Origin of the sequence: Heliomarina baculiformis (genome assembly GCF_019966545.1) — a bacterium.
Classification (GTDB): domain Bacteria; phylum Pseudomonadota; class Alphaproteobacteria; order Rhodobacterales; family Rhodobacteraceae; genus Heliomarina; species Heliomarina baculiformis.
Genome location: NZ_JAIMIC010000006.1, coordinates 113160 through 228502, shown reverse-complemented (window position 1 = coordinate 228502; position 115343 = coordinate 113160). Strand labels below are relative to the sequence as shown.

Annotated in this window: 97 protein-coding genes and 1 pseudogene (2 of these 98 cut by a window edge); 59 read left to right on the top strand and 39 right to left on the bottom strand. The window is 60.5% G+C overall.

What is annotated here, in order from left to right:
* Together MF268_RS15400 and MF268_RS15395 are read left to right on the top strand one after the other, a co-directional pair.
* Nucleotides 1-615, top strand: the 3' portion of a protein-coding gene (locus MF268_RS15400; protein ID WP_238371755.1) for an LON peptidase substrate-binding domain-containing protein. It extends 27 nt beyond the left edge of the window; the window shows 615 of its 642 coding nt (coding positions 28-642); its start codon lies off the left edge, out of view; the stop codon is at nucleotides 613-615.
* Nucleotides 606-794, top strand: coding sequence for a Trm112 family protein (locus tag MF268_RS15395; protein ID WP_238371754.1), 189 nt, complete (start codon nucleotides 606-608; stop codon nucleotides 792-794). Before MF268_RS15400 ends, MF268_RS15395 begins: the two co-directional genes overlap by 10 nt.
* A 103-nt stretch (nucleotides 795-897) precedes the next feature.
* Here the strand turns inward: MF268_RS15395 and MF268_RS15390 are convergent, their stop codons facing one another.
* A complete protein-coding gene (locus tag MF268_RS15390; RefSeq protein WP_238371753.1) occupies nucleotides 898-2160 on the bottom strand; it encodes an FAD-dependent monooxygenase in 1263 nt (420 codons plus the stop codon).
* A gap of 49 nt (nucleotides 2161-2209) precedes the next feature.
* Here MF268_RS15390 and MF268_RS15385 point away from each other — a divergent pair, with 49 nt between their 5' ends.
* The 4 genes from MF268_RS15385 to MF268_RS15370 all read left to right on the top strand — a co-directional run bounded on the left by MF268_RS15385 (nucleotide 2210) and on the right by MF268_RS15370 (nucleotide 8435).
* On the top strand, nucleotides 2210-3544 hold the full coding sequence (locus MF268_RS15385; protein ID WP_238371752.1) for an amidase: 1335 nt from the start codon (nucleotides 2210-2212) through the stop codon (nucleotides 3542-3544).
* Between the two features lie 106 nt (nucleotides 3545-3650).
* Nucleotides 3651-4829 carry an aminotransferase class I/II-fold pyridoxal phosphate-dependent enzyme gene (locus MF268_RS15380; protein ID WP_238371751.1) on the top strand — a complete coding sequence of 393 codons (1179 nt, stop codon included), beginning with the start codon at nucleotides 3651-3653 and terminating at the stop codon, nucleotides 4827-4829.
* 20 nt (nucleotides 4830-4849) lie between these two features.
* On the top strand, nucleotides 4850-7726 hold the full coding sequence (locus MF268_RS15375) for a DNA translocase FtsK (RefSeq protein ID WP_238371750.1): 2877 nt from the start codon (nucleotides 4850-4852) through the stop codon (nucleotides 7724-7726).
* A 100-nt stretch (nucleotides 7727-7826) separates the two neighbouring features.
* Nucleotides 7827-8435, top strand: a complete 609-nt coding sequence (locus MF268_RS15370; protein ID WP_238371749.1) for a LolA family protein — start codon at nucleotides 7827-7829, stop codon at nucleotides 8433-8435.
* Here MF268_RS15370 and MF268_RS15365 read toward each other — a convergent pair whose 3' ends face one another.
* Complete coding sequence (locus tag MF268_RS15365) at nucleotides 8436-9020, bottom strand: transglycosylase SLT domain-containing protein (protein ID WP_238371748.1); 585 nt, start codon at nucleotides 9018-9020, stop codon at nucleotides 8436-8438.
* A 232-nt stretch (nucleotides 9021-9252) separates the two neighbouring features.
* Between MF268_RS15365 and hspQ the strand changes: the two genes are divergently transcribed.
* Nucleotides 9253-9579, top strand: a complete 327-nt coding sequence (hspQ, locus tag MF268_RS15360; RefSeq protein ID WP_088633195.1) for a heat shock protein HspQ — start codon at nucleotides 9253-9255, stop codon at nucleotides 9577-9579.
* A gap of 3 nt (nucleotides 9580-9582) precedes the next feature.
* Here the strand turns inward: hspQ and MF268_RS15355 are convergent, their stop codons facing one another.
* The 3 genes from MF268_RS15355 to MF268_RS15345 form a co-directional block, all read right to left on the bottom strand.
* Complete coding sequence (locus MF268_RS15355) at nucleotides 9583-11160, bottom strand: gamma-glutamyltransferase family protein (RefSeq protein ID WP_238371747.1); 1578 nt, start codon at nucleotides 11158-11160, stop codon at nucleotides 9583-9585.
* Between the two features lie 271 nt (nucleotides 11161-11431).
* On the bottom strand, nucleotides 11432-11872 hold the full coding sequence (locus MF268_RS15350; protein WP_238371746.1) for an ATP-binding protein: 441 nt from the start codon (nucleotides 11870-11872) through the stop codon (nucleotides 11432-11434).
* 46 nt (nucleotides 11873-11918) lie between these two features.
* Nucleotides 11919-12257: an STAS domain-containing protein gene (locus tag MF268_RS15345; protein ID WP_088632999.1), complete on the bottom strand. Its 339-nt coding sequence runs from the start codon at nucleotides 12255-12257 to the stop codon at nucleotides 11919-11921.
* A 92-nt stretch (nucleotides 12258-12349) separates the two neighbouring features.
* Between MF268_RS15345 and MF268_RS15340 the strand changes: the two genes are divergently transcribed.
* The 6 genes from MF268_RS15340 (at nucleotide 12350) to MF268_RS15315 (ending at nucleotide 20286) form a co-directional block, all read left to right on the top strand.
* Nucleotides 12350-13522 carry a thiolase family protein gene (locus MF268_RS15340; protein ID WP_238371745.1) on the top strand — a complete coding sequence of 391 codons (1173 nt, stop codon included), beginning with the start codon at nucleotides 12350-12352 and terminating at the stop codon, nucleotides 13520-13522.
* Nucleotide 13523: 1 nt separating this feature from the next.
* Nucleotides 13524-14000 carry a GAF domain-containing protein gene (locus MF268_RS15335; RefSeq protein WP_238371744.1) on the top strand — a complete coding sequence of 159 codons (477 nt, stop codon included), beginning with the start codon at nucleotides 13524-13526 and terminating at the stop codon, nucleotides 13998-14000.
* A 381-nt stretch (nucleotides 14001-14381) separates the two neighbouring features.
* On the top strand, nucleotides 14382-14951 hold the full coding sequence (locus tag MF268_RS15330) for a helix-turn-helix domain-containing protein (RefSeq protein ID WP_238371743.1): 570 nt from the start codon (nucleotides 14382-14384) through the stop codon (nucleotides 14949-14951).
* Nucleotides 14952-14968: 17 nt separating this feature from the next.
* Nucleotides 14969-15358, top strand: a complete 390-nt coding sequence (locus MF268_RS15325; RefSeq protein ID WP_238371742.1) for a GFA family protein — start codon at nucleotides 14969-14971, stop codon at nucleotides 15356-15358.
* Between the two features lie 8 nt (nucleotides 15359-15366).
* Nucleotides 15367-17808 (top strand): GcvT family protein, encoded by a 2442-nt coding sequence (locus tag MF268_RS15320; RefSeq protein ID WP_238371741.1) that lies wholly within the window; start codon nucleotides 15367-15369, stop codon nucleotides 17806-17808.
* A gap of 36 nt (nucleotides 17809-17844) precedes the next feature.
* Complete coding sequence (locus tag MF268_RS15315) at nucleotides 17845-20286, top strand: GcvT family protein (RefSeq protein WP_238371740.1); 2442 nt, start codon at nucleotides 17845-17847, stop codon at nucleotides 20284-20286.
* 39 nt (nucleotides 20287-20325) lie between these two features.
* Here the strand turns inward: MF268_RS15315 and MF268_RS15310 are convergent, their stop codons facing one another.
* From MF268_RS15310 to MF268_RS15300, 3 genes are all read right to left on the bottom strand, one after another.
* The gene (locus tag MF268_RS15310; RefSeq protein ID WP_238371739.1) at nucleotides 20326-21858 is read right to left on the bottom strand and encodes a DUF2125 domain-containing protein; all 1533 of its coding nucleotides are present in this window, start codon (nucleotides 21856-21858) and stop codon (nucleotides 20326-20328) included.
* 141 nt (nucleotides 21859-21999) lie between these two features.
* Nucleotides 22000-23205: an aminotransferase-like domain-containing protein gene (locus MF268_RS15305; protein WP_238371738.1), complete on the bottom strand. Its 1206-nt coding sequence runs from the start codon at nucleotides 23203-23205 to the stop codon at nucleotides 22000-22002.
* A gap of 98 nt (nucleotides 23206-23303) precedes the next feature.
* A complete protein-coding gene (locus MF268_RS15300) occupies nucleotides 23304-23714 on the bottom strand; it encodes a nuclear transport factor 2 family protein (RefSeq protein ID WP_238371737.1) in 411 nt (136 codons plus the stop codon).
* 96 nt (nucleotides 23715-23810) lie between these two features.
* On the opposite strand from MF268_RS15300, the gene MF268_RS15295 reads away from it, so the two are divergent.
* Complete coding sequence (locus MF268_RS15295; RefSeq protein WP_238371736.1) at nucleotides 23811-24464, top strand: RluA family pseudouridine synthase; 654 nt, start codon at nucleotides 23811-23813, stop codon at nucleotides 24462-24464.
* Nucleotides 24465-24467: 3 nt separating this feature from the next.
* Here the strand turns inward: MF268_RS15295 and MF268_RS15290 are convergent, their stop codons facing one another.
* Nucleotides 24468-25313, bottom strand: a complete 846-nt coding sequence (locus MF268_RS15290; protein WP_238371735.1) for an alpha-1,2-fucosyltransferase — start codon at nucleotides 25311-25313, stop codon at nucleotides 24468-24470.
* Nucleotides 25314-25636: 323 nt separating this feature from the next.
* Between MF268_RS15290 and MF268_RS15285 the strand changes: the two genes are divergently transcribed.
* Complete coding sequence (locus tag MF268_RS15285) at nucleotides 25637-26086, top strand: glyoxalase superfamily protein (protein ID WP_238371734.1); 450 nt, start codon at nucleotides 25637-25639, stop codon at nucleotides 26084-26086.
* Nucleotides 26087-26171: 85 nt separating this feature from the next.
* On the opposite strand, the gene MF268_RS15280 is transcribed toward MF268_RS15285, so the two are convergent.
* Complete coding sequence (locus MF268_RS15280) at nucleotides 26172-27611, bottom strand: aldehyde dehydrogenase family protein (RefSeq protein WP_238371733.1); 1440 nt, start codon at nucleotides 27609-27611, stop codon at nucleotides 26172-26174.
* 163 nt (nucleotides 27612-27774) lie between these two features.
* On the opposite strand from MF268_RS15280, the gene MF268_RS15275 reads away from it, so the two are divergent.
* Nucleotides 27775-28425, top strand: a complete 651-nt coding sequence (locus MF268_RS15275; protein ID WP_238371732.1) for a peroxiredoxin — start codon at nucleotides 27775-27777, stop codon at nucleotides 28423-28425.
* 137 nt (nucleotides 28426-28562) lie between these two features.
* On the opposite strand, the gene MF268_RS15270 is transcribed toward MF268_RS15275, so the two are convergent.
* The 4 genes from MF268_RS15270 to pnp form a co-directional block, all read right to left on the bottom strand.
* Complete coding sequence (locus MF268_RS15270) at nucleotides 28563-29285, bottom strand: glycosyltransferase family 25 protein (protein WP_238371731.1); 723 nt, start codon at nucleotides 29283-29285, stop codon at nucleotides 28563-28565.
* 82 nt (nucleotides 29286-29367) lie between these two features.
* Nucleotides 29368-30369 (bottom strand): SGNH/GDSL hydrolase family protein, encoded by a 1002-nt coding sequence (locus MF268_RS15265; RefSeq protein WP_238371730.1) that lies wholly within the window; start codon nucleotides 30367-30369, stop codon nucleotides 29368-29370.
* A 125-nt stretch (nucleotides 30370-30494) separates the two neighbouring features.
* Nucleotides 30495-31049 (bottom strand): manganese efflux pump MntP, encoded by a 555-nt coding sequence (locus tag MF268_RS15260; RefSeq protein ID WP_238371729.1) that lies wholly within the window; start codon nucleotides 31047-31049, stop codon nucleotides 30495-30497.
* 257 nt (nucleotides 31050-31306) lie between these two features.
* On the bottom strand, nucleotides 31307-33439 hold the full coding sequence (gene pnp, locus MF268_RS15255) for a polyribonucleotide nucleotidyltransferase (protein ID WP_238371728.1): 2133 nt from the start codon (nucleotides 33437-33439) through the stop codon (nucleotides 31307-31309).
* Between the two features lie 359 nt (nucleotides 33440-33798).
* Here pnp and MF268_RS15250 point away from each other — a divergent pair, with 359 nt between their 5' ends.
* The 8 genes from MF268_RS15250 (at nucleotide 33799) to MF268_RS15215 (ending at nucleotide 44165) form a co-directional block, all read left to right on the top strand.
* Nucleotides 33799-35280: an ABC transporter substrate-binding protein gene (locus tag MF268_RS15250; protein WP_238371727.1), complete on the top strand. Its 1482-nt coding sequence runs from the start codon at nucleotides 33799-33801 to the stop codon at nucleotides 35278-35280.
* A gap of 356 nt (nucleotides 35281-35636) precedes the next feature.
* The gene (locus MF268_RS15245) at nucleotides 35637-36920 is read left to right on the top strand and encodes a sensor histidine kinase (protein WP_238371726.1); all 1284 of its coding nucleotides are present in this window, start codon (nucleotides 35637-35639) and stop codon (nucleotides 36918-36920) included.
* A 105-nt stretch (nucleotides 36921-37025) separates the two neighbouring features.
* Nucleotides 37026-37973, top strand: a complete 948-nt coding sequence (locus MF268_RS15240; RefSeq protein ID WP_238371725.1) for an ABC transporter permease — start codon at nucleotides 37026-37028, stop codon at nucleotides 37971-37973.
* Nucleotides 37970-38785 carry an ABC transporter permease gene (locus MF268_RS15235; RefSeq protein ID WP_238371724.1) on the top strand — a complete coding sequence of 272 codons (816 nt, stop codon included), beginning with the start codon at nucleotides 37970-37972 and terminating at the stop codon, nucleotides 38783-38785. Before MF268_RS15240 ends, MF268_RS15235 begins: the two co-directional genes overlap by 4 nt.
* Nucleotides 38782-40395: an ABC transporter ATP-binding protein gene (locus MF268_RS15230; RefSeq protein WP_238371723.1), complete on the top strand. Its 1614-nt coding sequence runs from the start codon at nucleotides 38782-38784 to the stop codon at nucleotides 40393-40395. The genes MF268_RS15235 and MF268_RS15230 overlap by 4 nt, the downstream gene beginning before the upstream one ends.
* On the top strand, nucleotides 40388-41851 hold the full coding sequence (locus MF268_RS15225) for an aldehyde dehydrogenase family protein (RefSeq protein ID WP_238371722.1): 1464 nt from the start codon (nucleotides 40388-40390) through the stop codon (nucleotides 41849-41851). Before MF268_RS15230 ends, MF268_RS15225 begins: the two co-directional genes overlap by 8 nt.
* Before the next feature lie 6 nt (nucleotides 41852-41857).
* Nucleotides 41858-42757, top strand: coding sequence for a DMT family transporter (locus MF268_RS15220; RefSeq protein ID WP_238371721.1), 900 nt, complete (start codon nucleotides 41858-41860; stop codon nucleotides 42755-42757).
* A gap of 88 nt (nucleotides 42758-42845) precedes the next feature.
* Nucleotides 42846-44165 carry a sensor histidine kinase gene (locus MF268_RS15215; protein ID WP_238371720.1) on the top strand — a complete coding sequence of 440 codons (1320 nt, stop codon included), beginning with the start codon at nucleotides 42846-42848 and terminating at the stop codon, nucleotides 44163-44165.
* Nucleotides 44166-44193: 28 nt separating this feature from the next.
* Here the strand turns inward: MF268_RS15215 and pncB are convergent, their stop codons facing one another.
* The 3 genes from pncB to pncA all read right to left on the bottom strand — a co-directional run bounded on the left by pncB (nucleotide 44194) and on the right by pncA (nucleotide 48452).
* On the bottom strand, nucleotides 44194-45486 hold the full coding sequence (gene pncB, locus MF268_RS15210; protein ID WP_238371719.1) for a nicotinate phosphoribosyltransferase: 1293 nt from the start codon (nucleotides 45484-45486) through the stop codon (nucleotides 44194-44196).
* Between the two features lie 55 nt (nucleotides 45487-45541).
* On the bottom strand, nucleotides 45542-47785 hold the full coding sequence (locus MF268_RS15205) for a PAS domain-containing hybrid sensor histidine kinase/response regulator (RefSeq protein ID WP_238371718.1): 2244 nt from the start codon (nucleotides 47783-47785) through the stop codon (nucleotides 45542-45544).
* Nucleotides 47786-47852: 67 nt separating this feature from the next.
* Complete coding sequence (pncA, locus tag MF268_RS15200) at nucleotides 47853-48452, bottom strand: bifunctional nicotinamidase/pyrazinamidase (RefSeq protein WP_238371717.1); 600 nt, start codon at nucleotides 48450-48452, stop codon at nucleotides 47853-47855.
* A 100-nt stretch (nucleotides 48453-48552) separates the two neighbouring features.
* Here pncA and trhO point away from each other — a divergent pair, with 100 nt between their 5' ends.
* Nucleotides 48553-49461, top strand: coding sequence for an oxygen-dependent tRNA uridine(34) hydroxylase TrhO (trhO, locus tag MF268_RS15195; protein WP_238371716.1), 909 nt, complete (start codon nucleotides 48553-48555; stop codon nucleotides 49459-49461).
* Here the strand turns inward: trhO and MF268_RS15190 are convergent, their stop codons facing one another.
* The 4 genes from MF268_RS15190 to MF268_RS15175 all read right to left on the bottom strand — a co-directional run bounded on the left by MF268_RS15190 (nucleotide 49462) and on the right by MF268_RS15175 (nucleotide 53357).
* A complete protein-coding gene (locus MF268_RS15190; RefSeq protein ID WP_238371715.1) occupies nucleotides 49462-50682 on the bottom strand; it encodes an MFS transporter in 1221 nt (406 codons plus the stop codon). It abuts the gene before it with no gap.
* 81 nt (nucleotides 50683-50763) lie between these two features.
* Nucleotides 50764-51024: a hypothetical protein gene (locus MF268_RS15185; protein WP_238371714.1), complete on the bottom strand. Its 261-nt coding sequence runs from the start codon at nucleotides 51022-51024 to the stop codon at nucleotides 50764-50766.
* Between the two features lie 95 nt (nucleotides 51025-51119).
* The gene (locus MF268_RS15180; protein ID WP_238371713.1) at nucleotides 51120-52265 is read right to left on the bottom strand and encodes a M20 aminoacylase family protein; all 1146 of its coding nucleotides are present in this window, start codon (nucleotides 52263-52265) and stop codon (nucleotides 51120-51122) included.
* A 9-nt stretch (nucleotides 52266-52274) separates the two neighbouring features.
* Nucleotides 52275-53357 carry an AI-2E family transporter gene (locus MF268_RS15175; RefSeq protein WP_238371712.1) on the bottom strand — a complete coding sequence of 361 codons (1083 nt, stop codon included), beginning with the start codon at nucleotides 53355-53357 and terminating at the stop codon, nucleotides 52275-52277.
* Nucleotides 53358-53552: 195 nt separating this feature from the next.
* Between MF268_RS15175 and MF268_RS15170 the strand changes: the two genes are divergently transcribed.
* The 4 genes from MF268_RS15170 (at nucleotide 53553) to MF268_RS15155 (ending at nucleotide 58117) form a co-directional block, all read left to right on the top strand.
* Nucleotides 53553-53987 carry a hypothetical protein gene (locus MF268_RS15170; RefSeq protein ID WP_238371711.1) on the top strand — a complete coding sequence of 145 codons (435 nt, stop codon included), beginning with the start codon at nucleotides 53553-53555 and terminating at the stop codon, nucleotides 53985-53987.
* A gap of 149 nt (nucleotides 53988-54136) precedes the next feature.
* Nucleotides 54137-54568 carry a hypothetical protein gene (locus MF268_RS15165; protein WP_238371710.1) on the top strand — a complete coding sequence of 144 codons (432 nt, stop codon included), beginning with the start codon at nucleotides 54137-54139 and terminating at the stop codon, nucleotides 54566-54568.
* A gap of 33 nt (nucleotides 54569-54601) precedes the next feature.
* Complete coding sequence (locus tag MF268_RS15160; protein ID WP_238371709.1) at nucleotides 54602-57532, top strand: M10 family metallopeptidase; 2931 nt, start codon at nucleotides 54602-54604, stop codon at nucleotides 57530-57532.
* Between the two features lie 108 nt (nucleotides 57533-57640).
* Nucleotides 57641-58117 (top strand): (R)-mandelonitrile lyase, encoded by a 477-nt coding sequence (locus tag MF268_RS15155; protein WP_238371708.1) that lies wholly within the window; start codon nucleotides 57641-57643, stop codon nucleotides 58115-58117.
* A gap of 182 nt (nucleotides 58118-58299) precedes the next feature.
* Here MF268_RS15155 and MF268_RS15150 read toward each other — a convergent pair whose 3' ends face one another.
* The gene (locus MF268_RS15150) at nucleotides 58300-59376 is read right to left on the bottom strand and encodes an OmpA family protein (RefSeq protein ID WP_238371707.1); all 1077 of its coding nucleotides are present in this window, start codon (nucleotides 59374-59376) and stop codon (nucleotides 58300-58302) included.
* A gap of 247 nt (nucleotides 59377-59623) precedes the next feature.
* Between MF268_RS15150 and MF268_RS15145 the strand changes: the two genes are divergently transcribed.
* Nucleotides 59624-61069 carry a caspase family protein gene (locus tag MF268_RS15145; protein WP_238371706.1) on the top strand — a complete coding sequence of 482 codons (1446 nt, stop codon included), beginning with the start codon at nucleotides 59624-59626 and terminating at the stop codon, nucleotides 61067-61069.
* 110 nt (nucleotides 61070-61179) lie between these two features.
* Here MF268_RS15145 and MF268_RS15140 read toward each other — a convergent pair whose 3' ends face one another.
* From MF268_RS15140 to MF268_RS15115, 6 genes are read right to left on the bottom strand one after another with little or no spacing between them, the layout of a single operon-like run.
* Nucleotides 61180-62796 (bottom strand): DUF4384 domain-containing protein, encoded by a 1617-nt coding sequence (locus MF268_RS15140; protein ID WP_238371705.1) that lies wholly within the window; start codon nucleotides 62794-62796, stop codon nucleotides 61180-61182.
* Nucleotides 62793-63200: an ExbD/TolR family protein gene (locus tag MF268_RS15135; protein WP_238371704.1), complete on the bottom strand. Its 408-nt coding sequence runs from the start codon at nucleotides 63198-63200 to the stop codon at nucleotides 62793-62795. Before MF268_RS15135 ends, MF268_RS15140 begins: the two co-directional genes overlap by 4 nt.
* Nucleotides 63197-63619 carry an ExbD/TolR family protein gene (locus MF268_RS15130; RefSeq protein WP_238371703.1) on the bottom strand — a complete coding sequence of 141 codons (423 nt, stop codon included), beginning with the start codon at nucleotides 63617-63619 and terminating at the stop codon, nucleotides 63197-63199. Before MF268_RS15130 ends, MF268_RS15135 begins: the two co-directional genes overlap by 4 nt.
* A gap of 16 nt (nucleotides 63620-63635) precedes the next feature.
* A complete protein-coding gene (locus MF268_RS15125) occupies nucleotides 63636-64259 on the bottom strand; it encodes a MotA/TolQ/ExbB proton channel family protein (protein ID WP_238371702.1) in 624 nt (207 codons plus the stop codon).
* A 3-nt stretch (nucleotides 64260-64262) separates the two neighbouring features.
* On the bottom strand, nucleotides 64263-64700 hold the full coding sequence (locus tag MF268_RS15120) for a hypothetical protein (protein ID WP_238371701.1): 438 nt from the start codon (nucleotides 64698-64700) through the stop codon (nucleotides 64263-64265).
* Nucleotides 64701-64723: 23 nt separating this feature from the next.
* On the bottom strand, nucleotides 64724-66202 hold the full coding sequence (locus MF268_RS15115; protein WP_238371700.1) for a hypothetical protein: 1479 nt from the start codon (nucleotides 66200-66202) through the stop codon (nucleotides 64724-64726).
* Nucleotides 66203-66446: 244 nt separating this feature from the next.
* Between MF268_RS15115 and tssA the strand changes: the two genes are divergently transcribed.
* From tssA to MF268_RS15015, 20 genes and pseudogenes are all read left to right on the top strand, one after another.
* Nucleotides 66447-67499: a type VI secretion system protein TssA gene (gene tssA / locus MF268_RS15110; RefSeq protein ID WP_238371699.1), complete on the top strand. Its 1053-nt coding sequence runs from the start codon at nucleotides 66447-66449 to the stop codon at nucleotides 67497-67499.
* Between the two features lie 74 nt (nucleotides 67500-67573).
* Nucleotides 67574-68083: a type VI secretion system contractile sheath small subunit gene (gene tssB, locus MF268_RS15105; RefSeq protein WP_238371698.1), complete on the top strand. Its 510-nt coding sequence runs from the start codon at nucleotides 67574-67576 to the stop codon at nucleotides 68081-68083.
* 11 nt (nucleotides 68084-68094) lie between these two features.
* A complete protein-coding gene (gene tssC / locus MF268_RS15100; RefSeq protein WP_238371697.1) occupies nucleotides 68095-69591 on the top strand; it encodes a type VI secretion system contractile sheath large subunit in 1497 nt (498 codons plus the stop codon).
* Nucleotides 69592-69661: 70 nt separating this feature from the next.
* Nucleotides 69662-70159 (top strand): Hcp family type VI secretion system effector, encoded by a 498-nt coding sequence (locus tag MF268_RS15095; RefSeq protein WP_238371696.1) that lies wholly within the window; start codon nucleotides 69662-69664, stop codon nucleotides 70157-70159.
* Between the two features lie 84 nt (nucleotides 70160-70243).
* Nucleotides 70244-71086 carry a type VI secretion system accessory protein TagJ gene (locus MF268_RS15090; protein ID WP_238371695.1) on the top strand — a complete coding sequence of 281 codons (843 nt, stop codon included), beginning with the start codon at nucleotides 70244-70246 and terminating at the stop codon, nucleotides 71084-71086.
* Nucleotides 71079-71576 carry a type VI secretion system baseplate subunit TssE gene (gene tssE, locus MF268_RS15085; protein WP_238371694.1) on the top strand — a complete coding sequence of 166 codons (498 nt, stop codon included), beginning with the start codon at nucleotides 71079-71081 and terminating at the stop codon, nucleotides 71574-71576. Before MF268_RS15090 ends, tssE begins: the two co-directional genes overlap by 8 nt.
* Nucleotides 71577-71580: 4 nt before the next feature.
* The gene (gene tssF / locus MF268_RS15080) at nucleotides 71581-73455 is read left to right on the top strand and encodes a type VI secretion system baseplate subunit TssF (protein WP_238371693.1); all 1875 of its coding nucleotides are present in this window, start codon (nucleotides 71581-71583) and stop codon (nucleotides 73453-73455) included.
* On the top strand, nucleotides 73419-74489 hold the full coding sequence (gene tssG, locus MF268_RS15075) for a type VI secretion system baseplate subunit TssG (protein ID WP_238371692.1): 1071 nt from the start codon (nucleotides 73419-73421) through the stop codon (nucleotides 74487-74489). The genes tssF and tssG overlap by 37 nt, the downstream gene beginning before the upstream one ends.
* Nucleotides 74490-74493: 4 nt before the next feature.
* A complete protein-coding gene (gene tssH, locus MF268_RS15070; protein WP_238371691.1) occupies nucleotides 74494-77220 on the top strand; it encodes a type VI secretion system ATPase TssH in 2727 nt (908 codons plus the stop codon).
* Between the two features lie 134 nt (nucleotides 77221-77354).
* A complete protein-coding gene (locus MF268_RS15065) occupies nucleotides 77355-78188 on the top strand; it encodes an ion transporter (protein ID WP_238371920.1) in 834 nt (277 codons plus the stop codon).
* Nucleotides 78178-78651 (top strand): annotated as a pseudogene (gene tssB, locus MF268_RS15060) (type VI secretion system contractile sheath small subunit); the annotation flags it as partial. The gene MF268_RS15065 and the pseudogene tssB (MF268_RS15060), both read left to right, overlap by 11 nt.
* Nucleotides 78652-78708: 57 nt before the next feature.
* Complete coding sequence (locus MF268_RS25415; protein WP_337926809.1) at nucleotides 78709-82800, top strand: type VI secretion system contractile sheath domain-containing protein; 4092 nt, start codon at nucleotides 78709-78711, stop codon at nucleotides 82798-82800.
* Nucleotides 82801-82864: 64 nt separating this feature from the next.
* A complete protein-coding gene (locus MF268_RS15050; protein WP_238371690.1) occupies nucleotides 82865-85051 on the top strand; it encodes a type VI secretion system Vgr family protein in 2187 nt (728 codons plus the stop codon).
* Nucleotides 85052-85061: 10 nt separating this feature from the next.
* Complete coding sequence (locus MF268_RS15045) at nucleotides 85062-85673, top strand: DUF6931 family protein (protein ID WP_238371689.1); 612 nt, start codon at nucleotides 85062-85064, stop codon at nucleotides 85671-85673.
* 151 nt (nucleotides 85674-85824) lie between these two features.
* Nucleotides 85825-87297 carry a type VI secretion system-associated FHA domain protein TagH gene (gene tagH, locus MF268_RS15040; protein ID WP_238371688.1) on the top strand — a complete coding sequence of 491 codons (1473 nt, stop codon included), beginning with the start codon at nucleotides 85825-85827 and terminating at the stop codon, nucleotides 87295-87297.
* Between the two features lie 22 nt (nucleotides 87298-87319).
* Nucleotides 87320-88660, top strand: coding sequence for a type VI secretion system baseplate subunit TssK (tssK, locus tag MF268_RS15035; RefSeq protein ID WP_238371687.1), 1341 nt, complete (start codon nucleotides 87320-87322; stop codon nucleotides 88658-88660).
* A gap of 16 nt (nucleotides 88661-88676) precedes the next feature.
* Nucleotides 88677-90095 (top strand): type IVB secretion system protein IcmH/DotU, encoded by a 1419-nt coding sequence (gene icmH, locus MF268_RS15030; RefSeq protein ID WP_238371686.1) that lies wholly within the window; start codon nucleotides 88677-88679, stop codon nucleotides 90093-90095.
* A complete protein-coding gene (tssM, locus tag MF268_RS15025) occupies nucleotides 90092-93658 on the top strand; it encodes a type VI secretion system membrane subunit TssM (RefSeq protein WP_238371685.1) in 3567 nt (1188 codons plus the stop codon). Before icmH ends, tssM begins: the two co-directional genes overlap by 4 nt.
* Before the next feature lie 2 nt (nucleotides 93659-93660).
* Nucleotides 93661-94338, top strand: a complete 678-nt coding sequence (tagF, locus tag MF268_RS15020) for a type VI secretion system-associated protein TagF (RefSeq protein ID WP_238371684.1) — start codon at nucleotides 93661-93663, stop codon at nucleotides 94336-94338.
* Entirely contained in the window at nucleotides 94335-95057 is a 723-nt protein-coding gene (locus MF268_RS15015; RefSeq protein WP_238371683.1) for a PP2C family protein-serine/threonine phosphatase, read from the top strand. The genes tagF and MF268_RS15015 overlap by 4 nt, the downstream gene beginning before the upstream one ends.
* Here MF268_RS15015 and MF268_RS15010 read toward each other — a convergent pair whose 3' ends face one another.
* Together MF268_RS15010 and MF268_RS15005 are read right to left on the bottom strand one after the other, a co-directional pair.
* Nucleotides 95058-97307 (bottom strand): serine/threonine-protein kinase, encoded by a 2250-nt coding sequence (locus MF268_RS15010; protein ID WP_238371682.1) that lies wholly within the window; start codon nucleotides 97305-97307, stop codon nucleotides 95058-95060. It lies immediately after the preceding gene.
* A gap of 45 nt (nucleotides 97308-97352) precedes the next feature.
* Nucleotides 97353-97925, bottom strand: coding sequence for an OmpA family protein (locus MF268_RS15005; protein ID WP_238371681.1), 573 nt, complete (start codon nucleotides 97923-97925; stop codon nucleotides 97353-97355).
* A 169-nt stretch (nucleotides 97926-98094) separates the two neighbouring features.
* Here MF268_RS15005 and MF268_RS15000 point away from each other — a divergent pair, with 169 nt between their 5' ends.
* Nucleotides 98095-98934 (top strand): M15 family metallopeptidase, encoded by an 840-nt coding sequence (locus MF268_RS15000; protein ID WP_238371680.1) that lies wholly within the window; start codon nucleotides 98095-98097, stop codon nucleotides 98932-98934.
* Nucleotides 98935-99035: 101 nt separating this feature from the next.
* Here the strand turns inward: MF268_RS15000 and MF268_RS14995 are convergent, their stop codons facing one another.
* The 5 genes from MF268_RS14995 to MF268_RS14975 all read right to left on the bottom strand — a co-directional run bounded on the left by MF268_RS14995 (nucleotide 99036) and on the right by MF268_RS14975 (nucleotide 103187).
* On the bottom strand, nucleotides 99036-100559 hold the full coding sequence (locus MF268_RS14995) for a caspase family protein (protein ID WP_238371679.1): 1524 nt from the start codon (nucleotides 100557-100559) through the stop codon (nucleotides 99036-99038).
* A gap of 110 nt (nucleotides 100560-100669) precedes the next feature.
* Complete coding sequence (locus MF268_RS14990; RefSeq protein ID WP_238371678.1) at nucleotides 100670-101176, bottom strand: MarR family winged helix-turn-helix transcriptional regulator; 507 nt, start codon at nucleotides 101174-101176, stop codon at nucleotides 100670-100672.
* A 105-nt stretch (nucleotides 101177-101281) separates the two neighbouring features.
* Nucleotides 101282-102451, bottom strand: coding sequence for a 4-hydroxybenzoate 3-monooxygenase (gene pobA, locus MF268_RS14985; protein WP_238371677.1), 1170 nt, complete (start codon nucleotides 102449-102451; stop codon nucleotides 101282-101284).
* A gap of 200 nt (nucleotides 102452-102651) precedes the next feature.
* A complete protein-coding gene (locus tag MF268_RS14980) occupies nucleotides 102652-102858 on the bottom strand; it encodes a hypothetical protein (protein WP_238371676.1) in 207 nt (68 codons plus the stop codon).
* 104 nt (nucleotides 102859-102962) lie between these two features.
* The gene (locus MF268_RS14975) at nucleotides 102963-103187 is read right to left on the bottom strand and encodes a DUF1127 domain-containing protein (RefSeq protein WP_238371675.1); all 225 of its coding nucleotides are present in this window, start codon (nucleotides 103185-103187) and stop codon (nucleotides 102963-102965) included.
* A 185-nt stretch (nucleotides 103188-103372) separates the two neighbouring features.
* Between MF268_RS14975 and MF268_RS14970 the strand changes: the two genes are divergently transcribed.
* The 8 genes from MF268_RS14970 (at nucleotide 103373) to MF268_RS14935 (ending at nucleotide 112232) form a co-directional block, all read left to right on the top strand.
* Nucleotides 103373-104023, top strand: coding sequence for a GntR family transcriptional regulator (locus tag MF268_RS14970; protein WP_238371674.1), 651 nt, complete (start codon nucleotides 103373-103375; stop codon nucleotides 104021-104023).
* A gap of 74 nt (nucleotides 104024-104097) precedes the next feature.
* Nucleotides 104098-104817, top strand: coding sequence for an FkbM family methyltransferase (locus MF268_RS14965; protein WP_238371673.1), 720 nt, complete (start codon nucleotides 104098-104100; stop codon nucleotides 104815-104817).
* A gap of 289 nt (nucleotides 104818-105106) precedes the next feature.
* The gene (locus tag MF268_RS14960) at nucleotides 105107-107200 is read left to right on the top strand and encodes a 3-hydroxyacyl-CoA dehydrogenase NAD-binding domain-containing protein (RefSeq protein ID WP_238371672.1); all 2094 of its coding nucleotides are present in this window, start codon (nucleotides 105107-105109) and stop codon (nucleotides 107198-107200) included.
* Between the two features lie 27 nt (nucleotides 107201-107227).
* Nucleotides 107228-108418, top strand: a complete 1191-nt coding sequence (locus MF268_RS14955) for an acyl-CoA dehydrogenase family protein (RefSeq protein WP_238371671.1) — start codon at nucleotides 107228-107230, stop codon at nucleotides 108416-108418.
* A 4-nt stretch (nucleotides 108419-108422) separates the two neighbouring features.
* Nucleotides 108423-109550: an acyl-CoA dehydrogenase family protein gene (locus MF268_RS14950; protein WP_238371670.1), complete on the top strand. Its 1128-nt coding sequence runs from the start codon at nucleotides 108423-108425 to the stop codon at nucleotides 109548-109550.
* Nucleotides 109531-109962 carry a PaaI family thioesterase gene (locus MF268_RS14945; protein WP_238371669.1) on the top strand — a complete coding sequence of 144 codons (432 nt, stop codon included), beginning with the start codon at nucleotides 109531-109533 and terminating at the stop codon, nucleotides 109960-109962. Before MF268_RS14950 ends, MF268_RS14945 begins: the two co-directional genes overlap by 20 nt.
* Before the next feature lie 3 nt (nucleotides 109963-109965).
* Entirely contained in the window at nucleotides 109966-110739 is a 774-nt protein-coding gene (locus MF268_RS14940; RefSeq protein ID WP_238371668.1) for an oxepin-CoA hydrolase, alternative type, read from the top strand.
* Nucleotides 110739-112232 carry a class I adenylate-forming enzyme family protein gene (locus MF268_RS14935; RefSeq protein WP_238371667.1) on the top strand — a complete coding sequence of 498 codons (1494 nt, stop codon included), beginning with the start codon at nucleotides 110739-110741 and terminating at the stop codon, nucleotides 112230-112232. Before MF268_RS14940 ends, MF268_RS14935 begins: the two co-directional genes overlap by 1 nt.
* Nucleotides 112233-112270: 38 nt before the next feature.
* Here the strand turns inward: MF268_RS14935 and MF268_RS14930 are convergent, their stop codons facing one another.
* The 4 genes from MF268_RS14930 to MF268_RS14915 form a co-directional block, all read right to left on the bottom strand.
* Nucleotides 112271-112888 carry a trimeric intracellular cation channel family protein gene (locus MF268_RS14930; RefSeq protein ID WP_238371666.1) on the bottom strand — a complete coding sequence of 206 codons (618 nt, stop codon included), beginning with the start codon at nucleotides 112886-112888 and terminating at the stop codon, nucleotides 112271-112273.
* A gap of 203 nt (nucleotides 112889-113091) precedes the next feature.
* Complete coding sequence (gene rpe / locus MF268_RS14925; RefSeq protein ID WP_238371665.1) at nucleotides 113092-113781, bottom strand: ribulose-phosphate 3-epimerase; 690 nt, start codon at nucleotides 113779-113781, stop codon at nucleotides 113092-113094.
* Between the two features lie 94 nt (nucleotides 113782-113875).
* Entirely contained in the window at nucleotides 113876-114640 is a 765-nt protein-coding gene (locus MF268_RS14920) for an SDR family oxidoreductase (protein ID WP_238371664.1), read from the bottom strand.
* 25 nt (nucleotides 114641-114665) lie between these two features.
* On the bottom strand, nucleotides 114666-115343 hold the 3' portion of the coding sequence (locus MF268_RS14915; RefSeq protein ID WP_238371663.1) for a DUF1045 domain-containing protein. Its footprint extends 12 nt past the window's final position; the window shows 678 of its 690 coding nt (coding positions 13-690); its start codon lies beyond the right edge, outside the window; its stop codon occupies nucleotides 114666-114668.

The following is a 115343-nucleotide window of genomic DNA, read 5'->3' as shown; positions in this document are numbered from 1 at the left end:
ACCTTACCGGTGTTCCCCCTGCCGGGAGCACTGCTGTTGCCCCGGTCGCGCCTGCCGCTCCACCTGTTCGAGCCGCGCTATCTCCAGATGCTGGACGATACGCTCAAGACGTCTCATCGTCTGATCGGAATGATCCAGCCTAACCCGCGACCGGGCGGCGAGAACACGCTGCACAGTATCGGGTGCGCGGGGCGTGTCACGCAGTTTTCCGAGACCGAGGATGGCAGGTACATGATCACCCTGGGCGGGATTTCCCGTTTTCGGGTCAACAACGAAGTGTCCGGGTTCACGCCGTATCGACGTTGCGAGGTGGAATGGACCGGGTTCGACCGCGATCTGGGTCGTGCGGAAACCGATGCGAATTTCAATCGCGAGCAGTTCCTTGCCATTTTGCAGAGGCTTTTCGAGCATCGCAACATGTCCACCGACTGGGCCACGCTGAAAGAGGCAGAGGACGAACTGCTAATCAATTCTCTTTCGATGCTTCTGGACTTTACGCCCGAGGACAAACAGGCTTTGCTCGAAGCCCCTTCGCTGACCACGCGCCGCGAGACGCTGGTCACCCTTATCGAATTTGCCATGCGGAGTGGCGACGGAGAAGAAAAATGGCAGTAAGAGACACCGAAACTGGCTTTGATCGGCGCATGCTCGAGGCGTTGATCTGTCCGCAGACGCATACGACGCTGGAATATGATGCCGAGGCTCAGGAGTTGATCTCAAAACCCGCGGGGCTGGCCTTTCCGATCCGGAACGGGATCCCGGTGATGTTGGTCGACGAGGCGAGGGAACTCTAATTGCCTAATTGCCGCGAGCGAGGGTTCCGTTCCCAGCAGCCGTTTCCGAGATCCGGCTTTTGCAAGATCGCGGTGAATGCCAAAACGCGGAGTAATCGCCTATTCAGAGCGGTCGACCGCGCATCAGACGTGGCAGGTCGCCGCTTAGTCCAGCCGCCTCACGGATAAATCCGCGTCGAAGGGCAGGGGCCGCATTGATCAATCCCATGCCGATGTCGCGCCCCAGACGCAGCAGCGGGTTATCATTGGAAAACAGCCGGTTGAACGTGTCGGTTGCGAGCGCCATCGAAGCCGTATCGAAACGGCGCCATTGCTGGTAACGACCAAGAACCAATGGCGATGCCGGGTCCTCGCCGCGTCGCTTGGCATCGGCGAGCGTTTCGGCCAGCGCTGCCACATCGCGAAGACCGGCGTTCAGCCCCTGTCCTGCGATCGGGTGAACACCATGCGCCGCGTCGCCGACAAGCGCAAGCCTGTCAGCAATCATCGCATTGGCAAGGGTGAGGCCAAGCGGGTAGGTGAACCGTTTCCCCGCCAGCGCTATCTCACCAAGGAAATCGCCAAAGCGCGGCTGTAGTGCTGCCAGATAGCCGGCATCGTCGAGAGCGTTGATTTCACGGGCAAGCTCGGTTGTTTCGCTCCAGACGATTGAACTGCGATTGCCGGTGAGGGGCAGTATAGCAAGCGGTCCCGAAGGCATGAAGAACTGGTGCGCGACGCCGTTATGCGGCTGTTCATGCGAGATTGAGCAGACCAGGGCGGTCTGACCATAGTCCCACCCTGTACGCTTGATTCCTGCCCTTTGTGCAGTACCGCTGCTGCGCCCGTCGCAGCCGATGACAATCGCGCCGGATACCTGCGATCCGTCGTCAAGTGTCAGGCTTACGCCGCTTGCGTCCGCGGTTTGGCCGGTGACGGACTTGCCATTCAAAAGCGTCACGCCATTCGTTTTGCGCAATTTGTCCAGCAAGGTACGGCGCAGGTGCCGGTCCTCGACCATGTAACCCATCGGGCCTTCTTCGATCTCGCGATGATCGAAGTGCATGAAGAACGGCGAAGGGCCTTGCCCGGCATGGCCGTCGGTCACCTTGATGTCGAGCATCGGCTGTGCGTCGTTGGCAAGCTGGTCCCACAATCCGATCCCGTCCAGCAGCCTTTGTGATCCAAGCGCCAGTGCGTAAGAGCGCCCGTCAAAGTCGGGATTTTCGCGCGGGTCGATCTCAAGCGCGTCGATAACGGTGACCGCGAATCCCGCCTGAGCAAGCGCCAAGGCAAGAGCAGGTCCGTTCAAGCCGCCACCGACGATGAGAATTTCATCCTTTGTACTCATGCTTGCCAATATGCGGTCGGATGCAGGATTGTCCATGCGCATTGCTGTCGCTACCGTCTGCGCGAAAACAAAAGGGACAAGTGGAATGCAGAACTGGCTGAGCATGACGGCGGCTGATATTGGGCGTGGCATCGAAAAAGGAGAGATCGACCCGGTCGCCTTGGCCGAGACCTACCTGGACGCCATCGAAGGTCACGAATTCCGCGACCGCATCTACGCCCGTCTAACCCGCGAACGCGCACTGGCCGAAGCTCAGGCCGCGGCGGATCGGGCCAAAGCAGGGCTGCGCCTGTCGCCGCTTGACGGTGTGCCGATCAGCTGGAAAGACCTGTTCGACACGGCAGGCGTCGTGACCGAAGCAGGCTCCGCCCTGCTCAAGGGCCGTGTGCCGGACAGCGACGCGCATGTCCTCGAGCGTGCGACACAGGCGGGGCTGGTCTGCCTTGGAAAAACGCATATGAGCGAACTGGCCTTTTCGGGGCTCGGGTACAATCCGATCACGCAAACCTCGCCCTGCGTGAACGATCATGCAGCAGTAGCTGGCGGCTCTTCCTCGGGCGCGGCCACATCGGTAGCCTTTGGTCTGGCCGCCGCGGGAATCGGATCGGATACCGGCGGATCTGTCCGGGTGCCGGCGGCATGGAACGATCTTGTCGGTCTCAAGACCACCTCGGACGTTCTGAGTCTCGAAGGTGTCGTCCCGCTGATCTACAGCTTTGATACCGTTGGTCCACTGACACGAAGTGTCGAGGATGCGGCCCTTTTGCTGAGCGCGATGGGCGGCGGCAAGGCTCCCGATCTGCGGGGCGCATCGCTTGAAGGTCGCCGGTTTGCGATAATGGGTTCAGTCGCCCTTGATGACGTCGAGGATCAGCCACGCGCCGCCTTTGAGGCGAGCGTCGAACGACTGAAAGCAGCGGGTGCCACGGTTGAAACGCTTGAATTTCCCGAAATTGCCGAGGCGCTGTCGCTGACCGCCGTTCTGTATTGCGGCGAGGCCTATGGCATCTGGCGCGACAAGATCGAGGAAAACCCCAAGCTGATGTTTTCCGAGATTCGGACGCGGTTCCGCGCGGGTGCCGAGTTTTCGGCGGCGGACTTCACGTCGGGCTGGCTGCGGCTCAAGGCGATCCGCAAGGCGTATCAGGCGGTTTCCGCCGGTTATGACGCGGTGATCCTTCCGAGCAGCCCGCTGATGCCGTCCAACCTCGAACGGTTGCAAAACGATGGCGATTACTACGTCAAGGCGAACCTGCTGGCGCTTCGCAATACGCGCATGGGGAACTTGCTGGGCCTTTGTTCCCTGACGCTGCCGACGGGCACGCCGAGCTGCGGGCTTATGATGCAGGTACAGCCCAACTGTGAAGCGGCGCTGCTCAGGCTGGGCGCGGCAGCCGAGGTGGCATTGAGTAACACATAAAAACCACAAATCGCCTCTCATCTCTCAGTTGGTCTGGACGCAAGGGCAGGGGGGCGGTAACTTGCTTCAAAACGGGGCGTTATGATCCCGACCTTGAGGCGACATTATGGATTTTCCCGAGCGGTTTTCGAACCTACCGGCTTATGCGTTTCCGCGTTTGCGGAGCTTGCTGGACGCGCACGCGCCCGGCGGCAGCATAGTGCACATGACAATCGGCGAGCCGAAACATCCGTTTCCTCAATGGGTTACGGACGTCATCGTCGAAAACGCATCGCAATTTAACAACTATCCGCAGAACGAAGGAACGGACGCGCTGCGCGGTGCATTCGCGGATTGGCTCGAGCGTCGCTATTCGGTGCGCGTCGATCCGGATCAAAATCTGTTGGCGTTGAATGGCACCCGCGAGGGGCTTTACAACGCGGCCATGGCGCTGTGTCCTGAGCTGAAGAACGGGCGCAAACCGGTCGTTCTGACGCCCAACCCGTTCTATCAGGTCTATATGGTTGCAGCGATTTCTGTCGGGGCCGAGCCGGTGTTCATGCCCTGCACGGAAGAAACCGGCCATCTGCCTGACTACTCGAAGCTTTCGGCCGAAGTGCTGGATCGCACCACGATCGCCTATATCTGCTCTCCGGCGAATCCGCAGGGCACCGTGGCAAGCCGCGAATATTGGGAAAATCTGATCTCGCTGGCCGAGCAGTATGATTTCCGCATCTTCGCGGACGAATGCTATTGCGAGATCTATCGCGATACACCCCCACCCGGTGCGCTTGAGGTAGCCAGAGAGATGGGCGCCGACCCCGAACGGGTCGTGTCGTTTCATTCACTCTCAAAGCGATCCAACCTGCCGGGGCTTCGTTCCGGCTTTGCCGTCGGTGGGCCCAAATGCATCGCCGCGATGAAGCAGCTTCGGGCTTATACGGGGGCACCGCTGCCCGGACCGCTGCAAGCGGCCGCCGCCGCTGTCTGGTCAGATGAGGCGCATGTGCAGGAAAACCGACGTCTCTATCAGGAGAAATACGTAGTCGCGGACGAGGTGTTTGCCGATATCCCGGGCTACAAGGGGCCCGAGGCCGGGTTCTTTCTGTGGCTTCCTGTGGAAAACGGCGAAGAAGCGGCATTGCGCCTGTGGAAGGAAACCGGGGTGCGGGTGTTGCCCGGAGCTTATCTTTCGCAGGGCGAACCGGGGGCGAACCCGGGCGAGAAATTCATCCGGGTCGCGATGGTGGCCCCAAAAGAAAACATGCAGCGCGCTCTGATCACTTTGCGCGACTGCTTGTATTAAAACAAAGATCGAGGACAGGCATGGCATACCAATCACGCAGTCGGGATCCGCTATTGGACAGCGATATGCAGGCGGCTATCGAGAAACGCGGCAAGGAGCTCATCGGGATTGCCCTGATCTGTCTCGGGATCGCGGCAGCTGCGATGATTGGATCCTACACGCCGGATGACCCCAACTGGATGGTTTCGACCGATGCACCGGTGCAGAACTGGATGGGCCGGTTGGGCGCCTCCATTGCCGCCCCGCTGTTCATGATCGTCGGCTGGGGAAGCTGGAGCATCGCGCTGGTGTTCCTTGTCTGGGGACTTCGTTTTGCCTTTCACAGTGGCGAAGATCGTGCGCCCGCCCGTCTGATTTTTGCACCCATCGCGATTGCCGTGACGTCGGTCTATGCCGCGACTTTGCTGCCCGGTGATACATGGCGCGCCACTCACAGTTTTGGATTGGGCGGCATGTTCGGCGATACGGTCATGGGGGCGGTGCTGACTCTACTGCCGGTTGGCTCGCATCTGATGGTCAAACTGATGTCCCTGCTGATGGCGATTGCCATGCTCGGGCTTGGCGGTTTCGTTCTGGGCTTTACCAAGGCCGAAATGTCGCGCGGTCTGCGTTTCTCGTTGATCGGGCTGATCATGGGCTATGCCGCGTTGATGAACCTGCTGGGCCGTGGCGCACAAGGCGCGGCTGTCTCTCTTGCCAATCAGCGCAATCGACTGGCCGAAAAGCGTAGTGAACAGCGGCTGGCCCGTGCAGACGCTGCGCAGGCACACAAGATTTCCGCGCCGGTCAAAGGATTCGAACCAATCGAAATCGTTTCCGAGCCCGAGCAAGAACGTGGTGGTTTCCTGTCGCGCATGCCCGGCCTGATCCGTCGCGCGGAACCGATGCCGGAACTGATCGAACAGGAGCCGCCTGAATATGATGACGAAGACGTCTATCAGGGCGATGACCGAATCCGCGCCAAGATCGCGGACGTGGTTAAATCCCGCAAGCAGGCTGGCCTGCCTGTCGAGCCCGAACCCGATCCGGACCTGCCCCTGACCAAGGGTCGAGGCCGCCGTCCCGAACCGCTCGTCTTGAACCGTAGTGGCGGGAACGCGCTGCGCGCCGAGCCGCCTCTCACAGGTGGTGCTCGGGCCGAGCCGCCGCTTACCGCAGCGCCTGTGAGCGAAAGCCATTACGACGAACCCGTCTGGGAAGAACCGGAAGAGGCGATCGTCGAAGACGCGGGCTTGCCGCTTTCCGAACCAGAGCCGCAGCGCCCGGCCATTCCGACTGCCGAACCGCGCAAAGTAGTGATGAACCCTCTGCGCAAGTCCCCGGCCCCTTCACGTCGCGCGGTTGCCGAGGCGCAGCCCGCACTGGCATTCGATGAATCCGAAACGGCCTATGAATTGCCGCCCCTCAGTCTTTTGACCGATCCGGCCACGGTGCAACGTCACCACCTCAGCGACGAGGCGCTGGAAGAGAACGCGCGCATGCTGGAAAACGTGCTCGACGACTATGGGGTCAAAGGGGAGATTGTCAGCGTCCGTCCCGGTCCTGTCGTCACGATGTATGAACTCGAACCCGCGCCGGGTCTCAAGGCCAGCCGCGTGATCGGTCTGTCCGATGACATCGCTCGTTCGATGATGGCGCTGTCTGCGCGTGTTTCCACCGTTCCCGGGCGCTCGGTCATCGGTATCGAACTGCCCAATGATAACCGCGAAAAAGTGGTGCTGCGCGAAATCCTCGCCTCCCGCGATTTCGGCGACAGCAACCAAAGCCTGCCGCTGGCGCTTGGCAAGAATATCGGCGGCGATCCCATCGTCGCGAACCTTGCCAAGATGCCTCACCTGCTCATTGCTGGTACGACCGGTTCAGGTAAGTCGGTGGCGATCAACACGATGATCCTGTCGCTGCTTTACAAACTGACGCCCGAGGAATGCCGGTTGATCATGATCGACCCCAAGATGCTGGAACTTTCCGTCTACGACGGCATCCCGCACCTGCTGAGCCCCGTTGTGACCGACCCCAAGAAGGCTGTCGTCGCGCTGAAATGGGTCGTCGGCGAAATGGAAGATCGTTACCGCAAGATGTCCAAGATGGGCGTGCGGAACATCGAAGGCTACAACGGCCGGGTACGCGACGCGCTGGCAAAAGGCGAGATGTTCAGCCGCACGGTTCAGACCGGGTTCGACGATGATACCGGCGAACCCGTGTTCGAGACGGAGGAATTCGCGCCCGAAGCGATGCCCTTTATCGTGGTGATCGTAGACGAGATGGCAGACCTGATGATGGTCGCGGGCAAGGAAATCGAAGCCTGCATCCAGCGTCTTGCCCAGATGGCCCGTGCGTCGGGTATCCACCTGATCATGGCGACGCAGCGACCGTCGGTCGACGTGATCACCGGTACGATCAAGGCGAACTTCCCCACCCGGATTTCTTTCCAGGTCACATCGAAGATCGACAGCCGTACGATCCTTGGCGAGATGGGGGCCGAACAGCTTCTGGGTATGGGTGACATGCTCTACATGGCTGGCGGTGCTCGAATCACCCGTTGCCATGGTCCTTTCGTTTCGGACGAAGAGGTCGAAGAAGTGGTGAACAACCTCAAGGCTTACGGTCCGCCGGATTACATCAACACCGTGCTCGAAGGGCCGGATGAGGACAAATCCAGCGATATCGACGCGGTTCTCGGACTCGGTGGCAATACCGACAGCGAAGACGCGCTGTACGATACAGCCGTGCAGATCGTCATCAAGGACCGCAAGTGTTCGACCTCCTACATCCAGCGCAAGCTGGCCATCGGCTATAACAAGGCCGCGCGGCTGGTTGAGCAGATGGAAGAAGAGGGGCTGGTTTCGCCCGCCAACCACGTTGGCAAACGTGAAATTCTGGTGCCTGAACAGCAGTAAGGCAAAGGTCGGGTTAAGCCCCGGCCTTTCTTTATCAGACGAGCGATTTTGTGCCCCGCGCCCTTTGGATTTTCCTGGCCGGGCACCTATCTCATATCCCATGATGAATAGACGCCAATTCGCCGCCGCTGCCCTGCTGTCGGTGCTCGCCGCCCCTGCCATTGCGCAGGACAATCGCATTCCTCTTGCGGAGATTTCTGCCTATCTGAACAGGCTTACGACCGGGGAAAGCACGTTTACGCAATATAACGAGAACGGCTCTCGTTCGACCGGGCGGCTTTACGTCAAACGCCCGGGTCGAATGCGGTTCGAATACGACCCGCCCAACAAAGGCCTTGTACTGGCCGGGGGCGGTACGGTTCTTGTGCGCGACGAAAAGTCGAACCAAGCTCCGGAAACCTACCCGCTCAGGCGCACGCCGCTGTCGATCATCCTTCAACGCAATGTGGATCTTTCGCGGGCGGACATGGTTGTGGGCTACGGGCAAGAGGATGAGTTTACCGTTGTCCGGGCGCAGGACCCGGAAAATCCCGAATACGGATTCATCGATCTCAAATTCTCGCGCGACCCGGTGACGCTTCGTCAATGGGTGGTCACGAACGAACTGGGTGATCGTACTGCCGTCGTTCTGGACGGCATGACGACGGGTGTTTCGCTCAGCGATAACCTTTTCAATACCCAGATCGGGCGAGGCGGGAACAGGCGCTGATCAGAAAGCTCTGCACCGCGAAAGCTGCGATTCATACAGGATCGCACGTGCTTCGACGTCCGCGGCCACGCGCATGAGCCAGCTCTTGGAGTTGTAGGTTCCGCGCGAGAAGCCGGTATGACCTTCGTGATAGGCCAGATACTGGTTGCGGGCGTCGGTCAGGGAAATGCCGACTTTGCGTTTGCTCTCATTCATGTACCAGCCGATGAAATCCGACGCATCGCGCATCTTGTCCCGCTTGGCTCGCCGTTTGCCGGTGGATTTCTTGTAATCGTCCCAAGTGCCGTCCAGAGCCTGGCTATAGCCATAGGCGCTGCTTTGGCGTCCCATGGGGATGATACCAAGCGCATAGCGATAGGGCGTGCGTGCATCGCCCCTGAAACGGCTCTCCTGATAGATCGTCGCCATCTGCACCGCCACCGGAACACCCCAGCGCCTTTCGGTAGCCTTGAATGCGCGCACGTATTTCGGACGCTCACGCGCGATGGCGCAGGCGTTATCCATATTGCTCGGCGGCGAGGAATATCCTCCGCCGCAGGACGCCAGCATCAGCGCCATGATCATCACGCAAAGAGTTCTGCTCATCTGCCTCTTGCCTTTTTTGCGCAATCCTACAGCAACAAGCGACACAGGCAAATCACTTTCGGTGCCAAAAGACAGAGGCGGGATACAGGCCTTGACCTTTGCTTCCCGGATCATCACAACGCCGCCCACTGTCGAGATGGTATTCACAAACTGTTTCGCTAAACGAGGCTCCAAGCATTGGACAAATCGGGGTCGAAACGGCTAATATCGAGCTTTTAGGGGCAGTTTTATGATGTTGACGAAGCGCGCAAAATACAATCTAGGCCAGGTCGTGCGCCACAAAAAGCACCCGTTTCGGGGCGTGGTATTTGACGTTGATCCCGAATTTTCAAACACCGAAGACTGGTACCAGGCGATCCCCGAAGACGCCCGGCCGAAAAAGGCGCAACCTTTTTATCACCTCTTGGCCGAGAACGATCAAAGCTATTACGTGGCCTATGTGTCCGAACAGAACCTTGTCGCCGACTATTCTGGCGAGCCGGTAGACCACCCTGACATCCCGGACATGTTTGGTCCGTTTCAGGATGGCATCTACCCGCTGCATTTCAACCTGAATTAAGTCTCAATACCCGAGAGCGCACCCGTCCTTGCGGGGATCGCTCGCCCCTGACAGTACGCCGTCCGATCCGATATGGATGGCCTGAGCCCCACCCAGTGCGGTTTCGGGGACAGTGACATTATGGCCTTTTGCCGCGAGTTCGGCACGAACATCGTCGCCATAGCCCGATTCGACTTCCAGTACGCCTTCGTATGAAAAGGCGCGGGGCGCATCCAGCGCGGCTTGCAGGTCCATGCCGAAATCCTGCCGGTTGCTGACAAACCGCGCATGCCCGGTCGGCTGATAGGCGCCGCCCATGACACCGAAAGGTGTTGTGGCTCTCCCGCCTTCGCGCAGCATTGCCGGGATGATCGTGTGCATCGGGCGCTTGCCGCCTTTCAGCTCGTTTGGATGACCTTGTTCCAGCGTGAACCCGGCGCCGCGGTTCTGCAGCAGGATACCGAACTTGTCCGACGCGATGCCCGATCCGAATCCGTGAAAGATCGAGTAGATCAGCGACACTGCCATGCCGTCATTGTCGACAACGGTAATATAGATCGTGTCCTTGTGGACAGATTCGGTCAGGGGTGCCGCGGCGGGCATTGCCTTGTTCGCATCGATCAGGGCTGCGAGCGCGGCTGCAGTCTCGGGTGCAAGCATATGCTCAAGGCGGGTGACGTAATCCGCATCGGCAAGGAAACGGTTCCGCGCGTCATACGCCAGTTTGCTTGCTTCGGCTTCGACATGGATGCGTTCTGCGCCGAAGGGATCCATGTTCGCGATATCGAAGTGTGACAGGACGTTCAGCAAAAGGATAGCCGTAGCGCCCTGTCCGTTTGGCGCGTGTTCTACGAGATCCACGCCGCCATAGGCTCCGCATACCGGCACCGTTGGAGAGCACGCGGTGGAGGCAAAATCCTCCATCTCGTGAACGCCGCCAAGTTCCTTGAGGCTGTCGACCATGTCCTGCGCGATTTCGCCCGTGTAAAACGCATCGCGGCCCTTTTTCGCCACCTGCCTAAGAACCTGGGCCTGACCCGGCGCGCGAAAGCTCTGACCCGCGCCAGGTGCTTTGCCATCTATCAGGTACAAGTCGCGCGCCTTGCCCTGCAGCACTTCGCTGTCTCCCACCCAATCGAAAGCCACCCGGGGCGCTACCGGAACACCTTCCTCGGCGTAATGGATTGCGGGTGCAAGCAGGCTGTCCATGCCAAGCTTGCCGACGGTTTCGGACAGATGACAGAAAGCGTCGATCGCGCCGGGAATGGTAACGGCGTGGGCGTTATAGACGGGCACGCTGAGATTGCCTGCGGCACGGAGATCGGCGGCGTCAGCCTTGGCTGGCGCCCGACCCGAGCCGTTCAACGCTTTGATTTCATTGCTTCCGGCGGGAGAATAAAGAACGAAACAATCGCCGCCGATCCCGGTCATCTGCGGTTCGCAAATGCCTAGCAAGACAGCACCGGCGATGGCGGCATCCATCGCGTTCCCACCTTTTTTGAGGGTTTCGATAGCGGTCTGCGCTGCAAGGGGATGTGACGTGGCGCACATTCCGTTCGTCGCTAAAACGGTGGATCGGCCGGGTTTCTGAAAATCGCGCATGGTTGTCCCCTTATTGATTGGCGTGACCCTAGAGCCAGTCGTTTTGAAAGCCAATCTGATGTTGGGGGGAAGTCCTCGACGCCACGCACTGGGTGGGGGCTATAATAACGCAGCGCCGAGGGAAGCCATATGCAGCTACAGGCCCTTTATGACCGTTGTTTCGGGCAGCAGTTAGGAGGGATTGGGGCGCTTTTGCGGCACGTAAAGTTGTATGTTTTTAGGGGTTTATGATTCATTCGAGAGTGCCTGCTTACCACCCTTCGATAGGATTTCAGGCAAATTCGAACCGCAATTGTAAGGTATTCTCGTCCGGGTCCCGAAGGTAGGATTGCTCGACGGTCAGCTCACGGATGATCCGCCATCCGAATCCCCCCTCGGGAAGCTCTGTTCTGTCCATATCTGGGGAAAGGGTGCACCCCGGGGGCAGTTCAGCGCCTGGAAATGGCCGTCCATGATCGACTATTGTGAGCGCTAAGGCATTGGCGGAGAGGTCATAGGAGACCCGGACCATGCAGGATTTGTCGGTCAGGAATTCGCCGTCTCGCCCATAGGCGTGCTCAACGATGTTGTTGATCACTTCGGCCAAAACGATTTCGACGGTTTCAAGGTGAGGTGAGGCAAGGCCCTCACCTGCCAGATCGTCAATCACCGCACATACGCCGGACCTTACGGCATGGGTCGTCGCGTGAAAGCAACGCGTCCCTTTTATCATATCGCCGCCTGAATCGAGGCTGTGAGCGTCATGACCGTGCAGGGGATCAACCTTCCTGAGGTTCAAATGCGCCATCGAGAGTCGGATAGAGTTTGAAAACAGTGTCCATGCGGGTCAGCCGAAAGACCTTGTCTACCGACGGGTTGAGACCTGCAAGGTCGATGCGGCGATGAGGCTCAAGGTTTTTCATTGCGGCGACTATGGCGCCAAGTCCGCTTGAGTCGATGAAATCCACGGATGTCAGGTCGAGTATGATCCTGTCTGGCCCGGTTCGGGTCATGCCATGCATGTCCTCCTTAAAGCGGATCGCAATGGCGGCGTCGATCCTGCTGGCGTTCACAGTGATGATCTGCGATCCGTCTTTCACCGTACTGGTAAGGTTCATTGACAAAGTCCTTGCACTCACTCTCGACGACAAGGCTAGACGGCAATCCTTACTTTTCGGTATTCAGGGTCAAATACAGGGAGGAACTCACCATGAAAGAAGTTGTCATTTCCGGTGCGTCGCGCACGCCGATGGGGGGATTCCAAGGCGTATTTGACGGGGTGTCGGCCTCTGAACTTGGGGGTGTCGCCATCAAGGCCGCGCTGAAAGGCGCAGGCGTACAGACGGTAGACGAGGTGCTGATGGGCTGCGTCCTGCCAGCGGGGCAGGGGCAGGCACCGGCCCGGCAGGCAGGATTTCATGCGGGACTGGGTGAAGAGGTGCCTGCCACGACGCTCAACAAGATGTGCGGTTCCGGCATGCGCAGCACCATGATGGGCTTCGATCAGATAGCGCTTGGGCATAACGAGGTGATGATTACCGGCGGTATGGAGAGCATGAGCAACGCGCCGTATCTCCTGCCAAAGATGCGCAGCGGGGCGCGGATCGGCCACCAGCAGGTGGTCGACCACATGTTTCTCGACGGTCTTGAGGACGCCTATGACAAGGGCCGCCTGATGGGGACCTTCGCCGAGGATTGCGCCGAAACCTACCAGTTTACGCGTGAGGCTCAGGATCAGTATGCCATCGGATCGCTCGATAACGCACTGGATGCCGAACGTAACGGGGCATTCGACGATGAGATCGCTCCGGTAAAGATCCATGCCCGCACGGGCGAAGAGATCATTACCCGCGATGAGCAGCCCGGAAAGGCACGCCCCGAAAAGATCCCTATGCTGAAGCCTGCCTTTCGCAAGGACGGCACAGTGACGGCGGCGAACTCTTCCTCCATCTCCGACGGGGCGGCGGCGCTTGTCTTGTCTTCGAAGGAAGTCGCGGATGCCCGCGGTCTCCCGGTTCGGGCGCGTATTCTTGGTCATTCAAGCCACGCACAGGCACCGGGCCTGTTCACCACCGCTCCGGTTTTTGCCGCCCAGAAACTACTTAACAAGATCGGCTGGTCGAAAGACGATGTGGACCTTTGGGAGGTGAACGAAGCCTTCGCGGTCGTGCCGATGGCTTTCATGCAGGAAATGGGCCTATCGCGAGACATCGTAAACGTGAATGGCGGCGCCTGCGCGCTGGGGCACCCGATTGGCGCTTCCGGTGCAAGGATCATCGTGACGCTGCTGAACGCGATGGAAAAGCGCGATCTTAAACGCGGTATCGCCGCGATCTGCATCGGTGGCGGTGAAGGTACAGCAATCGCGATAGAACGGAACTGACATGTCGGTTGCAGTAACTGAGGACGTTCAGCTCGATTATTCCGCCTTGTCACGCACGATACGCGCTTTGACCGAGGGCGAAACTGAAGATGTTGCCCTTATGGCGACGGTGGTGTGCGAGGTGCATCACGCGGATTCCAGGTTTGACTGGACCGGGTTCTATCGCGTGACGGGACCCGAAATGCTCAAGATCGGCCCCTATCAGGGCGGGCACGGCTGCCTGCAGATCCCCTTTTCTCGTGGTGTCTGCGGTGCGGCGGCGCGCGAAAGGTCCGTGCAGCTCGTCGCGGATGTGCACAGTTTTCCCGATCACATCGCCTGTGCAAGCTCGACCCGGTCTGAGATTGTTATTCCGGTTTTCAACGCCACCGGCGAATTGATCGCGGTTTTCGATATAGACAGCGATCAGCCGGCCGCGTTCACGCAGCGTGACGCCGATGGTCTGTCGGCCATCCTGCGCGAGGTTTTCGCGACCTGACACGGTGCCCGTCATTGATTTTTGGCGGGCGTACACCATCGGTCGCCCTGCTGGACCCAGACAGTTTCCTGCGTTGTCGCCGAGACAGTGATGATTCCGGCACTCGTGTTTACCATCTGCGGGTTCAGCAGATTCAGGAATATTGCCAGCATTTCCGCAGTGAGACACATAACCTGTCCTGTAGGTTCGGGGGCACCCACATCCTGACGATGTGAAGTCCTGACACCGGATGATCATCGCTAAAGATGAATATTTCTGCAATCGGTCAGCTCGATCGACTCACACAGCGTATTGTCGGTAGCTTCGTGAAATTTTTCTTTCTTTTTTCACGAGTCTGAGCCACGGTGAAATTATCGAGAGATTTTTCACGACGAGCCCGCCATGATTCACCAGCCTGACCAGCCTGCTTCCCTTGGCGCCGACCTTCGGGCCCTGCGCAAGGCAAGGGGTGTAACGCTGGCGGAGCTTGCCTCGGATCTGAACCGCTCGGTCGGTTGGCTAAGCCAGGTCGAGCGCGACCTCTCCGAACCATCGATCACTGACCTTCGACACATTGCGGCGCGACTGGATGTATCCGTATCGATGCTCTTTGGTCACTCGCCTGCCCCTGCGGGGGAGGCCGGATACGTGGTACGACAGGAGTCGCGCCGTCCTATCGGTTCCAATGAGGCGGGTCTTGTCGAAGAGCTTTTGTCGCCCGATCTCACCGATGATTTCGAGATGGTGCATTCTACCTTTGAGCCACATTCCCGCATCGGCGAAGTGGTGCAGCGACCGACTCAGGAAGTTGCCTATCTCCTCTCCGGTAAGCTTGACCTGATTATCTCTGGCCGGAAATTCACGATCCGACCCGGCGACAGCTTTCGCATCCGGGGGGAACCCTTTGAATGGATCAATCCCTATGATGAAACCGCCTGCGCGATATGGGTCATCGCGCCGCCGGTCTATTGACGCGACAGGAGCAACAGATGACGGGAAAGAAGCATAATGGCACCTGCAATTGCGGCGAGGTGGCCTTTACCATTACCGGCGATCTGGCGGAACCGTCGGTCTGTCATTGTACACAGTGCCGGAGGCAGACCGGATATTGCTGGTCGTCAACACACATCCCCAAGTCCGCTTTGACCTTTCAAAGCGTGGCGGGCCCTGTCTGGTATCAATCAAGCCCGAATGTGCAGCGCGGATTCTGCGGCACCTGCGGCTGCTTCCTGTTCTGGAACCCGGAGGACGAAGACAAGATTTCCGTGTCGATGGGCGCGCTTTCGGCCCCGACCGACGTAAAGATCGGTCGCCATATCTTTGTCGCTGACAAGGGCGACTATTATGATCTGGCCGATGGCCTGCCGCAGTCGAGTTAGGAGGGAGCATGGCCGAATTTCCTACACAGGCCCGCGTGGTTATCATTGGCGGTGGCGCGGTCGGCGCATCGGCGCTCTATCATCTTGCGAAAGCAGGCTGGACCGATTGCGTACTGCTCGAAAAGAACGAGCTGACCGCCGGATCGACATGGCATGCAGCCGGAAACGTGCCGACGTTTTCAACCTCGTGGTCAGTCATGAATATGCAGCGCTATTCGACCGAGCTGTACCGAGGGCTGGGCGCGGATGTCGATTATCCGATGAATTACCATGTGACGGGGTCGGTGCGGCTCGCTCACTCCGAACAGCGCATGCAGGAATTCGAACGTGCCCGTAGCATGGGGCGGTCGCAGGGGATGGATCTGGAGATCCTTTCTGTCGATGAACTGCGCGCCCGTTACCCCTTTGTCGAAACCCATGATCTCAAGGGCGCGCTTTATGATCCGAACGACGGCGACATAGACCCGTCGCAGTTGACGCAGGCGCTGGCGAAAGGCGCGCGTGACATGGGGGCGCGGATCGAAAGGTTCTGCGCGGCGACAGGCGTTCGGCGCGAGGAAGAAAGCTGGATCGTCGAAACACAAAAGGGCGAGATCCGCTGCGAATATGTCGTGAATGCAGCGGGTTACTACGCGTCCCGCGTCGCCGACTGGTTCAAACCGTTCGGCGGTCGAGACCTGCCAATGATGGTGATGAGTCACCAGTATCTTCTGACCGAAGAAATCCCAGAGCTGGCCGAATGGAGCCGGGAGACGGGACACAAGCTGCCCCTGCTGCGGGACGTCGACAGTTCCTATTACCTGCGGCAGGAAAAGGCCGGTTTCAACCTTGGTCCCTATGAGCGTAAGGGTCGGGCGCATTGGGTGGATGCCGCTGATCCTATGCCGGAAGATTTCTCGTTCCAGCTATATCCGGACGATCTGGATCGGCTTGAATGGTACATCGAGGATGCAATGGCGCGGGTGCCGCTATTGGGGTCGGTCGGGGTCAACAAGGTCATCAATGGACCCATACCTTATACGCCCGACGGCCTGCCTTTGATCGGACCGATGCCGGGCGTGCCAAATGCTTTCGAGGCCTGTGTCTTTACTTTCGGCATCGCGCAGGCCGGTGGCGCGGGCAAGGTGCTCGCCGAATGGGTTACGCAAGGCCGAACCGAATGGGACATGTGGTCTTGCGATCCGCGCCGGTTCACTGCCTATGCCGACCGCGATCACTGCATCGCCAAGGGACTTGAGGTCTATGGCTTTGAATACGATATGCATTTCCCGCGTCGTGATTGGCCCGCCGGACGGGGAAAAAGGCTTTCCACACTGCACTCACGTCTGAAAGACGCGGGCGCGGTATTTGGCAGCTACAACGGCTGGGAGCGCGCAGAATGGTTCGCGAAACCCGGTGACGATCTGCGTGATGAATCAACCCATACATGGAACCGCCCCGGCCCGTGGGAACAACGCATCCGCGAAGAATGCGAAGCGGTTCGGGATGGTTGCGGTGTGATCGCCATTTCAGGCTTTACCCGGCTTTCCGTCGAGGGGCCGGGAGCGCGCGATTACGTGGATGGCCTGACGGCTTCGCGCCTGCCGCACCCGGGACGGGTGGGGCTGGCCTATTTCGCGGATGATCGCGGGCGGGTCGTGACGGAAATGTCGGTCATCCCGCACAGCGACGAGCAGATCTGGCTGATCACTGCGGCTGTAGCGCAATGGCATGACAAAGAGCTTTTGGAGCGTGGCACCCCCGGTACACTATCTGTACAAGATCGGTCCGACAAATATGACTGTTTGCTGGTAACAGGTCCGAAATCGCGCGAAATCCTGTCCGGACTGACCGATGCGGATCTGTCACTGCCGTGGTTGTCTTATCAGGAGGCCGAGGTCGCCGGGCATCGCGTCGTCTTCTTGCGGGTGTCCTTCGCCGGCGAACTGGGGTGGGAAATCCATTGCGCCAATGAGGCCGCGCCGGCCATTTGGGATGCGGTCACGGGTGCAGGGGCGATACCTTTCGGCATGTGCGCGCTCGGCTCCCTTCGCATTGAAAAGGGGTATCGTGCGTGGAAGGGCGATCTGTCGACGGATTACACGCTTCTTGAGGCAGGTCTTGAACGTTTTATCGATTTCGCCAAACCCGATTTCCCGGGCAAGGCCGCACTTTCGGCAGAAAGAGAAGCAGGGGCAAAGCGGCGTTTTGTGGCGCTTAAGGTCGAAGCCGGTGAGGCAGACGCCCCCTATATGTCGATGCTCTGGCACGAGGATGAAATCGTAGGCGAAACCACATCGGGCGGCTGGGGCTATCGGGTCGGGTCCTCGCTGGCGCTGGGTATGATCCGTGCCGATCTGGCCGCGCCTGGCACAGAGATCGACGTCGAAATCTACGGGCAAAAATACCGGGCCATCGTGCAGCCGCATACTGCCGTTTGGGACGCCGACAACAGCAGAATACGCGCATGACATGCGCCCGAGATGCGAAAATAAGCGAGGTAAGCTTTGACTATTCCTGAAAAGGCCCGTGTGGTCATCATCGGCGGCGGCGTGATCGGTTGCTCGGTGGCCTATCACCTGACCAAAATCGGCTGGACGGACGTAGTGCTGCTGGAACGCAAGCAGCTGACATCGGGAACGACATGGCATGCGGCGGGTCTGATCGCGCAGCTTCGGGCGACGGCGAACATGACGAAGCTCGCGCGCTACAGCCAAGAGCTTTATGGCGGCCTAGAAGCGGAAACCGGGGTTGCAACCGGGTTCAAGCGGAATGGGTCGATCACCGTGGCGCTGACGGCGGAACGGCGAGAAGAGATCTTCCGTCAGGCAGCGATGGCGCGGGCCTTTGGTGTTTCGGTTGAAGAGATCGACCCAACCGGGATAGGCGAACTCTATCCGCATCTGAACCTCGATGGCGTGGTGGCCGGGGTCTACCTGGAAAAGGACGGGCAGGGGGATCCGGGGAACATCGCCCATGCACTGGCTAAAGGCGCGCGCCAGCGTGGGGCGGTCGTTGCCGAACGCACGAAGGTTACGGAGAGTCACAAAACCGGGCGCCGGGTGACCGGGGTCAGCTATCAGGGGGTAGATGGCGACGGCCATATCGCTTGCGACATGATCGTAAACTGTGCCGGGATGTGGGGACACGAAGTCGGCCGGATGGCTGGCGTGAACGTACCGCTTCAGGCCTGCGAACACTTCTACATCGTGACCGAGAATATCCCCGAACTGACCCAACTGCCGGTGCTGCGGGTGCCGGATGAATGCGCCTATTACAAGGAAGATGCGGGCAAGATCCTTCTGGGTGCCTTCGAGCCGGTATCAAAGCCATGGGGCATGGACGGAATCCCCGAGGATTTCGAATTTGACCAGCTTCCCGAGGATTTCGATCATTTCGAACCGATCCTCGAACAAGCGGTGAACCGGGTACCGATGCTGGCCGAAGCGGGCATCCATACGTTCTTTAACGGGCCCGAGAGCTTTACGCCCGATGACGCCTATCACCTTGGCCTCGCCCCCGAGATGGACAATGTCTGGGTTGCGGCCGGGTTCAATTCTATCGGTATCCAGTCAGCCGGCGGCGCGGGTATGGCGTTGGCGCAATGGATGGAAGACGGCGAGAAACCGTTTGACCTCCGTGATGTCGATATCAGCCGGATGCAGCCATTTCAGGGGAATAAACGTTACCTGAAAGAGCGCTCGACCGAGACACTGGGCCTGCTTTACGCGGACCACTTTCCTTTCCGCCAAAAGGCAACGGCGCGGGGCGTGCGTCGCTCGCCGCTTCATGCGCATCTGCTTGAACGTGGCGCGGTCATGGGAGAGCTGGCAGGCTGGGAGCGGGCGAACTGGTACGCGCGCGTGGGGCAGGCACAGGCGTATGAATACAGCTGGGGACGCCAGAACTTTTTCGACAACGTGGCCGAGGAACATGCGGCAGTGCGGTCGAACGTGGCGATGTATGACATGACCTCTTTCGGCAAGCTGCGGGTCGAAGGGCGCGATGCGATGGCTTTTCTCAACCACGTCTGCGGGGCCGAGATGGACGTGGCACCGGGTAAGATCGTCTATACCCAGTTCCTGAACGCGCGCGGCGGAATCGAAGCGGACGTGACCGTCACGCGCCTGGCCGAGACCGCTTATCTGGTGGTGACTCCGGCGGGGACACGGCTGGCGGATGAAACATGGTTGCGGCGGCATGTGGGGGACCGGGCGGTTGTCATCACCGATGTTACCCCGGGCGAAGCGGTGATGGCGGTAATGGGACCGAATGCGCGCAAGCTGATGCAGGCCGTGTCGCCCAATGATTTCTCAAACGCGGTCAATCCATTTGGTACGGCGCAGGAAATCGAACTTGGCATGGGGCTGGCCCGCGCGCATCGCGTCTCTTACGTGGGTGAACTGGGTTGGGAGATTTACGTCAGCTCGGACATGGCGGCCCATGCCTTTGAGACGCTCTGGGAGGCCGGACAGGATCTCGGGCTCAAGCTGGCGGGGATGCACATGATGGATTGCGCTCGCATGGAAAAGGGCTTTCGGCATTTCGGCCATGATATCACCTGCGAGGACCACGTGCTTGAGGCGGGCCTTGGGTTTGCGGTGAAGAGGGACAAGCCCGACTTCATCGGCCGTGACGCGGTGCTGCGCAAGAAGGAAGAGGGGTTGAAGCGGCGGCTGGTGCAGTTCCGCCTGACCGATCCCGAACCGCTTTTGTACCACAACGAACCCATCCTGCGGAACGGAGAGATTGTCGGGTTCCTGAGTTCAGGGGCCTACGGGCATCATCTGGGCGGCGCGATGGGGCTTGGCTATGTGCCCTGCGCTGGCGAAAGCGTGGCAGAGGTGCTGGCGTCCAGCTACGAGATCGACGTGGCGGGTGTTCGGGTAACGGCTGAGGCTTCGATGAAGCCCATGTATGATCCCAAAAGTGAAAGAGTGCGCGCCTGAGTGAAGGCCCCCAGACGGGAGGCCTTCGGGTGTCCACGATCAGCGCATGCGCATGCCGTTGGCAAGAAGCTCGCCGTCCTCGGTGAATTCGAGGTGGGAGTTCAGTACATCCTCGCCCGCGTTGTCATCGGGTTTGGCGACCATGCCGACCATCATGCGCGCGGCCATGGCTTGCTGTTCCGGCAGAAGCCCGATCTTGACGAGCCGGTCGAGCAGGGCGTTGCCGCCACGAAGGGTCAGGTCGAGAACACCTGTGGGCTTGGGAAATCCCTCATAGGTGGTTTTGTCACTATTATCGAAGCTCGCCTCGCCCTTGCCGGTCAGCTCAGCGCCGGCGGCCTTGAGCCGAAAGTTCTCAAGGGTGAGCGCGTGCAATTCGCCGGGCAGGTCGCCCGCCTTGCCCCGCGCCGCGACGTCGGCGAAATCGAACCAGTCCCAGAAGCTCTTGACCTTGGCATTCAGGGCAAGTGTCAGGGCCATAGGATCGCGGGGAATTTCTCTCGTGGGATCGATCATGCCCCAGAGCTGTTCGGGGATTTCCAAACCGGTCATGTCAATCGACAGGGCTGCGTCCTGAAGGCTTTCCCCCGCCGAGATCGGCAGCGTGGCGCTGGCCGTGTTCCGCGCGATGATCGCGCTAATCGGAAAGGGGATCGCGTCGGGCGCACTGAAGGACAACCGCGTATTCTCAAGCAGGGCGGCGACTTGCAGCCTTTCGCGGTTCAGAGAAAAGATGTTGTCGTAGGTTTCCGACTCCGACAGCTGATGCGAGACCGGCGCCCCGTCGAGCGTGATGGTCTGTTCCGACCGGTATCCATCGATACTGCTTTCGCCCGTGAAGCGCAGACCGCGTTCCATCGCATCGGCGAGGTTGAGGAGGGAGATGCCGCTGCGAGGCAGGATCATTTCATGCGAGGCAGTCAGGCCCTGCGCCGTGCCGGAGAAGACCGACCTTACACCGGCAGTATCGGTGTAGTCCGCGTTGAACTCATTCGCGCCCAGCTTCATTTGCCCGTCTACCGTCACAAGGCTTGAGGCGGCGATGCTGGCGCTGCCGGAGAGATCGCGTGCGGTACCGCCGATGGTCAGACCTTCGGACTGGATATCCTCGAATTCGACATCCCGGACGGTAAAGTCGAGCTGATCTGCCGAGTATTCATAGGAGATGTCGCCCGGCAGTCCGCTGGCAGAGATGTTCAGGTTGGTCGAGGTGACGTCGACTGTTCCGGTATAGGTGCCTTCGTCGGTGATCTCGGCCCGCATCGTAACGCTCTGCGTGGCCGGATACTGGATATCAACCGTGCCGTCATCGTTCTGAACAAGATCGAACCCCGACTGGGTCAGAGTCAGAGTGCCTTCATCCTCTGGCAGGTCCCAGGACATCGTGATGGGACCGACGCTGACGGCATCCGCCGAACGTTTTATGGTCGTTTCCGGCTTGCCGCCAAAGGTATCGAGATAGGCCTTGATATTGGTCCAGACATCGTCGGCGCTGACATCCGCAAATGCGGGTTGTCCAAGGGCGACAGAGGCCATCGCGGCAGTACAACTCAGGCGGGCTAAACGGTTCATTTTCAATTCCTTATGTCTATCCGACAGGGGCCACGGTGTTTGAGGGGACCTGTCTTTCCGTTTGACATGCTTTTCGCCGGAATGTGACCGAAGCGCGAAACAGTTACGGTTATTTCTCGATAATCGGCATGATCCCGCCCGCTATTCCCTGAGCAGGCGGCCAAGACGGGTGATGCCTTCCTCGATCTGGGCCTGATCGGCGCAGGAAAAGCTGAGCCGGAGCGTATTGCCCCCGCTGCCGTCCGCGAAAAATGCCCGACCGGGCACAAAAGCGACGCGTTGGGTTTCGAGCGATTTTGCCAGAAGATCCGCCGCGTCGAGGTGTTGGGGCAGGGTGAGCCAGACGTACATGCCGCCCTCGGGTCGGGTCCATTCCACGCCGTCTGGCATATGCCGTTTCAGCGCGTCCAGCATATGGTCACGGCGCGGTTTATAGACGTCGCGCAGGTTTGCCACGTGGCTTTCGAACATGCGGCTGGCCACCTCGGCAATGGCCATCTGGTTGATGGTAGAGGAATGCAGGTCTGCCGCCTGTTTCATCAGGACAAGCCGACGGATCACCGGGGCCGCGCCACAGACCCAGCCGACGCGCAGGCCGGGCGACAGCGTTTTCGAGAAACTGCCGCAATAGAGCGTACGCGCGGCATTGATGTCGCCGGTTCGTTCGATCTCAAGCGCGAGGATCGGAGGGATCGCCTCTCCGTCGTAACGCAACGATTGATAGGCGGCATCCTCAATAACGGGAATGTCGAGCTGTTCCGCCAGGTCGAGCAGTTTTCCACGGGCCGTCCGGTCGAGCGTGTGGCCGGTAGGGTTGGCGAAATCGGCGGAAGTATAGGCGAATTTCACCTCGCTATCCGCCTGGGCCGCGGCATCGGCATAACTTTGCGGGGTTCTGTTGGTGTCGGGCGAGAGCTGGTCGTAGCGTGGCTCATAGGCGTTGAACGCCCCGAGAGCGCCAAGGTAGGTCGGCCAGCCGACAAGGGCGGTATCGCCTGGGGACAGCAACAGCTTGCCGAGGTAATCGAGGGCCTGCTGCGATCCGGAGGTGATGAGGATGTTGTCCTCGTTGCAGGGCACGCCGAGCGCGGCCATCTGACTGGCGATCCAGCTGCGCAGTGGCAGATAACCCTCGCTGACAGAGTATTGCAGGGCGGCCTGCGCCTTATCACCGCTGAGGATGGCCGAGAACGCCTTTTCGAAGGCTTTCGCGGGAAACAGCTTGGGATCCGGGATGCCGCCCGCGAAAGAGATGATATCCGGCTGCTCGAGCAGTTTCAGCAGTTCGCGGATTTCCGACGCCTTCATGCGCGTCATCCGGGTCGCGAATACCTGTTCCCAGTTCATCTCTCTGTCCTCCGATCAACATGACTGGGCCGCACTGTGCGGATCGGAGCAATTAAGTCAATATTGCTGACTTAGTTGACACATTTCTTGATCCACAATCAGCTCAGCGCTTCGCGGAACTTGAGAAAACGCGCGTCGGTCTTGACCCGCTCGTTCATCGCTTCGCGCAGGGCGCCAACCGCCTTGTGCGGGCGCATGACCACTTCGAAAACCGCGATCAGACCGTCATCGTTCAGGGTGATCAGATCGACGCCAACCGCGTCCAACTCGCCGATCTTGCACTGGAATTCGAGCGCCCAATCCTTGCCGTCGCCCATCACGCGCCGATAGCTGAAGTCGGTAAAGACCTTGCCAACATGTCCCAGAACGGCCGCCACGGGTTCCCGCCCGGTCCATGTGGCGAAGTAGGTTGGAGGCAGGAATTTCACGTCCTCGGCCAGTAGGTCGGCGATCTTGGTATCATCGCCGCTAGCGACAACTTCCTGCATACGGGTGATGGTCAGGTGCATCTGTGTCTCCTCCTGTTTCCGGCACTGTTGCCCTGCACGGGTGAGGCCGCAAGTGGGTTGTTGTGCGCGCCCTTCGCAGCGCGTAAGCAGCGGCGCATGGCACCCGGATCAGAATATAACCCGCCCGAGGGTCCGCTGGACCTGTTGCACCACGATGCGCAGATCGTCGTCGTGAACAAGCCCGACGGGCTGTTATCTGTGCCGGGCAAGGGCGAACATCTGGCGGACTGCCTGATCACGCGGTTGCAGGCGGTGTTTCCCGATGTACTGCTGGTGCATCGTCTGGACCGCGACACATCGGGCGTGATGGTCTTTGCCCTGACGCCACATGCGCAGCGTCACCTTGGGCTGCAATTCGAAAAACGTTATGCCAAGAAGACCTATGTGGCGCGGCTTGATGGCAGGCTGGAGCCGAAATCGGGCACGGTGGATCTGCCACTGATCGTGGATTGGGAAAATCGACCGCGCCAGATGGTCGATCCCGAGAACGGACGCCCGGCGCAGACCGACTGGAAAGTTCTACGCCATGAGGGGGATACCACGCGGGTTCGGTTATTCCCCAAGACCGGGAGAAGCCATCAGCTGCGGGTGCATATGCTGTCGCTGGGCCACCCGATCCTTGGCGATCCGCTTTACGCCAGCGGGGCGGCGCTGGATCATGACCGGATGATGCTGCATTCCGAGGAACTCCGCATCAAACACCCTGATGGCGGTGCCTCGTTGAAATTCCGTGCGCCCGCGCCGTTCTGAAACTCAGGTTTCGATCCGAATCCAACTGGGCGGAAGGATGTCCGGGTTCTGCAGCTTGGGGTCGCCGAACCAGTTTGCCGGTCCCGCGACTATCTTGTCCGAATGTGTGTTCAACCAAGCAGCCCACCAGGAAAATGATGAATTGGCGATGATATTGTGCCGGCAGAGCGACATAAGCCGCATGTCCTCGAAATCTCGGTCGGGGCCGTTGAAGTCGATAACGACTTTTTCAAAGGGCAGCGGCAGGTTCTCGCGGGCCCATTCGGGATCGTCGGAAAAGACAAAGACCGTGGGGTCTGTGGAGAGGTTGTTAGAAATCCGGGCAAGCGCCGCATCGTAATAGGCTTGGTCGCAGAGCACGTGCGCGTCCAGCGCCACATAATCGCCGCGCCGGACGTGCAGGGCAACGGAAAGTGTTTCACCGATGCGCTGGGCCATGTCGGCGTTTTCCGGTGAAGAGAATTCCGGAAAGGCAAAGTCGGCACGGATCGTATCGGCGATGGCAGAGAAATACTTCTCGCTTTGCCAATAGCCGTGCAGATAGCTTTGGTCGCCCCATGTCTCAAACGCGGCATTATAGCCAAGACGCTGTTCCCGCCGCAGGTACGGCATGCGCCCGGCATAGCGCCAGAGCGCATAGGCCAGCGGTTTTTCACGACGGGAGGGGGGCAGCGGTTCCGGCGTGGTCAGGGGAAGGTCGAATACGCGGGTCAGAAATCCTTCACCCCGTGCGAGTGCCTCTCGCGCGTCCAGCCCCACCGGCAGATCAAGGCGCGCCGCCAAAGCTCGCGCGGCGGCATATTGGAACATCTGGTTGCCAAGGCGGCCGTGAAGGCGGGAAATGATCATCGTTTGTCCTGTGCGCGGGCTTGTCCTGCTGTGCCACAGGCCGGTGATCTTCTCAAACCCTGAAATGGGCGTGTGATGGCAGGCCAACGGCGCAGCCCCAGAAAACTGAATTTTCTGGGTAAAATTCTGTGAGAATTTTGCGGTGGCTTGACGTGGCGGGAGTTCGTGCCTATCTGGCCGTCAGGTTCGGGTTCCCTGCCGCTCGCAGGCATTTTGCCATGGTGAAACCCGCTTTGCATCTTACGTCTCTGTCCAGTGGCATGTGCAACGGTTGGTAACGCGGGCACCTCCTTATCAATTGCATGCCTGTCATGAGGCAACAGATGATGACATCCAATACAACAGACCGGCTCACGGATCTGAAAACGCAAGCGCGTCGGCTGCGGCGCGACATGGCCGAAACAGGTCGTGCCATCAGCCATGGTCAGGCGCTTGAAATGATCGCGCACCAGCAGGGTGCGCGTGACTGGAATACCCTTTCCGCGACAGTGCGCCGGAACGACAACAAGCGGCCTTTCGCGGTCGGAGATCGGGTGGAAGGCCAGTATCTTGGTCAGCCCTTCACCGGCTATGTTCACGGGCTTTCCGTCGGACCGCAGGGCAAATACCAGCGGATCACGCTGCATTTCGATGAACCGGTCGATGTGGTTACCTTCGACAGTTTCTCGTCCTTTCGCCAACGGGTGAGTGCCGTGATCGATGACGAGGGCCGGTCGCTTTACCGCATCTCAAGCGGGGCCCCGCAACTGGTCCTGCACCACGTCGGGTTGTGAAGGATCGGCGAAGCAGTGACCCGAGCAACGAAAAGGGGCCGCCCCGGTATCCGGAGCGGCCCCATTCTTGTGGAGAGGGTCCGACTTATTCTGCCGCCCAGCCGCCGACGGCCTTGATCTCGAGGAAGTCCTCGATGCCGTAGACGCCGCCTTCGCGGCCGTTGCCGGACTGTTTCATGCCGCCGAAAGGCGCGCCCGGGCTGCGGCTTGCGCCGTTCATTTCCACCATGCCGGAACGGAGCTTGCGGGCCATGCGGTTGGCGCGTTCGCCGTCCTGGGTCTGGACGTAGTTGGTGAGACCGTAAACGGTGTCATTGGCGATCTCGATGGCTTCCTCTTCGCTGTCGAAGGGGATCATCGTCATGACCGGTCCAAAGATCTCTTCGCGGGCGATGGTCATCTGGTTGTTCACATCCGCAAAGATCGTCGGTTTCACGTAGAAACCACGGTTCATCCCGTCGGGGCGGCCAACGCCACCGGCGACGAGTTTCGCACCTTCGTCGATGCCTTTCTGGATCAGGTCCTGGATCTTCTTGAACTGAAGTTCGTTCACGACGGGGCCGATGTGGCGGCCTTCGTCATGGGCGCTGCCCACGGTGACGGAGTTTGCAACCTCGGCTGCGGTTTCAACGGCCTTGTCGTAGATCGGGCGTTGTACCAGCATCCGCGACGGGGCGTTGCAGGACTGGCCCGAGTTGTTCATCATGTGCAGCACGCCGCGCTTGATGGCCTTTTCGTCCGCGTCTTCAAAGACCACGTTCGCGCCTTTGCCACCCAGTTCGAGGTGAACTTTCTTGAGCGTATCGGCCGCGGCTTTCGAGATTGCCGTGCCGGCGCGGGTGGAGCCGGTGAAGGACACCATGTCGACGTCCGGATGGCTCGAAAGCTGGGTGCCGACACCCGCGCCATCGCCGTTCACGAGGTTGAAGACACCGGCGGGGAAGCCTGCCTCGTCCATCATCTCGGCGAAGACCATCGCGTTCAGCGGGCTTTGCTCGGACGGTTTCAGCACCATGGTGCAGCCTGCAACGGCGGCGGCGCCAACCTTGAGCGTGATCTGGTTCATCGGCCAGTTCCACGGCGTGATGAGCGCGGCGACGCCGACGGCTTCCTTGATGATCCGGTCGTTCTGGAATTTTTCGCTCAGCGGCGCGTCGAATTCGAATTCCTTGGCTGCGCGGATGAAGTTCTTGAGGTGGAAGCTGCCCGAGCCGAACTGCTGGGTGCGGGCCATGTCGATGGGCGCGCCCATTTCCATGCTGATCGCCTGCGCCATGTCTTCGCCACGGGTGTTATAGACCTCGAGCAGTTTTTCGAGATAGGCGATGCGCTCGGCGGCGGGCATGTACATCCAATCGCCGAGAGCAGCCTTGGCGGCGGCCACGGCGGCATCTGTATCGGCTTGGCTGCCAAGCGAGATCACCGCGCAGGGCTCTTCGGTGGAGGGGTCGATCACGTTGAAATCGTTCGGGGCAGAGGGGGCAACCCACTTGCCGTTGATGTAAAAGTCGCGTTTCTCGATCATATCTCAGCTCCCAATAAATGAGTCCCGACCGCCCGGTCGGGAGATTCGCGCCACTCTGTCACTGCAGCGCATGCTCGGCAAGTCGGGGGATGAAACTGCCGTGTCTTGTGACTAGATAGGGGGTGCAAGAGTCGTCAACTCCATGAATGGGGGGAAAAACCAAATGAGTTTACGCATCAACGATACTGTTCCGAATTTCACTGCGGAGACCGATCAGGGCACGATCAAGTTTCACGACTGGATCGGCGATAGCTGGGCGATCCTGTTTTCGCATCCAAAGGATTTCACACCGGTCTGCACGACAGAATTCGGTGCTGTCGCGCAGCTTGCCGATGAATGGGAAAAGCGCGGCACCAAGGTGATCGGCGTTTCGGTCGACGGGGTCGAGGATCACAAGAAATGGAAAGGTGATATCGAAACCGCAGGCGGTGCCAAGGCGGGCTTCCCGATCATCGCCGACGAAGGTCTTGAGGTCTCCAAGGCGTTCGACATGCTCCCGGCAGAAGCTTACCTCCCCGACGGGCGTACCCCGGCGGACAGCGCAACCGTGCGCTCGGTCTTTATCATCGGGCCGGACAAGCAGCTCAAGCTGTCGATGACCTACCCGATGACGGTTGGCCGCAATTTTGCCGAGGTGCTGCGTGCGCTCGACGGGTTGCAGATGTCGGCCAAGGGCGTTGCAACGCCTGCGAACTGGCAGCCCGGCGGCGATGTGATCATCCCCACGTCGGTCAGCGATGAGGATGCCAAGGAAAAGTTCGGCGAGTTCAAGACCGTTCTTCCCTATCTGCGGACGACTAAGGCCCCGGCCTGAACTATTGGATGTAAACAAGACAAGCGCCGGTCAGTGACCGGCGCTTTCGTTTTAAACGCTTTCAGTTTTAGGGTCAGCCTTGGCAGCGACGCGTTGCGTCGCCGGGACGAGTTGGCCGAGATTTCGCCGGGTGGAAGTTATCGGGGCCAAGTCTGCGGACGCAGGCGAAGGTGGGCACGGTAGGCCGCGCGGGCCCATTCACGACGTAGTTTGCCGCTTGCCGGAGTGCGTGTCTGAATTGTCGAGCCGCCGATTTCCGAGGCGACCTCGCGGTTGCCATTGCCCAACAGGCTGTGGATCGGCTGACCGGTGATCCAGTGCATCTGGAGGAAGGTGTCGACAGGACGGTCGATTTCCTGCGTCGCTTCGAGCAGCTTTGCCGCCGCATCGCGTCCGACGATCTGGCAGATACATTGCAATCCGATCACCTGCGGCAGGATCAGCCGCATCTTCCCGACCTGCGCCAGCGTGCGTGCGGGTTTCTCACGCGTTTTCACCGGAAGACGGACATACATACTGCTGGTCATGTTGCCTTCGACCAAGGCAAGGGCGCGGGCGAACTGGTCTGGCGCGAGTGACAGGTCATCTTCGGCGATGAGTGCGTAATCGTCATCGCTGTCGACCAGTTTTTGCCAGCATTTCCGGTGGCTGAGAAACACGCCGATCTCTGCAGGCATCAGCAGAAAGGGATAGCGGGGGCTGTGGAGGTCGCCTCCATGAACGGTCATCGAGGCGATCTGCGCCGGATCGCGGCCATTCACCGCCTCGACGGTTTCACCCTGCGGCAAAGTCGACAGCAGCTTGTCGACGTTCTCGCGGCGTTGAGTGCTGGACGACATGTGAATGATGTAGGATCTCATGCGCCGTTCATAGACAGACTACCCCGCCCGCGCCAGATGCACGGACGGGGCGAGATTGGATCATTTGTGGATATCCTGCGGTTCAGGCGACGCGCAGGGGGCGGCGGGTCAGGCCAAGCGCCGCGATTGCGCCGAGCAGCAGGGGCAGGCCCGCAGGAAGCGGCACGGCGGCAACGGAAACCCGGGCCGCTGCATATTCCGCGAATTCCTGATGCACGATCCTGTTTGGATGCACGGAATCGGCAAAGAAGTAGGAATCTGCCGCGCTCGGGTCGACGACCAGTCCGCCGGTGGCATCGAAACTGACGGCGCAGTTATCCAGCGGTGTAAAGGTAGACATGCTGGGGGTGCAGGCTTCGGTCAGGTTGGTCAGACCCAGCGCTGTGGCACGGGGGCGAAGTTCGTCGATGAAATCGGTGAAATCGACGAAAAAGATGTTCAGCCCCTCGTTCTCAAGGTCGATCAGGTTGGCGGCAAGCTGGGTGTTGAATTCTGCCGAGGCTGCGCTGAGCGCGCCAGCGGCAGGGTTGCCGTAAAAGCCCGGATTGTCGGCGATATCGGGCAGATTGGAGACAAGGAAATTGTTGAAATTGCCCCCTAGTGCGGCGACCGCGCGAATACCGTCGGTCACCGAATTGGCGCCGGCCTTGCCATCTGCCGTACCGGTCGCGCCAAAGCTCTGGAACAGGTCATTGGCCCCGAAGAGAGCCGAAACAAGGGGGTTGGTCCCGGCGGCGCCGACATAGGACGACATAACCCCAACCTGCCCCATGAAAGTCGCCAGCGGTTGCAGGGCAGGGGGATAGGTATTGGCATTCACATCTCCGGCGGTTGCGCCTCCAAGAGCGAAGTTCGCTGTGAATTTACCATTGGCGGTGAAGGAGTCGGCGAGAAGTTCGGTCCAGACGGGACCATTCGAGAAACGACCGCCAAGGCTTGGCGGGGCAAGCGTGCCGAATTTGCCGTCATCGCTGAGGCTGTCCCCCAGCGAGTAGAAGCTGGTAAAGCCCATGTCGATGGACGAGGCGCTTGCGGGCAGCGCAAGGCAAATGGCGGCTATCGCCGCGAGTGTTCGTTTCAGCATGTCGTCTCCTCCCAAAGAACGTTGGCGCGCTGGACGCGGCGCCAAGGGGGAGTAGGGCACAGCATAGATAAGAATGGAATACTATTGTTTCCAAAACCAGGCGAAATCTTTGCGATTGTTTCTGTTTAGGTGGTGTGCTCGGCGAGAATGAAGATTCCCATACAGACGAGAATGACGCCTCCAAGGATCTCGAAAATATTGCCGAAGCGACGACCCAAAACGCAACCCAGCAGGGTTCCGGTGGTCGTCATTGCAAAGGTGGCCGCGCCGATGGCCAGCGCGATGGCAAGGATGTTCACATCGAGAAAGGCCAGCGATATCCCGACGGCTGTCGCGTCGATCGAGGTTCCTACGGCCGTCGCAACAAGCGCAAAGGCGCTGCGTTTGCGCGGCGCGGTATCTGTATTGTGAAAGGCGACGTAGATCATGTGTAGCCCGACTCCCGCCAGCAGGGCAAAAGCGATCCAGTGATCCCATGTTTCGATGTAGCGTGTTGCCGCGCGGCCCAGTAGCCAGCCGATCAACGGTGCGATGGTCTCGACCGTGCCAAACAAGAGCCCGCGTCCGAGTGCCGTTGCAATGGAGGGGGTCTGCTGGTTCCTGCTTCCTTTGGCGATTGACGCAACGAAGGCATCCGCAGACATGCTGAAAGCCAGAAGCGCGATGGTCAGAGGGGTCATTTTCCGGTCTCCATCGGGGCGGCAGCGGCAAATCCGGCCATACGCTGCAAACGCAAGCGCAGTCTGTAACCGGGCGGCGGGAATCGTTGCGGCCGTTGAGGGACGGTAGGTAGGAGCGAGCCTCCTAAGTGTCAATAAAATAAGGATAAATGATAATGCGAACAAGTTGCATTACAGGTTCGAACCTGCCGGGCCTGCCACAAAAAAAGCCCCCGGATTGCAACGGGGGCGTTCGTTCTTCTTTCGGGGAGAAGGGCTTAGTCTGCCGCTTCTTCCTTGGCGGCTTCTTCGCCGGTTTCCTGATCGACGACTTTCATCGACAGGCGAACCTTGCCACGGTCATCAAAGCCCAGCAGCTTGACCCAGACTTCCTGACCTTCCTTGAGCACATCCGACGGATGGTTCAGGCGGCGGTTTTCAATCTGGGAGACGTGCACGAGGCCGTCACGCTTGCCAAAGAAGTTCACGAAGGCGCCGAAATCGACGAGCTTCACGACCTTGCCCTTGTAGATCTTGCCTTCTTCCGGCTCGGCCACGATCGAATAGATCATGTCATAGGCCTTTTGGATGGCTTCGGCGTTCGGGCTGGCGATCTTGATGATGCCGTCGTCGTTGATGTCGACCTTGGCACCCGAAACTTCGACGATCTCGCGGATCACCTTGCCGCCCGAACCGATCACTTCACGGATCTTGTCGGTGGGCACCTGCATGGTTTCGATGCGCGGTGCGTGGGCGCTGAACTCGCCTGCGCTGGACAGGGCCTTGTTCATCTCGCCGAGGATGTGGATACGGCCGTCCTTGGCCTGGGCCAGAGCTTTCTCCATGATTTCGGGCGTGATGCCAGCAACCTTGATGTCCATCTGGAGCGAGGTGATGCCGTTCTCGGTACCTGCGACCTTGAAGTCCATGTCGCCGAGGTGGTCTTCGTCCCCAAGGATGTCCGACAGGATCGCGTAGGAACCGTCGTCTTCGAGGATCAGACCCATCGCGACACCGGCCACCGGTGCCTTGAGCGGAACGCCTGCATCCATCATCGACAGCGAACCGCCGCAGACGGAAGCCATCGAGGAGGAGCCGTTGGATTCGGTAATCTCGGACACAACACGGATCGTGTAGGGGAAATCGGTCGAAGCCGGGAGAACCGCCTGAAGCGCGCGCCATGCCAGCTTGCCGTGGCCGATTTCGCGGCGACCGGGCGAACCGACGCGGCCTACTTCACCCACCGAGTAGGGAGGGAAGTTGTAGTGCAGCAGGAAGTTCGATTTGAAGTTGCCGTGCAGCGCGTCGATGAACTGTTCGTCATCGCCGGTGCCGAGCGTGGTCACGACCAAGCCTTGCGTTTCACCACGGGTGAAAAGCGCCGAACCGTGGGTTCGCGGCAGAAGGCCGGTTTCCGCAACGATCGGACGGATGTCGGTGGTGGAACGGCCGTCGATCCGCTTGCCGGTTTTCACCACGTCGCCGCGCAGGATGCCTGCTTCGAGCTTTTTCATGGCGGAACCGAGGTTCGCGTCCTCTGCCTGCTCTTCGGTCAGCGACGCGATGATCGCTTCGCGGGCCGCGGCAACGGCCGTGGTGCGCTCTTGCTTGTCGGTCAGCGCGAAGGCTTCACGCATCTGCGTTTCACCGGCGGCTTTGACAGCTTCGTACAGCTCGGAATAGTCCGGTGCGTCGAAATCAAAGGGCTCTTTCGCCGCTTCTTCGGCCAGCGAGATGATCAGATCAATCACCGGCTGGATCTGCTCGTGCGCAAAGTTCACCGCGCCAAGCATTTCTGCTTCGGAAAGCTCGTAAGCTTCGGATTCGACCATCATGACGGCGTCTTTGGTGCCGGCCACGACCAGATCGAGACGCTGCTCGGGGTTCAAGCGCAGGTCCTGCATGTCGTCGACGGTCGGGTTCAGGATGTATTCGCCATCCTCAAAGCCAACGCGGGCACCGGCGATCGGGCCACGGAACGGCGCGCCGGAAATCGTCAGGGCGGCCGAAGCGGCGATCATCGCGACGATATCGGGGTCGTTGACCAGATCGTGCGAGAGCACGGTGCACATGACCAGAACTTCGTTCTTGAAGCCGGGCACAAAGAGCGGGCGGATCGGGCGGTCGATCAGGCGGGCCGTCAGCGTTTCCTTTTCGGTCGGACGTGCTTCGCGCTTGAAGAAACCGCCGGGGATCTTCCCGGCTGCGTAATATTTTTCCTGATAATGAACGGTCAGCGGAAAGAAATCCTGACCGGGCTTAGGTGCCTTGGCAAAGGTCACGTTCGCCATGACGCTGGTTTCGCCCAGCGTGGCAATAACGGTACCGTCGGCCTGACGCGCAACCTTGCCGGTTTCCAGCGTGAGCGTCTCTTCGCCCCACTGCATGCTTTTTGTCGTTGTGTTAAACATCATCGTATCCTGATTGGGAGCACTCCCGGCGTTCCGGGTCTCCCGTTTGCATGGCGGCCCCATTGCCGCCGACCCTTATACCTTCATCCGCGTGCCAGGGTCCGGGCACATCGTCTCAGATTGGCCGCCCATACACGGGATTGGCCGCTTTGAAAAGGTTTGTCTTTTAGCGGGGGTGGGACCGGCGGAAAGGCACGCGCCTAGCAAGCGGGCGGGTGACTGAAAACACTAGGTTTTTTGTGATCTGCCCGGCTTTGAGGCCAAGTTTGGCTTGTATCCGAGACAATCTCGGCCAAGACTGTTTCTGTCTTGTGTAACCGGAAAACCGGAACCTGTCGCAACCAATAGGGAAATTCATCATGACTTCTTTCTCGAGGCTGGCCTTGGCAAGCGCCGTGGCCCTGATGGCCGGACTGGGAGCCGTGCAGGCTCAGACCAGCGCCACCGTCGCCATGCAGCTTGAGCCACCGCATCTCGATCCGACCTCGGCCGCTGCGGGGGCCATCGACTCGGTGACATATTCCAACATCTTCGAGGGCCTGACGCGCTTTGCCTCTGATGGGTCGATCATTCCCGGGCTGGCCGAAAGCTGGGAAATCTCTGAAGACGGGCTGACCTATACGTTCAAGCTGCGCGATGGTGTGACGTTTCACGATGGCACCACGATGGATGGCGAAGACGTCAAGTTCAGCCTTGATCGTGCCCGTGCCGAAGACAGCGTGAATGCGCAAAAGGCCCTGTTCACCGCGATTGACACGGTCGAAGTCGTCGATCCGCTGACAGTCAAGGTCACGCTGAGCGAGCCGAACGGTCTGTTTTTGTTCAACATGGCATGGGGTGACGCGGTGATCGTGGCGCCCGAAAGCATTGATGACATCAAGTCGACGCCCATCGGCACCGGCGCGTTCAAATTCGTGAGTTGGTCTCAGGGCGACAGCATCCAGATCGAGAAATACGCGGATTACTGGGGTGAGCCGGCCATGCTGGACAGCGCCACTTTCAAGTTCATCTCGGACCCGACCGCCGCCTTTGCCGCGATGATGGCCGAGGATATCGACGCCTTTGCGGGTTTCCCTGCGCCCGAGAACCTGCCGCAGTTCGAAGCCGATGCGCGGTTCCAGGTGCTGGTCGGATCGACCGAGGGTGAAACCATCCTTGCGATGAACAACAAGCGCCCGCCGTTCGATAACGTCAAGGTGCGCGAGGCCGTGGCCCATGCGATCAACCGGCAATCGGTCATCGACGGGGCCATGTTCGGGCTTGGTACGCCGATCGGGACGCATTTCGCACCCCATAACCCCGATTACGTCGATCTCACAGGTATTTCGGAATACGATCCGGCCAAGGCCAAGGCCCTGCTGGAAGAGGCCGGGATGGCGGACGGGTTTGAGACCACGCTGCACTTGCCACCGCCGTCCTATGCTCGTCGCGGTGGCGAAATCATCGCCGCGCAACTGGCCGAAGTCGGTATCACCGCCGAGATTATCAACGTCGAATGGGCGCAGTGGTTGGAAACGGTGTTCCGCGGCAAGGATTTTGGCATGACCATCATCAGCCACACGGAGCCGATGGATATCGGCATCTATGCGCGGCCCGACTACTACTTTCAGTACGACAACCCTGCTTTCCAGGAGTTGATGACCAAGCTGAACGGGACCACCGATCCTGATGAGCGCTCCACCATGCTCAAGGAAGCCCAGGAAATCATCGCAAAAGACTACGTGAACGGCTACCTTTTCCAGCTTGCCTATCCGGTGATTGCGAAAGCCGGGCTGAAGGGCCTTTGGAAAGATGCGCCGACGCAGGCGGTGGACCTGACGGGCGTTAGTTGGTCGGAATAGATCTGAATGACACCGGGCCGGTACATTCGGCCCGGTTACTGTATCCCGAGAGCAGCTAGTCGTTCTGTAATCAGGATTGCTAGCCGGGAAGTGGTCCGGCGTTGGATAGTCGCTTGCGTTTCACATAAGTGGAATATCGCGTTGAACATGCTCTTGGCAGGCTGTTTCGTTTCTCCAATCTGAAACATACGAAAAATATGTTCCTTCCGAGCGCCCGGATAGGGTATGAACTTGGAAACAGATTAGAGCGCTAAACATATTCTGCGAGGCCGAGACCTGGAGGAACGTAGCGGAGTGATGGGTGAAATGTTTTGGGGTTGAACATCGATCACCGTGCTGAATTGGACAGGCTCTATATGCTTGACTACGGGGAGAAACCCGAAGTCATTGCACGATTTGTCGGCGTCATCGGTGGTGGCATTGTACTTTACTTCCACTCTCACTGGATCATATCGCTCGTCTGGGTTTTTTTCTTTGTAAAGCTGCACATCTTCTATTTTCTCTTTCTGCGCAGCCGGGGCGAGGTGGTCAGCCGGCGCGAACATTACATCGCCGCATCCCTGTTTCTTTTGCTGCTGATCGCATTTCTCTGGCTTCCGGCGGTGCTGATCATTCAGGACGACGAGGCGCTGGTATTCGCGGGCGCGGCGCTGATTGGCTGTATCCTCGTGTTTCTGGTGTATCGCTGTGACACGCTGATGTATCTCGTCATTGGCGAAATCGTCGTCGTGGCGATAATGATCGGCTGGATTTTGTACTACATCTTGCCGGATTTCGGGACAATTCCGACGAAAATGGCTATCGTTGTCTGCGGTCTCGCCCTGCTCGGCTATCTGACGCGGTCGATCCTGCAGGGGCGCGCCCACCGGATGGCCTCGGAGGCGGCGGCGACCGGCACCGCGCAGGCGCAGAAGATGGCGGCGATCGGTCGACTTGCCGGTGGTGTCGCGCATGATTTCAACAACATACTGACCGCGATCCAGGGTAATCTTGAACTTTACGGCGAATTCACCGATCAGCGCGACAAGGATGAATCGGTCAGGCGGGCGCATACGGCGTCGCAGCAGGCCGAGGTGCTTGTGCGGCAGTTGATGGTTTATGCCCGCAAGTCGGTCATGGACGTCGGTATTCACGACGTGGATCGGATTTTTGAAGAATTCCTGTCCCTCCTGCGCCATCTCGTTCCCGGGTCGATAAACGTGGTTGCCAAGCGGCCTGAGAGGGGGCTGTTCGCATGGGCCGACAGTAAGCAGATGGTGACGGCTTTGATCAACCTCGCCCAAAATGCTGTCGATGCAATGCCCGACGGTGGCGTTCTGACCGTGTCAGCGCGGGGATGGAACTCGAAACAGCAGGTCCCGACGGTGGATGGAGATACTCTCCCATCCGGTTCCTATATCGTCTTCGAGGTCGAGGATACTGGGCGGGGGATAGACAGCGCCGTCATGGACCGCGTTGTCGAGCCATTCTTTACGACCAAACCCGTGGGGCAGGGATCGGGCCTGGGGCTGTCCATGGTGCTGGGGCTTGCGCGCGAGCTGGGCGGCGGGTTGCAAATAAGGTCGTCGGCCAAGGGCACCAAGGTTAGCATTCTGCTTCGCTGGATCGAAGAAGGTGAATTTCCGGCAGCATTGGCATGAACTATCCGGTGAAAACGCCCGATTGATGAGCGCCGCTGTCATGCGCTATCACGCGGTCAACACGCGCTCTGGACGCTCCCTGTCCGCGCGCATAACGTGGCGCCGATGCTGAACTATATCTTCAAACGCTTCCTCTCGCTGATTGTCAGCCTTGCGGTTGCGAGCCTTGTCATTTTCTTCGTGATCGAAGTCGCGCCGGGTGATCCGGCGCAATTCATGCTGGGCATCAATGCCCAGCCCGATACGGTTGCCGCCCTGCGCTCCGAGCTTGGTCTGGACGTGCCAAAATGGCAGCGTTATCTCGGCTGGGTCGGCGGGCTGGTGACCGGCGATTTCGGCACGTCCTATACCTATCGCACGCCGATCAGCACGATGATCGCGGACCGGCTCTGGGTTTCGCTGCCGCTGGCGATCTACGCGCTAACACTGTCGACGGTCATCGCCTTTCCGGCCGGGATCTATGCCGCCGCGCGCCGGGGTAAGGGGGGGGACATGGCGGTGATGGGCGCCACCCAGCTTGGCGTGGCGGTGCCGAATTTCTGGTTCGCGATGATGATGGTGCTGATATTCGCCATCAACTTGCGTTGGTTCAGCGCGGGAGGTTTTGCCGGCTGGGACAAGGGGTTATGGACCGGGATACACTCGCTGACCCTGCCTGCCGTCTCGCTGGCCCTGCCACAGGCGGCGATTCTTGCGCGGGTCATGCGCTCGGCCTTGCTGGATATTCTGGGGGAGGATTTCATGCGCACCGCCCGCGCCAAGGGGCTCACCCGGCGGCAGGCGCTTTGGCGGCACGGGGTGCGCAATGCGTTGATCCCGGTGCTGACAATCATCGGGCTGCAATTCTCCTTTCTGCTGGCCGGGTCGATTATCATCGAGCAGGTGTTTTACCTGCCGGGCCTTGGGCGTCTGGTGTTTCAGGCCATCAGCTCGCGCGATCTGATCGTCGTCGAATCCGTCGTGATGCTGCTGGTGTTCGCGGTTATTACCGTCAATTTCCTTGTCGATCTGGCCTATGCCGCCGTCGATCCGCGACTGAGGTCCAGAACATGAGACGCAACCTGATCATCGGCGCGTTCCTGACCGCGGTTTTCGTGCTGGCCGCGCTTGTATCCTTTATTTGGACTCCGTTTGACCACACGGCGATGAGCATTCCCGACAAGTTCCAGCGCCCCAACGGGGTGCACCTGCTGGGAACCGACCATTTCGGGCGCGATATCCTGTCGATGATCATGGTCGGTGCGCGGACCTCGATCGCGGTCGCGCTGGTGGCTGTCGGCATTGGCATGGGCTTTGGTGTACCGCTGGGCCTTGCGGCCGCTGCGCGCAAAGGGACATGGCTGGACGAAGTCATCATGCGCGGCAACGATCTGGTCTTTGCCTTTCCCTCGCTGGTCATCGCGATCCTGATTACTGCCGTTTTTGGGGCGGGCGCGATCAACGCGATCATCGCGATTGGTATCTTCAATATCCCTGTCTTTGCCCGGATCACGCGCGGTGCGGCCCTGTCTCTGTGGGAGCGGGAGTTTATCATGGCGGCGCGAGTTTCGGGCAAATCGGCGACGCGGATCAGTTTCGAACATATCTTGCCCAACGTGATGAACCTGCTGATCGTGCAGGGCACCATCCAGTTTTCCTTGGGTATACTGGCCGAGGCGGGTCTGTCTTATATCGGGCTGGGGGCGCAGCCGCCGACGCCCAGCTGGGGGCGGATGCTGGCCGATGCGCAGACGCTTGTTTCCATTGCGCCCCATATCGCGCTTATTCCTGGTGTCGCGATTATCCTGACGGTGCTGGGGCTGAACCTCATGGGCGACGGGTTGCGCGACTATCTTGATCCACGGCTGAGGGTGTCGCGCGCATGAGCTTGCTTCAAATCGATAACCTGTCGATGGACATCGTGAGCACGTCCATCCTGCGGGACGTGACGCTGACGGTCGATCCCGGCGAAATCGTCGCTGTCACCGGCGAAAGCGGTTCCGGCAAATCGATGACGGCCTTTTCCGTGATGCAGCTTTTGCCCGAGAGGGTCAAAACCAGCGGATCGATTTACCTTGACGGCAAGGACCTTTTGCAAGCCTCCGAGGCCGAGATGTGCCGTTTGCGCGGCAATACGGTCGGCATGGTGTTCCAAGAGCCGATGACGGCGCTGAACCCGGTCAAGACCATCGGGGATCAGGTGACCGAGACGATCCTGATCCACAAAGCGATGTCGCCTGCCGATGCAAAGACCCGAGCGCGGGAAGTGCTGGACCGGGTCGGACTTCCGGCTGACCGGTTCCCGCTGTCGCGCTATCCGCATGAATTGTCCGGCGGTCAGCGGCAGCGCGTGGTGATCGCCATGGCCATTGCGCTGCGGCCCAAGCTGTTGATCGCGGATGAACCGACAACCGCGCTTGATGTGACGACGCAGGCGCAGATCCTCGATCTGCTCAAGGGGCTGGTCGAGGATTTCGGCATGGGGTTGCTGATGATCACCCATGACCTTGCCGTTGTGGCGGATATGGCGGACCGGATCGTGGTCATGCGGCGGGGCGAGGTTGTCGAGCGCGGCCCGACCAGGTCGCTGCTGGCGCAGATGAAACACCCCTATACGCGGCAATTGTTCGAGGCATCGGGCCATCAGGTCGATCTGCCGCCGCGGCCCGAGCCCAAGCCCTTGCTTGAGGTAAAAGACGTGGTGCGCGACTATCGCCTGCCGCGCACGCGCCCCTTTGCGCCCCATGGTCAATTCCGCGCCGTAAAGGGGGTGAGTTTCGAGCTGCACCGCGGTGAAAGGCTGGGTCTGGTCGGGGAATCCGGCTGCGGTAAATCGACCCTGACTCGGGCGCTTTTGGGGCTGGAGCCGATACAGGGCGGGTCAATCACGCTGGACGGCGAACCCGTCTTCTCGGGCACGAAGCCGAACCTTGCCGTGCGGCGCAAGATGCAGGTGGTGTTTCAGGACCCGTTTGGCTCCTTCAACCCGCGCCACCGTGTCGACCGGCTGATCACCGAGCCGTTCTTTCTGTTGGACGAGCCGCCCACCGGCAAGGCGCGGGAGGCCGCAATCGGAGAAGCACTCGAGGCCGTCGGTCTGACAGCAAAAGATGCGCGCAAGTACATCCACGAATTTTCCGGCGGCCAGCGGCAGCGTATCGCGATCGCCCGCGCCCTGATCATCCGGCCCGAACTGATCCTGTTCGATGAGGCGGTGAGCGCGCTGGATGTGTCGGTCCGGGCGCAGATCCTTGATCTGCTCGCCGATCTCTGCCGCGCCTATGACCTGTCCTACCTATTCATCTCGCATGATCTGAGCGTGGTGCGCACAGTGACCGACCGGGTGCTTGTCATGAAGTCCGGTGAAATAGTTGAACAGGGAGAGACCGAAGAGGTCTTTTCTAACCCGCGCCATCCCTATACGCGTACGCTCATCGACGCCGCGCCGGTTCTCCCCGATCTGGACGCGCTTGGAAGGAGCCTGACCGATGCCTGATACACTCAACAACACCCTCTGGTTTGACCCTGCGACCTGCCTGATCGGCGGCGCGTGGAAAGCGCCTGCTTCGGGCAAGCTGCTTGATCTGGTGAACCCTTCGGACGGCAGCGTGATCTGCCAGATCGCGGGCGGAGACGCGGCGGATATTGACGCGGCGGTCGAGGCTGCCCATGCGGCCCGCGCCGGGGCGTGGGGAAAGATGACCGCGCTTGAACGCGGCCGCATCCTGACACGGATTGGCCAGCTTGTTCTGGAAAAAGTCGATGAACTTGCCGCGCTCGAAGCGATGGATGTGGGTAAACCGCTTGGGCAGGCGCGCGCCGATGCGGTGGCGCTTGCGCGTTACATGGAATTTTACGGCGGTGCGGCGGACAAGGTGCATGGTGAAACCATTCCCTATATGGATGGATATACCGTTTATACCCTGCGTGAGCCGCATGGCGTGACCGGCCATATTGTGCCTTGGAATTATCCGATGCAGATCATCGGCCGCTCGGTCGGTGCGGCGCTGACAATGGGCAATGCCTGCGTGTTGAAACCGGCAGAAGAGGCCTGCCTGACCGCGCTGGCCTTCGCCCATATCGCGCAGGAAGCCGGGTTGCCGGATGGCGCGCTGAACGTCGTGCCCGGTCTTGGTGCCGAGGCTGGGGCCGCGCTGTCGGGCCATCCGAAGATCCAGCATGTCAGCTTTACCGGTTCGGTTGCGACCGGCGCGCTGGTGCAGGCAGCGGCGGCGAAGAACGTAATTCCGGTGACGCTGGAACTGGGCGGGAAGTCTCCGCAGATCGTGTTTGACGATGCTGATCTGGACGCGGCGCTGCCCTTCCTCGTCAACGCGGGTGTGCAGAATGCGGGCCAGACCTGTTCCGCCTCTTCCCGGATCCTCGTGCAGCGCGGCGTCTATGACGAGGTGCGCAAGCGCATGGGCGAGGCCTATAGCGAGCTGAGCGTCGGCCCGGCAGGCGAGAACCTGCGTCTTGGGCCGCTGATCTCGGCACGGCAAAAGGAAATCGTCAGCGGTTTCATTGCCAAGGGCGGCGATCTGCCGGTCGCCGGTGAAGGGGTGATCGTAGACCATGCGCCCGAGGCCGGTGCCTATGTAAAACCCACGCTTTTCGCCGATGTGCCCGCCGATCACCCGCTGGCCCAGAACGAGATTTTCGGCCCGGTTCAGGTAATGATCCCCTTCGATACCGAAGAAGAAGCGCTTACCATCGCGAACGGCACCGACTACGGGCTTGTCGCCAGTGTCTGGACCCGTGACGGCGCCCGCCAGATGCGGCTCGCCAAGGCGCTTCACACCGGGCAGGTGTTCATCAACAACTACGGTGCCGGTGGCGGCGTCGAACTGCCCTTTGGCGGGGTCGGCAAATCCGGTCATGGCCGAGAAAAAGGCTTTGAGGCGCTGTACGGGTTCTCTCAGCTCAAGACGGTTGCTGCTTTTCATGGGTAAACGACAATGAGTGTCCGTCCCGGCGACAGAGTCGCGCTTGCCATCGTGATTTCCTTGGTGGCGATCGTGCTTTTCGACGGGATGGGACTTATCATCAAACGCCTTTCGGCGGATTACACGGCACCGGAGCTTTCGGCCTATCGCAATACGTTCGGTCTGTTGCCGTCTATCATTATCCTGCTCACGTCGCGCGCCTGGCATCGATCCGGGCGCAGTCTGCGAATGCGGCAGTGGAAGCTGGCCTGTGCCCGAGGGTTGATCGTGACGCTCGCACAGCTGATGTTCTACTACAGCCTTGCAAGTCTGCCGTTTGCGACGGCCAATACCATCACCTATTCCAATGCCCTGTTCATGACGGCCTTGGCGGTGCCCCTGCTTGGCGAGAAAGTCGGGATGATGCGCTGGGGCGCTGTCGTGCTGGGGTTCATCGGAGTGGTGCTTGTCGTCGGGCCGACTTCGGACGGTTTCTCCTGGGCGGCTATCGCGGCGCTTGCCGCCGCTTTCTTCTATGCGCTTTCCGGGGTCAGCGCGCGGATGCTGGACGATGATGTGCCAAGCCCGCTGGCCAATATCTATTCCGCCTGCGTCGCAACGGTCGGATCCGTGATCTTTGCCTTTGCCATGGGCGGGTTTTCCCCGATCCACAATCCGTCCGACATCTGGTGGATCGCCGCGATGGGCGGCATCGGCGGGATGGCGGTGCTTTGCCTCGTGGTTGCTTATCGCATGACCGAACAGAGCAATCTTGCCCCCTTTGCCTATTTCGGCATACCCACCGCATTCGCTTTTGGCTGGATCTTTTTCGGCGAAGCGCCGTTTGGCGATCTGTTCCCCGGGGCGCTTTTGATCATCCTTGGCGGGCTGATCATCATCTGGCGCGAAAGACGTCTTTCCGCTGCTGGTTAACCATATTCGCTCGGCGTTAGGCAAACGTTAATCAAACTGTCCCATTGATGAGAGAAGGCCGCCAATCTTCATCTGATATGGATTTCCGATGACTCCAAAGTCGCAGCTTGCCCGCAATCTGAGGATCATCACCTGTACAATCCTGGCGATTGGCGTAGCGACGGTCGTGTTGCTCGTTTTTGTGTTTGTTATCAACAGCCGCGAGCAGGAAAAACTGATTGATGCGCAGCTTGACGCGCATACCACTCTGATCGAATTGCAGGCGGCCATCGGCTATGGCGGCATGATCCACAAGTTCAAGAACTGGGTGCTGCGGCCGGACGAACCGTATTACCGCGATAGGGCAATCGAAACCGGGCAGAGGGCTCTGGCGCTTCTTGATCACCTAGAGACGACTGCAAGTATCAAACGTCTTGGCCTCACGCTGGATGCCGAGCGCGAAACCATCGAAGCGTACATGAAAAATATCGCCCACGTGTCGGAACTACACGCACAGGGCATGCTGCCGGGCGATATCGATGACAGGGTAAGGATCAGCGATGATGAGGCTCTCGCCCAGTTGGGAGTGTTACAACAGAAGATGATCGCAACCATGCAAGAACAGCAGCGTGAACTCGTCGCGCGGAAGAATTTTCTTCTGATGCAGCCGACTATGATCATTGCCGTTCTGCTCACGATGCTCTTGCTTCTTGTGCGTCGACGCGCGCATATCAGGAGCGATTTCGATGCGCTGCGGGTCTCCGAGATGGAGCAGTTTACCCAGATCGCGGCCCACGACTTGCGCACACCCTTGCGCCACATCACTTCGATGGCAGAGTTCGCAGCCGAAGAGCTAGAAAACGACGGTGCCACTGCCCATGCCGCTGCGAGAAAGCATATCGACGGCATTTTCGAACGGACACGAAAACTCGAGGCACTGATCCGGGCCGTGTTCCGCTATATCATGATCGAAGGCGCATCGCAGGAAGTCGAAACCGTAAATCTGCGAGAACTGGTAATCGATCTTGGTGCCTTGCATATCCCCGAAGGCGGGACCCTTCGGCTTGAGGGGGAGTTACCCGTTGTCCGCGCCCAGCGGGTCGAGCTTGAGATCATCCTGCGCAACCTTATGTCGAATGCCGTAAAACACCATCCAACCGGCACACCGACGATAACCTTGCGCTATTCCAGAAAGGGGCGCCTGCACCAGTTCGAGGTTGAAGACGATGGCCCGGGCATTCCCGAGGAACATGCCGAGAAGGTCTTCGGTATGTTCTGGACGCCCAACCTAGACAAGGAAACCGGCGATGTTTCCGGCGTCGGGCTGGCACTGGTGCGCCGGATCGTCAACCGCTGGGGGACAGAGCTTTCAATGAGCAACGCAAACCCGACCGGCGCGATTTTCAGATTCTCGATGCCCGTTATCTGAGCTTCGAGCCAACCCCGGTTTTGCCCGGTCAGACAATCACTTCTATCGCTTCCTGCTGACCAACGCCGAAGACACGCTTGTAGCGCTCGATCTCGTCTTTCGGACCCATCGCCTTTTCGGGATTGTCCGAGAGCTTGACCGTCGGGCGACCGTTTGCGGAAACGGCTTTGCAGACCAGCGAAAAGGGTGACAAAGCATCGTCCTTTACCAGACCGCGAAAGTCGTTGGTCAGCAACGTGCCCCAGCCAAAGGATGCCTTGACGCGACCTGAGAATTTCTTTTGCAGATCAATGATCTTTTCGACATCCAGACCGTCCGAGAAGATCACCCGTTTCTCGCGTGGATCTTCGCCACGGGCGCGCCACCAGTCGATCGCGATTTCCGCCGCTTTCTCGGGGTCGCCGCTGTCGACGCGGATGCCTGTCCAGCCCGCAAGCCAGTCGGGCGCGTTATCCAGAAAACCTTTCGTGCCATAGGTGTCGGGCAGGATGATGCGCAGGTTACCTTCGTGCTCTTCGTGCCAATCCATCAAAACGTCATAGGGCGCGTTGCGGAGTTCCTCATCGGTGTCGGCGAGCGCGCTATAAACCATCGGAAGTTCATGTGCGTTCGTGCCGATGGCTTCGACCTCGCGGCGCATGGCGATCAGGCAGTTCGAGGTGCCGGTGAACTTGGGGCCGAGCCCTTCCATCATCGCCTGAACACACCAGTCCTGCCAGAGAAAGGAATGCCGCCGGCGCGTGCCGAAATCGGCGATCCCGAGGTTTTCGAGAGGTCGAAGCTGTTCGATTTTTTCCCAAAGGCGGGTCATCGCCCTCGCGTACAGCACCTGAAGCTCGAAGCGGCCCATGTCATTCAGCACGGCGCGACCGCGCAGCTCCATCAGCACCGCCAGAGCGGGGATTTCCCAGAGCATTACCTCGGGCCATGCGCCCTCGAAGGTCAACTCATACTGGTCGCCTTTGCGTTCCAGGTGATAGGGCGGCAGGCGCAGATTTTCGAACCACTCCATGAAATCGGACCGGAACATCTGCCGTTTGCCGTAAAAGGTATTCCCCCTCAACCATGTGCTTTCGCCGCGGCTGAGTGACAGCGAGCGGATGTGATCGAGTTGTTCGCGCAATTCGCCCTCGTCAATGAGGCGTGCCAGCGGGATATGTGTCGACCGGTTGATCAGCGAGAAAGTGACCCGTGTGTCGCGCTTGTTGCGGAAAACAGACTGACACATCAGCAACTTGTAAAAGTCCGTATCGATCAGCGAGCGGACGATGGGATCGATCTTCCACTTGTGATTATAGACGCGGGTTGCGATATCGACCATCTTGCGCTCCGGCGGTTACAGGCCCGCCGGTTAAACCAACCGCGCCGGCTTTTGTCTAGGGCGGTGCGGGATCGGTGCTAGAAGGGGGGCTGGAGGGGTTCGTCAGCTCCAGCATGGCCTTGATCAGATCGTTTCTCCGCACGGGCTTGGTCAGAAAGCCGGTCATCCCCGCACGCATACAGGCGGCCTGATCGGTTGCAAAGGCATTCGCGGTCAGGGCTACGATGACGGGGTGAGCCCCTTGCTCCCGGCGGATGACCTCGGTTGCCTCCAGCCCGCTCATCTCTGGCATGGACATGTCCATGAGGACCAGATCGGGGCGTTCCGTCCGGCATTTTTCGACCGCTTCGCGACCGTTTTCCGCGAAAAACAGTTTTACCGGCAGATCCCGCAGGTATTTCTGGATCAGGACGCGGTTGATCCGGTTGTCCTCTGCGACGAGGATTTTCTTTCCCACCAATTCCTCGGTGCGAAGCCGTCTTTTTGCGTCATGCCCTAAGGGGACGTCGGTTTTTTCGCACGGAGGGAAGAGGAGCGAGACCGTAAATTCCGATCCCTTACCCAGACTGGACGTAACTTCCAGCGTGCCCCCCATTGCACGTGCGAGCAGTCTTGAGATCGTCAGCCCAAGGCCTGTACCGCCAAACCGGCGCGCGGTCGAATCCTCGGCCTGCGAGAAACGTTCGAATATGGTTTCGAGATGTTTTGGCGCTATCCCGATACCAGAATCCTTTACGCGCACCGTAAAGCCCGGGTCTGCGCGTGCAACCGTCACCGTGACACCGCCTCTCTCGGTGAATTTGAGCGCATTCCCGATGAGGTTGACGAGAATCTGCCTGAAACGGCTGTCGTCGCCAAAAACGAACTGGGGGATGTCCGGCGCGATGTCGAGAACAAGGTGGATGCCTTTATCGTGCGCGAGCCTGCGAAAGGGCAGGACAGTGTCGTTCAGACAGGCGTGGAGATCGAAGTCGACGGGGTTCAGGATCATGCGCTCGGCATCGAGCTTGGAGATATCGAGGATATCGTTCAGGAGCGAAAGCAATGACTGGGCCGAACTGCGAATGGCTTCGGCATAGACCCGTTGTTCTTCACTCAGATCGGACTCGCAGATCAGGTCCGCCATGCCGATCACCCCATTCATCGGCGTCCGGATTTCATGGCTCATATTCGCGAGAAATTCGGTCTTGGCGCGCGCCGCGTCCTCGGCCCGGTCCCGGGCGCTTTCAAGTTGCTTCGCGATTTCGCGCGCCGAGGTTATGTCGCGCTCGATGGCGAGTGTCATCGAAAGATTGCCGTTCTCATCCAGAACCGGCACCTGGTTGGTTTCAAGCCAGATTTCGCGCCCATCGCGCGTGATATTCTGGATTTCACCCCGAAATGGCAGACTGTGACGGTTTGCGTGCTGGATGGCGGCAACGGTTTCAGCCGAGGTGCCGGGGCCATTCATCAGGTCGCCTGCCCGTTTCCCGATGCACTCCGCCCGCGAGTAGCCGGTGATCTTGGTAAAGGCATCGTTGGTCCAGATGATGCGTTGATCGGCATCAAGAATGAACACGCTGTCGTTGGCATTGCGGGCAACGAGGGTGAGCTGTTCGGCTTCCTTTCGGCTTTGTTCAAGCTCGGCGTTTACCGCGACAAGTTCTTCCTGATGGTCGAGCAGGGCCAGGTGCTTTTGGCGGTTCCGGTAAAAGGTGGCGTTGGCAAAGCGCAGGATGCTGTAGACGATGAACCCCATGATCATGACACCGGCGCAATCGAGCAGCAGGGCGGTGTCACCCCATGATCGACCGGCAAAAAGCGCAGCGACAAAGGCAGCAGTGGTTATGCCGAAGATCACCAGCCGGACGACGGCAGCCGGTTTGTGATACGGCAGCGTAAGCCCGGCGTTGATCGTCGCGCCGGCAAGAAAACTGAAGGCATAGAGCGGCGCGCCGTTTTTCGTCGATAAAAGCAGCAGGATCATGCAGATCGAGACGCCGATTGTCTGGATCGCGGCAGTGACGGGGATCCAAGGCGTCAGGTGATCCACCTCCCTGTTGTCCCGAAGCTCGCGCCAGATGTGACGCAGCAAGATAAAATCGAGGTATTCGCAGGTCAGCGCGATAGCGATGGCTATGAGCCCGGTGGCGGGGCTTGCCGTTGCTGTGACAACAAGCCCGGCAGAAAGCGTAAGAATCTGGCGTTTCGCGAAATGGATCACCCGGCCCCGCGCATAGCGCGCCAGCAGGCTTCGCGGTTCGAAATATGCCTTTACGCCTGTCGGGCGATGGTCGGCCGGCCCCGTTCCATCCTGCATGACAGGTCCCTTAGCAGTTGCAACGTGTGTCTACTGCTAGGCCGAGAGACTTAAGATTTGGCCAACTTCAGGCCAGGGCGATGGTCACGCCGGACTTTTGCATCGACTCCAGCGCTTCCTGCATGGACCCTTCCAGATCGATGCCACGGCAGGCGGTTTTGTCCACGGTGACGTCAAAGCCCAGCCGGGCCGCATCCACCGCCGAATAGTGAACGCAGAAATCTGTTGCCAGCCCGACCATCGTGAGCACCGTCAGACCCCGGTCGCGCAGGTAACCGTTCAATCCGGTCGGTGTCTTCTGGTCGTTCTCGAAAAAGGCGGAATAGCTGTCGATGCCGGGGCGGAACCCTTTCCGGATTATCATGTCGCCCTTGATGCGCAGATCCTTGTGGAAAGCGGCGCCATCGCTGCCCTGAATACAATGTTCCGGCCAGAGAACCTGTGGCCCATATGGCATGTCGATCATGTCATAGGGCAGGCGATCCTTGTGCGAGGTCGCGAAGGAAGAATGCCCGGCCGGATGCCAGTCCTGTGTCAGGATCACCGCGTCGAAATCGTCCATCATGGCATTGATCGGCGCGACAACCTCGTCTCCGCCTGGGACGGCAAGCGCGCCGCCGGGGCAGAAATCGTTTTGGACATCGATGACGATCAGGGCTCTGGACATGGCGACCTCATGGCTGTGACCATGAATGGGTACGCAGAGCCGCGCGCCGCGTCAATGCGGGGTCTTGCGCGGGGTGGCTCGCGGGCCTAAATCAGCGCGCATGTTCAGGATTGCTGCCTTATATCATTTCACCCGTTTCGAAGATCCGGCCGCGCTCAAGCCCGCTCTCGAGGCGGTCTGCCGTGCGGGCGAGGTGCGCGGAACGCTCTTGCTGGCGCGCGAGGGGATTAACGGGACCATCGCGGGTCCCTCGGCGGGGGTCGAGGCTGTTTTGTCCCATATCCGCGCGCTGCCTGGATGCGAGGGACTGGAGTGGAAGGAATCCACCAGCGACAAGCCGCCTTTTGCCAAGCTCAAGGTGCGGCTCAAGAAAGAGATCGTCACGATGGGTCAGCCCGATGTCGACCCAAAGGCTCGCGTCGGGCATTATGTCGACCCGTCGGAGTGGAACGAGCTGATCCGCTCGCCCGATGTCGCGGTCATCGACACCCGCAACGATTACGAGGTGGCCATCGGCACGTTTGAGGGCGCCGTCGATCCGGAAACCAAAAGCTTTGGTGAATTTCCCGCGTGGTGGGAAGAAAACCGTCACCGGTTTCACAACAAGCGCATCGCGATGTTCTGTACCGGCGGCATCCGCTGCGAAAAATCAACGAACTTCCTGCTCGGACAGGGCGTCGAGAATGTGTTCCACCTCAAGGGCGGTATCCTCAAATATCTGGAAGAAGTCCCGCAAGAAGAAAGCGCGTGGCAGGGCGAATGTTTTGTTTTCGATAATCGCGTCAGTGTCGGCCACGGGCTGAAAGAGGGACCGCATCTCCTATGTCACGGGTGCCGTCGTCCGCTCTTGCCCGAGCACCGGCAGCGTCAGGGCTATGAAGAGGGCGTGTCCTGTCATCAATGCGTGGATGAGACATCAGCGGCGGACAAGGCCCGGTTTCGCGAGCGGCAGAAACAGATTGGACTCGCCCGGGCACGCGGTGAGCGCCACATTCCCCTGCAGGATTGATCAGGCCGTCGCCATTTCCGGGCGTCGTGGGCGGGATCGCAGCAATAGCAACAGAACGATCCCCAGATTTAGGCCGTTGAACAGGATTCCGTTCAGGAAAGCCCATTGATAGCTGCCAGTCAGATCGTAGATCCAGCCCGACATCCAGCCACCCAGAGCCATACCGACGATGGTCAGCATCACCACAAATCCCACTCGCGCCCCGGCCTCGCGTGCGGGGAGATATTCGCGCACCACCAGTGCATAGCTTGGCACGATGCCGCCCTGCGCGAGACCGAACATGGCGCTGATGACATAAAGCGAGACCATTCCGTCATAGGGCAGGTAAAAGAAGAGGGCGAGGCACTGGAGCGTCGAGCCGATCAGCAGGATGCGCAGCCCGCCAAGCTTGTCGGCGGCCAGACCGGAGATCAAGCGGCTGACCACCCCGCCGAGCAGCATCAGCGACAGCATCTCGGCCCCGACGGCCGGACCGTATCCAAGACCGACGCAATAGGCGACGATATGGACCTGCGGCATGGACATGGCAACGCAGCAACCGATCCCGGCGATACCGAGAAGCCAGGTCAGGGTCCTCGGTGACATGCCCGCACTTTTCGCGCGCAGGTCCGAGGCCGTCTGCGCGATCCCATGTGCCTCATCCGGGACGCGGCGGCGCAGCAGCAGGGACAGTGGAATGACGGTTGCAAGGGTGATGACGGCAAGCAGAACATAGACCTGCCGCCAGCCGGATTCCGCAAGGATATTGGCCAGCAGCGTGGGCCAGATTGCACCCGAGAGGTAATTGCCGCTTGCAACCAAAGCTACCGCGATGCCCCGCCGCCTCAGGAACCAGTGGGAAATATCTGCGATTAACGGGCCAAATCCTACCCCGGTACAGATGCCCACCAGCAGATGCGCCGCGGATATCATCAGGATAGACGGTGCAAGGGTGGTCAGATAAAAGCTGAGCGCAATCCCGAGTGCGGCACCGATCAGCGCGATCGTGACTGAGAACCGGTCGACGATCCTGCCGATCACAAGGTTGCCAAGCGCGAAGCCGATCATGGTGAGCGTATAGGGAAGCGAGGCCGATGCCCTGTCGGCGCCGAATTCGGCTTCGATGGCGGGCATGACGACGACAACGGCCCAGATGCCCACATTGGCGACAGTCGCGATAAGCACCGTGACCAGAAGGCGGAGCCATGAATAGGTGCTGTCGTGGATAGAGTCGCTCGTCATGGGGCGCACGCTAGGCGCGCGCCCCCGTATTGTCACGCACTCGCAGGAACATTTCTATCCTGTGCGGAAGGGTTTGTGGCGTCAGACCGGGGTTGGGTCCTTGGCCTGCGCATCACCGCCGGGCTGCTGTCCGGCCGTTTTGTCGGAAGAGGGCGACGAGGGCCTGCTTCCGGTTTGCTGTGCTTCGCTTACCGTCGACGGTGCTGCCTTGGGGTCGCGTTCGCGTGGCGTATCGTTCCCAGCTTCTTTTTCCTGCTGCTTTAGACGGTCTGCCGTTGCCTTGATTGCGCTGCCGGCCCCAACGTCCCGGGTCTCGTGTTCGTCATGCTCTGTCTGTGACATGGTCATATCCTCCGTAAAGCCACGTCAGCTCAACGCTTGAACATGGTCACGGGTTGCGCCGCTCCGAAAGCTTCAGGCGGAGAAGCGCCGGTTGGCTAAACGGACCGCTCAGCCAGCCTCTGGCGGGCAATTTCGACATGGAGACGGGCCCCATGCAAAAGGCTCGCGTCGTTGAAATCGTATCCCGGATTGTGGAGCGGCGCGGAATCTTCGCCATTGCCGAAAAAGGCAAAGCAGCCCGGTACATGGGCAAGGAAGCGGGCAAAATCTTCTGACGCTGTGATGGCGGGCGCGTTTGCATCTACGGCCGCGGATACCTGCGTTGCTGCCTCGCCGAAGGCGGTTGTCAGTTCAGGGTTGTTCAACAGCGGGACAAATTCACGGCTGTAGGTGACGTACGCCTTGACGCCGTGTCCCAGTGCGATGCCGCTTGCGATGCGGCGCATTTCCGCTTCGATAAGGGCCGACACCTCTGGCCGGAAGGAGCGTGCTTCGCCCATAACCCGTGCCTTGCCAGGCAGTGCATTGCGCACCCCGTCAGTCAGCAGTTCGGTGACGGAAACCACCGCGATGTCGCCCGGATCGACTCTGCGCGACACGATGGTCTGCAATTCGAGAACGAGAGCACAGGCCGGTGTCATGACCTCGCGCCCGGCATGGGGCCGCGAGGCGTGCCCGCCCAACCCGGTCAGCTCGATCTCGAATATGTCCTCGGCAGACATGATTGCGCCGGGGCGGGTCTGCGTATGGCCGACGGGAAGGCCGGGCATATTGTGAAGCCCGTAGATTTCGTCAAAGGGAAAGCGGTCGAGCAATCCATCGTCGATCATTGCCTGCGCGCCCTGACCCCATTCCTCGGCAGGCTGAAAAATAAACCGGACGGTGCCGTCGAAACCACCTTTTTGCGCGAGGATGCTGGCCGCGCCCAGAAGGCAGGACGTATGCCCGTCATGGCCGCAGGCATGCATGGTGCCCGGGCTGGTCGATGCCCATTCCGACTCTGTGGTTTCGGTGATCCGCAGGGCGTCCATATCTGCGCGCAGGGCGATGGCCCGGTTCGAGGTGCCGCGCTGCAGGGTAGCCACAACGCCTGTCCCGCCGATGCCTTCGGCCACGTCAAGACCCATATCGCGCAGTGTATCGGCGACGAACCGCGCCGTGCGCTGTTCCTCGAACCCGAATTCCGGATGGCGGTGCAGATCGCGACGCCACCCTGTCATGCGTTCAACGAGGTCTTTCATGCGTTGCCCCTATCTTCCCGATGCCGGTTTGACCGAAACGAGTTCGGTTTCGTCGATCCTGTCCGCAATAACCAGCGCGATGGGGCGGGTCTGCGAAATATTGGCAAAGATGATGGCAAGCATTGAGGTCAGCGGAATTGCGAGGATGGCCCCGGGAATACCCCAGAGCGCCGTCCAGATGGACAGGGAGATCAATACGATAACAGGGCTGATATTCATGTGCCGTCCAACCATGCGCGGCTCAATGATACTGCCAACGACGAACTGGGCGATCACCAGTAGTACGGTCAGCAGAAGCGAATAGGAAAGCGATCCGAACTGCGCCACGGACAGAACTGCCGGGAAGGCCACGCCAAGCAATGAGCCGAAATAGGGAATGTAGTTCAGAAAGCCGATGGCCACCGCCCAGAAAAGCGCGAAATCCACATCCATGAACCATAGGATCACGTAACAGATCGCACCAAGGATGATGTTGATGAGCGTTTTGACCTCGAGATAGTCACTGATCTTGCGGTTGATTTCATTCACGGTCTGAAGCGTGGCCCGGGCGCGGGCCTCGTCTGCCCAGATCGCGCGCAGCTTGCGTTCGAATCCGTCGCGTTCCAGCATGATGAAGGCGGCGTAGATGACGATGACGAAAATCGACATGCCGACGTTGGTGAACCCGCTAAGCACGCGCAGGGCTGCGCTGCGCAGATCGATCTGGTCAATGGTGACCGCGCGCAATTCGTCCCAAAGCTCTTGTCGGTCGAGATCGAAAACATCGGCGAGATGATCCACCAGCGCGTCCACATTTGCCTCGTAGACAGGAACGACGGCGACGATTTCTCGTGCGGTGGCGGCCACGACTGTCGCCAGCACTACAATTGCCAGCGTGAAGACGATCAACAAAAAGCTGCGGATGATCACGAGTGGCAGGTGCCGCAGCACCGGCAGGCTCTTGAGCCGGTCCGAGGCAGAAATCAGCAGGTAAACCGCGATGACCGCAGCGACGATGGGCAACAGGATCGGCCGCCCGAGGTAAAGGAACCAGCCGATCAGGAAGAGAAGCATCGCAGAGAGGACGATGTTGACAAAGGGGCTTGTCTGCAAAGGGGCCACCGGACATTCGAGGAACCCGGCTATGGTCAGAGCTTTGGCAGGTGCTGTCAATGAAGGAAAGCCGCCTGATCCCCGCCGGACGCGGTGTCGCACCCCGGCGCGGCAGTGGTTGAATTCACAGCCTTATTTACGTGCCGCCCTGAATAGATTAGCGTCACTTTCGTACAATCTATTGGTGTATTCGCAATGGTGTTTCGAAAACTGCTGCACACGATATGGATGCTGTTTCTGGCCTGCCTCAATGCGACGCTTATCCTGATCGCGCTGTGCCTCTGGCTCGCATGGTCACTGGCAGGCCGCATCGACGATGCCACGGCCAACCTTGCCCAAAGCGCCGAGCAGATTGCGCCGCTAAGGCTCTCGATCGAGAATGCAACGGGTGAGCTTGCCCGTCTGCGAGGGGATCTTGCCAGCAGTGATGGCCAGTCTGTTAGCGAAGCGCAGGGTCGGCTGACGGCTCAGGTCGAACAGCTGTCGGCCCGGTTGGAGAGTTTGCAGGGACGGCTGGACAGCTTTGGGGCCACGCCCGAGGAACAGACCGATCACCTTATCGACAGTATCGCAGACGCGGTCAGCGCGATCATACTTCGTACCGTGACGGATATCCGGGAAGTTTTCTGATCCGGATTGCCTGATGCTGGCACCTGCGGGGGGAAGTAACCTGCCGTAAATTCGCCGGATTACTGTCCAACTCAATCCCATTTTGACGATTAACACATTCGTCAGGGACAGAACGTTCCAATTCCCCACATCCAAAACTGGAGCGTTCCATGACTCCCTTCTCGACCCTTCTGGTCGGGGCGGCGGCGTCGCTGACGATGTCTGCCGACCTGCCTGCTTCGTCCTTTTCGACCCTACCTGTCGAATCCCCGGTTCTACATCTCGAATGTGACACAGGCGGCACGGCCTTTTGCCGGTCGCTGGCCGAGGCGATCACGGCGCAGTTCCCCCTGCACCGGGTCGAACTGACCTCCCGGGAAGATGCGATCAAGCCCGACGTGACCTTCGTGGCCGAGAAAGCGACCAATACCAGCCTGTCCGGTCATCTCGAATGGCAGGTCACGCCGGGCAAGACCGGGCATATGCGCCCGGCTGGACAAGGTCCGACGCTGGAACTCACCGTCATGGATGCAACGCTGAACGACAGGATGCTCGCGGCTTTTGCCGTGCAGCTCGTGCGTCACAGCAATCTTCCCCTTTGACCCTGTTTCACCGATTTCGCGAGGACTTTCGACATGTGCATGCAGTGTATTTCACTCGATCCGACCAACACCGTTTATGACGACCACGGAGTCCAGAGCCTGGACAACGTGCAGACCAGCTATGGCGGCACCGGTCTCGCCGCCGGCCTGCCAACCTATACCATTGATCAGGCAGCGGATTACCTGACCAGCGGTTTCTGGCAGGACAAGGGCGGCGCTCAGCGATCTTTCAACGTTCAGACTGGCGGTACGATCACGGTGAACATCAACGGGCTCGACACGCTGGGCAAGGCAACCGCGCTGCAGGCGCTTGAGGCTTGGACAGCGGTGAGCGGTCTGAACTTCGTGCAGTCCTCTTCGGCGATGATGACCTTCGATGACAACCAGTCCGGAGCCTATGCGTCGTCGATGACATCCGGCAATACGATCATCAGTTCCGATATCAATGTCGACAACGCTTGGCAGGGCTATGGCGACTATTACCTGCAGACATATATTCACGAGATCGGCCATGCGCTGGGCCTTGGCCATAGCGGCAATTACAACGGCAGCGCCACTTTCAGCTATGACGCGCACTTTGCCAATGACAGCTGGCAGATGACGGTCATGTCCTATTTCGACCAGAACCAGAATCCGAACGTCAACGCCTCGCGCGTGTTTCTCGCGACAGCGCAGATCGCGGATATCGTCGCGATCCAGAACCTGTACGGCACACCGACCAATGCACAGGCAGGCGACACGATCTATGGCGACGACACCAACCTGACGCAGTTCGGCATGGACCTGCCCTCGGGCCGTGGCATCGCGATCTTCGACAGCGATGGTGACGATACAATCAACCTGGCGTCGCGCAGCGCCAACCAGCGGATCGATCTCAATGCCGAGAGCTTTTCCGATATTAACGGTTACGTGGGCAACCTGACCATCGCGCGTGGCACCGTCATTGAAAACGCGAAAACCGGCAGCGGCGCGGACTACATCATTGGCAACGATGCGGCCAATGAGATCCACGCGGGCGGTGGCAATGATACGATCCTCGGCAATGGCGGGCATGACCGTCTGACCGGCGGCACCGGCGCCGATACGCTGACCGGCGGATCGGGCGGCGACATCTTTGCCTACGAAACCACTGCGGATGGTGGCGACACGATCACCGATTTCTCCCTCGCCGAAGGCGACCGCATCGATATCTCGCAACTGCTGGCCGCCATCGGCTATGGCGGGACAGACCCGGTTGCCGATGGCACCGTCTATCTCAGCGCAGGCAGCGGCGGGTCATGGCTGATGCTCGCAGGCGCGCCCGAGGTGCAGCTTGCCTTTCTGACCGGCGTGGCTGACACGACGTCGGTCAGCGATATCGTCGATACCACGATCACACCGCCGGACGAACCGACCCCGCCGGTCGCCGATATCGACACGGTCTACACGCTTACTAATGACTTCACCGTCTTCTGGAACGAATTCAACAGCCGGATCTCGGACAGTGATGGCGGAATCGATACGCTTGACCTGAGCGGCGTTACCTATCGCTGCGTGATCCGCCTGACCGTCGACCATTATGGCAAGATCGGTTCCAAGAAGCTCTTTATCGACAATGGCACCGTGATCGAGAACCTGCTGCTCGGCAGCAGCAACGACATCGGCTATGGCAACGCCGCCGACAATCTTATCGACGGAGGTGACGGCAGCGACCGACTCTACGGCGAGGCGGGCAATGATACACTCTTGGGGGGCGATGGCAGCGACCGCGCCTATGGCGGCGACGGCGATGACACGCTTGATGGCGGGCTTGAAAATGACCGCCTTTACGGAGAACTTGGAGACGACACGCTGGCCGGCGGCGAAGGCAAGGACTACCTCTATGGCGGTCTTGGCAACGACCTCATGGAAGGCGGCACCGGCGATGACAAGCTCTACGCCGACGAAGGCGATGACACGCTCGCCGGTGGCGAGGGTGACGATTACCTCAAGGGCGAAGACGGCAACGACACAATGGAGGGCGGTCTTGGCAACGACAAGCTCTATGCCGGTGACGGCGACGACAGCCTCATCGGCGGCGAAGGCAACGACTACCTGCGCGGTGATGCCGGTGCCGATCAGCTGATCGGCGGGGACGGAAATGACAAGATCTATGCCGGGGATGGGGATGACGCGCTCGATGGCGGCGAAGGCGAAGATTATCTGCGCGGCGATGACGGGAATGACATGTTGTCCGGAGGCGCCGATGATGACCGGCTCTACGGGAATGACGGCAACGATACGATCGACGGCGGCGACGGCGATGACATGATAAGCGGCGATACCGGCGACGACGTGATCGATGGGGGTGCGGGCCACGACCGGATCTATGGCAAGATCGGCAATGACATGATGAATGGCGGAGCCGGTGACGATTACCTGAAGGGGGATCGCGGTGACGACACGATCAATGGTGGCTCGGGCGATGATACGATCTACGGGGACACAGGCACGGACGTGATAGACGGTGGCGATGGCGACGACAGGATCAAGGCAGGCAACGACGATGATCGCGTAAGCGGCGGTGCCGGCGCTGACTTCCTCTTTGGTGACTCCGGCGACGATCTGATCGACGGCGGCGCGGGTGACGATGAGATAAACGGGGGCTCCGGCGATGACGTCATCATCGGGGGCAACGGCCGCGATTTCCTACGCGGGAGCGCCGGTATCGACAGCTTCATCTTCGATTCGATGGCCGATATCGGCGATACGATTGCCGATTTTACCATCGGCCTCGGAGAAACCCTGAATGTCTCGGCTCTTCTCGAGGGATCGATCTATGGCAGCGTTGCCGATGCAATCACCGACGGCGCCTTTTCACTGGAGGAAGCGGGCCGGGGCTCGACTCTCCGTTTCGATGTGGATGGTAACGGCAATACCGTCGATATCTGCACGTTGACCACCGTCAAGGATTATACCGAAATCACCGAAGCATGGTTGATCTGACATCCCGGAAAGGGCACCTCAAAGGCGTGTCATGATCCGCGCGCCCTGTCATCTCTGCCGATCCGCGCTATGTTTCAGCGCTGCGGGCAACCAGAGAGGCAGGACAGTATGGATATTATCAAGGCAGGAACACGGCCCACGCTCAAGGCGCGGGCCGATTACTTCACCGGCACAGTCTGGCAGGATCCGATCATCGAAGCCCCGGCGCCGGCGGCCCTCCGCGCCCTGCGCGTCAGCTTTGAACCGGGGGCACGGACCGCGTGGCACACACATCCCCTCGGACAGACCCTCTATGTGGTGTCCGGGGTTGGCCGGGTGGCGCTGCGCGACGGGAAGCCCCGGGTGATCCGTCCCAGCGATACCGTCTGGATTCCGCCCGGCGTCGAACACTGGCACGGCGCCGCGCCGGAAACCGGTATGGTCCACATCGCCATGCAAGAGGCCAAGGACGACCGCGTCGCTGACTGGCTCGAACTGGTGTCCGAGGCGGAATACCTGAAAGAGGCGGATGAAGCCGCGGAATGGCTCGAAGAAGTGGTTGAAGAGGAATCCCGTCAGGATGACACCGAAAAGCCCACGGAATAGGAACATGCCCGTTCAACCGGGGCTCTGAAACCCGTTTTAACGGGCTGGCTCGGCCACCGATGACGCGGGGCCGACAACCCAGACGACACATTCCCCTTCTTTGGGTCTCAAAATATCCCGGGGGAGTCGCCCGCAGGGCGGCGGGGGCAGGCCCCCCGTTTCTCGCGCGCCGCCCTTCCCGCTCAGTTTAGAACGGTGAATTCGATCCGCCGGTTGCGGGCCTTGTTCTCCCGACTGTCATTGGGCCGGACGGGGCGGGCTTCGCCATAGCCGACGATATGCATCCGTGCCGTCGGAATGCCCTTGGATTTTAGATAAGCCGCGACCGCGCCGGCTCGGCGCTCACTAAGCCTTTGATTTGCCACGTCGCTGCCATCCGAATCCGTATGTCCCCCGATCTCGATATCAAGCTCCGGGCAGCGATTCACGATATCATAGAGGTTATCGAGCAGCGGAAAGCTGTCGTTGGACAACCGGGCGCTGGCCGGCGTGAAATTGATATTGCCGGTCCGCGATAGGATCTCGAAACGACCAACACAGGCTTCGCGATCAAGGTTTCCCTTGGTCTCCAGCGCCGCCGTCCGCGGCACATCGGTACTCGCAAGCTGGTCCACCTGCGGCGGCGGGGTGCCGGGGCTGGCGCGGTTAAAAACGAAATCGAAACTGACGATGCCCACCGGGACGATATCCACCTTGGCCGCGTCCTGGAGTTTGCCGCGCCCGTCTTCAAGGTTGAAATCCATCAGTTTCAGCGCAATCGGTGTCGTCGCCGAGACGTTCACCCGGTCGTTGCTCATCAGCGTGACAGCCACTTCGGCGCTGCGTTCCACGGTGACACCATGCAGGGTCAGGGTATAGGGCAATTCTATCATCTTGCGCCGTGTGCTGTGAAGATCGCGCAGCATGTCGGGATCGAGCTGAACCGTGATGATCGATTCCGGATGGTTGAAGGTTTCAAAAAACAGGAACCGCATCCGGACGTTGCGCAGGTCGATGCTGGTATCCACAGAATCCATCAACACGCGGATCTGCGCCTTGCCGTCCTTGGTGATCAGTCCTGACAGGGTCGCGAAACGGCTGGTTTCGGCCACGTTGCCCTTTTTGATCGAAAGAAACCGCAGATCCGACGCCTCGGCATCCAGCGTCCAGCCGTTTTCGAAAGGGTCGATGGTTTGCGCCGCCGCCGGTCCTGTAAGGCAAAAAACCAGGACAAGCGCACTTGCCCAGCGGAACAACCTGGTATCAGGGAGTTTGAACATGATTTTCCTCCGATCGTGACTTTCTCACCGCTAGCCGCCCGGAAAAGCCACCGCTATAACGACTTATCAGGACACTATGGGTTATGATAAGGAAAAGCCCTGCGAAGTCTTAAAAAAGGCCAAATAAATGTCGAACTTTACGTACATTGTGGCATTCGGATCGGGCAACAATCCTTGTGAACGGTTGCAGGGAAAGGCAAGACAGGAACAATCCGTGCGAGCAATCGTAAGAATATCATTTCTCCTCATGACGCTGATCGTCGGGGTCGCTTCTGCCGATCCGCTGCGGGTCGAGGAACGCATCGCGCTGGTGGTCGGTAACTCTGCCTACGGGACGGTTTCACCGCTTGAAAATCCTGCCCATGACGCGCGGCTTGTGGCCGAAACGCTTGAAACGCTTGGCTTTGACGTCACCCTGCTTGTCGACAGTTCCCAGATCGACATGAAGCGCGGCATCGCGCATTTCGGCCGCGCCCTGCGCGACGCTGGCAGCGACGCCACGGGGCTTTTCTACTACGCGGGTCATGGCGTTCAGTCATTTGGCTCGAACTACCTGTTGCCGGTCGATGTGGCGGTAAGCGATGCCGCCGATCTCGACCTCGTCGCTGTTGAGGCGCAGTCGGTCCTGCGGCAGATGTATTCAGCACGCAACAAGACCAATATCGTCATCCTCGACGCCTGCCGTAACAACCCGTTCAGCGACATCCCCGCCTTCAATGACAACGGCCTTGCCGAAATGCAGGCGCCCACCGGCACGTTTCTGGCCTACGCCACTGCGCCGGGGGCGGTAGCGCTGGACGGTCTCGACGGTAACAGCCCGTTTACACAGGCTTTTGCCCGTCTGATGAGCACGCCCGGCATGCCCATCGAACAGATGTTCAAACAGGTCCGCGTAGATGTGATCGAGAAAACCAACGGCCTCCAGACGCCTTGGGATGCGTCCTCTCTGACCAGCAATTTCGCCTTTGCCGAAGCACCGGTGCAAAGCAGCGCCGACCTTGAGGCACAGCAGTTCTGGAGGTCGGTACAGGCTTCACGCGACCCGTTGCAGATCATGCTCTTCCTGCGTGGCTACGCCGACAGCGCCTATGCTTCCGAGGCCAAGGCGCTTTTGGCCGAGGTGATGGAGGCTGAACTGGCCGGCAATACGCCGACGGCCTCCCCCCCCGTGATCGAAGGGCCCTCCGAGGCCGAGCAGCAGATGTTCGAAACTGCGCAGGCCAACCCGAGTGAAGAGGCTTATGCCGGCTATCTCGAAACCTATCCCCAAGGCGTTTTTGCCGAATTCGCCCAGCAGGAACTGGCCGCGCTGCGCGAAAAGAACGGCAATGACCCGGTCGGCACCGGCCCGATCGAGACCGCCGAGGTTCCGACCCCGTCCGAGGAAGTCATGACGCCGGGTATCGTCACGTTCGAGACCCCGTTGATCGCGGAACAGCCACTTGTCGATGGCAAGACCATCGCGCAGTTGATCGAAGCCACGCCGCTCTTTCCGCCAATCGAAGGGCTGCCGGAAAGCTATTGGAAAGATCAGCATTGCTCGAACTGCCATGAATGGACGCGGGAGCGGATCTGCACGCAGGCCAACACCTATCTGAGCCTGAATATGCAGCGTTCGCTCGACAAGGCGCACCCGTTTGGCGGCTCACTGAAGCGCAATCTCAAGGCATGGGCCGCAGGTGGCTGCCAGTAAAAAGCCGGTGCACAGGGCGTCTGACATCTGTGCACCCCCTGTACACCCCCCGTACATCGGATTGACGGTTTCGCGGCATTGCGACGACACGCAGGGAAGGTCGGGCGGGTTTATTTCTCTGCAGTGGTCACAAAGAAATAGACCCATTCGCCCTTGAAGTCCGGGTATTGCCGTCGTGCTTCGGTTACGCGGAATTTCAACCAGTCGAGATAGGGCGCCGCAGGTTCGACCAGCGGTCGAAGCCCGTCGTAAAGCGGTTCCGACGAGGCAAAAGCCACGGCAATTTCCTGACCGTAAGGGGGGGCGATGAAAAGCCGTAGTCCGGTCTCTTCATCGCTTGCTGTTCCAATCCGTAGGGCGGTGTCCGGTTCGGCGCGGGTCAGTGGAGACTGGTTGTTCGGCGACAGGTGCAGCACGTTCCCGTCAGCGTCGAAGTAATCGACATAGACATAAGCCGCGTAGTCAGGGGCGGTGATGTCAAAGAACAAGCGATCATCCTTGACGAAATCCAGCACGCGAGCGTGGGTGTCTTCGCCGATCAGCAGCGGGTTGGTGATCTGGTCGGTGGACTGCGGAAGGCCGACATTGCCGATGCCGGAAAGCGCGCCGCATTGCGGTCGAGGCAGGATCAGGATGTCGTCCGAAATAGTGATATCGGCGCCCATCTGGTCGCGCAGTGCGGCAAGGAACGGGGCGCGGAGATCGCCTTCGGGTACGTGACCTTTGACCGTGAGACTCGTGGTTTCAGGGTCGAAGCCGACCTGCAAACGGGAGCAGGGCACTTGTGCGAGAAGGGCAGAGATTCCGTCGCGAAGGGGATCGCCCTCGCCGGTGATATCACCCGGTTCCATGAAGCTCTGGAAGGCGGCGAGCGAGGTCGGGTCGATACCATCCCCGCCGCCGGGAAAGGCCAGCGTTGCGCGGATCTGGTCCGGTTGGCTTTCGCTTTCAGGGAGGGGTGCGGATGTGGTGGCCAAAGCCGCAACCGTGTCCGGCGTAGCGGGTGCGGTGCTCAGCGTCGAGGTGGTGGCGGTCGCCGGGGAAATGGGCTGTGCAACGGCTCCGCTTGAAGGCACCGCGGGAGCATTGGCAGACAGCGCGGCCAGCGTCACGGCGGGGCTGCTGCTGGAGGCAAGCGCGGTGCCGGGTTGTTGGATCGCAGCCGTCGTCTGAACCGGCAGGGTGGCGGGCGTGATTCCTTCGGCGGTTGCAACGTTCGTTTTGACGAGCGCTGAGGTGACCGTCGCGCTGGCTAGTGACGTGGCCTCGGGAGGCGTGAGGCTTCCAGATCTTTGAACCGGCGCTTGGATCGTCGCGATCTTGCTGGAGCCGAGCGCGGAATCGCCAAGGCGCGCGGGTTCGGGCGTGGCGAGCAACGCGGTTTCGGCAGGAGTTTCTGCCTCAGGCAAAGGTGCGGCGGTCGCCTGCTCGGCGCTCAGACGCGCGCCTGAGGGCGGCTTGGCGGGGCGGGCGGCAGACTGCGGGATTGCGCCGGATCCGAGCCTGTCGCCCTCGGCTGTCTCTGCGGGGGCTTCGGGCGCGTCTGGGCGAGCCTCGGTCGCCTCGCTGCGATCCAGCGCGTAGGATTCGACCTGCATCTCGGTCTGCGGACGAGGCTGGTCATCGATGGGATCGGGACGTAGCGCGATCATCAGCGCCGCCCCGGCCCCGGCGTGAAAGACCAGCGAGGCGGCCAGCCCGGCGGTCCAGAGCGCGGCCTGTTTCATGGCGAGGCACCCGGCGTGACAACGAGCACCACGTCGCGGAAACCAATGGCCTCGGCGCGCCCCACAAGGGGCAGAACATGGCGAAGTTCGGCGTCGCGATGGGCGTTGATGCGCAGCGTCAGATCCGGGTCATCGGCGAGCAAAGCGGCAAACGCGCTTTCCAGATCCGCTCCGATAACTTCGCGCCCGTCGAGCGCGAGATCGCCAGCCTCCGACACCGACAGGGTCGCGCCACCCGCTGGCATGTCGGCCCCGGTTTCGGCCTGAGGCGGGGTGACGTCGAAGGGTGCCGTGGCATCCATGCGCCCGATCAACATGAAAAATACCAGCAGGAAAAACACCACGTCGATCAGGGCGATGATGGTCTCGGACTGCGGGTTGGGGGTGCGGCGGGTGAGTTTCATGGCCGCGCCTCGAGCCGGACGACGCGAAGCCGGGTCGCGCCAGCGCGGGTAGCCTGATCCATCACCGAGATCAGCGCCTGGGTGGTCGCGCCGCCCGAGGGCAGGATCAGCAGGCGGGTCAACGGTTCGCGGCGCAATTGTTGCTCAAGAAAGCGTTCGAGTTCCTGCGAGGAAAGCGCCTGGCCGCGCAGAACGGGGGTGCCCTCCGCGCCGATGCGCAACATGACCGTGGGCGCGGGACCTGAGCCTTCGCCGGTTGACCCATCGGCGGTCCGGGCGGCGGGGATCATGTCGAGGTCGAGATAGGTCGAGGTGACCATGAAAAAGACCAGCAGGATCATCATCACGTCGATCATCGGCACCAGCGAGATCAGCGGGCCGGATCGGGAGGGACGTTTCAGCGTGACCGGGCTCGCCATTGGCCTGCCTTTGTTGTCAGAGGCTCGGATTCTGGTCGACGAGCATCAGCTCGCCCACCGCGCTTTCGATCATCTGCGCCGAGCGGTCGATCCGTGCGGAAAGCAGACCGGCGGCGACCGCGGCGGGAATGGCGACCAGCAGCCCGGCCGCGGTCGTCAGCAGCGCCTGCCAGATCCCGCCAGCAAGGACGGATGCGTTTGCCGCGCCCTCGGCCATTTCAAGCTGCTGAAAGGACTGGATCATCCCAGTTACCGTGCCGAGGAGCCCCAGCAACGGCGAGATCATCGCGATCAGTTCGAGCAGACGGATCATGGTGTTCATCTGCGCCAGTTCTTCGTTGCCGCGCCGGGTCAGTTCGGCGTCGAGCGGCGCGCCTGAGAAACCGCCCGCCAGAGCACGCATCGCATAGGCGGTGATCCGGTCGGCAGGGGATTTGCCGGTTTCGAGCGTTTTGCGAGCCGCCTGCTTGTCGCCGGATTTCCATTGCTCGAACGCTTGGGCGCGCAGGTCAGCTCCGGAACGCGCGTTCCAGAGCTGTCCGATTTTCACGACGATCAGCGCCAGCGAGAGCAGCGACAGCAGCGCGAGGATCACGATGATCGGGCCGCCGGTGCCTAGGGCGCTGAACGAGTTTGGCATCGCTTACTTCACCAGCGAGGCCGAGGTTTTGCTGGCCAGCGTCACCATCGGAAAGCAATCTGTTTCTTCGCCGTTCTGCGGACGGCAGGAGGTGATTTCGTGCAACAGGATTTCCGAGATATCGGTGCAGGCGATTTCCGGAATTTCAAAGAGTTTCAGCGTGGTGCGCGAAACCGGCAGGGGGGCCGCGTCGATCGAGAGCAGGCGGTCGATGACCCCCTGTCCGTCGAGAATGGCGAGGCTCATCTCGAAGCCTTCAAAGCTGTTGTCGGTATCGTTGCGGAACAGGAAGTAAGAGCGGCAGCCGCCGCCCTCGATCTGTTCAAACTTGTTGAGCTCTACCGTCAGCCCGTTCCCTGAGTCGGTGTCCTGCGCCAGTGCGGGCAGGCAGGTGGCGAGGCCGATCAGGGCCGCGCCGGTAAGGGATTTGAACGTCAGCATGCGATTCCTCCGGGCTAACTGTGTCAGGCGGCCAAGGCCGTGCTGACCTCGTCGAGCGACTGAAGCGCGCTGCCCCGGATGTTCGTCTGCACGAAACCATTTTCATCCACGTCATGGAAGAAGGGGGAATCCAGCACGGTGCGATAGGTGGCGATGATGTCACGCGCCTGCGACTTGAGCGCCTCGCGTTCCGGCCCATCTGGGGCCTCGACCAGCTTTTCCAGCGTGTCTTCGAGATTGGTGTCGATTCCGTCGAGATAGTCGAAGAGCACCGAGGATTTCGACGAGACTTCTTCGAGCCCTTCGATATCGCGGGTGGCGGCATCGATGGCGGATTTCAGGCCTTCCAGTTCCTTTTTCAGCGACTGGCGGGTCTTGATCCACGAAAGGCGCGACCTGACGTAGGGCACGACGTTGTCGGGGATTGCCTCGCGGGCCTCGTCGGCGGCAGCGGTGGTGGTCGCGGATTGCGCGGCTTTCAGCAGTTCGGCGATGCGGGGGACCGAGGCCAATGCCTTGTCATAGGCACCATCTGCGGCCATGTCCTTGGCGTAATTGAAGGCACGGTTGATACCGTCGAGATCGCCGCGCTTCTCTGTCATCGCCTTGTCGACCAGCGGTTGCAGCTTGGCCTCGGCTGCGGCCCATTTGGCGGCGTTGGGATCGGTTGCTTCTGGCGCGGCTGTCTGCTGCTTGTTCACCGCGGCTTCGATCTTGGTCAGCATCTGGTCGGCGGTGCCAAGTTCCTGCGCCTTGATGGATTTCGCAGCCGTGCCCAGCGCGGCCAGCAATTTGCCCTTGGCGGGTTCCGCCATCGTGTCGATGGTCTGCTTGAGCGAACTCGCGCGAGCGGCGAGTGCGCGGGCATCCGGCGCGCCGGGTTCCGGAGGCGGAGGGGCGGCCGGTGCGGTCGCGCCAAGCCTGGCAATGGCGGTTTCCAGCGCTGTGATGGTCTGGTCCGCCTTGGTGAGGTCATCGGCCTTGATCTGTGAGGCCGCCGCGCCCATCGCGGCTTTCAGTTTCTCGGCGGCGGGAGCGGGTGCGGCCACTACGGCAGGCTGGATTGCCTTGAGCCGCGCGGCGAGCTCTTTTGGATCGAATGCCGGGGTTGTGTCGGAATCAGTCTCTTCGTCCGTTACGGTATTAACGTCATCCGTATTAACTTCGGCATCCGTAATTTCATCGTCACCATCGAATTCCGCATCGACTGGCAATTCCTCGATCTCGGATTCCAGCATGTTTCCGTCGGCATCTAGAATAACGACATTGACCGAGATTTTCTGGGTCTTGAAATATGCCTTGAGCGTTTTGGCCATTTTCGGCACGACCCGCTCGCAGGTCATTTCGACGATTTTGCCTTTGACCTCGAAAGTGCCGAAAGACACTTTCGGCGCGGTACCTTCGGCCTTGGCGGCTTTCCCAAGAATGGTGGGTGACTTGCGGCGATCGATCATCACCACATGCTCCTCCATCTTCTTGCCGGGACAGAAAGCGAATGGCATCGTTTGCTTCTTTCCCAGCTTTATCAATTTCTTGAGTTCCGGGCCTTCTGTCTTTGAACTGGCCATATTCGTTAACCTTTATTGTGTGATCTAAAAGCAATTGACTTTGAGAAAACGATAAGGCTGACTTGGGGTCAAGCCATTGTTTTATTAGTAAGTGTGAACTCGATTGCAGAGGCCGAAACCGGGGGCGGGCTTTGATCATTCGGGTAGGCCCAGAAATACCATCGCAGGGATAGGCGAAATGGACCCGGTAGAACTACTGAAGCCACGCGGCGATGATGCGCCGAGTGGAGAGAATCTTGAATACGACCCGGTATTCGTCGAAATGGAACTGGCCGGGCAGCCCGGCGAAGACAGCCAGTTCGGCGGCGAGGTCGATGATCCCGATTACGGCGAAGTTCAGAAGAAGGCGCTTGAAGTGCTGGCCCAGAGCCACGACCTGCGCGCGGCGGTCTATCTGGCGGATGCGATCCTGCACAGCGAAGGGTTGAGCGGCTTTGCCGATGTGACGACCTATATTCGCGGCTGTCTGGAAGAGCACTGGGCTACCTGCCATCCCGAATTGGACGAGGATGACGAGGATGATCCCACCATGCGGATCAACACGATCCAGGGGCTTTGCGGCAATCCCGGCGGACAGAGCGGGCCCTCGCCGGTCTATCGTTCACTGCAACGCGCGCCGCTGACGGAAAGCCGTGCCTTTGGCCGGTTGTCCATGCGCGACATCGAAATTGCGGAAGGCAAGCGATCGGCCCCTGAAGGCGCGCAAAACGTGCCGGATATGACGACCGTCGCTGCCGCGTTTCAGGACAGCGACGCGGAAAAACTGAAAGCGCTGCAGGCCGCGCTGAAGACGGCCGCCGACGATCTCAAGGCCATCTCCAAGGTTTTTGACGAGAACACGCCGGGGCAGGGACCGGAGCTTGATCCGGTGATCAAACTGGTGATGCAGATGGGCAAGGCGATAGCCTCTCATGCCGAGGGCGACGCGCCCGAGGAAGAGACCGAGACCGGCGAGAGCGCGGCGCCTGCCGATTCCGTTGCCGCCGATTCTGCGGCGCCGGTTCGGGCCGGTGGTGGCGCGGTTGGCGGAATCAAGTCGCCGACCGACGTGGCCAATGCGCTCGACCGCATCATCGAATACTATCAGAAATACGAACCTTCGAGCCCGCTTCCAATTCTTCTGAAGCGGGCAAAACGTCTGGTAAATGCCGATTTCCTTACTGTTATGAAGGACTTGGCCCCGGACGGGATGAGTAACGTCAACCTTATTGGCGGGCTCGACGACGATTAATTGCATGGCTGTGACATGGTTCACATACAGCAGCCGTAACCACTGACAGATTAGGGACATCAAGGGAGCACGACATGGCCGGAAGTTCACAGAAATTCATAGCGCGCAACAGAGCGCCTCGCGTACAGATCGAATACGATGTCGAGTTGTACGGCGCTGAGAAAAAAGTTCAGCTGCCTTTTGTCATGGGCGTCATGAGCGATCTTTCGGGCAAGTCCGAGGTGGAGCAGCCCGCGGTTGCCGACCGCAAGTTCCTTGAGATCGACGTCGACAATTTCGACGACCGGATGAAGTCGATTGCCCCCCGCGCCGCATTCACCGTGCCCAACACACTGACCGGCGAAGGCAACCTGGCCGTGGACATCACCTTTGAGAGCATGGACGATTTTTCGCCGGCCGCCATCGCCGCCAAGGTCGAACCGCTCAAGGAGCTGCTTGAGGCACGGACCCAGCTTAGCAACCTGATGACCTATATGGACGGCAAAACCGGGGCCGAGACGCTGATCAGCAAGATCATCCAGGACCCGAGCCTTTTGAAAACGCTTGCGGCGCAGCCTGCGCCCAAAGCTGACGACGAAGCGTAAGGGAGGCGATCATGGCTGAAGAACAAGCACAGGTCGAAGCAGGCGCAGGCGCAACGGCATTCGGCTCCTCGGAGTTCGAGAACCTCCTGCAAAAGGAATTCCGGCCAAAATCGGACCAGGCCAAGACGGCCGTTGAAAGCGCGGTCAAGACTCTGGCGCAGCAGGCGCTGGCCAATACCGCGCTGATCTCGGATGACGCGCTGCGCTCGATCGAGAGCATCGTCGCGGAGATCGACAAGAAGCTGACCGAACAGGTCAACCTGATCCTGCACCACGAAGAATTCCAGCAGATGGAAAGCGCGTGGCGCGGTCTGCATTACCTGGTGAACAACACCGAAACCGACGAGATGCTCAAGATCCGCGTGATGAACATCTCGAAGAAGGAAATGCACAAGACCCTCAAGAAGTTCAAAGGCACCGCCTGGGACCAGTCGCCGATCTTCAAGAAGATCTACGAAGAAGAATTCGGCCAGTTCGGGGGCGAACCCTATGGCTCGCTGGTGGCGGATTATCACTTCGACCACAGCCCGCAGGATGTCGAGTTGCTGGGCGAGATGTCCAAGATCGCCGCGTCGGCCCATGCGCCGCTGATCACCGGTGCCAAGCCGAGCCTGTTCCAGATGGACAGCTGGTCCGAGCTTGCCAATCCGCGCGATCTTACCAAGATCTTCCAGACGCCGGAATACGCGTCCTGGCGGTCACTGCGTGAGAGCGAGGACTCCAAGTATGTCGGCATGGCGATGCCGCGTTTCCTTGGTCGTCTGCCTTACGGTGCGAAAACCGATCCGGTTGAGGCCTTTGCCTTTGAAGAAGACACGGACGGGGCGGACAGCAGCAAGTATGGCTGGGTCAACGCGGCCTATGGCATGGCGGTCAACATCAACCGGTCCTTCAAGGAATACGGCTGGTGTTCGCGGATCCGCGGGATCGAATCCGGCGGTGCGCTGACCAACCTGCCTTCGCATACCTTTGCGACCGATGACGGTGGCGTGGATCAGAAATGCCCGACCGAGATCGCCATCGGCGACCGGCGCGAGGCGGAACTTGCCAAGAACGGCATGATGCCCCTGATCCACCGAAAAAATTCGGATCTTGCCGCATTCATCGGCGCCCAGTCGCTGCATAAACCGGCTGAGTATGACGATCCGGATGCGACTGCGAACGCCAACCTGGCAGCCCGCCTGCCGTACCTGTTCGCGACCTGCCGCTTTGCACATTACCTCAAGTGCATGGTGCGCGACAAAGTTGGTTCGTTCAAAAGCCAGCAGGATATGGCCAGCTGGCTGCAGAACTGGATCGATCAATACGTCGACTTCAACGCGGATGTCTCGTCCGAACGCGAAAAGGCGAGAAAACCGCTCGCCGCGGCAGAAGTCGTCGTCGAGGAAGTAGAGGGGAACCCCGGCTATTATTCGTCGAAGTTTTATCTCCGCCCTCACTATCAGCTCGAAGGGTTGTCAGTGTCCCTGAGACTGGTTTCGAAACTGCCTTCGGAAAAGGGAGCGTAATTCAGGGCTCCCGAAGGTTTGACCCCCCAGGAATAGGCGCGATGCGCCACCCCATGAAAGGATGCAGAAAATGGAAAATACTTTTATCAAGATCGGCGACATCGACGGCGAATGCACGGAGCATAACCACATCAAGTGGATCCCGGCAAAGACCCTGTCCTGGGAAGTTACCCGGACGCTGGACATGGACGATCTGGGCACCACGCAGCGCGGCTATGCAAACTCGAGCTTTGGCAAGGTCAGCGTGTCGACCGAGCTGAGCATCGCTTCGCCCAAGCTGATGCTGGCCGTGGCCGATGGCACCGTGCGCAAGGAAATCACCATCGAGATGTGCCGTTCGGGTGCCCAGTCGACCAAGGGCATGGAGCCGTATCTCACCTGGAAACTCTTCGACGTCGTGATCGACAAGTACGAAGTCTCTGGCGGTGAAGAGCAGGTGCCGGAAGAGAACTGGGACATGGCCTATCGCCGCATCGAACTGGTTTACAAGAAAGCCGACCCGAACTCGGGCGAGCTGGGCAAGGGCGGCGACTTCAGCTGGAACCTGCTGACCGGCCAGCAGACCTGAGCCTGACATGGCAACCCGGTCCGGTCCCTGAAATTCGGGGTCCGGACCATCTGCGTTTTTGAAAGGCGATTGGATTTGGCGGGCATGACACCGGAAGAACATCTCAAAGCGGGCGATCTCGACGCCACCCTTGCGACGCTTCAGGAAAAGGTCCGGTCTAACCCGGCCGATCCCAAGCTGCGCATCTTCCTGTTTCAGCTGCTTTGCGTTCTGGGGGACTGGAAACGCGCGATCACGCAGCTGAAGCTTTCGGCCGAGATGGACGAAGCGGCGACGATGATGGCGCGCACCTATCGCGAGGCGATCATCTGCGAGGTTTACCGCGAGAAGGTGTTTGCCGGTGAAAAGGAGCCGCTGATCTTTGGCGAGCCACAGGAGTGGCTGGCCCTGCTGATCGAGGCGCAGAAGGTTCTGGCGCGGGGCGATGCGCAAAAGGCGGCGGACCTGCGGGCGCGTGCTTTTGACGAAGCGCCCGCCACAAGCGGCGGTGCCGACGGTCAGGCGTTCGAATGGATCGCGGATGCGGACATGCGGCTTGGTCCCGTGCTTGAGGTGATCGTGAACGGGCGCTATTTTTGGTTACCGTTCAATGCGATAGGCGCGATGGAGATCGAAGCTCCGGGTGATCTGCGCGATGCGGTCTGGACGGCGTCCACGCTGACACTGATGAACGGCGGGCAGGTTCCTGCCCTGATCCCGACACGCTATGCGGGGACGACGCAATCGGGGGATGCGTCGTCCAAGCTGGCACGGTCGACCGAATGGCAGGACGTGGGGGCCGAAACATTCGTGGGGATTGGCCAGCGTCTGCTGACGACGGATCAGGGCGATCTGCCGCTGATGGATCTGCGGCTGTTGCGGATGGACGGGTTCGATCCGTCGGTTCTGGCCACCGAGGAAACCGGGGACGCCGAAGCCGATGGCTGACAAGACCCTGTCGGAAAGGCTTCAGCCGTCGCTTCTTGACCGGCTGACCGACGATGCGCCGGGAGAGCTGAAGGAAGCGCGGGAGTCGCGGGTGATCGATATTTCGCGGCTGCGCGAGATCATCCAGCGCGACCTGTCCTGGCTACTGAACACGGCCAACCTCGGGAATGAATTCGACGAGGAAAAATACCCGAACGTGGCGAGATCGGTGCTGAATTACGGGCTGAGCGAGGTATCGGGCGAGTATTCGACGGCGGACCGGGCCGAAATGATCCGCCGGTCGATCGCGCGGGCCATTTCGATCCACGAGCCGCGCATCGTGCCCGGTTCGATAGACGTGACGATCAACCCGGACGAAAAGAGCAGCAACATGACCGTGGCGCTGGTGATCCGGGCGGACATGTGGGCGCAGCCCCTGCCGATGGAACTGTACCTACGCAGCGAGGTCGATGTGACCACGGGCGAAGTGAAGATGGAACGGAGAAGCTAGGCGCATGGATACGCGGCTCATGAAGCATTACGAGGCCGAGCTCATGTACCTGCGGGACATGGGGGCCGAGTTTGCCGAAGCCTACCCCAAGATCGCTTCGCGCCTTGGCATGGAGGGGGTCGAGGTTCTTGACCCCTATGTGGAACGGCTGCTTGAGGGCGTTGCGTTCCTGTCGGCGCGGGTCCAGCTTGAGCTGGAACTGCAATACCCGGCCTTTACGAGTAACCTGCTGGAAATCGTCTATCCACATTACCTTGCGCCGACTCCGTCGATGATGATCGCCGCTTTTGAACCGGATATCACGAATTCAGCGGTCAAGTCGGGTTATGTGCTGCCGCGCCATACGGTGCTGCGCTCGCGCCTGTCCGAGGGCGAACATACCCCTTGTGAATTCCGAACCGCTGCCGACCTTTCGCTCTGGCTGATCGAGATTGCCGAGGCTGAGTATATCGACAGTCGGGGCGAGCTGGTCGCGGCGGGTGTCGCGGTGCATCCCGAGGCGCGGGCCGGAGTGCGTCTGCGGCTGCGGCGGACCGACGGGGAAACGATCTCGGCCCTGAAGATGGACGAGCTGGTCATCCACATGAACGGCGGATCGGGCAATAACTGGGCGCTGCTGGAGCTGTTCTGCACCCGCTCGGTCGGGTTGTGCGGGCGGTCGACGGATCGAAGGGCCGACTGGGCGCAACCTTTGAAAGGCGAGGTCGAGCCGCGCGGGTTCGAGCCGGAAGAGGCGCTGTTGCCGACACCGCGCCGGTCCTTCGATGGCTACCGGCTGTTGCAGGAATATTTCGCGATGCCCGAACGGTTCCTGTTCGTGGCGCTGAAAGGCCTGCGTCCGGCGCTTGAGCGGGCGACGGGCAGCGATGTGGACATCTACATTTTGCTGAACGAGCCGCGCCGCGATATCGGACCGATGGTGGTGCCCGAGGCCTTTACGCTGCATGCGGTGCCCGCGATCAACCTGTTTCCGAAACGTTGCGACCGCGTGCAGATCACCTCGCGCGATACGGAGCAACACGTTGTGCCGAACCGGACGGCGGCGATGGATTTCGAGATTCACACCGTTGAGCAGGTCAAGGGGATCAGCGGCGAAGGGAAGGATGACGTGGAATTCCGCCCGTTCTATTCGGCGACGGATTTCACGGCAGCGGGGGAGTCGCACCCGGCGTATTACTCGATCCGCCGGCGTATGCGGCAGCGGTCGGAAAAGGAACGTCTGCGCGGGGTGCGCACATCCTACCTTGGTTCCGAGGTCTACCTGTCGCTGGTCGACCGCAATCAGGCGCCCTATGGGGCGGATCTGGAGCAGCTTGCAGTGCGGGCGCTTTGTTCGAACCGCGATCTGCCGATGCTGCTGAGCACGGGCGACGCGGATGTCTTCCAGCTGCCCGAGGGCGGGCCGGTCAAGTCGATCCGTCTGCCGGTGTCGCCAACCCGGCCGCATCCGACGCTGGCGCAGGGCGATACGGCGTGGCGGCTGATCAGCCATCTGAGCTTGAATTACCTGTCCATCGTCGAGACCGGCAAGGGGAGCGGCGCCGAGGCACTGCGCGAGCTGATCGGGATCTACGCGCCGCTGGGCGACCGGGTGACCGAAAAGCAGCTTGAGGGCGTGGTGAGTGTAAACAGCCGCCCAATCGTGCGCCGGATGAGCGACGAAGTGATGTCGACGGCGGTGCGCGGACTCGAGGTGACAATCGGGTTTGACGAAAGTTTTTTCGAAGGGACGAGCGTGTTCGTGCTGGGGGCCGTTCTTGAGCGGTTTTTGCGCAAATACGCCACAATCAACAGTTTCACTGAGACTGTTCTGAAGACGCAGAAACGCGGGGAAATTGCGAGATGGCGACCGGAAAAGGGTCTCGGCCGGATGATCTGAGCCATCTGGAAAGGTTGGCTGCAGATCCTGAAAAACATCATGTTTTTCAGGCGCTACGTATTTTGGAAGCGGCATACCCTCAGTCTCCGCGACTGGGGGAGAGCCGTCGTCCGCGCGAAGACCGCATCCGCATCGGACAAGAAGCCGAGCTGGCTTTTCCGCCGTCGACCATCGCGGCTTTTACCCCGCCAGATGGCAAGCGGCCGGGGCGGCTGACCAACCGTTTCTTTGGCCTGTTCGGACCGAACGGGCCTTTGCCGCTCCAGATGACGGAATACGTGCGCGACCGGTATCGCAACCATCGCGACCGCACCATCGTCGCCTTTGTCGATATGCTCATCCACCGTATGGCGGGGCTCTTGTACAAGGCGTGGCGGCAGGGACAGCCGACGGCAAGTTTCGACCGCGGCGATGATCCGATGGCGCGCAAGGTGGCGGCGCTGGCCGGGTTTCACGGTGCGCATCTGCGCGACCGCGACGCGCTGCCCGACCTTGCCCGGCTGCACCATGTGGGCCAGTTCGCCCAGAGCGCGCGCAACCCCGAGGGGCTGGTCGCGATCCTGTCGAACTTTTTCCAGGCGCCGGTGCATCTGCAGCAGTTCGTGGGCAGCTGGCTTGAGCTGGAACCGGATGACCAGTGGCAGCTGGGGCGCCCGGCAAGGCTTGGGCAATCGACAAGCATCGGCCGGAAGGTCTGGACCCGGGGAGCCAAGTTCCGCATCCGGATCGGGCCACTCAGCCTTGAGGAATACCAGCGCCTGCTACCGGGCGAAGAGTCGCTCGACCGGCTGCAATCGGTGGTGCGGACCTATGTCGGCGATGCGCTGGACTGGGACGTGAACCTGATTTTGGCCGGAGACGACATTCCGCGTGCGAGCCTTGGAGGAAAGACGCGGCTGGGTCACACCAGCTGGATCGCCTCACGTCGTGACGATGACGAAACCCGCCCGGACGCAGAGGACCTGTTCCTGCATCCCGGCGCAATAGCAGAACAAGGCGGCCCTGCATCCGCCACCATTAGATTGGGAAGGTAATTTTATGACCGAAATCAGCCGGGTATCCCTTTTCGGGAAATTGAACAAATTGGGTTATCAGGCCGTGGAGGGGGCAACCACGTTTGCCAAATTGCGTGGCAATCCCACGGTAGAAATGGTCCACTGGTTTCACCAGATACTCAATGGCCAAGACAGCGATCTCCATCGGATCATAAGCCACTACGACCTCGATGTTAGTAAGATAGCTGCGGAGATGACATCGGCTTTGGATAGGCTTCCAAGAGGAACGTCGTCCGGTCTGAATCTGTCCGAAGAGTTAGATTTGGCAATGGAGCGCGCATGGGTGCAGTGCTCATTGCGCTACGAAAAGTCTAAAGTACGGACGGGTCACATCTTTCTTGCAATGTTAGAGAACAAGATGCTGCGGGCAACATTGTATGAGATGTCTGATGAGTTTCGTAAGGTTAAACTTGACGACTTAACCGAAGCGCTGCCGTCGATAATTGAAGAGTCTCCAGAGCAAAGTCTTTCTGACGGCTCGACCACCGGTGGCGGCGTTGAACCCGGCGAGGCGAGCGGCGCGCGGTCTGCGCAGATGGGCGGGACCGAGGCGCTGGACCAGTTCTGCACCGACCTGACCGAGCAGGCGCGTAATGGCGAAATCGACCCTATCGTGGGGCGTGACGAGGAAATCCGCCAGATCGTCGATGTGCTGATGCGGCGGCGGCAAAACAACCCGATCCTCACCGGCGAGGCGGGGGTGGGCAAGACGGCGGTGGTCGAAGGTTTCGCGTTGCGCATCGCGCGGGGCGACGTACCGCCGGCGCTGAAAGACGTGCGCCTGCTGGTACTGGACGTGGGCCTGTTGCAGGCCGGGGCGAGCATGAAAGGCGAATTCGAGAACCGGCTGCGGCAGGTCATAGACGAGGTTCAGGCCAGCCCGACGCCCATCGTGATGTTCGTGGACGAAACCCACACGCTGGTGGGCGCGGGCGGTGCGGCGGGGACCGGCGACGCGGCCAACCTGCTGAAACCGGCGCTGGCGCGCGGCACGTTGCGCACCATCGGCGCGACCACCTGGGCTGAATACAAGAAGTACATCGAGAAAGATCCAGCGCTGACCCGGCGCTTTCAGGTCGTGCAGGTGGATGAGCCGGACATTCCCAAGGCGATCCTGATGATGCGCGGCATCGCCTCGATGCTGGAAAAGCACCATCGCGTGCAGGTTTTGGACGAGGGGATCGAGGCGGCGGTCACGCTTTCGGCGCGCTATATCCCGGCGCGGCAGCTGCCCGACAAGTCGGTCAGCCTGCTGGATACGGCCTGCGCCCGCGTGGCGGTGTCGCAGCACGCGGTACCAGCCGAGGTGGATGACAGCCGCCGCCGGATCGAGGCGCTGGCGACCGAGCTGGAGATCATCGGCCGCGACGAGACCGCAGGCTATGACGTGGCCGACCGGCGCGAGGCGGTAACAGCCGCGAAAGAGAGCGAAGAGGCGCGGCTGGCCGAGCTGACAGGTCGCTGGGACAAGGAAAAGGCGGTGGTCGAGGCGATCCTCGATCTGCGGGCCAAGCTGCGCGAGGGCGCGCAGCCGGTGGATGTGGATCTGGCCGGGGGGGAACCGGCGGCCGAGGTGGCCGAAGCATCGGACTCGCCCGCCAGCCCGATCAGCGAAGAAGACCGCGCCAGCCTTATTGCAGAGCTGAAGGCGAAGAATGTCGAACTGGTCGAATTGCAGGGCGACAGCCCGCTGATCCTGCCAATCGTCGATCATCAGGCGGTGGCGAGCGTGGTCGGCGATTGGACCGGTATTCCGGTGGGCCGCATGGTCAAGGACGAGATCGAGACCATTCTCGAACTCGAGGACCATCTGGCCAAGCGCGTGATCGGTCAGGATCACGCGATGAAGATGATCGCCAAGCGCATCCAGACGTCGCGCGCGGGGCTGGACAACCCCAGTAAACCCATCGGTGTTTTCCTGCTGGCGGGCACCTCGGGCGTGGGTAAGACCGAAACCGCGCTGGCGCTGGCCGAGGTGCTTTATGGCGGGGAGCAGAACGTCATCACCATCAACATGTCCGAATATCAGGAGGCGCATTCCGTGTCCTCGCTGAAAGGCGCGCCTCCGGGATATGTCGGCTACGGCGAAGGCGGGGTGCTGACCGAGGCGGTGCGGCGCAAACCCTATTCGGTGGTGCTTTTGGACGAGGTCGAAAAGGCGCACCCGGATGTGCACGAGATCTTTTTCCAGGTCTTCGATAAGGGCGTGATGGAGGACGGCGAGGGCCGCAGCATCGATTTCAAGAACACGCTGATCCTGCTGACCTCGAACGCAGGGAGCGACATGATCATGGACATGTGCGCCGATCCCGAGCTGATGCCCGAACCCGAGGGCATCGCCAAGGCGCTGCGCGACCCGCTGCTGAAGATCTTCCCCGCCGCGCTGTTGGGTCGTCTGGTGACGATCCCCTATTACCCGCTCAGCCCGAACATGATCGCCGAGATCACCAAGCTGCAGCTGAACCGGATCAAGAAGCGCGTGGCCGAAAGCCATGGCGTGCCGTTCGAGTATTCCGACGCGGTGGTCGATACGATTGTCGAGCGTTGTCAGGAGCTTGAAAGCGGCGGGCGGATGATCGACGCGATTGTCACCAACACCATGCTGCCCGAAATCTCGGCAGAGTTCCTGCGCCGGATGATGGAAGGCAAGGAGATCAGGAAAGTCGCGATCGACGTGGCGGATGGCGATTTCACCTACAGTTTCGAATGACTTTGAAACGCCGGGGGGCGTGATCTGCGGCCCCCGGTGAAACGCCAACAGGCGACACGAACAGGCAGACGGCAAAAGCCGCGCAGAGAAGGTTAAGACAAGTGACCCTTAGCGAAGCAGAGGACGACAGGCAGATGAGCTTGCAGGACAAGGTGCGGAAACTGGTCGAAACCGACCGTTTCACGAACGCGGTGATGACCGTTATCATCATCAACGCGATCACCCTTGGTCTGTCGACCTCTGAATCGGTGATGAGCTCCATCGGTCCGATCATCGAGACCGTCGATGATATAGCGCTGGCGATCTTTGTGGTCGAGCTTGCGCTCAAGTTCTATGCCTACCGGCTGCGTTTCTTCAAAAGCGCGTGGAATATATTCGATCTCTGCGTGGTGACGGTTGGTCTCTTGCCCTCCGGCGGGGGCATGTCGGCGCTGCGGGGGCTGCGGGTGATCCGCGCCATGCGGCTTTTGTCGGTGATCCCGCAGATGCGGGCGGTGGTTCAGGCGCTGCTGGATGCGCTGCCCGGTATGGGCGCGGTGATCATCATGATTTCCATCGTGTTCTACGTCTTCGGCGTGATGGCGACGCTGATGTATGGCGACACTTTCCCGGAATGGTTCGGCACGCTGGGCCGATCGCTTTATTCGCTGTTCCAGATCATGACGCTTGAGTCCTGGTCGATGGGCATCGTGCGCCCGGTGATGGAGGTGCATCCCTCGGCCTGGGTGTTCTTTGTGCCGTTTATCGTGATCACGTCCTTTTCGGTGCTCAACCTGTTCATCGGTCTGTTGGTCAACACAATGCAGACGGCGGTGGAAGAGGAAACTGAAGCCGAGTTCGAGAAGCTGCGGGAACTGGTCAAGAGCGAGACCGATATCGTCGCCGACAACGTGAGCGAGCTTCACGCCGAGATAAAAGCGCTGCGCGCGGAACTGGCCGGGAAGAGGGGGACAGGCGATGTCCGATAACTCGCAGAAATTCATTGCGCGCAACCGTGCGCCGCGCGTCCAGATCGAATATGACGTCGAACTCTACGGTTCTGAAAAGAAGGTTCAGCTGCCCTTTGTCATGGGGGTGATGAGCGATCTCTCCGGCAAGTCCAAGGTCGAGCAGCCCTCGGTCTCGGAGCGGAAATTCCTGGAAATCGACGCGGATAATTTCGACGAGCGGATGAAAGCGATGCAGCCGAGGGCCGCGTTCAGCGTGCCGAACACGCTGACTGGCGACGGCAACCTGAGCGTCGATCTGACCTTTGAAAAAATGGACGATTTTTCGCCCGCCGCGATTGCCGCCAAGATCGAGCCGTTGCAGGCGCTGTTGCAGGCGCGGACCGAGCTTCGCAACCTCATGGCTTATATGGATGGCAAGACCGGGGCCGAGACGCTGATCGAAAAGATCCTTGCCGATCCATCGCTGCTCGCGGCTGTTTCGGGCGGCGGCGCTACGGCGCCAGACCAGCAGGCGGCGCTGGACAGTTTGCGCGATGCGATGCCGGTGGAAACAGCGGAAGACGATGGATCCGCGTCCGTGCTGGACGGGCTGAGGGCCGCAACCCCGCAAGACGCCGTACCGGATAGCTCGACCGAGGATGCGCTGGCTTCGCTGGCCGATCAGGCGGTTGAGTACATCGCAGAGGATGACGGTTCTGCCGCGCTGGAGGCTTTGCGGGCGTCGGCGACGGAAGCTAAGGCCGAGGATGATGGGGCCGCTGCACTGGATGCGTTACGCGCCGCAGCACCTAAGGACGCTGTAGAGGAGGATGCTTCGGCGTCTGTTCTGAACGCGATGCGCTCCGACACGCCTGCCGAGGCGGCTACGGATACTGCTGCCGAGGATGCGCTGGCTTCGCTGGCCGGGCGAACGGTTGAGGAAGTCGCTGAAGATGATGGAACCGCTGCGCTGGATGCTTTGCGGGCGGCGGAGACAGAGGACGTTGTAGAGGAGGATGCCTCGGCATCCGTGCTCGACGCGATGCGTTCTGGCGCGCCCGTCGAAGTGGTTCCGGATACTGCTGCCGAGGATGCGCTGGCTTCGCTGGCCGGGCGAACGATTGAGGAAGTTGCCGAGGATGATGGGGACGCTGCGCTGGATGCTCTGCGGGCGGTGGAGACCACGGCCGAGATCCATGATGACAGCTTGGCGACATTGGAGGCTTTGCGTGCTGTCGAGACATCCGATGACAGTGAAGATGAAAACGCTTCCTCTGTGCTGGACGCGATGCGCAGATCAAATCCGGCCGAGGAAACCCCGGATCGTTCTGTGGACGGTGCCCTGACTTCTCTGGCCGGTCAGCCGATTGAAGAGGCTGCCGAGGAGGATCCTTTGTCGGCCCTGGATGACCTGCGGGACATCGCACCACAGGATGAAACCGAAGCGGACGATGCCGCATCGGCGCTGGACGCCCTGCGGGAGGCGACGCCAGCCGAAAGCGCGCCAGACGGTGCGGTTGATGATGCGCTTGCCGGGCTTGCGGATCTGGGATCGGAGGAAGAGCCGGAGGAGGATGCTTCTGTTGCGGCTCTCGAACGCTTGGCGCAGGCTGAGGTGTCGGCACCGGAAGCGGACACTACGGATGACGCGCTTGCCGGTCTTGTCGGGTTGGGCGTGGAGGAAGCTCCTCAAGAGGACGGCTCGGTTGCGGCATTGGAAAGCCTGGCGCGTGTGGAGGTCTCCGAGCCCGAGGCGGATGATGGGCTCGATGATCTTCTGGGCGGGCTGGTGCCCGATCCCGATGTGGCGGATGAAGGCGATGCGCTGGACGACCTGCTCGGGGGCACTGACCCGGTGGCAGAGGATGCAAATGGTGTCGCTGACGATAGCCAAGACGATCTTGCCGATGCGGCCTTGAACAGTGAGGCGGGTGAGGGTCTGAACGACCTTATAGGTGAGATCTCCGGCAGCGCGGAAGACGGTGCACCCGATGAAGACGAGCTTGATGATCTGCTTGGGGAGGCGGAAGAGGCCGTTGCCGCCGAGGCGGAGTTGGACGGTTTAGACGATCTGCTCGGAGGACTGGAAGGCTCGGCGGAGACTGTCAAAGCTGACTTGTCGGCGCCGGAACCGGAGGCATCCGGGGGGGATATTGTTATCGCGTCGTCGGACGATCTGGACGATCTTTTGGGAGGCTTCGAGGAAGATTTCGCAACCAGCGATGCAGAGGAAACGATCGCCAGCCCGGCGAGTGAGGCGGAGGCTGATGCGGCAAGCGAAGACGCGCCCCAAACTGACGGCCTGCACGATTTTGTGGGTGGCGAAGACGGGCTGGCGTCGGAACCTGCCAGCGAAGACAGTCTCGATGATTTGCTCGGGCTGGATGATTTTCCAGAGCCGGATGCCACCGATGACGTGGGTGATCTGTCGGTCAGCGAGAGCGAGGCCGGAGTGGCTGAAACAGATGGTCTCGATGATCTGCTTGGCGGTCTGGAGGACGCGCCGGATCCGGCTGTGGGGGATGGTCTGGATGATCTTTTGAACGCAACCAGCGATGAGCCGGAAGCTGAGACGACAGGCCAAGTCATCAACGAGCCTGATGGTCTGGACAATTTGCTCGGCGGTTTGGACGATACGTCGGGCACCGTTGAGGTTGACGCGTTGCCAAGCGATGCCCGCGATGACGCAGTGGCCGAGCCGGACGGTTTCGCTGATCTTCTCGGGAGTGCCGAAAATAGTGTCGATGACGGGCTGGACGACCTGCTCGGCGGGTTGGATGACAACACCGCTGAGGCTGGCGAAGAAACATCCGAGGCGGAGGATCTCGACGATCTTCTCGGTTTGAGCGAAGAGGATGACGGCGACGATCTGGACGATCTGCTTGGCGGTCTTGGCGAGAATGATACGAGCGAGGAAGGACGCGACGACATCGCCGCTGCCGCTGAGAGCAGCGGCGGCGCGACCCTTGCGGAGCCGGAATTCGCCTACGGAATGATGAGCTCGGCACGGCCGGATGCCGAGGTTCTCAAGCGCAAGAGGTTCCGGATTGCCCTGTTCGGTGATTTCTCGGGCCGGGCCGCGCGGGGGGTGATTGAAACCGGTGACGGGTTGGCAAGCCGTGCGCCGATCATCCTCGATCCGGATACGGTCGAGGATGTGATCAAGCGGTTTGGCACAACGCTGGTGCTGCCCATCGGCAAGGATGGCGCCGGGGTCGAGGTAAAGCTGTCGGAACTGGACGACCTGCACCCGGATGAGCTTTATGAAAACGTCGAGCTGTTCTCGGAGCTGGTCGGGTTGCGCGCGCAGCTCGGCATGGGGGCGACGGCCGAGAACGCGGCAAAGCGTTTGCGGGAATGGGCCGAGACGCATGGTACCTATGCCGCGCCGCCAAAGACCCGCGCGGGTGGCAGCGCGGTGCGTGCCGACCTGAAGATGAGCGAGTTCCATAAGCTGATCGGAGATGCCTCGGGCAGTCTCACGCAGGCCTCGGAGCTCGAGGATCTGATGGCGCGTGTTGTCGGGCCGCATATCCGGGCGATTCCGGATGCGGATGCGGTGGCGATGCAGAAGGCGGTGGATGACTCGCTTTCAGCGGCGATGCGGCTGGTGCTGCACCACCCCGACTTCCAGTCGCTCGAGGCGCAGTGGCGCTCGCTCGACCTGATCGCGCGCAGCATCGAGGTGGACGATACGCTCGACGTGGTGCTTTACGACGTCTCGGCCGAGGAAATCGCCGTGGATCTGGCGAGCGCCGACGATCTTTCGGAAAGCGGGCTGGTGCGCTTGCTGACCGGCGAGCCGTTGGACGAGGAAAACGGGCGCGGTGGGTATTCGGCGATGTTCGGGCTTTACAGTTTCGAGGAAACCCCGCCGCATGCGGAATTGCTCGGCCGGATCGCTCGGGTTGCAGCCCATGTGGACGCGCCTTTCTTTGCTGCGATGACGCCCGGGTTCATGGATGTGGACAAGAAAGAGCGCCATCCGCTGGTGGCCGAGGCGTGGGATACGCTCCGCGGGATGGGCGAGGCGAAATACCTTGGCCTCGTTTCTCCGCGTTTCATGCTGCGTCGGCCCTATGGCGCGAAATCCGAACCGATCTACGAATTCGAGTTCGAGGAATTCACCATGCAGTCGGGCCTTGGCGGCATGCTCTGGGCGAATCCTGTCGTGCTGGTCGCGATCCTGATGGCCAAGTCGTTCAAGGAAAACGGGAAATCCATGGGGCTTGGGTCGATCATGTCGCTGGGCGACATCCCCTATCATTTCGTGAACGACCGCTATGGCGATCAGGTCCAGCTGCCCTGCACCGAGCGCAACCTGACTCAGGACAAGGTGGAAAAGGTGATGGCGCGGGGCTTTATGCCGGTGGTGTCGATCAAGGGGCGGGATGAAATCCGGCTTGCCTCGTTCCAGTCGGTCGGGGGCGGAGAGATCCTTGGGCCGTGGTCCGGCGAAGTGCCGCCCGAACCGTCGCCGCCCAAGGTGGTGCGGGCCGAACGCCCTGCACCCGCCGTGACAGAGGAACCGGCGGGAGAGGCAGGGGATGACGATCTGGATTCGCTGCTTGCCGGGTTCGAGGACCTTGGCGGCGGAGACGATACGGGAGACGTGGAGGCGGACCTGGCCGCATTGCTGGACGATCTGTGATCCAGTTCATTGAACGAACGCGCCACAGGGTATCTGGTGGTCAGCGTATTGAGAGGGAAGCCCTATGGCGGAAAGACATGTTAGACTAACGGGCAAGATCACCGACCTGATCCCGAAGACGGATGACAAGTGCTTTGTGACAGGTGCGATCGTGCGCGAAGGGCTGAGCCGCCTGACCGACATGACGGTCGAATTCGTAGCCCTCAAGTCTCTGAAATTACAGGATCTCGTCGGCCAGCTGATGGGAGTCGAAGTCGAGGATCACCTGTCTGACAAAGTGCGCAACTTTTCCGGTATCTGCGTTTCGGTGGAATGTATCGGCCAGCTCGAACATCCGGACGGCACGGCCTATCACTACGTGGCGCAGGTGCGGCACTGGCTCTGGATGCTGACGCGTGGAATGGACAATCGCATTTTCCAAGAAAAAACGACCGTTCAGATCATCGAGGAGGTTTTCGGCGATCTGGGTTTCTCGGACTTTAAGAAAAAACTGCGCGAAACCTACGAGACACGCCAGTACTGCGTGCAGTATCGCGAAACGAATTACGACTTCATCTGCCGCCTCATGGAAGAGGAAGGCATATATTTCTATTTCGACAACGCGCCGGGCACCGGGGTCACGAACCAGCTGATCCTCTGCGATGACAAGGCGGGATCGCATTCGACGAACCCGGTACTGAAAGAGCTGAAGTTCACCGGTTCCGGCGGAAAGCCGACGGACGCTGGCAATACGGTGACGGACTGGACACGCGGCGAAAACGTCGTCACCGGCAAGGTTACCCTGAACGATTTCGACATGCTGACACCCAAGCAGGATCTGAAACTGATCCAGAAGGGCACCGCCAAGACGTCGCATTCGCACGGCTCGTACGAGAAATATCACTACCCGGGCAAGTTCCGTAAAGACAAGGCGCGCGGGGAAAAGCTGGCCCGCGTGATGATGCAGGCCAACGAGGTTTCTTATCAGACGAAACGCGGTGCCTCCAATTCGCGGGCGATCTCGGTCGGCTATCGATTCAAACTGACCGATCTCGATGGAGAGAACGGCGAATACCTTGTGACCGACGCGGTTCACTACATCCGGCCGACGGATTCGATCCGCGTGGCGCCGGGCCGTCTGGACCGGGACCGGGCCGAGCTGCAATACCCGAAGGAAATGGAAGACACCGATTACGTCGTGACCTTTGGCGCGATCCCGAATGCGACGCAGTTTCGTGCGCCGCTGGTAACCGACTGGCCCGAGATTTCCGGCCTGCACACCGCGATGGTCGTGGGTAAGAAGGGCGAGGAAATCTGGACCGATGAGCACGGCCGTATCAAGGTGCAGTTCCACTGGGACCGGGTTGGCAAGTCGGATGAAAACTCATCCTGCTGGGTGCGTGTCGCGACCCCGTGGTCGGGCAAGGGCTGGGGCATGGTCGCCATCCCGCGCATCGGTCAGGAGGTCGTGATCCAGTTCGAGGAGGGCGATCCCGACCGGCCGATCTGTACCGGCTGCATGTTCAATCAGGAAACCAAGCCCGCGTTCAAATACCCTGACGATGCGACCCAGCTTGGCATCCGCACGAACTCCTCAAAAGGGGGCGGCGGCTATAACGAGCTGATGTTCGAAGACAAGAAGGACGCCGAGTTCATGCGCGTTCAGGCCCAGAAGGATCACCAGTTCCTGATCAAGAACAAGTCGGTGGTGACCATCGGTCAGGATGCGATTGATGCCGGTGCGCACGATGAAGAGGGCAGTCTTTCCGAAGTGATCCGCAACCACGTCACGCGGACCATTCAGGAAGGCAACCACTATCATACGATCACCAAGGGCGACGAGGAGTTTAAGATCGAGGCCGGCAGCCAGCTGATCGAGATCAAGACCGACAAGATCCAGAAGGTCGAGGGCAAGCATGAACAGACGATCACCGGCAATTACGACACCACGGTGAAGTCCGGCGATCAGGTGACCTCGATCGATTCAGGCGATCAGACGACCACGGTCAAATCCGGCGATCAGACCACGACGGTCAAGCTTGGCAATATCACGACAAAGGCCAGCGCGGGCAAGATCACCATGACCGCCGCCCAGAGCATCGAGCTGAAGGTGGGCGGGTCGTCGATCAAGATTGATCCCTCGGGGGTCACGATCAAGGGGCCGATGATCAAGGTGCAGGCAACGGCTATGGCCGAGGTCAAGGCGCCTCTGACCACGGTCAAGGCAGATGCGATGCTGACGCTCAAGGGCGGCATCACCATGATCAATTAAGGTGGGTGTGATGAGCGAACGATTTGACGGCATGGTCAAAGTCCCCAAGGATCCGGCGGCGCGGTTGCTGGCAGATGCGAATGTCTTGCTGAAGACACCGCTGGAGGCGCCTGCCAGCGCTCCGGCCGATGTGGTACTGGGCGAACTGGTGGAAAAAGAAGCATGGATCGACATTCTGATGCTGCTGGGGGTGATCCTGCCGCCGCGCGAAAGGGTGTGGTGGGCCTGTCTTGCCGCACGCGATTACATCGGCCCGAAATCGGAGCGCGATCCGGCGGCGCTCAGCGCGGCCGAAGCCTGGGTTTTCAAGCCGACCGATGAAAATCGCGAGGCGGCGCGGCAATCGCTGGACCACGCTTATGTCGATGATGAAACCGTGCATTGCGCCATGTGCGTGCTTTATTCCGATGGTACGCTTGGCCCCGGTGATCTGGCCAAGTTTCCGGCCCCGGCGGGGGCCTCGGAGACCTCGGCTTTTGCCATGAATATGGTGGCGCTGGGAGAGCTTTCTGATAAGTTTGAAGCACATACGCAGGTATTGATCGACCGTGCCGTCGATATTGCCCGTGGTGGCAATGGCCAGATGAAAAACGATGATAGCCTGGAAAAGGGAGAGGCCTGATGGGAATGCCCCGGATCGCAGAGGGCGCGATGCGCCTGTCTTGTCTGCCGGGATGCGGTTCAGGTCTCGTTTACCGTTTCCATGTCAATTCTGACCCCAAGGCCATTCGAATGCCATCTTTTGGCGCGGACAGGAGGATAAGCCCGACACTATGGCCGTGATGCTGAAATTCCAGTCTTCCGGGACCGTCCCGGGAAATGCCCGCCCTGTGCCGATGCAGGGCGGCAGTCTGACCGTGGGGCGTGGCCCCGCGAACGATCTTGTTCTGCCTGATCCCGACCGGTTGCTATCGAAAAGCCATTTCGTGATCGAGGATCACAATGGCAATGTGGTGATCGTCGATCTGTCGACGAACGGGACGTTCCTGAACTATTCCAAGATCCCGCTGGGCAATACGCCGACGCCGCTGAACAACGGCGATGTGCTGGCCCTTGGCAATTACGAACTGGTGGTCGAGATCACCGCCGACACGCCGGACATGAGCGATTTCATCGCGCCACCCTCGGCGCAGGAGGCCGCGTCGCATGGCGATGCGAACCGGGCACCCGATCCGTTCGATCTGCTGGATGATGCGAGCTCGGGCGATTTCCTCGACGATCTGCTGGGGCCGGAAAAACCGACCGGCCCGTCGCAGATCAACCCGGTCGATCCGATCGACGACCTGCTGCCGCCGATGGGCGAAGAGGACGATCCCTTCTTTCAGAAACCGAGTGACGGGCGCGAGGGCACGGGGGCGAGTTTTTCGTCGCATAACCCTTCGGCCAATGACAGTTTCCGCCCGCAGCAGAGTTCGTCCAGCAACATGATCCCCGATGACTGGGACGATCTGCTGGAAGGCATTGGCGAGGATAAGGGCGGTCCGGCGGATGATCCCTTTGCCGCGACGCCTGAGCCCGAAGCGCCGCGTCGCACGCCGCCGGTTTTGCCGCCCGAGGATCTGGGCGACGATGTGTTTGCGCCCGAACCCGAAGCGCCAGCCGCACCGGTTGAGCCTGCCGCACCGGTTCTACCCGCGCCCGCACAGCCGGTGGCGGCCGGGCAGGTCGACATGGCGCGCGCCTTCCTTGAAGGCGCCGGGGCCGAGGATCTTCGGATCGACGACGCCGATCTGCCGCAGACCATGGCGCGCATGGGGCGGGTGATGAAAACCCTGATCACCGGCCTGCGCGAAATCCTGATGACGCGGACCTCGATCAAGAGCGAATTCCGCATCGAACAGACGATGATCAGCGCCGGCGGTAACAACCCGCTCAAATTCTCGATCAGCCCGGAACAGGCGGTCGAGACGATGATCAAGCCCGCGACCAAGGGCTACCTTAGCCCCGAAAGCGCCGCCGAGCAGGCGTTGCAGGACATCAAGGCCCATGAGGTCGCGATGGTGACCGGTATGGAGGCCGCGCTGAAAGGCGTGCTGAAAAAGCTCGACCCCGAGCAACTGGCCGGGCAGATCGAGGTTTCGGGTGCCTTTGGCAGCCTGCTGCGCGGCAAGAAGGCGCGCTATTGGGAAGTTTACGAAAAGATCTACGCGGAAATATCAGATCAGGCCGAGAATGATTTTCACGACCTGTTCAGCAGGGAATTTGCGCGGGCCTACAAGGACCAGCTTGAAAAGCTGAAGCAATAGGCCCGCAGGAAGGGAGAATTACGTGTCCTGGGACAGCAAGGTGCTTTGGACCGAGGGGTTGTTTCTGCAACCTCATCATTTTCAGCAGGCGGACCGGTATACCGAGGCGCTTGTCAGCGGGCTTGCGCGCCGGATCCGCCCCTATGGCTGGGGGGTGAGTGCGCTCGAGATCGATGACGAGGTGCTCAAGGTCGGACAGTTCGCGCTCAAGAGCGTGTCGGGGCTCACCCATGACGGCACGGTGTTTCGCGTGCCGATGACGGACGATCATCCGCCCGCGCTCGAGGTGCCGACGACGGTGAAGGATTGCGTCGTCTACCTGACCGTGCCGCAGCGCCGTCAGGGCGCGACCGAGGTGGACATGTCCGGGGCCGAGATGTCGGCCAGCCGTTTGCGTCCGACCGAGATCGAAGTCACCGACACGATGGGGCAGGAAAAGAAGCCGGTTGTGCTGGGCGTCGGCAAGATGCGCCTGCAATTCGCGCTGGCAGTGGACGATCTGGCCGACAAGCTGGCGATCCCGGTGGCGCGTATCATCGAAGTGCGTCCCGACAAGGAGATCATCCTTGATCAGGCGTTCATTCCGTCCTGCCTCGACATCCGCGCGGCGCATCCGCTGGACGCTTTCGTGCGCGAGTTGGAGGGGCTGTTGTCGCACCGGATGCAGGCGCTTTCGGGCCGTCTGGCGGAATCCGGTTCGGCGCGGGGCGCGGCCGAGGTGCAGGATTTCATGCTGCTGTCGGTGGTGAACCGGTCACTGCCGCTGATCCGCCACCTGAGCCGGATCGAGAACCTGCATCCCGAGGATTTCTATCGCACCTGCGTGTCGCTGGCGGGCGAGCTTTCGGTATTCATGTCTGCCGACAAGGAGCCGCCGAATTTCCCTCCTTACGAGCATGATAACCTGAGCGGCAGCTTCAGCCCGGTGATCCGCACCCTGCGGCAATACCTGAGTTCGGTGCTGGAACAGACCGCCATCGCAATCAAGCTGGAAGAGCGCAAATACGGCATCAGCGTCGGTGTCATCGCCGATCGCAAGCTGCTTGGCAATGCCGGGTTCGTGCTGGCCGTGGACGCGGATATTCCGGCCGAGGACGTGCGGCGGCATTTCGCGGGGCAGGCCAAGATCGGCCCTGTCGAGGAAATCCGCCAGTTGGTGAACTCGGCCCTGCCGGGGATCACGCTTCGCCCGCTGCCGGTGGCGCCGCGCCAGATCCCGTATCACGCGGGCGTTGTTTATTTCGAGCTGGAACCGGAAAGCCCGTACTGGGCCAAGATGACCACCTCGGGCGGGATCGCGGTGCATGTGTCGGGGCAATACCCGGGGCTGAAGATGGAACTGTGGGCGATCCGCAATAACTGAGGAAAGGGGAAGCGGCATGTCTGACAACGATCCCTTTGCAGAGCCGGACGATACCGACAAGACGGTGATCCGCCCCAATCCTGGCGGGCGGCGTTCCAGTGGCGGCATGGCCACGCCGGCGCCCGCAGCCGTTCCCGATCCCGGCGGTTTCCCCGAGCCGGGGGCCGGTTCCGCCGGCGCTTATGGTGTGCCGCAGGGCGCAACGCCCCGACCTACGGCGAAATCGGCGGCTGCCTCGGTGTCGATGACCGGCATGAACCAGCTGACCGCCTGTGCCAGCACGCTGTTTTCCCTGATCTCGCGCATCCGCAACCGGGCGCAGCACATGGACCCCGACAAGCTGCGCCAGAGCGTCGTGAGCGAGGTGCGCGAATTCGAGAACCGTGCGTTGCAGGCCGGTATCCCGGCGCAGACCGTCAAGGTCGCGCGGTATGCCCTGTGCGCGACGCTGGATGACGTGGTGCTGAACACGCCGTGGGGCGGGCAATCGTCCTGGGGGATGCAGTCGATGGTGGGGACGTTCCACCGCGAGACCGTGGGCGGGGATCGTTTCTATGACCTGCTGGCGCGGCTGGAAAAGGATCCGGGCGCGAATATCGATATGCTCGAATTCCTGTACATGTGCATGTCGCTTGGGTTTGAAGGCCGTTTGCGCGTCGAACAGGGCGGGATGGAGAAGCACACCCAGATCCGCGCCTCGCTCGCCCGGATCATCCGCGCCCAGCGCGGGGCGCTGGAACATGATCTGTCGCCGAACTGGGAAGGTATCAAGAAACCGTTCAAGAAACTCTCGGCGTGGAAACTGGTCTGGATCGCGCTGGCGGTCACGGTGACCCTGCTGACCGCGCAGTTTCTTGGCCTGTCCTATGCGCTGTCGAACCAGACCGAGCGGGTGATCGGACAATTGTCGATCATCGATAGCGGTCCGGTTGCGCAGCTCTTGCGCCGGGCACCGCCACCGCCACCGCCGCCTCCGGCACCGACCGCCGAAGAGCAGTTGCAAAAGGTCGAAGGCTTTCTTCAGGAAGAGATTGATGACGGCATCATCGAGGTGTTTCAAAAGGGCAATACGCTGGTGATCCGTATCGCGGGGTCGAACATGTTCGGCTCGGGATCGGACGATCTGCAACCGCAGTTCGAAGGGCCGATCAACCGCGTGGCGCGCTCTCTGAACGAGGAACCCGGCCCGGTGATCATCGTCGGTCATTCCGACAACGTGCCGATCCGGTCGTCGCGATTCCCGTCGAACATGCACCTGTCGCTGGCGCGCGCGAAATCAGTGATGTCGGGCATCGCCAAGACATTCGACGACCCGTCCCGGCTGACCGCCGAAGGCCGGGCCGATAAAGAACCCATCGCCGATAACGGCACGCGCGAGGGGCGGGCCAAGAACCGGCGTATCGAAGTTGTGCTCGTCCGGGAGAGTGACCAATGATCAGATTGTTCCTGCGCATGTTCCGGTCGATTTACTTCGTGCTTCTGGCGCTGGCCGTCATCCTGTCGGTCGCGGCATGGTATTTCGCGCCCTATATCGGCAGGGACGACTGGCATCCCTTTGCGAGCCTGACGGCGCGCATCGTCACGATTGCCTGCATATCGGTGTTCTTCCTTGCGATCATGCTGACCGTATTTCTTGTGCGGCGGCGCCGGGCCAAGAAGATGACCGAGGAAATGGCGGAGGCCTCTGACCCGGTTGAAGATGACGTGGTCGGCGAGGAAATCGGCGAGTTGCGCGGTAAGTTCAAGGCCGCGATGGCCGAACTGCGCAAGTCAAAGAATGGTAAAAAGCACCTGAACGAGTTGCCGTGGTACGTGATGATCGGCCCGCCCGGCGCGGGCAAGACGACGGCGATTGTGAATTCCGGCCTGCAATTCCCGCTCGCCGACAAGATGGGAAAGGCCGCCGTGGGCGGTGTCGGCGGGACGCGCAATTGCGACTGGTGGTTCACGAACGAGGCCGTGCTGATCGATACGGCGGGCCGCTACACCACGCAGGAAAGCGATGCCGAGGTTGATAACGCCTCGTGGCTGGGTTTTCTTGGGCTGCTCAAGAAATACCGCAAGCGCCAGCCGATCAACGGTGCGATGATCGCGATTTCACTCTCGGACCTGTCGCTTCAGGATGAGGTCACGCAAAAGGCCCATGCGCAGGCGGTGCGTCGGCGTCTGAACGAATTGCGTGAAAAGCTGGGCGTACGATTTCCGGTTTACGTGCTCTTCACCAAGGCCGACCTGATCGCCGGGTTCAACGAGTTCTATGACGATCTTGGCAAGGAAGAGCGCGAACAGGTTTGGGGCTTTACCCTGCCACTTGAGAAAACCCGTGGCGAGGCGTCGCCGGTTTCGGCTTTCGACGAGGAATATGCCAAGCTGCTGGGCCAGCTGAACGCGCAGCTTCTGGAAAAGATGCAGCGCGAGACGGATCAGCAGAAACGTTCGCTGATTGCCGGGTTCCCGGCGCAGGTGGCCTCTATGCGTAATGTCGCGCGGGAATTCCTGACCGAGGTGTTTCAGGACAACCGGTACGAAAGCCGCCAGATGCTGCGCGGTGTCTACCTGACGTCCGGCACGCAGGAAGGCACGCCCATCGACCGTCTGATGCTCGGTATGGCGCAGACCTTTGGCATTGGCCGTCAGGCCATCGGTACAGGGCAGGGGTCCGGTCGGTCCTATTTCCTGACGCGGCTGTTCGAGACCGTCATGTTCAACGAGGCCGGACTGGTGTCGGCCGATGACAAGGTAGAACGGCGCTATCGCTGGACCCAGCGCGCGTTGATCGCCGCGACTGTCCTGATCGCGCTGGGCATGGGCGCGCTTTGGGTGCGCAGCTACATGGGCAACGTGGCATTGATCGACGAGGCGGCCGACAAGGTGCTCGCCTATCAGGAGGCCGCCGATACCCTGCCACCAAGCCCGGTGGGCGACACCGACCTTCCGCCCGTGGTAGCGGCGCTGAACAACCTGCGCGACATGCCGACCAATCCCGTGCTGTCCGATCCCGACCCGGAACGCCGCGTGCGCTATGGGCTGTATCAGGGCGAGGTCATCGGCACTCAGGCGGCCCAGACCTATCGCGCGGCGCTGAACAAACGCTATCTGCCCCGTCTTCTGCTGCGGCTCGAAGAGCAGATGATGGCGAATATGAACAACCCCGAACTGCTTTACGAGGCGCTCAAGATCTACCTGATGCTGGGACTTCAGGGGCCGATGAACCCGGATCTGGTCAAGGAATGGATGCAGGTCGATTGGGAGGTGTCCTATCCCGGCGTGGTGCGACAGGAGCTTCGCGACGATCTGCGCGATCACCTTGATGCTCTGCTGTCCCAGCCGATGCAGGAAATCGCACTGAACGGGCCGCTGGTCGAGCAGGTGCAGGGCATTCTTACCGAACTGCCGCTGGCCCAACGGGTCTATAACGGCATCATCAACAGTGCCGAAGCCACTGCGCTACCGAAATGGCGGATCACGGAAAAGGGCGGTCCGGCGGTGAGCCGGGTGCTGGTGCGGTCTTCGGGTAAGGCGCTAAACGACGGGATCGAGGGGATTTTCACCTATGACGGCTTCAACAACGTCTTCCTGCCCGAAGCGGTCAGCGTCGCCGAGCGTGTGCGCAGCGAAGCATGGGTGCTGGGTGAGCGCGGTGAATCCATCCAGACCGAAGGCGCCCTGCTGGCGCTGAGCCGCGACGTGCTTGATCTCTACTATAACGATTACATTTCGCGTTATGACGGCATTCTGGCAGATATCGACATCGTGCCGCTTGAATCGCTCAGTCATGCGGTCGAGGTGACGAACGTGCTGTCAGGACCGACCTCACCCATCGTGAACATCCTGACCGAGGTGGCCAAGGAAACCCGGCTGACGGAAAACCGCGATCTGGTAGATACATCAGAATTGACGAATGCCGGTGAGGCGATTGTCGGGCTCGAGTCGCGGCAGAACCTTGGCATTCAGGCGCAGATCCTGCTGGAAGCACTGCGAAAGTCCGCCTCGGCTACGCCCGGCGGCGAACCGGAGGAACCCGGCCAATATGTCGAGGACCGTTTTGCGTGGCTGCAACAACTCGTCGAGCGTCCCGAGGGCCAGCCCTCGCAGCTTGACCAGCTTATGGGTGTGCTGACGCAGGTCTATCAGGAGCTGCAAAAACTGTCATTCAGCGGCGTGACCACCGGTGGTGAAACCGGGCAGGCACTGCTGCAGTTTCAGCAAGCGGCGGGCCGGATCGACGGTCCTTTGGAACGCTGGGCCTCGCAGATATCGACCGGGTCCTCGGGGATCACTTCGGATAGCACCCGTGCCTCGATCAACGCGCGCTGGCAGGCGAACGTACTGCCCTTCTGCGAGCAGGCGCTTTCCAATCGCTACCCGTTCAACCGGCGGGCGGGGGCCGATGTGGCACTTGCCGATTTTGCCAAGCTGTTCGCGCCGAACGGGCTGATCGACAGTTTCTTTAACGAGAACCTGTTGAGACACGTCGATACGCGGACACGACCCTGGACCTTTAAGTCGGTGAACAACGTCGAACTGGGCATCAGTCAGGGCGTTTTGCAACAGATGCAGAACGCGGCGGAAATTCGCGACGCCTTTTTTGCCGGGGGGCCCAACCCGGCGGTGCAGTTCCAGATGACGCCGGAGGCGCTGGATCCCAAGGCCAAATCGGTCGTGCTCCAGATCGATGGGCAGGACGTGGGCTTTGCCCATCGCGGCGGACAGCCCAATCCGGTTGCCGTCACATGGCCGGGCAGCGTCGGCTTTGCGCAGATCCTGTTCCAACCGGATCGCAAGAATATCGAAAGCTCGCTGAAGCGTGACGGGCCATGGGGCTGGTTCCGGCTGCTGGACGCGGCCGAAGTGCGTCGGACCAATGTCTCGGACCGCAAGCGGGTCATCTTCAATGTAGGCGGACGCATCGCGATCTTCCAACTGCAATCGGGCTCGGTTCTGAACCCCTTTGCCCTTCCCGCGCTGGCCGAGTTCAGCTGCCCGAAATCGATGTGACGATGGCCGGGTTCGGGGCCTTTGGTAAAATGCCGTCCGTGGGTGATTTCTTTCGGATCACCATGCCACCGGGCTTTGTCAGCGCTTGGGACACATGGGTGCAGAATGCCCTGCTGAGCGGGCAGGAGATGCTGGGCGAGGTTTGGGATGCGCATTACATGTCGGCCCCGATTTGGCGGTTTTCCCTGTCGGCGGGGCTGGCCGGGCAGCAAAAGATGCTGGGCGTGATGATGCCGTCGGTCGACCGGGTCGGGCGGCGCTTTCCGCTGACCTTGGCGGCGGCGGTGACGACGCCGGGGCCGGCCTCGCTCGATCATTTCAACGAAGAGCCGCTGTTTGTGACGCTGGAAGATCTGGCGCTCGACGCGCTCGAAGACGGGATGACACGTGAGATGCTGGAACAGCGCCTTGCCGATATCCCAACCCCGGAGTTTCGCAGTGCCGCGCCCTTGCGGCGGGCCGGACGCAGCCTTGTTCTGACGCAGGCCGCGCCGGGCGGTATTTTGCCTGAACTCGCCTCGGGCCTGCTGGCTCGTGCCTATCCCGCGCCCAGTGTGTGGAGTACGGTTGTTAACGAAGTGCCCAGATTAATGATTTGCGATGGTTTGCCCGATGGTCCCGAAATTCAAGGTCTCTTTCACCTCAACGCCCCGGTCTGGAACGAGGCCCGCCCCGCATGAATGATTTCAACGCGTTCCGTTACAACGCCAAGACCCATGTCGGGCTCAAGCGCAAGGTAAACGAGGATTCCGTGCTGGCGCTGCCGGGCCATGATATCTGGGTCGTATCGGACGGGATGGGGGGCCATGAGGCGGGCGATTTCGCCAGCCGCCTGATCGCGGATTCCATCGCCACCATCCCGCAGGGGCTTGAGCCCGGTGACCGGATGCATGCGCTGCGCGATGCGATCCAGAAAGCGCACCGCATCATCGTGCAAGAGGCCGAGGATCGCGGGCGGGGGGTGATTGGGGCGACTGTCGCGGCGCTGATCATGGCGAACGGGCATTTCGTCGGGCTCTGGGCGGGCGACAGCCGGATCTATCGCCTGCGCGACGGTCATATCGAGATGCTGACGACCGATCATTCAGCGGTGGCGGAATTCGTTACTTCGGGCCGGATGACATGGGACGAGGCAGAGCAGCACCCGCAATCCAACGCGATCACCCGGGCCGTGGGCGTGGGGGACGATCTGGACCTCGACAAGGTGCGCGGCGAAACCCGCTCGGGTGACCGTTTCCTTCTGTGTTCCGACGGTCTTACGAAATACGCGACCTTCAGCATCCTCGAACGGACCCTGAAACGCTTCCCGCTGGAAACCGTATCCGATGAACTGGTGCAGATCGCGCTGACCGGCGGCGGGGCCGATAACATCTCGGTCATCGTGATAGACGTGATCTGATCAGGGCTGGGCTGTGGTCAGGATCTTGCTGTCGAGCGACAAGATGGTCTGTTCATTGTCATGGGCGAATTCACGTAGCGCCTCGGCGTAGCCTGAGGCGGATTCCGATGTCGGCCGCAGCCCGTTAAACAGCGGTTTCGTCGAGTGAAGCACGATGACCTTGCTTTTGCCGAGCGTGCTGTCATCGACACGGAAGGCGATGCGCCCGTTTTGTGCCGCTTCTTCAAGATCATAAGCCACGCGCACCGGCACCTCACCCGATTGCCCGTCGCGCAGGTCGGCAACGGCGTTATCCTCGCGGTTGAGGTTCGGCAAAAGGTGGAAGACGCTGCCCGACACATCGAGGATCGACACGGTCAGGAATCCGTCGGTCACATCCGCGGGCAGGACCACGTCGATCACCGGGTTCTCGCCCACGAAGAACCGTCCCGAAGGGTTGGGTTCGTCCCGGTCGCCCACCCGGAAAGCGACATCTATATCGCTGGGCGGCGCGTCCGGGAGGTGGCTTTCGATCAGGCAGAGCGTCGGGTTCAGGACCTCGACATCGATCACCACGTTGCGTTCACCGGCGATGGCGCGCAGGGCGTCAAAGAGTTGCACGCGCGTCGCGGTCTCGCTGACGCGCCCCGACACGGTGATCGGCGCATCCGGGCCAAAGCCGATCGGCGAGGAACCCGCAAGGGTCAAGGGCCCGCAATCCGAAAACTTTTCGAGCACCGGCATGATTTCATCTTCACTCAGGAAGGTCTGTTCAAAGGTAATACGCGCTCGGCCTTCAAGCGCGCCGGGCAGATCGTTTTCCATCGCCGCCATCAGACGCTGTTGCAAAGCCTCATCCGTGGTGGAGCCGGTGACCTGCGCGCGGTTGCCGCTGATCGACAGGCGCCAGTCGTCAAGCGCCCGAATCTGGTCGAGCGTGGCCATCACATCGTCGCCCCAACTGTCGGCGATGTCGCCCGAGGATAAGGTCAGGTCCGCATCGCCATTCGCCTCGCCGATAAGGGTGCTCAGCCGGTCGCGCATCGCCTCGGACGGGACATTGCCGACGGCATTTGGCGGTTCCTCGTCAGACTTCGCCACCAGCAGCGTATAGGGTTCGGCGATGGGGAATTGCGGCCCAAGCAGGCTGTCAAAGGCCCCCGCGAAATAACCGCCTGCACCGCCCATGGCGACCAGCAGCACCAAGAGAGCCACGATCAGCCCGCCGCGCCATTTACGATCATGCTTCGGGGCGGGCGCAGCCGAGGCCGGGGAAATTTGGGGCGTGCCAGGTGTCTGGCTTTCTGCCACGCTATCCCGGTCCAGCGGAGCCGCCGTAGCGGCACCCGGTCCTGCGCTTCTCTCAGGCCCGGCAGTCGGGGAGATATTACGGTCACGTGGTGGTGGCGAAATCACCGTAGCTTCAAGTTCGTCAAGGTCGCTGGTCTCGGGGTTGTCGAGAAAAGCCACCACCGCCGCCGCGCTTGAAAGGCGCGCATCCGGGTTCGGATCGGTCATCCTGTCGATCAGCGTCTTGAGCGGCTCGGGCACGCCGCTGGTATCGAGCCGCTCGCTCTTTTTCTGCACTACTTCCATCGGGTTGCGCCCGATATCCGGCGGCGCGCCACGGAAATTCGCCAGAAGCAGCGCGCCAAGCGAATAGATGTCTGACCGCGCATCGGTCTGCCCGTTAAGCTGTTCCGGTGCGGCATAGGCGTATTTGCCCGCGAATTCATTGCCGACGATGGTTTCGGCACCGGGATTGGTATCCTTGGCGATCCCGAAATCGATGATCACGGCCTTGGCCGGATCGCCGTCCTTCAGGATGATGTTGTCGGGCGACAGATCGCGATGTACGATATGGCGCGCATGGGCCGCGCTCAGCCCGCCCGCGACGCGGCGGCAGACCACCAGCAAATCCTCGGCCGACATCGGACCCTGCTTGAGCTTGCGGTCAAGCCCGGGGCCTTCGACGTAATCCATCATCAGGTAGACATGGCCGTCCTGCGTGCGGTTGCATTCGGAATAACGCACCACCGCATCGTGACGGATATCGCGGATTTCCTCTTCGCGCGTCAGCAGAACGAGGTAATCGTCGTTGCCGGAAAATTCCGACTTCAGCACCTTGAGCGCCATCAGACGGCCCGAAATCTCGCTCCGGGCCTTGTAGACATCCGATGTGCCGCCCCGGCCCAACAAAGCTTCGATCCGGTAGGTATTGTTCAAAAGCTCGCCGGGCTGAAAAGCATCGCCGGGGCGGGATTCGATCATGAGTTGTGCTCCGCCGGTGCTGTCCGGTCCGGGATGGTCAGGCGGTTAGCCCAGGGCCTGGAATTCGACGCGACGGTTCACATCCGCCGCCGGATCATTGGCGTCGAAGGGTGCAGATTCACCCATGCCAACCGCTTCCAGACGCTCGGCCGCAATGCCGCAGTCGCTTTCGAGATGGCGCTTGACCTCTTTCGCGCGCAAGAGCGACAGGCGTTCGTTATACTCGGCGCTGCCGGAACTGTCGGTGTGACCGATGATCTGGAATACCGAAACGTCGACGTTCTTCATCACTTCGCACAGGGTGGTCAGCTTGGCCTTCTGGTCGTCGGCCAGCGTGGCGCTGTCAAAACCAAAGGAAATCTGCACATTGACCTGATCCGCGCGGTCGACCTCGGAATAGGCGGCGGGCGTCGCAGGGGCCACACTGGTTGCCTCACTCGTCTCGGCCTGCTGTCCCGACGGAACGATGACAAGACCACGGGTCTTCTGCTTCTTGAAAGCTTCCGCAATCTGCTCGGCTGTCATTTCATCGGCAGATTGTGCAAATGTCGCGGCCGGCGCGGTCAGCGCGGTGGCGGCGGTCAGAGAACAGGCGATAAGGTTGCTTAAACGGACCATCGTTCGCTTTCCCCTTTTATCCATATGGGTTACGTAAAGACACTATACCGTTGATCATGGTACGACAACGTCTATTGCATCAGTGATCTCGGTCACTTTCGTTAAAAAAACTTCAATTCGGGTGCCATAAAATTGCGCCTGTATTAAGGCAGAAAGGAGATGGCAGACCATGCGCCTGCTCCCCGCAATCATCGTCGCGGTGGCGGTCATCCTCGCGCCCGTTCTCTGGGTCGGGCTGACCTGGTTCCTCTCCGAAGAAGACTTTCAGGGTTCTGCCGTTGACTCCGGCGCCCGCATCGAAATCGAGGTGCTGCGCCAGCAGGTCGAAGATCTCCAGAGCCGGATGGAGACCCTCGAAAACGAAGTGGCCCGCCTGCCTGCCGGTAACAGCGGCGGCGGGTTCACCTCAGACGCGGATGCCGAAGACGCGCTGCTGCGCGGCACCGGTCCCAATGACATCATCGACGCCTATGCCCAGGTCGTACTGATCGCCAACCGGACCGAGGTCAATCGCGGTCTCGAAGTCGCCGGTTCCGACTATCTCGAGGCGACACTGGGCCGTCCGCGCGACGTGCTCAGCGACACCTGCGAGCCGATGACGAACGAGAACCTGCGCCGCAAGCTTGTCCTGACCGAGGTCGGCCCGATCCGGGTCAATATGCTGCAACCGGCCGTCGACTCGCTGCGCCGCGTCTTTGCCAACGTGGAACGGGCCGACCCCGATCTCTATGCCCGCATCAATACCTCGGGTTCGCTCTGCGTGCGACGCATCCGCGGCACCACCAACCGTCTCTCCACCCATAGCTACGGCCTCGCCGTCGATCTCAACATCGACGGTCAACTCGACAATTTCACCGATGGCAAGACGCAACTCGGCCTGACTATTCTCGCTGATTTCTTCCATGCCGAAGGGTGGGTCTGGGGCGCGGGCTTCCGGCGCGAAGACAGCATGCATTTCGAAATCAGCCGCCGCCAGCTTGACGAATGGCTCGCCGAAGGTCTGCTCTGACACCCCCTGCTTCTTTGGGTCTTAAAATATCCCCGCCGGAGGCACAGCGCCGCTGAAAGCGGTGCCATAAAGGACTCTTGGCCGGAAGTTCCCGATAAAGCCTATTCGCTCAGCCCATAGGCAAGCCGGATGCTGCGCTGGGTGCCGGGGCCAAAATCGCCATCAATCGCGCCGGTGTAGAAATCGTATGATTTCAACTCGCGCTGCAGGGCGCGGCGGGTTTCCGGGGTGAACATGTTGGGCCGTTCGCTCAGCAGGTTGAGCACATCAGAACTGCCCGAACGCAGGGCCGCGTAGAGGTATTTCGCCGCGTCTTCCGGCCCCTTGCTGGCGATCAGGCCATCGTCGATCAGCGCGGCAAAATTGAACTGCGCCTGCGGATGGCGCAGGTCGGCGGCGCGCTCGAAGTAGCTCAGCGCGCGCTGGGGATCGGCGGGCAGGCCCAGCCCGCCCTGGTAATGCAGGAAACCAAGATCGTTGATCGCATCGGCGAAATCCTGTTCCGCTGCCAGACGGTAAAGTTCCAGCGCCCGTTTCTCGTCGCGGGGCACACCGGTGCCGCGCTCATAAAGCTTTGCCAGCTCGAACTGTGCCTCGGGTGACCCTGCGTTAGCCGCGCGTTCAAGGAATTTTACCGCTTCGGCCGGATCGAAACGCCCCTCATTCGGGTTCAGCCGCATATAGGCAAGGCCCAGCATCGAGCGGGTATCGCCCAGATCGGCCAGCGCTAGCAGCTGTTCTTCCTGATCCGGTTTGATGGCCGCCCAGGCATCCACGGCGTCGGAGCTGGCGATCTGGCTTTCGCCCTCGGCAGGTCCGGCAAGGTAAAAGGGAACACCAGTCAGCGAGCCGTAGGTATGCGGCTCCTGCAGGTTGCCGGTCTGTTCAAGCACACGGTCGCGCACCTGGCGGAACATCAGGCTGATTTCCAGCCCGGGTTCGACCATCTTTTCCATCAGCGCGCGGGCATAGGGGCTGTTACTGCCCGCCCCGTCCAGCGCCACCTGTCCGTCCTTGGCGGCAAAGGCCACCAGCGTACCACGGTCCGGGTCGGCCGCGGCCAGACCGCCGCCGCCCCGCGACTGCTGCCCGGAACGCTGGATGTTCCCGGACTGGTCAAGCTGGATCAGGTCGCCCAGCGGATTGTCGCGGCAGCTGTCAAGGATCACGATCCGCATCTTGCGGGCCCGTTCCACCGCGACCAGTAACTGCTTGAGCGACACCGACTGCCGCTGCACATCTCGGTTCGAGGTCACCTTGGCGTCGATGGGAATAAGGAAATTCTCGCCCTGAACCTCGATCCCGTGACCGGCATAGTAGATCAGCGCCAGATCGGCGGTTTCCGACTGAAAGGCAAAATCGTCGAGTAACTGGTAAAGCTGCTCCGAAGTCGCATCCTGCGCCAGCGTCACATCGAAGCCAATGTTCGACAGGGTTTCGGCCATGTCCGCAGAATCGTTAAGCGTGTTTTCCAGCGGATCGATGCTGCGATAGGCACCCATCCCGATGACAAGCGCAACCCGGTCGGATGCCGCCGTCGCAGCGCTTGACCAGAGCAGGACCAGAAGAATGGCAAGGGGGCGGATCACCGGGTACATCGCTGAAAACCTGTAGAATAAATTCAAACCATGCGCCTCAGTTTAACCAAAGCGCAGGTCCAGCGATACATTGGAATCGGCAAAAGTCTGTGAAGTAAATCGCTTGTGGGCGTTTCCGTCACGCGGGCGCGGACGACTCAGAGATGTTTGACGTTTGCGCGCAGCTTGCGCATCACCCTAAGAAAGGCTTCGTAATCCTTGGGATCGACGCCGTCGAGAAGCTCGATCTCGCGTTCCAGCGCCACTGCCATCATCCGCGCATGAAGATCGAAACCTGCCTCGGTCAGGGTCAGGTACTTGCGTCTTGGGTCGTTGGCAGCCGGGGTCGCGCTTAACAGACCCATCGTCTCAAGCCGCGTGATCGCCCGGCTGACTGCGCCCTTGTCGATGGCGATGCCATCGCAGATACGCGCTGCGCCGCATCCCGGTTCAGTCGCGATCCAGGACAGAACACGCCATTCGGTGACGCCAACACCGAATTCACTTTGGTAGAGCGCCGAGGCCCCCCGGGAAAGGGAACTGTTGATCGAGGCGAGGAAATAAGGCGCATAGACGTTGATGTCGATGACGCGCACGCCTTCATCGGTAATCCGCGTCGGAACGGGCAGGCCGGACGCTCGCGCTTTTTTTTTCGTTTTGGTCAAAAGCAGTTTCCGTTCAAATTGGCTGGCCGGGCAGATTTCTGTGCCGACGCTTGCTAATACAACGGATTTAAAGGTGGTTCCCTATCCGCGTCGGTCAATGAACTTTCAATATGGCAAGCCGACGTAGTTGTTGGCAAGCGCGTGTTGCGCTGCTTCGTTTTCCTGAAGGAAGGCGATTTCGGCTTGCTGCATTTTCAGATCAAAGGGGTTCTGATCCGGAAAACGATGCAGCAGCGATGTCATCCACCAGCTGAAACGTTCGACCTTCCAGACCCGCGCCAGAGCCTTTTGCGAATAGGTTTCGATGCCTTCGTTATCCTTATCGTTGTAATAACGGGCCAGCCCCTGGTGCAGGTAATAGACGTCGGACGCCGCCGAGTTGAGCCCCTTGGCCCCTGTCGGGGGAACGATATGGGCGGCGTCCCCGCAAAGGAACAGGCGGCCCCAGCGCATCGGTTCCGATACGAATGACCGCAGTGGCGCGATGGATTTCTCGATAGATGGTCCCGTCACCATGGTTTCGGCAACCTCTTGCGGGATGCGGCGGCGCAACTCGTCCCAGAACGCGTCATCGGACCAGTTCTCGACCTTGTCGCTCAGGTCGCACTGCACGTAGTAGCGGCTCAGATGGGCGTTGCGCATCGAGCAGAGCGCGAAACCGCGTGAGGAATTGGCATAGATCAACTCGTGATTGGCGGGCGGCGTTTCCGAAAGAATGCCCAGCCAGCCGAAGGGGTAGACCTTTTCGTATTCGGTCCGGACGTTTTCAGGTATGGAATTGCGGCTGACCCCGTGATACCCGTCGCAGCCGGCGATGAAGTCGCAATCGATCCGCTTGTCCTCCCCGTCGTGACGGAAGGTTACATAGGGGGCATCGCTGTCGAGCCCTTTTAGTTCCACCTCATCGACTTCGAACAGTGTTTCACCGCCCCAAGACTCGCGCGCGGCATAGAGATCCGCGGTAACTTCGGTCTGACCATACACGGTGACCGGGCGCCCGGCGTGCTTGGCAAGGTCGATCCGAACGATTTCGTCGTTGAAGGAAAGCACTGTGCCGTCGTGCTTGAACCCTTCGCGGTCAAGGCGTTCGGCGGTGCCTGCGGCTCGCATCATGTCCACGAGGCCCTGCTCAAGAACACCCGCGCGGATGCGGCTGAGCACATGCTCTTTCGTGCGGCGTTCGAGCACGATGGTATCGACGCCTTCCTTGTAGAGAAGCTGTGCCAGCAAGAGACCGGACGGGCCGCCGCCGATGATCGCCACCTGAGTTCGCATGCAACATTCCCTTCGCTGGTTCAAAAGATTCCGGGCAGGTATAACTTTTGCACCTTAAAGAGGTGGGCGAGTTGCTTTGTCAACTCATTTCGATCTGAATAAAGTATCCGTGATATTCATTAACGACTTCATCCGCCCGTGGGGCGGGCGGATTGAAGGGCTTTATTAAAAGGTTGCAGGCGCTGTTTCGCGCCGCTGAATCAGCTGAGACCGTTGTCGAGGAAGATCGCCCGGGCGATGTCGGAACGCTTGAGCCCGCGCTCTTCGAGTTCGGCGTCGGACAGGGCCGAAAGTGCTTCGAACTGGCGAACCTTGCCGAACGTGTCGAAAATTGAAGAAATCGCACTCTTGAGGTTGAAGAAAGTGCCGTGTGCGGTTTCGGGGGCGTGGAGTGTTGCGTAAGCCATGTTTAAATTCCTGTTTATTTGAAAGATCGACGGAAATCCTCCCGCGTGCCGCGACGAGTCCTATGCTCGGTCAGCGCGGCCTCACGCTGGTCGGAACGTCCGGATCAGATGTGAAAGCTGTTTGCGAAAACTGTTTTTACGATGTCGTCGCGCTTGAGACCACGCTTGGCCAGTTCTTCGTCGCTCATCGCCTGGAGAGCGGCAGCCTGGCGCATCTTGGGGTGGTTCTCGGCGATGCTGGTCATGCCGTTGAGTACGGCGTTGAAAAAGCGCGAAAACGCGCCGGGGACTGCAGAAACGTCTGCACCATGTGTCGAAGTATAAGCCATTGCTCGATATCCGTATCCGTTCATTAACCTCCCTTGGCATGCAAATTAGGCGGGTCGAGTTGATATAACAACCAACGTGAACAAATAGCCGCCTTGCTTTTCATGCAATGCTTGACCGGTGATAAGAGGAATTGCATCTAATTCGCGTCAGCTATAGACGGGTTGTCGCGAAGCGGGGGCATCGTATGGCAGGACAGACCGATCAGGTATTGAATGCGGTTCTATTTTCGATTGACCGGGGCACATTAAATCCCGGTGACATTATTGAAGAAGCGCCGTTGATGGAAACGTATGGGGTGTCCCGGACGCCTGTGCGCGAGTGTTTTATTCATCTCGAAGCGGCAGGGCTGATCCGGCGCCTGCCCCGAAAGGGCGCGGTGCTCTTCAAGCCGACGCTGGAAGAATTTCTGGCTATCGTCGAAGTTCACTCAAGACTTGAAGGGCAGGCCGCAGGGCTGGCCGCGCGACGGTTGGGACAGGCGGATGCCGCTGCGATCGAGGCGGCGGTGCAGGCCTGTGAAGAACATGCCGCCGAAAAACCGAATGCGGACGCAGACACCTATTACCAATTGAACATCCGTTTCCATCAGGCGGTTGCCGAGGCGGCTGGCAATCCCTTCCTGCTTGAAATGATCAAGGCGAACGCGCGCAAGCTGATGGCCTATTACCGTGTCGCTTACCGCTATCCCGGCGCGATCTCTCACTCCGCATCCGAACACCGCAGGATTGCGACGCTGATTCTGAACCACGACACTGAAGAGGCGTCGCGGCTCATGGAGCGGCATCTCTGCTTCGATCAGGTCACGGTTATGGATCTCCTTGCGGCGCTAGACTGACGCGCGAGCGACCAGCCTGTTGCCAAACTGTGCCGGATCGACAAGAAACCGGTCAGTTGACGCAGGATATGGCCATGTCGCCCGCAGGTGATAACAGCAAAGACGGTTTCGCGGAGGCAACGGATCATATCGTCGCCACCTGCCACGGGCTGCGCGTGCCCGGCTCGCCACTGATATCTGACGAGGATGCCCGCTGGATCGACAAAGAGGGCTATGAGGGCCATGAGATCCGGGGGGCGATGCATGTGACGGCTCCACGGGATCGGGTTCTGGAACTTGGCACCGGGCTTGGTATCGTCAGTGGTGCTGTCGCGCTTAATTGTCAGCCGCAGGCGGTGCTGAGCTATGAGGCGAACCCGGACCTGCTGCCGCATATTCGCGAACTGCACCGCGTCAACCGCCTTGAAGAGATCATCTTGGTGAAAAATGCCGTGCTTTGCGGTCCGGGACCGCGTCCGGCGCTGATAGATTTCAATATCGCGGGAAATTTCCGAAGTTCCTCACTGATGAAACGGGGAAAAGCGCCGGTTCAGACGATCAAAGTGCTGACCGACGGGTTCGCCGAAGTCGTTGCCGGGTTCCGGCCCACCGTTCTGCTGATGGATATCGAGGGCGGCGAGTTGTCGCTGTTGCGGGATGTGGATCTCTCGGCCTTTCACGCCGTAGTCGCCGAATTCCACCCCGGTGCTTATGGCGATGAAGGGATGGAGGAATGCAAAAACATCCTGGTTTCAGCGGGTTTGAAACCGCTTGAGGATCATTCCACGCGGCGCGTCTGGACTTGTACGCGCTGAACCCGGCATCGATGCTGGACTTTTAAAGTGACCTGATTTGCCATTTTCACGCATCTTTCTTGCCGCAACGTGTTGCCGAGCCTTTTCAGATGTGGAATAGAATTTCGCAGATCGGAATGTCTCGCAGAGCCTGTCCTTGCAAACCCGGGCTGTGACGTTAGGTTCCCGCATTGCGGGCACCGGAGGATTTGCGAGGCGCGCCGCGTGGAGGTTAAGAATCGCGGTGGGAGGAGAAGCGGTCAGATAAGCTCTGACAGCCCTTTCCCATGCGACGAAGAAGGAGATTCGGATGTCCGATGCAATTGCCTATGAACGGGTTGGCGATATCGCCGTGCTCAAGGCGCAGAACCCGCCGGTCAACGCCCTTGGATACGATGTACGCGTCGGTCTTGTCGAAGGAATCGAGCGGGCCGAAGCCGACGAAGGCGTGCGCGCCGTCCTGATCTATGGCGATGGCACCACGTGGTTCGCAGGCGCCGACATCAAGGAATTCGGCAAGACGCCGAAAGAGCCCTATCTGCCCGATGTCTGCAACCGCATCGAAGCCTGCCCGCTGATCGTCGTCTCGGCGATGCACGGCACGGCGCTGGGCGGCGGTCTCGAAATTGCGCTGTCGACGCATTACCGGGTCGCGGTGCCCAAGGCACGCATGGGGCTGCCCGAAGTGCATCTGGGCCTTATTCCCGGCGCGACCGGCACCCAGCGTCTGCCGCGCCTGACCGGCGTTCCGGCGGCGCTCGACATCGTCACCTCGGGCCGCCAGTTCGGCGCGAAAGAGGCGATGGATCTGGGTGTGATCGACAAGATCGAAGAGGGCGAGCCGCGCGAGATCGGCCTTGCCTACGCCAAGGAACTGCTGGAAAGCGGCGCGTCCCGCCGCGCGGTGAGCGAGCTTCCCGCCCCCGCAGCGATTGATTTCGATGCCGCTTATGAAACCGCGCTCAAGAAAAGCCGCGGTCAGCTTTCCCCGGCCTACGGCGTGCGCGCTGTGCAGGCCGCCTGCGAATTGCCATTCGCCGAAGGCGTCGCCAAGGAACGCGCCCTGTTCATGGAGCTGATGCAGACGGACCAGCGTCAGGGCATGATCCACGCCTTCTTTTCCGAACGTGCGGTCAGCAAGCTGCCGGAACTCAAGGGCGTCGAGCCGCGCGACGTTTCCGCCATTGGCGTCATCGGAGGCGGCACGATGGGCGCGGGCATCGCCACGGCGGCTCTGCTGGCCGGCCTTGATGTCGTTCTGATCGAGATGAGTGCCGAAGCGGCCGAGGCCGCAAGGGGCCGTATCGAAGGCAACCTGCAAGGCGCATTGAAACGCGGCAAGATCGATCAGGCCAAGTTCGAACACCTGACGCAAAAGGCACTGACACCGGCGACTGATTACGAGGCGCTTTCGGATGTTGATCTGGTGGTCGAGGCCGTTTTCGAAGAGATGGGCGTCAAGAAAGACGTCTTCACCAAGCTCGACAAGGTCTGCAAGAAAGGCGCGGTTCTGGCGTCGAACACGTCATATCTCGACGTGGATGAAATCGCCGCCTGCACCTCGCGCCCAGAGGATGTGATCGGGCTGCATTTCTTCTCGCCCGCCCATGTGATGAAGCTGCTTGAGGTTGTGGTTGCCGACAAGACCGCGCCCGAAGTGGTCGCGACTGGCTTTGCGCTGGGTAAAAAGCTCGGCAAGATCTCGGTCCGTGCCGGGGTCTGTGACGGGTTCATCGGCAACCGGATCCTAAAGACCTATCGCACCGCCGCCGAGCATATGGTGCTCGACGGGGCCAGGCCTTACCAGATCGACAAGGCGCTGACAGATTTCGGTTTCGCCATGGGGCCGTACGCGGTCGCTGACCTTGCGGGTCTTGATATCGGCTGGGCCACGCGCAAGCGGCTCGCGCCGACGCGCGACGCACGTGAACGCGTGCCGACCTATGCGGACAAGCTTTGCGAAGAGGGCAATTTCGGCCAGAAGACCGGCAAGGGCTATTACATCTACGAAGCTGGAAAGCGCGCCGGTGTGCCGAACCCCGAGGTGATGGAGCTGATCGAGGCCGAGCGCAAAGAACTTGGCATCACCCCGCGCGAGTTTTCCGACGAGGAAATCGTGCGTCGCTACATGGCGGCGATGGTCAATGAGGGCGCGAAGGTGCTGGAAGAAGGCATCGCGCGGCGTCCGCTCGACATCGATATGGTCTTTCTCTTTGGATACGGCTTCCCGCGCTATTATGGCGGCCCGATGAAATGGGCCGATATCGTGGGCCTGCCGGGCCTGCTGGACGATATCAAATCCTATGCAGAAGAGGACGACTATTTCTGGAAACCTGCGGCGCTGCTGGAAAAGCTGGTCGCCGAAGGCCGCACATTCGACGACATGAACAAGGCCGCAAGCTGAACGACCCAACATGATTGGAGCAAGACGATGGACCTGAACTATACAGAAGAAGAGATCGCCTTTCGCGACGAAGTACGCGCCTTTCTCGATGAAAAGCTGCCCAAGGAACTGTCCGATAAGGTCGCAGCGCGCGATCATTTGGGCAAAGAAGACATGGAGCGCTGGCATGCGATCCTGAACGAAAAGGGCTGGCTGGCACCGAATTGGCCCAAGAAATTCGGCGGCGCCGAATGGAACGCGGTTCAAAAGCACATCTTCGAGGAAGAAACCGCACGCGCCAATGCGCCGCGCATTGTGCCCTTTGGCCTGTCGATGCTGGCACCGGTGCTTCAGGCGTTCGGCTCGAAAGAGCAGCAGGATTATTACCTGCCGCGTATCCTGAATGGCGAGGACTGGTGGTGTCAGGGCTATTCCGAGCCGGGCGCCGGGTCGGACCTCGCGTCGCTGAAAACCCGCGCCGTGCGCGATGGCGACCACTATATCGTCAATGGTCAGAAAACATGGACCACGCTGGGCCAATACGCGAACAAGATCTTCTGCCTTGTGCGCACCGACCCGGACGTCAAGCAGCAGGAAGGCATTTCCTTCCTCCTCATCGACATGGACACCCCCGGTATCGAAGTGCGCCCGATCATCCTGCTCGACGGGGTGCATGAGGTGAACGAGGTGTTCTTTGACGACGTCAAAGTACCGGTCGAAAACCTTGTGGGTGAGGAAAACAAGGGCTGGACCTATGCCAAGTACCTGCTGACCCACGAACGCACCAATATCGCGGGCGTCGGCTATAGCCAGGCGGGTCTGGAATCGGTGAAGCGCATCGCCCGGGCCGAGCGCGCCAATGGCAAGCCGCTTATCGAGAACCCGCAGTTCGCGGCGCGTCTCGCCAATGTTGAGATCGACCTGATGGCGATGTCGACCTCGAACATGCGCATCATCTCCAAGGCCGCTGCCGGTCAGGCGCCGGGCGTGGAATCCTCGATGCTCAAGGTCAAAGGCACGATCATCCGCCAGGAGATTAATGATCTCGCGCGACGCGCGGTGGGCCCCTACGCGATGCCTTTCCCCTCGGAGACTGTCGAAGGCGACAACGACCCGATCGGACCGGATTACGCGGCACCCGTTTCGGCTGCCTATTTCAACAACCGCAAGCTGTCGATCTTTGGCGGCTCGAACGAGATCCAGCGCGGGATCATCGCCAAAGTGAAGATGGGAGGATAATTCCTTGAATTTCGACCTGACTGAAGAACGGCAGATGCTGCAGGACACCCTGCGCCGCTATCTGTCTGACAAATACGACACGGAAACCCGCAACAAGATCATCGACAGCGAAGAAGGCATGAGTGCCGAAATCTGGGCCGAACTGGCCGAGCTGGGCGTGATCGGTGCGCTGTTCACCGAAGAGCAGGGCGGTTTTGGCGGCTTTGGTTTCGACGTCTCGACCGTGTTCGAGGAATTGGGCCGCGCGGGCGTGGTTGAGCCTTTCCTCGATACCGCCGTGCTTGGCGGCGGCCTGATCGCCCGGCTGGGCGACGACAGCCAGAAGGAACTGTTCGAAGAAGTGATCGCTGGCTCTCTGCATCTGGCGCTGGCCCATGGCGAGCCTGTTTCGCGCTATGACCTGAGCTATGTCGAAAGCACGGCAAAGGCGAACGGCGACGAAATCGTGCTGAACGGGCGCAAATCGGTCGTGGTGAACGCCGAGGCGGCGGGCCAGCTTATCGTGTCGGCGCGGGAAAGCGGCGATGCGGCAGACCAGGATGGCATCTCGCTGTTCCTCGTGCCTGCGGATACCGCTGGTCTGACCATGCGCGGCTACCCCCTCTTTGCGGGCGGTCGTGCGGCCGAGGTCACGCTGGACGAGGTGAAGATTCCGGCAAGCGCCCGTCTGGGTGAGGCGGGCAAAGGCTTTGCCGCGCTGAGCGACGTGATCGCGGTTGCGGATGTGGCTCTGGCTGCCGAAGCGCTGGGCGCGATGGATACGGCGGTAGAACTGACCCGCGATTACCTGACCCAGCGCAAGCAGTTTGGGCGTCCGATTGGCAGCTTCCAGGCGCTGGCACATCGCTATTCCGACCTGCTGATCGAAATGGAGCAGGCCCGTTCCGCGGTTATCAATGCTGCTGGTCATCTGGAAACAGCCGATGCGGCGCGTCAGAACGCCTCGACCCGCAACCTGATTGGTCGCGTCGGTCGTCTGGTCGCCGAAGAGTCGATCCAGATGCATGGCGGTATCGCGATGACCAAGGAATACGAGCTTGCCCATATCGCGAAGCGGATCGTCATGTGCGACCACCGTTTCGGCGACATCGACTACCATCTGGAGCGGTTCATTGAGCTCAGCGCTGCCTGAAGTCACCGATGAAGGGCTGATCACCGGCGAAACCGGAGCGCAGCGTCTGATCGGATGGGTGGTCGATGTCGGCCAGCCGGACGGTCGCGCGCGTCTCACGCTCGAGGTCGGTGATCAGCATACGAACCGCCACAAGGTGCTGCACGGGGGGATCATCGCGATGCTCCTCGACAGCGCCTGTGGCTATACCGGCTCGCTCAGCCTTGACCGGGAAAAGCTGCCCCAGATGCTGACCCTGTCCTTTAACACCCAGTACCTTGCCCCGGCGGGACCGGGCAAGGTTGTGGCGACGGGCCGGGTGACCGGGGGCGGGCGCAAGACCATGTTCATCGAAGGCGAGCTTCACGATGCCAATGGTGTTCTGGTTGCCACCAGCACCGGCGTCTACAAGACAGTACGACAGGAGAGCTAGGTAATGACTCTGGCGCGGATAGACGACAAGGGCGACCGGCTGGTTGTCGTGAACATGAACGCGAAGCGACGCGGCGCAATCAGCCCCGAGCTTTACGCGGCCATTGTCGAGGCGACCAAGCAAGCCGATGATCCGCGTATCCGCGCTGTGATCCTGACGTCCGAGGGCGGGTATTTCTGCGCCGGCGGCGATCTCAACGTATTGATCGAACGGCGCAAGCTCTCCGAGCCTGAGCGGCGCGAAAAGATCGACGGGCTGCACACGATGATCCGGTCGATCCGCAATTGCCCGGTGCCGGTGATCGCTGCCGTCGAAGGTGGTGCCGCCGGGGCAGGGGCTTCGATTGCGCTGGCCTGCGATATGATCGTTGCCAGCGCCGGTACGCAGTTCATCGCCTCTTATGTAAGGGCCGGGCTGGTGCCCGACGGCGGGCTGACCTCGTCGCTGGCCAAGATGCTGCCGCGGCAGCTCGCGATGGAGATGTGCCTGCTGGCGCGCCCGGTTACCGCCGAACGCATGGCAGAGCTTGGCGTCGTGAGCGAGGTCGTGGAAGCCGGTCAGACAGACAGCGCCGCCGACAGGATCGTCGACCAGCTTGCCAAGGGTCCACGCGTGGCGCAGGGCGTGATCCGGGGATTGGTCGCCTCGGGGTATGACAACAGCGAAGACACCCAGCTTGACTTGGAACGCGACGCGATGGCGCGGGCGCAGGTCGGGGATGAAGCGAGCGAAGGTATATCGGCCTTCCTTGAAAAGCGGAAAGCGGAATTCAAGTAATGAACGGCAGATGGCACGATTACCTTGACGCGCAGATCGCTGCGCGTCCCACGGCGCTTGCGGTCACGGATTCCGTTGGCACGCATTGGGATTTTGCCGGTCTGGACGCGGCCTGCCGCGAGATCACTGATCTGCTGAGGTCCAAGGGTGTGCAGGCGGGCGACCGTGTCATGCTGGTGACGGAAAACAGCGGTGCGGGCATGGCCAGTGTCTTTGCCTGTTCCCGCATGGGGGTGATCGTCTCGCCGATCAACGCACGCCAGACGGCAGGCGAGCTGACCAAGCTGACGGAACACGCCCGCCCAGCCGCGATGCTGTTCGCCTCGGCGGTCTCGCCCGACGCCAAGGCCCATGCCGAACGGGTTGGAGCGGAACCGATCAGCGGCGCCTTTGGCGAAATGCACGTCTCGACGCCCTATGACAGCGATCCCGATGATCTGCCCGATGTTGCGGTGCTGCTTTATACCACCGGCACGACCGGCGCGCCCAAGGGCGTTATGCTGACCCACGGCAACCTGCGCTTTGGTGGGCAAAGCTCGGCCAACAGCCGGAATATCGTGGCGGGCGACAAGATCTATGGCGTGCTGCCAATGACCCATGTGTTCGGCCTGACCTCGATGATCACCGCCGCAACGGTCGCAGGCGCCCATATCCATTTCGAGGCCCGCTTTTCCGCCGCTCGTCTTTACGAGGCGCTGAACAACGGCGTCACCCTGTTTTCCGGTGTGCCGCAGATGCACGCGTTGCTGATGCAATACGCCCGCGAACAGGGGCATGAAAAACTGCCGGGCAAGACGCTGCGCTATGTCTCATCGGGGGCCGCACCGCTCGACCCCGCGTGGAAACGCAAGGCCGAGGCTTTCTACGGGCTGCCCCTGCAAAACGGCTTTGGCATGACCGAGACCACTGCCGGTGCTACCGTGACCCATAGCGAAATCGGCGATCCGGACACTTCTTGCGGACCCGCCCTGCCGGGGACGGAGTTGAAGATCGACGAAGACGTGCCCGGTGGCGGCGATGGTGTGGGCGAAGTCCTTTGCAAGGGCCCGAACATCATGAAGGGCTATTACAAGAATGCCCAGGCCACGGCTGCTGTGCTCGATCCCGAGGGATGGCTGCGCACCGGCGACCTTGGCAAAATCGACGACCAGAACCGGCTGCATATCGTGGGCCGCTCGAAAGAGCTGATCATCCATGGCGGTTTCAATGTCTACCCGCCCGAGGTCGAAGCCGCGATAAACGACCACCCCAAGGTCATCCAATGCGCGGTGATCGGACGCCGCAAGGGCGGGGACGAGGAAGTGCTGGCTTTCGTGCAGGCCGCGCCGGATGACATGCCGGATGTCGAGGAACTTCGCGCCTTTGCCGCCGAACGGCTGACCGGCTACAAGCGGCCCAAGCGGATCATCGTGGCCACCGAGCTGCCCGCCGCACCGACCGGCAAGATCCTGAAACACAAGCTGCTTGAGGCTTTCGCGGACAAGCTGGACTAAACGCGAGCCCGGCAAATGGCTTTAGCGCAGGGCGCTTATCAATGCCCCCGTGCGCGCGGCAGCTTCCAGCCGTATCGGACACTTGCAACCCGTAGCACGATCGCCAGCAACACCGCGCTGACCACCGCAGCCGTATCGGGAAGACCCAGCCAGAGACCGCAAACATAGGCGAAAGCGCCGGCAAGGGCGGCGAGCGCATAGACATCCTCGCGCAGCACACGCGGCACCTCGGCGGCCATGATGTCGCGGAGCATTCCACCGCCAATCGCCGTCATCATGCCCAACAGAACCGCGCCGGGCGTTTCCAACCCATAGGCCAGCGCTTTCTGGCACCCAGCCACCGCGAAAACCCCCAGCCCGATGGCATCAAGCAGCATCACGGGCCGGTTCATCCGGTCGATCAGCGGCCCGAAGAAAAACGCGCAGAGACCTGCCGCACCGGTCACCGCAAGGGGCCAGTAGGTCTGGAGTGCGGCAGGGGGCACATCGCCCAACAGCAGATCGCGGATGATCCCTCCTGCCACGCCGGTCGCCGCCGAAAGCACGAGGATTCCGAACAGATCGAGCCTGCTCCGGATCGCGACCATCGCCCCGCTGAGGCCAAAGGCAAAGGTGCCGAGAATGTCGAGCAGGGTGGAAAGGGTGGCCGCAAACATCTGATTTCCCTTTCTTCTTTTCACAGACCGACAGGATCGAACGCGAACAGGCGCAGCCGGAAACCGTTCCTTGGATGAAGCGAGCGAAAAACCGCAGCGACCGCATCCTCACACGGGTTTTACCGCAACGCTAGGAAAAGGCGCTATAAGTCAGCGTCCCCCGGATCAGCCGGAAACGCGGAGAGTCCCCCGTGTGGTTGCGATCAGACGTAAACGCCTTCGGCGGCGGCGCGAATGGCGCGGATGTTTTCGCCATAGGGGCCGGGGTTGCTGACAGAGCCGCCCTTGAACACGGCGGAACCCGCGACCAGTACATCGGCACCCGCCTGCGCAACCAGCGGTGCGGTGTTCACGTCCACGCCGCCATCGATCTCGATATGCACGGGGCGGTCACCGATCATCGCGCGCAGTTCTTTCACCTTGGCGCTCATATCGATGAACTTCTGCCCGCCAAAGCCGGGGTTTACCGTCATCACGCAGATCAGGTCGGTCAGGTCGAGCAGATGTGCAACCGCGCTTGCCGGTGTGCCGGGGTTCAGCGCGACACCGGCTTTGACCCCTGCACCGCGAATTGCCTGAAGCGTACGGTGAATATGCGGACCGGCCTCTACATGCGCGCTGATCACATCGGCTCCGGCCTGTGCGAAGGCGTCGATGTAGGGATCGACCGGGGCGATCATCAGATGCACGTCCATCACGCCCTTGATATGCGGGCGGATCGCGGCGCAGGTGGCCGGACCAAAGGTGAGGTTGGGTACAAAATGCCCGTCCATCACATCTACATGGACCCAATCCGCGCCCTGCGCTTCGATGGCTTCGCATTCCGCACCGAAATTGGCGAAATCCGAGGCGAGGATGGACGGGGCGATCTTGATCTTGCGGTCGAATGTCATGGCAGCACCTGTGCGGCAAAAGTTGATAGGCATATAAGCCCAGCCGGCGCGGGTCGATAGGGGCAACTTGTCGCTTTCGGCTCGCGCCGTGGACTCAGGCCTCCGGAAGTCCGGCCAGTCTGCGCCCCTCGTCAGTTTTCAGCGAGAAATCGGTGCCCCGGAAGGCGTCGCCACCTTCGGTCATCAGGAAAGCGATTCCCTGTGCCACCCATTCCGGCGGGATATGCGAAGAGAAATCGAGCTGGCTGACCGGGTTCACGCCCGAGGCCTTGATTTTTACCTGCATGTCAGTCGCCACGGTGCCCGGGCTCAGCCCCATGATGCGAATGCCCTTGTCGCGGTATTCCACGTCGCCGCATTTGGTCAGCGACAGAACGGCCGCCTTGGTCGCGCAGTAATGGCTCCAGCCTTCCAGCGCGCCGGTCGCGGCACCGGAACTGATGTTGATGATCGTGCCTTCGCCACGTTCAACCATGCTTGGCAGCACCGCGCGGAACCCGTAATAGACGCCCTTGACGTTGATATCGACGACCTTGCCCCATTCTTCGGGGTCGCTTTCGTCGATCCGCGCGATGGGGTCGATCACTCCGGCATTGTTGACCAGCACGTCCACCGGGCCGAACCGCTCTTCTGTCTTGGCCACCAGATCAGAGACTGAGGCCCAGTTGCTTACGTCGCAGGTCACGGCCAGCGCCTTGCCGCCCGCATCGTTGATTTCCTGCGCGATGGTTTCGATTGCGCCGCCGCTGCGCGCGGCCAGAACCACGTTATGCCCCAGATCGGCCAGATGGCGCGCCGTGGCTTCGCCGATGCCCCGGCTCGCCCCGGTGATGAGTACGGTTTTATTGGTGACAGTCATCGTATCCTCCTGTCATTTTCAGTGTTCATTTGCCCAGACGAAAGCGCCGGACCATGTGGAATTTGCCGTCGTCTGCCTCACCGACCAGCGCAACATCGCGGATCGGTACAGGCTGCGGCAAGAGCGGGGTCAGCCGTTCATGCAGCACCGTTTCGACGGGTTCAATCGCGTCGCGCGGCAGCGAACTGCTCAGCGTGATGTGAAAGCGGAACTCCTCCATCACATAGGGGTAGCCCCATTGCACGAGATTGGCCTCCTGCGCAGGGGGCAGCCCCTTGCCCCGGCGGCGCTTCAGTTCCTCTTCTGACGGTGGTGCGCGAAAGCTGTCGAGGTCCCTGACCAGCGTATCAGCCAGCGCGCGCATTCCCGTGTCAGACCCTTGGATGCGCAGGGCAATAAACCGGCCCAGTCGCGCCAGTTGCAGTGCATCCAGATCGAAGGGAGCGATGTGGGCGCACAACTCCTCGCACGCTTTTTCTAGACCTTCTGGCGTGGTGCCGTTGGTCAGTCGAAACGGTGGTTTCAGCGTTGCGTGCAGGCCATATTTCCGTGGCGCGCGGATGATTTCGGCATGATCCAGCGGCAGCGTCGGCATCTCGGGCGGGGCCACCACTTGCCCCTCGGTCATGTCCCATCCCAGCCACCGGGTGCAAAATCGCGCCCATTCGGCATCCTCGGGCGGCGCGTAGTAAAGCGCGTAGCG

Excerpts from the sequence above, each read along its gene's own strand:
- MF268_RS15250 (WP_238371727.1), top strand. The coding sequence starts at position 33,799 with ATGACTTCTTTCTCGAGGCTGGCCTTGGCAAGCGCCGTGGCCCTGATG.
- MF268_RS25415 (WP_337926809.1), top strand. The coding sequence starts at position 78,709 with ATGCCGGTGGAAACAGCGGAAGACGATGGATCCGCGTCCGTGCTGGAC.
- MF268_RS15365 (WP_238371748.1), bottom strand. The coding sequence starts at position 9,020 with ATGAGCAGAACTCTTTGCGTGATGATCATGGCGCTGATGCTGGCGTCC.
- MF268_RS15155 (WP_238371708.1), top strand. The coding sequence starts at position 57,641 with ATGGATATTATCAAGGCAGGAACACGGCCCACGCTCAAGGCGCGGGCC.
- MF268_RS15215 (WP_238371720.1), top strand. The coding sequence starts at position 42,846 with ATGACTCCAAAGTCGCAGCTTGCCCGCAATCTGAGGATCATCACCTGT.
- MF268_RS15375 (WP_238371750.1), top strand. The coding sequence starts at position 4,850 with ATGGCATACCAATCACGCAGTCGGGATCCGCTATTGGACAGCGATATG.
- MF268_RS15140 (WP_238371705.1), bottom strand. The coding sequence starts at position 62,796 with ATGAAACAGGCCGCGCTCTGGACCGCCGGGCTGGCCGCCTCGCTGGTC.
- MF268_RS15380 (WP_238371751.1), top strand. The coding sequence starts at position 3,651 with ATGGATTTTCCCGAGCGGTTTTCGAACCTACCGGCTTATGCGTTTCCG.
- MF268_RS15160 (WP_238371709.1), top strand. The coding sequence starts at position 54,602 with ATGTGCATGCAGTGTATTTCACTCGATCCGACCAACACCGTTTATGAC.
- MF268_RS15235 (WP_238371724.1), top strand. The coding sequence starts at position 37,970 with ATGAGACGCAACCTGATCATCGGCGCGTTCCTGACCGCGGTTTTCGTG.
- MF268_RS15350 (WP_238371746.1), bottom strand. The coding sequence starts at position 11,872 with ATGATAAAAGGGACGCGTTGCTTTCACGCGACGACCCATGCCGTAAGG.
- MF268_RS15170 (WP_238371711.1), top strand. The coding sequence starts at position 53,553 with ATGGTGTTTCGAAAACTGCTGCACACGATATGGATGCTGTTTCTGGCC.
- MF268_RS15300 (WP_238371737.1), bottom strand. The coding sequence starts at position 23,714 with ATGCACCTGACCATCACCCGTATGCAGGAAGTTGTCGCTAGCGGCGAT.
- MF268_RS15145 (WP_238371706.1), top strand. The coding sequence starts at position 59,624 with ATGACGCTGATCGTCGGGGTCGCTTCTGCCGATCCGCTGCGGGTCGAG.
- tssH (WP_238371691.1), top strand. The coding sequence starts at position 74,494 with ATGACCGAAATCAGCCGGGTATCCCTTTTCGGGAAATTGAACAAATTG.
- MF268_RS15385 (WP_238371752.1), top strand. The coding sequence starts at position 2,210 with ATGCAGAACTGGCTGAGCATGACGGCGGCTGATATTGGGCGTGGCATC.
- MF268_RS15130 (WP_238371703.1), bottom strand. The coding sequence starts at position 63,619 with ATGGCGAGCCCGGTCACGCTGAAACGTCCCTCCCGATCCGGCCCGCTG.
- tssE (WP_238371694.1), top strand. The coding sequence starts at position 71,079 with ATGGCTGACAAGACCCTGTCGGAAAGGCTTCAGCCGTCGCTTCTTGAC.
- pobA (WP_238371677.1), bottom strand. The coding sequence starts at position 102,451 with ATGCGAACTCAGGTGGCGATCATCGGCGGCGGCCCGTCCGGTCTCTTG.
- MF268_RS15330 (WP_238371743.1), top strand. The coding sequence starts at position 14,382 with ATGATTCACCAGCCTGACCAGCCTGCTTCCCTTGGCGCCGACCTTCGG.
- icmH (WP_238371686.1), top strand. The coding sequence starts at position 88,677 with ATGTCTGACAACGATCCCTTTGCAGAGCCGGACGATACCGACAAGACG.
- MF268_RS15165 (WP_238371710.1), top strand. The coding sequence starts at position 54,137 with ATGACTCCCTTCTCGACCCTTCTGGTCGGGGCGGCGGCGTCGCTGACG.
- MF268_RS15280 (WP_238371733.1), bottom strand. The coding sequence starts at position 27,611 with ATGATCGAGAAACGCGACTTTTACATCAACGGCAAGTGGGTTGCCCCC.
- MF268_RS15205 (WP_238371718.1), bottom strand. The coding sequence starts at position 47,785 with ATGCAGGATGGAACGGGGCCGGCCGACCATCGCCCGACAGGCGTAAAG.
- MF268_RS15185 (WP_238371714.1), bottom strand. The coding sequence starts at position 51,024 with ATGTCACAGACAGAGCATGACGAACACGAGACCCGGGACGTTGGGGCC.
- MF268_RS15290 (WP_238371735.1), bottom strand. The coding sequence starts at position 25,313 with ATGATCATTTCCCGCCTTCACGGCCGCCTTGGCAACCAGATGTTCCAA.
- MF268_RS15310 (WP_238371739.1), bottom strand. The coding sequence starts at position 21,858 with ATGAACCGTTTAGCCCGCCTGAGTTGTACTGCCGCGATGGCCTCTGTC.
- tssG (WP_238371692.1), top strand. The coding sequence starts at position 73,419 with ATGGCGACCGGAAAAGGGTCTCGGCCGGATGATCTGAGCCATCTGGAA.
- MF268_RS15120 (WP_238371701.1), bottom strand. The coding sequence starts at position 64,700 with ATGCTGACGTTCAAATCCCTTACCGGCGCGGCCCTGATCGGCCTCGCC.
- MF268_RS15225 (WP_238371722.1), top strand. The coding sequence starts at position 40,388 with ATGCCTGATACACTCAACAACACCCTCTGGTTTGACCCTGCGACCTGC.
- MF268_RS15135 (WP_238371704.1), bottom strand. The coding sequence starts at position 63,200 with ATGAAACTCACCCGCCGCACCCCCAACCCGCAGTCCGAGACCATCATC.
- MF268_RS15115 (WP_238371700.1), bottom strand. The coding sequence starts at position 66,202 with ATGCCATTCGCTTTCTGTCCCGGCAAGAAGATGGAGGAGCATGTGGTG.
- MF268_RS14920 (WP_238371664.1), bottom strand. The coding sequence starts at position 114,640 with ATGACTGTCACCAATAAAACCGTACTCATCACCGGGGCGAGCCGGGGC.
- MF268_RS15015 (WP_238371683.1), top strand. The coding sequence starts at position 94,335 with ATGAATGATTTCAACGCGTTCCGTTACAACGCCAAGACCCATGTCGGG.
- MF268_RS15320 (WP_238371741.1), top strand. The coding sequence starts at position 15,367 with ATGGCCGAATTTCCTACACAGGCCCGCGTGGTTATCATTGGCGGTGGC.
- MF268_RS14955 (WP_238371671.1), top strand. The coding sequence starts at position 107,228 with ATGGACCTGAACTATACAGAAGAAGAGATCGCCTTTCGCGACGAAGTA.
- MF268_RS15370 (WP_238371749.1), top strand. The coding sequence starts at position 7,827 with ATGATGAATAGACGCCAATTCGCCGCCGCTGCCCTGCTGTCGGTGCTC.
- MF268_RS15000 (WP_238371680.1), top strand. The coding sequence starts at position 98,095 with ATGCGCCTGCTCCCCGCAATCATCGTCGCGGTGGCGGTCATCCTCGCG.
- tagF (WP_238371684.1), top strand. The coding sequence starts at position 93,661 with ATGGCCGGGTTCGGGGCCTTTGGTAAAATGCCGTCCGTGGGTGATTTC.
- MF268_RS15285 (WP_238371734.1), top strand. The coding sequence starts at position 25,637 with ATGATGACATCCAATACAACAGACCGGCTCACGGATCTGAAAACGCAA.
- MF268_RS15220 (WP_238371721.1), top strand. The coding sequence starts at position 41,858 with ATGAGTGTCCGTCCCGGCGACAGAGTCGCGCTTGCCATCGTGATTTCC.
- MF268_RS15305 (WP_238371738.1), bottom strand. The coding sequence starts at position 23,205 with ATGAACTGGGAACAGGTATTCGCGACCCGGATGACGCGCATGAAGGCG.
- MF268_RS14960 (WP_238371672.1), top strand. The coding sequence starts at position 105,107 with ATGTCCGATGCAATTGCCTATGAACGGGTTGGCGATATCGCCGTGCTC.
- MF268_RS15050 (WP_238371690.1), top strand. The coding sequence starts at position 82,865 with ATGGCGGAAAGACATGTTAGACTAACGGGCAAGATCACCGACCTGATC.
- MF268_RS15005 (WP_238371681.1), bottom strand. The coding sequence starts at position 97,925 with ATGGTCCGTTTAAGCAACCTTATCGCCTGTTCTCTGACCGCCGCCACC.
- tssB (WP_238371698.1), top strand. The coding sequence starts at position 67,574 with ATGGCCGGAAGTTCACAGAAATTCATAGCGCGCAACAGAGCGCCTCGC.
- MF268_RS14975 (WP_238371675.1), bottom strand. The coding sequence starts at position 103,187 with ATGGCTTATACTTCGACACATGGTGCAGACGTTTCTGCAGTCCCCGGC.
- MF268_RS15150 (WP_238371707.1), bottom strand. The coding sequence starts at position 59,376 with ATGTTCAAACTCCCTGATACCAGGTTGTTCCGCTGGGCAAGTGCGCTT.
- tssC (WP_238371697.1), top strand. The coding sequence starts at position 68,095 with ATGGCTGAAGAACAAGCACAGGTCGAAGCAGGCGCAGGCGCAACGGCA.
- MF268_RS15275 (WP_238371732.1), top strand. The coding sequence starts at position 27,775 with ATGAGTTTACGCATCAACGATACTGTTCCGAATTTCACTGCGGAGACC.
- tssF (WP_238371693.1), top strand. The coding sequence starts at position 71,581 with ATGGATACGCGGCTCATGAAGCATTACGAGGCCGAGCTCATGTACCTG.
- MF268_RS15065 (WP_238371920.1), top strand. The coding sequence starts at position 77,355 with ATGAGCTTGCAGGACAAGGTGCGGAAACTGGTCGAAACCGACCGTTTC.
- tagH (WP_238371688.1), top strand. The coding sequence starts at position 85,825 with ATGGCCGTGATGCTGAAATTCCAGTCTTCCGGGACCGTCCCGGGAAAT.
- MF268_RS15045 (WP_238371689.1), top strand. The coding sequence starts at position 85,062 with ATGAGCGAACGATTTGACGGCATGGTCAAAGTCCCCAAGGATCCGGCG.
- MF268_RS15265 (WP_238371730.1), bottom strand. The coding sequence starts at position 30,369 with ATGCTGAAACGAACACTCGCGGCGATAGCCGCCATTTGCCTTGCGCTG.
- MF268_RS14935 (WP_238371667.1), top strand. The coding sequence starts at position 110,739 with ATGAACGGCAGATGGCACGATTACCTTGACGCGCAGATCGCTGCGCGT.
- MF268_RS15090 (WP_238371695.1), top strand. The coding sequence starts at position 70,244 with ATGACACCGGAAGAACATCTCAAAGCGGGCGATCTCGACGCCACCCTT.
- MF268_RS15010 (WP_238371682.1), bottom strand. The coding sequence starts at position 97,307 with ATGATCGAATCCCGCCCCGGCGATGCTTTTCAGCCCGGCGAGCTTTTG.
- MF268_RS15190 (WP_238371715.1), bottom strand. The coding sequence starts at position 50,682 with ATGACGAGCGACTCTATCCACGACAGCACCTATTCATGGCTCCGCCTT.
- MF268_RS15340 (WP_238371745.1), top strand. The coding sequence starts at position 12,350 with ATGAAAGAAGTTGTCATTTCCGGTGCGTCGCGCACGCCGATGGGGGGA.
- pncA (WP_238371717.1), bottom strand. The coding sequence starts at position 48,452 with ATGTCCAGAGCCCTGATCGTCATCGATGTCCAAAACGATTTCTGCCCC.
- MF268_RS15335 (WP_238371744.1), top strand. The coding sequence starts at position 13,524 with ATGTCGGTTGCAGTAACTGAGGACGTTCAGCTCGATTATTCCGCCTTG.
- MF268_RS15260 (WP_238371729.1), bottom strand. The coding sequence starts at position 31,049 with ATGACCCCTCTGACCATCGCGCTTCTGGCTTTCAGCATGTCTGCGGAT.
- rpe (WP_238371665.1), bottom strand. The coding sequence starts at position 113,781 with ATGACATTCGACCGCAAGATCAAGATCGCCCCGTCCATCCTCGCCTCG.
- MF268_RS14940 (WP_238371668.1), top strand. The coding sequence starts at position 109,966 with ATGACTCTGGCGCGGATAGACGACAAGGGCGACCGGCTGGTTGTCGTG.
- pnp (WP_238371728.1), bottom strand. The coding sequence starts at position 33,439 with ATGTTTAACACAACGACAAAAAGCATGCAGTGGGGCGAAGAGACGCTC.
- MF268_RS15245 (WP_238371726.1), top strand. The coding sequence starts at position 35,637 with ATGCTTGACTACGGGGAGAAACCCGAAGTCATTGCACGATTTGTCGGC.
- MF268_RS15270 (WP_238371731.1), bottom strand. The coding sequence starts at position 29,285 with ATGAGATCCTACATCATTCACATGTCGTCCAGCACTCAACGCCGCGAG.
- MF268_RS15295 (WP_238371736.1), top strand. The coding sequence starts at position 23,811 with ATGGCACCCGGATCAGAATATAACCCGCCCGAGGGTCCGCTGGACCTG.
- MF268_RS15125 (WP_238371702.1), bottom strand. The coding sequence starts at position 64,259 with ATGCCAAACTCGTTCAGCGCCCTAGGCACCGGCGGCCCGATCATCGTG.
- tssA (WP_238371699.1), top strand. The coding sequence starts at position 66,447 with ATGGACCCGGTAGAACTACTGAAGCCACGCGGCGATGATGCGCCGAGT.
- MF268_RS14980 (WP_238371676.1), bottom strand. The coding sequence starts at position 102,858 with ATGGCTTACGCAACACTCCACGCCCCCGAAACCGCACACGGCACTTTC.
- MF268_RS15095 (WP_238371696.1), top strand. The coding sequence starts at position 69,662 with ATGGAAAATACTTTTATCAAGATCGGCGACATCGACGGCGAATGCACG.
- trhO (WP_238371716.1), top strand. The coding sequence starts at position 48,553 with ATGTTCAGGATTGCTGCCTTATATCATTTCACCCGTTTCGAAGATCCG.
- tssM (WP_238371685.1), top strand. The coding sequence starts at position 90,092 with ATGATCAGATTGTTCCTGCGCATGTTCCGGTCGATTTACTTCGTGCTT.
- hspQ (WP_088633195.1), top strand. The coding sequence starts at position 9,253 with ATGTTGACGAAGCGCGCAAAATACAATCTAGGCCAGGTCGTGCGCCAC.
- MF268_RS15180 (WP_238371713.1), bottom strand. The coding sequence starts at position 52,265 with ATGAAAGACCTCGTTGAACGCATGACAGGGTGGCGTCGCGATCTGCAC.
- MF268_RS14965 (WP_238371673.1), top strand. The coding sequence starts at position 104,098 with ATGTCGCCCGCAGGTGATAACAGCAAAGACGGTTTCGCGGAGGCAACG.
- MF268_RS14970 (WP_238371674.1), top strand. The coding sequence starts at position 103,373 with ATGGCAGGACAGACCGATCAGGTATTGAATGCGGTTCTATTTTCGATT.
- MF268_RS15240 (WP_238371725.1), top strand. The coding sequence starts at position 37,026 with ATGCTGAACTATATCTTCAAACGCTTCCTCTCGCTGATTGTCAGCCTT.
- MF268_RS15395 (WP_238371754.1), top strand. The coding sequence starts at position 606 with ATGGCAGTAAGAGACACCGAAACTGGCTTTGATCGGCGCATGCTCGAG.
- pncB (WP_238371719.1), bottom strand. The coding sequence starts at position 45,486 with ATGGTCGATATCGCAACCCGCGTCTATAATCACAAGTGGAAGATCGAT.
- MF268_RS15325 (WP_238371742.1), top strand. The coding sequence starts at position 14,969 with ATGACGGGAAAGAAGCATAATGGCACCTGCAATTGCGGCGAGGTGGCC.
- MF268_RS15345 (WP_088632999.1), bottom strand. The coding sequence starts at position 12,257 with ATGAACCTTACCAGTACGGTGAAAGACGGATCGCAGATCATCACTGTG.
- MF268_RS14930 (WP_238371666.1), bottom strand. The coding sequence starts at position 112,888 with ATGTTTGCGGCCACCCTTTCCACCCTGCTCGACATTCTCGGCACCTTT.
- MF268_RS15355 (WP_238371747.1), bottom strand. The coding sequence starts at position 11,160 with ATGCGCGATTTTCAGAAACCCGGCCGATCCACCGTTTTAGCGACGAAC.
- MF268_RS15230 (WP_238371723.1), top strand. The coding sequence starts at position 38,782 with ATGAGCTTGCTTCAAATCGATAACCTGTCGATGGACATCGTGAGCACG.
- MF268_RS15390 (WP_238371753.1), bottom strand. The coding sequence starts at position 2,160 with ATGGACAATCCTGCATCCGACCGCATATTGGCAAGCATGAGTACAAAG.